The organism is Sabulicella rubraurantiaca (assembly GCF_017355885.1).
Classification (GTDB): domain Bacteria; phylum Pseudomonadota; class Alphaproteobacteria; order Acetobacterales; family Acetobacteraceae; genus Roseococcus; species Roseococcus rubraurantiacus.
This window is the reverse complement of record NZ_JAFEUU010000002.1, coordinates 165,544-274,852: the sequence shown is the minus strand read 5'-3', so window position 1 is coordinate 274,852 and position 109,309 is coordinate 165,544. Positions and strand designations below refer to the sequence as shown.

The following is a 109,309-nucleotide window of genomic DNA, read 5'->3' as shown; positions in this document are numbered from 1 at the left end:
CTCCAAGGGGCAGCGCGTATGGCGCGGCATGCTGCTGGTGCCCTGGGTGATCCCGCCCGCGCTCTCCACCCTCGGCTGGTGGTGGATGTTCGAGCCGTCCTACAGCAGCATCAACTGGCTGCTTGCCATCTTCTCCGTGCCGCCCGTGCCCTGGCTCGGCGAGATGTGGTGGGCGCGCATCTCCGTCATCATCGTGAACGTCTGGTACGGCGCGCCCTTCTTCATGATCATGTATCTCGCGGCGCTGAAATCGGTGCCGGACCAGCTTTACGAGGCGGCGGATATCGACGGCGCGACGGGCTGGCAGCGCCTGCGGTATGTCACCCTGCCGATGATGCGGAACATCATCTCCATCACGGTGCTGTTCTCGCTCATCGTTACCTTCGCCAACTATGACATCGTCCGTGTGCTGACCAATGGCGGGCCGCGCGACCTGACGCACGTCTTCGCCTCCTACGCATTTCAGGTCGGTGTCCTGTCCGGCAACATTCCGCGCGGCGCCGCCGTATCGCTGTTCATGTTCCCGCTGCTGGCCGTCATCGCCTTCTTCGTGCTGCGCGGCATCAACGAGCGCACCAAGGAGATCGGCGCATGAGCGCGACCGCTGCCCCCCGCGCCGGGCATGGGCTGTTCCACAAGGCGGGCTCGCTGCGGGCCGAGCGGCGCTGGGCGCTGTGGAGCGCCTATGTGTCGCTCGTCATCGCGGCCATCGTCATGCTGGCCCCGCCCTTCTACATGCTGATCACCGCGCTGAAGACCAGCGCGGAGATCGCCGACCTGAACGGCAATCCCTGGATCGTCCGCGACCCGACGCTGGAGAACTTCGCCGCCATCCTGGGCAATGAGATGTTCCGGGGCTTCTTCTGGAACAGCATCCTGGTGACGCTGCTCGTGGTCGTCGTGACCATGCTTATCTCCATCCCCGCCGCCTTCGCCCTGTCCCGCATGCGCTTCTGGGGTTCGCAATGGCTCGCGACAGGGGTGTTCCTCACCTACCTCGTGCCGGACACGCTGCTCTTCATTCCGCTCTACCAGATCGTCGGCGGGCTGGGGCTGCTGAACTCCATCTGGGGGCTGGTGCTGGTCTATCCGACGCTCACCGTGCCCTTCTGCACCTGGATCATGATTGGCTACTTCGCCTCCATCCCGAAGGAGCTGGACGAGGCGGCGCTGATCGACGGCGCGGGCTGGCTGCAGATGCTATGGCGCATCTTCATCCCGGTGGCGCTGCCCGGCATCATCGCCGCGACGATCTTCGCCTTCACCGTCTCCTGGGCGGCCTTCGTCTATCCCACCGCCTTCATCACGCGGCCGGACGAGATGCCGCTGACCATCGGCGTGGTGTCGCAGCTGATCCGCGGCGATACCTTCGCCTGGGGGCAGCTCATGGCCGGGGCGCTGCTCGCGGCGCTGCCGCCTGTCGTCGTCTACGCCTTCCTCATGGACTACTACGTCGCGGGCCTGACGGCCGGCGCAACGAAGGGCTGAGAACATATGGCGCAAGTCACCCTCCGCCGGCTCGTCAAGGAATATGAGGGCGGCGTCCAGGCCGTGAAGGGCATCGACCTGGAGATCGCGGACCATGAGTTCGTGGTGCTGGTCGGCCCCTCGGGCTGCGGCAAATCCACCACGCTACGGATGATCGCGGGGCTGGAGGACATCACGGGCGGCGAGATCAGCATCGGCGGCACGGTGGTGAACGACATCCCGCCGCGCGACCGCGACATCGCCATGGTGTTCCAGAACTACGCGCTCTATCCGCACATGACCGTGTTCGACAACATGGCCTTCGGCCTCACCCTGCGGAAGTTCCGCAAGGACGAGATCCAGCGCCGGGTGATGGAGGCGGCGCGCATCCTGGACATCACGCAGCTCCTCGACCGCAAGCCCAAGGCGCTGTCGGGCGGGCAGCGGCAGCGCGTCGCCATGGGCCGCGCCATCGTGCGCGACCCCAAGGTCTTCCTGTTCGACGAGCCGCTCTCCAACCTCGATGCCAAGCTGCGCGTGCAGATGCGCACCGAGATCAAGAAGGTGCACCAGACCGTCCGCACCACCACCGTCTACGTCACCCACGATCAGGTGGAGGCGATGACCCTGGCCGACCGCGTGGTGGTGATGAATGGCGGCATCATCGAGCAGGTGGGCCCGCCGCAGGAACTCTATCACCGCCCGGCCACGCGGTTCGTCGCCGGTTTCATCGGCAGCCCTGCGATGAACTTCATCCCGGCACGGATCGAGCCCGCGAGTGGCGCGCTGAACCTCCGCCTGCCCGGCGACATCCTCCTCCCCATCCCGGCTGAGCGCTCGGACCGCTACCGCGCCCAAGGGGGCAGGGAGGTGCTGTTCGGCATCCGGCCCGAGCACCTGACCGAGACCCGGCAGGGCCGGGCCACCTATGCGGATCTTGAGGTGGTGCCGGAGGTGATCGAGCCGATGGGCATGGAGACGCTGGTGCATTTCCACATGGATGGCACGCGCGACCTTTGCGCCCGCCTGGACCCCACAATCCCCGCCGCGCCGGGGCAGCCTTTGCGCCTGACCGCCGATCTGGCCAACATGCACCTGCTGGACCCGCAATCCGGAAGGGTTTTGTAGCGCAACCCGGACCCTGCCTCCGGCGTTGCGCACCGGGGGCGGCGCCTAGCCGCGCCTCGCGTACCCACGCCCGGGCGGAAGGGAGAGAAGATGCAGCGACGCGCATGGGTGCTGGGCCTTTCGGCCCTGGCTTGCCCCCGCATCCTGCGTGCGGAGGAGGTGCGACGCCTCGCCGTGCAATTCGTCCATACCGGCCAGTGGTTCCGCGGCCCCTTCAAGTCCGGCGATGAATTCGACCCCGCGGCCGTGGCCGCCTTCTCCACCGTCATGGCCGATCACCGGACCGGCCAGTCCCGCTCCTTCGACCCCGCGCTGCTCGACCTGCTCTGGCGCCTGACGACGACGGTGCGGGTGGCGGAGGTGTCCTGCCTTTCCGGCTATCGCACCCCGGCCACTAATGCGCTGGTCGGCGGCGCGCCGGACAGCCAGCATCTCTCCGCCCGCGCCCTCGATCTGTGGCTGCCCGGCCGCAAGCTGGGCGAGGCAATGGACCGCGCCGTGGCGATGAAAGCAGGCGGCGTCGGGCTCTACCCCACCTGGCTGCACCTCGACACGGGCGAGGTGCGGCTCTGGGACCGGCGCCACGGCGGAACCGGCGCGAAGGGCGAGCGGGAAGTCGAGGCCTCGCCTTGGTCGCTGTCGCGCGTCGCGGTGCGGATGACGCCGCGCTCCTTCTTCACCAGCGAATTGGCCCGCTCGGGCGAGAGGCTGGATCGGCCCGGCCAGGGGCCGATACGCGACATCCCGGCGTTGCGCGGCTCCGGCCAGATCATGCTGCCCGCACCCCGGCCCCGTCGTCGCTGAAGGCCAGTTGAGGGGCGTGCCGCCCCAACGGAAGAATCTCCCGTCACCTGTTTCGGCCCAGAGGAGGTCCCCATGGCCCGAGCGGCGCCCAGGCCCGTCCGGCTCGACCTCGCCCTGCAAGGCGGAGGCGCGCATGGCGCCTTCACCTGGGGCGTGCTGGATCGCCTGCTGGATGAGCGGATCGAGGTCAGCGGCATCAGCGGTGCCAGCGCGGGGGCCATGAACGCGGTGGTGCTGGCCGATGGCTGGCTGAGCGGCGGCGCGGCGGGTGCCCGCTCCGCGCTGTGGCGCTTCTGGAAGCGGATCAGCCGCGCCGCGCGCCGCCACTCTCCCTTCCGCACCCCCTTCGCGGCGGTGTTCCCGCCCGGCCTCGTCTGGACCGGGGAGGCGGCGATGCGGCTCTTTGTGGCGCCCTGGGCGGCGGCGCTCCAGACGATGGCGGGCAATCCCTCGCCCTACCAGTTCAACCCGCTGAACCTGAATCCGCTCCTCGACATCCTGCGCGACTCCGTGGACTTCGCGCGGCTGCGTGCCGCCGAGTCACCGCGCCTGCTCATCGCCGCGACCGACCTTCGCTCCGGCGAGATGCGGCTCTTCCGCAATGCGGAGCTCACGGCGGAGGCGGTGATGGCCTCGGCCTGCCTGCCTAATTTGTTCCAGGCGGTGGAGATCGAGGGCAACGCCTACTGGGATGGCGGCTACCTGGCCAACCCACCGCTCTTCCCTCTCCTGCACGAGGCGGGGGCGGACGACTTGCTGCTGGTGCAGCTCAACCCACCCCGGCGGGAGGCGGTGCCGCGCGACACGGATGCCATCATGGCCCGGCTGAACGAGGTCACCTTCAATGCCGGGCTGGTGCGGGACATGCGCGGCCTCGCCCTGCTGCGCGAGGCGCTGGTGGCGGAGGGCGAGGACCACGAATTCCGCAACCCCTTCTTCGCCCGGGTGAAGCGGCTGCGCCTGCACCGCATTGCGGCATCGGAGGATGACATCCGCCTGCGCCCCGGCAGCAAGCTGGACCCGGAATGGGGCGCGCTGATCCGGCTGCACGGTCTGGGTTCCCGCGCCGCGGAGACGTGGCTGGAGGGGCTTGGCGCCTCGCTCGGGCGCCAATCCACGCTGGGACGCGAGGCGGGCTGAGCCGGGCGACGCTCGTCGGCGGCCCGCTCCCGACGGTCAGCGCGACGGCGGCAGGGCGCGGAGATAGGCGATCAGGTCGCGCATCTCCCCCTCCGGAATCCGCGCGTAATTGGCGAAGGCCATGGGGGGTGCGAGACGCCGCCCGTCGCGGGACACGCCTTCCCGGATGGCGCGCGCGATCTCCGCGTCGCTCCAGTCGTGGAGGCGGGCCGGGGTGATGTCGGGCGGCGCGACCGGGCCGAGCGGCCCGGCGATCGGCGGCCCGCCCTGACCCGCACGCGACAGGTCGCGCTGCCCGTTCGCGCCCATCGGGCTGTGGCAATCCATGCAATGCCCCACTGGCCCGGCGAGGTAGGCGCCGCGCTCCTCCGCCGTGGCGAGACGCGGCGTGACGGATTCCACGGGCGGTCCATAGGCGGGTGGCAGCGGCATGGAGAAGGAGGAAGCGGCGACCGGATTGCGCACCGCCGGCACGGTGCGGAGGTAGGCGACGATGGCGCGCATCTCCGCGTCGCCGAGGTCGCGGTAGAACTGGAAGGGCATGGGTGGGCCGAGCAGCCGCCCGTCGGGCCGCCGCCCCTCGCGGATCGCGACGATGATCTGCTCGTCGGTCCAGGTGCCGAGCCCCGTCTCGCGGTCGGGGGTGATGTTGCTGGTGACGGCGCGGAACAGCCCCGGCTCCTCGATCACCAGCCCGCCGGCCAGCCCCATCCCCGGCAGGTCGCCCTGCGGGCCCTTGGGAGTGTGGCAATTGCCGCAGGCGGCGATGCCGTTCACCAGCGCCTCGCCCCGGCGCACCAGCTCCGGGTCGGGCTGGGCCAGGGCCGGCGAGGCCAGAAAAAGGGCAAGCAGGATGAAGGCGCGCATCGCGTCAGGTCCCCCGTCATTCCGGCAGTCGGATGCTGCGCGGCGTGTCCGCGCCGCGTCAAGCATCCCGCCCGGGTCTGGACGGCGCGAGGCCTGGGGGGCAGTTTCGCGGCAGCCAAAAGGGGAAACTCCACGCCGTGTCGCCCACCACCCACATTCCGGTCGCCCAGCTCGAATCCTTCGTCACGCGCATCTTCGAGGCGGCGGGCTGCGCCCCGGCCGAGGCGGCGCGCATCAGCAACCACCTGGTCGGCGCCAACCTCGCCGGGCATGACAGCCACGGGGTGGACCGGGTGCCGCGCTACATCGAATGGCTGCGCGCCGGCTACGTCATCGCCGGGCAGCAGGCCGAGGTGGTGACGGATGGTGGCGGCTTCCTGGTGGTGGACGGCAAGTTCGGCTTTGGCCAGGTGGTGACGGAGCAGGCCACGCGCCTCGCCATCGCCCGCGCCAAGGAGCACGGCGCCTGCATCATGGCGCTGCGCAATTCCGGCCATCTCGGCCGCCTCGGCGACTATTCGGAGATGGCAGCCGCGGAGGGGCTGATCTCCATCCACTTCGTCAACGTCGCCGGCTCCGTCCTCGTCGCGCCCTTCGGGGGCGTGGAGCGGCGCTTCTCCACCGCGCCCTTCTCCGTCGGCATCCCGCTGCCCGAGGGGCCGGTGATCCTCGACTTCGCCACCTCGCTGGTGGCCGAGGGCAAGGTGCTGGTGGCGAGCAATGGCGGCAAGAAGCTGCCGGCCAACGCGCTGGTGACGGCGGATGGCCAGATGTCCTCCGACCCGCGCACCCTCTACGGCGATTACGCGCCGGTCGGGCCGCGCACGCCGGGCGGCGGCACCGGCGCCATCCGCGCCTTCGGCGACCACAAGGGCTCCGGCCTTGCCTTCATGTGCGAGATGCTGGCGGGCTGCCTGACCGGCAACGGCACCTCCGGCCCGGTGAAGGAGCGGGGGCGGATCAGCAACGGGCTGCTCTCCATCCATCTCTCGGCGAAGCATTTCGGCACCGAGGCCTCGTTCCAGCAGGCCGCGCGCGACTATGTCGAGTGGGTGAAGTCCTGCCGCCCGATCAATCCCGACGAGCCGGTGCTGGTGCCCGGCGAGGTGGAGAACACCCGCCGCGCCGCACGCCATGTGTCCGGCGTGCCGCTGACGCCCGAGACGTGGAAGAGCATCTGCGACACCGCCGCTAGCCTCGGCGTGCCCGCCCCGTGACGATGGAGGAGCGTGCCGCGGCGCGGGGGCGCCTGCTTTCCGCCGCGTCGCGCCGCATCCCGCGCGCCAGCGCGGCGAGCCAGGCCCGTGCCCTTGGCCTGTGGCGCGGCAACGAGGTGCTGTTCCGCAACGAGGCGCAGTTCCAGCTCGTGCTCGACCTCGGCGTGTTCAGCCCGGTGGGGGATCATACCTCCGCCCTGGAGCGCGAGGCGAAGCTGCCGCATGAGGACGCGGCGGAGGCGGAGGTGCTGGCGGCGCTGCAGGAGGCGCGCTTCACCCTATTCCGCGTCGAGGGCCGCCATCCGGAGGGTGGCGTCGCGGCGACGGACATGCTGACCGGCACGTCGCTGCGCGTCGAGGACACGGCGCTGGCGAAGGAGATGTGCTTCGGCGTCGGCTTCGCCGGGCGGCTGATGGCGACCGGCGGCGCGCACATGACCTGCGGCGCTTTGGCCCCGATCTCCGACGAGGTGGTGGAAGCCCTGCTGGGCAAACCCACGCGCATCCTGCCGCCCCCCACGGAGGCGCTGCCGCAGCTCTCGCCCGTCGCGGAGGAGGATGCCGCGGCGCTGCGCGCGATGGCGGCCCAGCCGGGCTTCGCCGTGCGCGTCTGGCGCGCGGTGCTGGACCACAATCTGCTCGGCCCCCGGCCGGACTGATCGCCCTTTCCGGGTTGCGCGGGGCGGCGAAGGCCGCTTTGCTCCGTGCAACACGAAGAACCAAGGGAGATTTCCTAGATGCGGTCCTGGCTCCTCGCCGGCCTCTCGATCCTGCTCGCGCCCGTTCTGGCCGTGGCGCAATCCTTTCCCGAGCGGCCCATCACCCTCGTCACCGGCTTTGCCCCTGGTGGGTCCACCGATATCGCCTCGCGCCTGATCTCTGAGCGCTTCGCGGCCAATCTGGGCAACAATGCGCGCATGGTGGTAGAGAACCGGCCCGGCGCCTCCGGCACGGTCGCGGCGGACTGGCTGCGGCGGCAGGCGCCGGATGGCCACACCATCATGCTGATCGAGGTGTCGAGCCACGCCATCGCACCCGCCGCGCTGCAGGGCGGCACGCCCTTCGACCCGGTCGCCGACTTCACCCAGATCGGGATGGTCGGCACGGCGCCGCTGATCCTCGTCACCAACCCGAACTTCCCGGGCCGCTCGCCGAACGAGGTGATCCAGCGCCTTCGCTCCTCCCGCCCGGATGAGCTCAGCTACGCCACCTCCGGCGTCGGCTCGATCCCGCATCTCGCGGTGGAGATGCTGGCCGCCACGCTGGGGGCGCGCTTCACCCATATCCCCTACCGCTCGGGTGGGCTGATGCTGACGGCCATCCACCAGGGCGAGGGGCAGTTCGGCGTCGCCGTGCTCGCCTCCGCGGCCGGGCAGGTGCGGAGTGGGCTGGTGCATGGCCTGGCCGTGACGAGCCGCGAGCGCTTCCCCTCCTTCCCTGAGATCCCGACCCTGGCCGAGTCCGCGCTGCCGGGCTTCGAGATGACGACCTGGAACATGATCATCGCCCCGCCGCGCCTGCCGCCGGCCGTGCTGGCGCAGCTCAACCGCGCCCTGGTGACGACGGTGGGCGAGGCGCCGGTGGTGGAGCGGCTGCTCACGGCTGGCGTCACCGCCTGGACCGGCCCCAACACCCCCGAGGTGGCGCGCGACTTCCTGCAATCCGAGGTCCGCAAGTACCAGGAGGTGGTGCAGCGCACCGGCGTCCGGCTGGAGCGTTGATGCCCCAGGCATTCCGCGCTTGACTGTCGGCGACCAGAGGAACGCCGAATGATGGACGGAATGCCGCAGGTGAAGCCCGCACGCCCGGTGGCGCGCGGGCGCTTGTTCTTCGCGAATCCGGGGCCGACCAATATCCCCGATTCCGTGCTGCTCGCCACCGCGCGGGCCAGCGTGGACTTCAACGACCCTGCCTTCCTGGCCGTCTATGACGCCTGCGTGGAGGGGCTGAAGAAGGTGCTGAAGACGAAGCAGCACCTGTTCATGTATACCGCCTCCGGCCACGGCGCCTGGGAGGCGTCGCTGGTCAACACACTCTCGCCCGGCGACCACGTGCTGATTCCCGAGACGGGGCATTTCTCGGACTCCTGGGCGAAGATGGCGAAGGCGCTCGGCCTGCGTGTGACGTTGCTGGAGGCCGACTGGCGCCGCGGCATCGAGATGGCGAAGATCCGTGAGGCGCTCGCCGCCGACACGTCGCACGACATCAAGGCGGTATGCTGCGTCCACAACGAGACGGCGGCCGGCACGCGCCTGCCGATCGAGCAGGTGCGCGCCATCCTGAACGAGGTGAAGCACCCGGCGCTGCTGATGGCGGACACCATCTCCTCGCTCGGCTGTTTCGACTTCCGCATGGATGAGTGGGGCGTGGATGTCTGCGTCGGCGGCTCGCAGAAGGGGCTGATGCTGCCCACCGGCTTCTCCTTCACCGGCGCCTCGGAGAAGGCGATGGCGGCGCATCGCGCCTCCAGGCATCCAAAGCATTACTTCGACTGGACCGAGATGCTGGCGCGCCGGCAGAAGAGCTTCGTCGGCACTGTCCCAGTCACGCTGTTCTACGGCTTGCAGGAAGCGCTGCGGCTGATGCTGGACGAGGAGGGGCTGGAGAACGTCTTCGCCCGCCATGCCCGGCTGGCGAAGGCGGTGCGCGCCTGCGTGAACCACTGGTCGGGCAATAACGGCCCGCAGCTTTTCTGCCAGAACCCGGAACGCGTGTCGGACAGCGTCACCGCCGTGCTGATGCCGCAGGGCTTTGACGCCGAGGCGGTGCGCAAGATCGCGCTGGAGCGGTTCAACGTTTCCACCGGCGGCGGCCTCAACAAGCTGTCGGGCAAGGTGTTCCGCATCGGCCACCTGGGCGACCTGAACGAGCCGATGATCCTGGGCACGCTCGGTGCGGTGGAGATGGCGCTGGGCCTCGCGGGGGTGCCGCATGCCAAGGGCGGCGTGCAAGCCGCGATGGATGCTTTGGCATCTTCCTGAAGTCGCGGGCGTTCCTTTCAGACAGAAAAAAGGAACGCCCATGGCCCTGCTCGCCGCCCGCATCCACCCAGCCCTTCCCATGCTTGGCGGCGAGGCGCGCATGCTCGGCCACGTGAGCCGGCAGGAAAGGCGGCACATGAAGCTGACGCGGGATTCCGCCGGGCGCCATCACCTTTGGCCGCTTTCGGCGGCGGCGACGATGGACGGGACGCGGCCCACCCTGCTGATGCCGCCCGCCGAGGCCCCCCTGCTGGAAGCCTGAGCGCCGCATCCGCGTTTCCCCTCAGGGTCCCGCAGGAGGAGACGAAGGATGATTCACGGCATCACCGAGCACATGGAGATCCTGGGCAGCGATGGCGGGCTGGTCGGCCGCGTGGACAAGGTCGAGGGCGACCGCATCAAGCTAACCAAGGACAGCGACCCGCATCACGCCGGGCATCACCACACCCTGCCGCTTTCCGCCGTGCAGTCCACCGAGGGCGGCAAGATCACGCTGCAGATGAGCGCCAGCGAGGCGCGGTCCAAGCTGCAGAAACAGATGGGCTGAGGCGCCTCAGCGCCTCTCCATCACCAGGCCTCGGACCCGCCCGCTATTCACCGTGAGGCGGGTCCCCCCGGCATCGGGGATGAGGTCGGCCCAGGCATCGAACAGGACCGAAGGCATGTGCAGGCGCAGGAAGCCCGGCGCCAGCGCCTCCAGCCGCCAACGCGCGCCGCTGCGCAACGGGCCGCTGACCTCGACGGCCTCGCCCTCGATGCGCCATTCCGCGCCTAGCTCGGCGGAGGACCAGCTGCCGTCCAGCGCGGGCAGGGGGCCACCCGGTGCGCGCTCGAAGCGCACCACCGTGCCCGCATCCAGCTCCACCTCCAGCGCCTCGCCGTGCCGGGGCAGGATGCTGAAGGGAAAGGCGCCGCGCCGCGCCACCCAGCGCCCGCCCTCACCGGGCAGCAGGGCGAAGGGCACGCCATGCATGCGCGCCGTCCCGTCCTCGGCGATGTCCAGGGACAAGCCGGTATCCATGCTGATCCAGCGCCCGGCCAGCCCGTCGCGGGACGGTATCTCCGGCGCGGGGGCGAGCGCGCCATCGCCCTCCAGCGCCGCCTCCATCACCTCGAAGGCCATGCGCCCCGGATCCAGCGCGGCGGAATTCGCCAGCACGATCACGGTCAGCGCGCGGGAGGGCAGGCGCAGCAGCGCGGATTTGTACCCGGGCCACAGCCCGCCATGCCCGACCAGGGCCAGGCCGCGCCAAGCCTCGTTCTCCAGCCCCAGCGCGTAGCGGTTGCTGGCGCCGCCGGTGAAGGGCGCCATGGCGGAGAGCGCTGCTTCCATTCCCTCGCCCAGCGCCGCGCGCGCGAGGCCGCGCGACCACAGCGCCAGATCCTCCACGGTGGAGGCGAGGCCGCCCTCGCCGCCCAGCGGCAGCCCGTGCGGAGCACGCCGTCCATCGGCGAGGTAGCCGGTCGCCAGACCCGGCACGGGCACCAGCAGGTCCGGCGTATGCGCCGTGCGCGTCATGCCGAGCGGCGCGAAGATGCGCTTGCGCAGGAACTCGGCCAGTGCCTCGCCCGAGACGCGCTCCACCACCTGCCCCAGCCAGCGGAAACCGGTGTTGCTGTAGAGGAAGCGTGAGCCGGGGGCGAAGTTCAGCCCAGTGGCGCGGGCGATGGCGGCATCCAGCTCCGCCTCGCTCACCGACAGGGACAGGTCGGCCCCGCCGAGGCGCAGCAGGTCGAACATGTCCCGCACGCCCGAGGCGTTGCGCGCCAGCAGGTCCAGGCGGATGCTCCGCAGCGATTCGGGGAGGTGCGGCAGGTATTTCCCCACCGGGTCCGCCAGGGAAAGCCGCCCCTCGCGCTCCAGCAGCAGCAGCGCGGCGCAGGTGACGTGCTTGGACACGGAGGCGATACGGAAGGCGGTGTCCGGCCCGATCGGAATGTCGTGCTCGACGGAGGCGAGGCCGCCCGAGCGGCGCAGCAGCAGCGCGCCGCCCCGCGCTACCCCCACCGCCGCGCCGGGCTTGCCCGCCAGCGGGGCCAGCATCAGCCCGACGCGCCGTTCGAGGCGCAGGAGATCCAGATCACGCATGGCGGCGAGACTACACGGGACAGGCTGGGAAGGAAGCTGAGGGGATGCGCGTGACGATCCTGGGTGCGGGCGGGCATGGGCGCGCGGTGTGCGAGGCGGCGCGCGACGCGGGCTTCGAAGTCCGCGGCTTCCTGGATGCCCGCGCGCCCCTGCCCAACATGCTCGGCCTGCCTGTGCTGGGCGGCGAGGCGGCACATGATGGCGGCGCGCTGCTGCTCGCGCTGGGCGACAACGCCACCCGCCTCGCCGCTGCGGCGAGGCTCGACGCGGCGCTGCCGGTGCTGCTGCATCCTTCCGCCATTCGCGCCCGCAGCGCTGTGCTGGAGGAGGGCGCTGTGATCATGCCGCGCGCCGTGCTGGGCGCCTGCGCGCGGGTCGGACGCCTCGTCCTGGTGAATACCGGCGCCATCGTCGAGCACGACTCGGTGCTGGATGAGGGCGCGCATCTCGCGCCCGGTTCCATCATCTGCGGCGGCGCGCACATCGGCGCCCGTGCGCTGGTGGGCGCAGGGGCCGTGGTGGCGCCTGGCGTTGTCGTGGGCGAGGGGGCGGTGATCGCGGCGGGCGCCGCCGTTGCCACCGACGTGCCGCCTGGCGCGCGCGTCGGCGGGGTGCCGGCACGCCCCCTCTAGGCGCGCGCGAAGGCGTCCAGCAGCGCGTCGCGGAAAGACTTGGGCCGAAGCGCGTCGTCGAAGGGCAGGCCGCGCGTTGTCGCGCCATCCGCGCGCGCCACGGCGGGCGTCGAAACCAGCCAGGATTCGCGGTCCGCGAGGCCCCAGGTCAGAACCGTCCTGACCCCGCCCGCGAGCGCCGCGCCCACGAAGCGCCTGACATACTCCGCCACCGCTTGGTCGCGCGCCTCCACACTCGGCGCCAGCACGTCCGGCTCGCGAATGTCCAGCTCCGTCACCAGTACGGCGAGGCCCATGCTTCGCATTTCCTGGCAGAAGGCAATGAAGGGCTCGGGCCGGAAGGGTTCGCGCATCTGCAGATGGGCCTGGATGCCGATGGCATCGAGCGGCGTGCCGCGGTCCAGCAGGGCGCGCACCTGGCGCAGCAGCCGTGCGCGCTTCTCCGCCGCCCAGGGTGTATCGGCCTCGACGCCATAATCGTTGAGCGTCAGGCGCAGCGTGCGGTCCATCTGCCGCGCCGTGCGCAGGGCGATTTCCACATAGCCGGGCCCCAGGGCGCGCAGCCAGGGCGTGTCGCGCAGATCGCCGGGTGAGGGACTGGGATTGTCGCTGCCGGGCGGGTTGGCGATGATCTCGTTCACCACGTCCCAGTCGCGCATCGCCGGGGCGGTGGTGCCCAGCACCACGCGGAAATGCTCCTCCAGCACGCGGCGGGCGCGGGCCGGGCCTTCCGCCAAAGCGGCTTCCAGCCAGGGCGGATTGGCCTCGTGCCAGACCAGGCAATGGCCGCGCAGGCGCTGGGCGGACGGATGTGCCTGCTGGAGGATGGCGCGCAGCGGCGCGAATTCGAACCGTCCCTCCTCGGGCTGGAGCGGACCCCACTTCGCCTCCCAGGCCGGGACCCAAAGCTCCGCCTCACGCTGGGCGAGGGTGCGCAGACCGGCATCACCAACCAGAACCTGGCTCTGCACCGCCGTGCCGAAGACGAGGCCGCGCGCCCGCGCTGCCTCGCGCAGGGTGGGCCGTCCCTGCGCCATGGCGCAGGGCGCCGCGCCGGCGAGGAGGCCAAGCCCCAGCGCCGCGCGGCGTCCCGTCACGCTCAGGCGACTCCGTTGCGGAGGCGCCCGATTCCCTCGACCTCGATCTCCACCACGTCGCCCGCCTTCAGCACCTGCGGCGGCTGCATGGCGTAGCCGACGCCCTCCGGTGTGCCGGTCATCACCAGATCCCCGGGCAGCAGCGTGAAGCCCAGTGACAGGTGGTGGATGATCTGCCCGATGTCGAAGATCATCTTGCTGGTGCGGCTCGACTGCCGCTGCTCGCCATTCACGGTGAGGCGGATGGCGAGATCGGAGGCGTCCAGTTCATCGGCCGGGATGATCCACGGCCCCATCGGGCAGGAGCGGTCGAGCGACTTGCCCTTGAACCACTGACCATAGCGGCGCTGGAGGTCGCGGCCGGTCACGTCATTGGCCAGCGTCCAGCCGAAGACATGGGACAGCGCGTCGCCCGGCTGGATGTCTCGCCCGGGGCGGCCAATCACAAGGGTGAGTTCCGCCTCGTAATCCAGCCACTTGGTCACGCCGGCCGCGCCGTGATCGGGAATCATCTCCTCCGGGCCGATCACGCATTCGGGGGCCTTGGTGAAGAATTGCGGATATTTCGGCAGCTCGCTGTTCTGGATGCCGCGCGTGCGGTCGCCTTCCGCCACGTGATCCATGTAGTTGCGGCCGACGCAGAACACGTTGCGGCGTGGCCGGGGCAGAGGGGCGAGCAGCTTCACCTCGGAGAGCTTGCGGCGCGCCCCGGCGGCGGGGTTCTTCAGCGCCGCGCGAATCGCCGAGAGCGCCCCCGCGCCGCCTTCCACCACCGACTGCATGTCTTCGTAGGGCAGGCCGGCGGCCGCGAGGTCGAGCACCTCTTCCTCGCCCAGCAGGGCGCCGGCGCGCGCGACGCCCCCGGCTTCAAAGGACACAAGGCGGGTGGGCATGGACGATCTCCAGGATGTTCGTTGCGTGCCGAGAGGGAAGGGCGGGACGCCGGGCTTGGCAAGCCTCCGGCCGCGATTTCGCAGCGGGTAGCCAGAGCCCGCGCCGCGTCGCATCCTTTCCTCGCAACGAAACCGGGGAGGGGACGAGGAATGCCGACCAAGGAGATGCGGATTCTGGCTGACGGGCTACGATTCCCCGAAGGCCCGGTCGCGATGCCCGATGGCAGCATCGCCCTGGTGGAGGTAGGCGGCGGCCGCGTCACCCGCGTGGCGCCGAACGGCACGAAATCCACCATCGCGGAGGTCGTGGGCGCGCCGAACGGCCTCGCCCTCGGACCCGACAACACCCTCATCCTTTGCAACAATGGCGGCTTCTCCTGGCATGAGGAGCCGGGCTTCCTGCGCCCGACCGGCCAGTCCGCCGATTATTCGGGGGGACGGATCGAGGTCATCGACATTGCATCGGGGAGCGTCCGCACCCTCTATGACCGCTGCGGCGATCACAGGCTGAAGGGACCGAACGACCTCCAGCTCGACGGCAAGGGCGGGTTCTGGTTCAGCGACCTCGGCAAGGTGCGTGCACGCGACCGCGACCATGGCGCAGTCTACTGGGGGGCGCTGGATGGCAGCGCCATCGTGGAGGCGGCGCATCCGGTGCCGGGTGGCGCCAATGGCATCGGCATCAGCCCGGATGGCGAGACGCTCTATGTCGCGGAGACGGAGACGGGGCGCCTCTGGGGCTTCGACATCCTCGGCCCGGGCAAGCTGCGCAAGTCGCCCTGGCCCAGCCCGCATGGCGGGCATCTCCTGTGCCAGTTCCCTGGCTTCCGGCGTCTCGACAGCCTCGCCGTCACGGCAGAGGGCAACATCGTGGTGGCGACGCTGGTGAGCGGCGAGATCACGACCGTCTCCCCGACCGGCGAGATCCTGGACGTGGTGCCGATGCCCGAGCCGATGCCGACCAATATCTGCTTCGGCGGACCGGATCTCCGCACCGCCTACATTACCCTCAGCACCACGGGCCGCCTCGCCGCCATGCCGTGGCGCGAGGCGGGACTGCGCCTGCCCTTCTGCTGAGCAGGCGCTAGGCCGCCAGGGCCTCCTGCTGCTCCACCGCGATGGCCGGGGCCGGGCGTGGCGAGGCGGGCAGGCCCAGGGCGGGCGCCTCCCGCAACTCAAGCTGCCAAGCGCGGCGCAGCGTCGCGGCGCGGCGCAACAGCGGCGAGGGATGCGCCTCCTCCTGCGTCCGGAAGGCGGCACCGGGAAAAGGGCGCGCGACGAAACGCGCAAGGGCGGGCGCCGTCAGCAAGGGCAGCGACACGGGCAGCAGCCAGGGCAGGGCGGCCGGCGCAACGAGGGAGGGCAGCAGCAGCGCCGCGCCGGTCGCCATGTGCGGTGCATGCTCCCGCAGCGCCTGGCGCCAGGAAGGCATGGCCGCCTCGCGTCCCTGCGCCGCCCAGCCGGAATCCCGACCCGACAGGATGTCCAGGATCTGCCGCGTCTGCGTCACCATACCGAGCGGAGCGAGCAGCGTGGTCAGCCCGAATTCGCGCAGCGCGTTGGCCGGCTCGCGCAGCCCCTGCAGCTTGGGCAGCAGCAGCAGCGCCATGGTCAGCGCCAGCAGCCCCGGCCCGGCCTGGGCTAGGCCGAACGCCGCCTGCAGCGCCGCCGTCCCGAGCAGGAGGAGCCAGAGCGGCGAGGCGGCATAGGCCAGGATGCCGTCCAGCAGGTGCAGCCGCGACAGCGGGTGCAGCCCGGCGGCGCCGAGCAGCGCGGCGTGCTGCAGATTGCCCTGGCACCAGCGCCGGTCGCGCAGCACCGCCGCGCCCAGCGTCGGCGGGCCGGATTCGTGCGAGCCGCTGGGCTCGGACCAGAGATGGACGCCCCAACCGGCCCGGCGCAGCAGCGCGGCCTCCACGAAGTCGTGGCTCATGATCTCGCCGCCGAAGGGCTTGCGGCCGGGGAGGTTGGGCAGGCCCGCGGCTTCGGCGAAGGCGCGGGTGCGGATGATCGCGTTGTGGCCCCAGTAATTGCCCGCCTCGCCATGCCAGGCGGCGAGGCCGCGCGCGATGCCCGGCCCGTGCATCCGCGCCGCCCATTGCTGCATGCGGGCAAAGAGCGTGGTGCCGCCCACCAGCGTCGGCAGGGTCTGGATCAGACCGGCACGCGCATCAGCCTCCATCGCGGCGGCCAGGCGGTGCAGCGTCGCCGCCGCCATGACGCTGTCCGCATCCAGGATCACGAAATGCTCATAGGCGCCACCATGGCGCCGCACCCAGTCGGCGATGTTGCCGGCCTTGCGCCCGGCATTGGCCGGGCGGCGGCGATAGAACACGCCTCCGGCATGGAGCAGGGAGAGACGTCGCGCCGCCTCCGCTTCGCGTGCCTGCCGCGCCGGGTCGGTGCTGTCGCTGAGCAGGAAGATGTCGAAATGCGCCGCGATGCCGCGCGCCAGCAGCGCCTCGCGCATTGCATCCGCCGTGCCGAAGACGCGCGCCGTTTCCTCGTTGTGCATGGGAAACAGCAGCGCGGTGCGGCTGCGCAGCGGGCCGGCATGCAGCGGCGGAGCGGGACGGTGCAGCATGCCCGCCACGAAGGAGCAGGCCGAGAGCGCCAGCCGCGCGAAGAGAACGAGGAAGATGGGCAGGGCAAGGAAATCGGGCCCCTGCCAGCCATCGCTGCCCAGCGCTGCCGCCATCTCCCATCCTGCGAAGCCGGTCAGACCCGTCGTGCCGCCCACCACCCCGGCGCGCCGCGCGACGAGGCCGGGCGCGGCGGGATGCGCCCGCAGACGCCCCCGGTCGAAGCGCTGCTCGGGCATCGCCAGCTTCGCCTCCGGTGGGGTCGCGCCACGCCGGGTCATCATGTTCATGCGGGGTCTCCCCACCATGTCTCGGACAAGGCGCGCCCGTCGCGCGCCAGGAAGGCCCGTGCCGCGCCATGCGGGCGCAGGGCCAGCGACGCCTCACCAGGCGCCGCTTTGAAGTGGATGATCTCCGCCGATTGGGTCACCGGTATGGCGTCATTGAGGCGAGCGCCGATGAAGCGCAGCCGCACCGTGCCGTCGTCGCGCGACGCCTCAGCGATGCGTGCCAGGCCGGGGCGCGGCGGCGCGTCGTCGGCCCAATGGAGGCGCCAGGCGGTGCGGAAGGCCTCGCCCGGGCCGGGTGGGTTGGTTGGCTGCCAGGCCAGCGCGACGTTGTCGTGATACTCGTCGCGCGCCGGCATCTCGAACAGGCGCAACGTGCCTTCGCCCCAATCGCCGATCGGCTCGGCCCAGAGCGAAGGGCGATGGCCGTAGCGCGCCTCGGCATCCCCGAACGCCGCCGCACCGCGACGCCGCTGCAACAGGCCAAAGCCGCGTGGCGAGGCGAGCGGGATGTCGGTCACCAGCGGCGCCGCCGGGTTGCGCAGGGGCCGCAGGACTCGCTCGCCCGCTGCCGTCTCGAACAGCAGGGAGTCGCTGTCATGCACGGCGGGACGCGGATCGCCGGGCCATGCGCCGCTGAACCAGAACATGGAGGAGAAGGCTGCGAGGCCCAGCCCGTCCATCTGCCGGCGCGGGAACAGGGTGGCGTGAAGCTCCGTTACCGTGGGCGAGCCAGGGCGAACCAGGATGCGGAAGGCACCGGCGAGACTCGGCCCGTCCAGCAGCGCCTCCACCTGCGCCTCCTCCGCGCCACCGCCGATGCGGAAGGCGCGGAAGAGCGGGAACTCCTCCGCGTCGGTGGCCAGTCCGACGGAGACGGCGCGGGCGGAGATGCCATAGGCGTGGCCCCGCCCCAGGGCGCGGAAATAGGAGGCGCCCAGGAAGGACACCACCTCATCCCAACGTCCGGGCGCGTTAAGTTCGGAGAGCAGACGGAAGCCGGCGTAGCCGATCTCCGGAAGCCCGGGCGGCGCGTCCTGCCACGCGGCGGGATCGTAAGGCCATGGCCGCGCCACGCCGCCTTGCTTCAGCGCGATCTCGATGCGCTTGGGGAACAGATAGCCGCGATGGAAGGGCATGGCGCGGAAGGCGCCCAGTTGCGGAGCCGGGCTGAGGAAGATCAGCCGGCGATACCCATCATAGTCTAGGCGGCGCAGCGCTTCGGGCAGTTCGGAGTCGGGCGGGACAAAGGGGCGGTCCGCCAGAATCCGAGCCTGCGACGCGAAATCCGATTCGGGCATCGCCCCGCGCGCGCCCAGGGGAAGACCCGCCCCCGCCCAGGCCGCGAGGGTCAGTTCCCTGCGCCGCAACACCACTGCCTCCGTGTCCCGATGTAGGAGCCAACACGCGGAGACATGGCACGGTTTCCCCTGAAGCGGCATGGTCCCACTGCCGCAGCGAAGGGAAGCTTATGGGAGGATAGAGGGGCGCGGGTGCGCCCCCTTGCTCAGGCCTCGCCGACGCAGTCCAGCATTGCGGCGTCCAGCGCCTCGGCCGGCGCCTTGCCGCCCCAGAGCACGAACTGGAAGGCGGGGAAGAAGCGCTCGCACTCGGTCAGGGCGATATCCACCATGTCCTCCAGCGATTCGGCCGAGGCGCCGGACGCGCCGCGCAGGAGCACGGAGTGGCGGAAGACCGGCGTGCCTTCCTCGCTCTCCAGGCCGAAATGGCCGATCCACAGCTTCTCGTTGGCGCGGGCAAGCAGTTCGAAGAGCGGGGCGCGGCGCGCCTCCGGCACCTTCGCCTCGAAGGCGCAGGAAAAGTGCATGGCGCTGATCTCGGGCGCCCAGGAGAAGAACAGCGTGTAGTTGCACCACTGGCCGGGAGCCTCGGCCGCCATCTCGCCATCCGAGCGGCGCTCGAAGGTCCAGTCATTGGCGATGACGATCTGCTCCAGCACGTCGAGCGGGTTGGAGAGGTGTTCGGTGGATTCCACGAGCAGTCCGGACATGCGCGGCACTCCCCTCATGACGCCCCCCGGCCCAGCCCGGCAAGGCGGGCGCGAACGGCTGTTCTTTCTTCCAAACGACGCCCAACCCACAAGGTTTGGGAGAACACAGCGCGATTCACCACCACGGATAGGGTAGGGCCAGCTGATTCCGCGCCGCAAGATGAGATCGTGACGGAAGCGCCCCAAAGCGGCAGGGTGTGGCCATGCCGCCGCTGCTTTCCACCGCCCTGTTGCTCCTCGGTTCCAACGTCCTGATGACGGTCGCCTGGTATTGGCACCTCCGGAAACCTTGGCCGCTCGTCGCCGCCATCCTGATCTCCTGGGGAATCGCCTTCTTCGAATACTGCCTCGCCGTGCCGGCCAACCGGATCGGCTATGCGGGCGGGGTGACGGGACAACAGCTCAAGGTGATGCAGGAGGTGATCACCCTCGCCGTCTTCGCCGCCTTCTCCGTCGTGATGCTGGGCGAGCCGCTGCGCTGGACCTATTTCGCCGCCATGGTCTGCTTGGTCGCGGCGGTGGGGTTCATCTTCCTGCCCGTGGACTGATCTTTCTTGCCCATGAGGGTGCGGAGGGGAGAGAATCGGCGCCCAGGGAGCACGCCCATGACGCGCAACGCCATCCTCGCCCTGGCCGTCTGGCCGGGACTCGCCTTCGCCCAGCCCGCCCTGTCGCCGCCGCAGGGCGCACCGCCGGCGCCGTCGCGCTACGCCTGCCCTGGGCAGGTGGAGTGCTACGTGCGCTGCATGACACCAACCCTCGGTGACTACGAGGTCGGGCTCGTCTCCACTGCCGAGTTCCTGTCGCCCGGCCCCGGCGGCACCCCTGCCGGACTGCGCGTCACCGCGCGCGGCGGGGCGGTGTTCCACCTGCTCGGCGAGGGGCTGCAATGCCGCTTCTTCAACCTCGCCCCCCAGCCGGGGTGACGGAACCGCCCAGCAGCGCCAGGGTGCGCGAGTCGGGCTTGCCCTCGAAGAACCGCGCCAGCGCCTCCTCGAACAGGGACGGGCCGGGATGCACCCGCGCGAAGAGCGTCATGCAGGAGCGGAACTTCATGTCATCGGGCGAACCGAACAGCGCGTGCGCGGAAGCGGCCGGCGCTGCCAGGGCGAGCGCCGTGCAATCCAGCAGCCGCGGCCCCAGCTGGGGATGCGCGAGATAGGCCTGCGCCTCGTCCATCGAGGCGATGCCATAGCGATGCGCCATCTCGCTCTGCCCAAGCCCGCGAAGCTGCGGGAATACGAACCACATCCAGTGGGAGCGCTTGGCGCCCGTCCGCAATTCCGCCCGCGCCCGGTCCAGCACCCCCTCCTGTGCCGCAACGAAGCGCGCGAGGTCGAAGGGGTCACTCATGGCCGGACCCGGATGCGGAAGCGCGACCGGGGCAGGGCGGGCATCCGGCCGGGCGGGAGGGAAAGATCCTGGGGCGGTACGTCCCACCGGATGTCGCGCGCCATCAGCCGGGCGATGACCTTCATCTGCTCCACCGTCACCCATTCGCCCGGGCAGCGATGCGTCATGGCATGCTCTCCGCCGCCATGCGGGACGAAGCCCGGCTGCGTCTTCCAATCCGCGCCGCGCCAGCGTTCCGGGCGGAATTTGTCGGGCTCCTCCCACGCCGCTGGGTCGCGCCCCGTGCCGAACAGGTCGAGCAGCACCCAGTCGCCCTCGCGGAAATCATGGCCGCGCCAGCGGAAGGGCTGGCGCACGATGCCGCCCATGAAGGGGATGAAGGGGTAGAGGCGTCGCACCTCCTGCACGAAGGGGTCTACCCATTCCTCGTCCGCCAGGCGCTCGCGCCATTCTGGGTTCTCGTGCAGCGCCAGGGCGATGAACATGGCCCAGCGCGCATTGGCGACGGTGGCGCGCAGGATGTTGATCAGCTCCACCCCGGCGGTGACGACATCCAGGAGCCGCCCGTCCCGGTCGCGATGCGCGGCGATCGAGGCGGCGGCGCTGCCCGGGGCCAGGCCGACCCGGCCGTCGCGGATGCCCTGGATCACGCCGCGCGCCCAGCGCTCGGTGCGGCGGCGCTGCCAATGGCCCCGCCAGTTGCGCGGCCCGACCGAACCGGTGCCCTCCACCATGTCGCGGAACTCGCCCGCCCGCTGGCGCACCTCCTCGGGCGGCAGGGCGAGCCCGGCCCATTCGGTGATGGCGGCGGTCAGCGGCTCATGCGCCGCGTCGAAGAGCGAGACCTCGGCCTCCCGTGCCCATCGGGCGGCGGCGCGGCGCCAATGATGCTCGGTCAGGCCGGGGAGGCGGCCCAGCGCCTCGGGCGCCAGGATGGAAAGCAGCAGCGCCTTGCGGTGGCGATGATCCTCGCCATCCAGGGCCATGACGCTGCCGAAATCCTGGATCAGCGAGAAGGTAGTGGCGGGCAGGGCGCCCTGCCGCGTGAAGCGCCTGGGGGTGTAGAATTGAGCCGCCGCCTCCGCCCCTGTCATGCAGGTGACCTCCCGCCCCATCACGCGCGCCACGAAGATGTCGGAGCCGAAGCGGCGGCTTCGCGAGGGGATGAAGTCATAGCCTTCGCGCAGGACGGCGATGCCACTTTCGGGAGAGGGGTCGCGGGGAATCACCCACCGCCAACGCCCCAGGCGCGGGCACGTTCACCCTCCCATGCCCCCTGTCTTCCTGAATGCGATCGGCACGGCCACGCCCCCGCATGACGTGCACGAGCGCTTCCTGGCGCATGCCCCGACACTCCTGCGGACGGAGCGCGACCGCCAGCTTTTCGTCCGCATGGCGGAACGCTCCGGCATCGCGCATCGCTGGTCCTTCCTGCGCGGCGAACTGTCCGACCGGTTCTACATCCCCGGCCGCTTCCCGACGACCGCCGAGCGCATGGCGCGCTATCGCCAGGACGCGCTGCCCCTCGCGGAGGCGGCGCTGGAATCGCTGGGGGAACGGCTGGGGCGCGACTGGCGGGTGGGGGTGACGCATCTCCTCCTCGTCTCTTGCACGGGGTTCGAGGCGCCGGGGCTGGACCAGCGCCTGATCGCGCATTGCGGGCTGGACCCTTCGGTGGAACGAAGCGTCATCGGCTTCATGGGCTGCAACGCCGCCTTCCACGCGCTGAAGCTGGCGCGCCACATTGTCCGCTCGGAACCGGCCTCGCGGGTGCTGGTGCTGAACCTGGAACTCTGCACGCTGCACTTCCAGGAAACCGACAGTCTCGCCCAGGCCCTGTGCTTCATGCTGTTCAGCGATGGCTGCGCAGCCAGCCTCGTCAGCGCCGAGCCGAGGGGGGTGGAGCTGGAGCGCTTCAGCCAGGTGACGCTTCCGGATTCCATGGACCTCATCACCTGGCATATCGGCGACGATGGCTTCGACATGGGGCTGTCCGGGCAGGTCCCCGCCACCATCCTGTCGCACCTGCCGGAGCACCTCGCCGCGCTGCTGGGCCAGGCCAGGCAGGAGGAATTCCCGCTCTGGGCGGTGCATCCGGGCGGGCGCTCCATCCTGGACGCGGTGCAGCTCTCGCTGGGGCTGCGCGACGCCGCCCTCGCCGCCTCGCGCGAGGTGCTGCACGATTTCGGCAACATGTCCTCGGCGACGGTGATGTTCGTGCTCGCCCGCATGATGGAGGAGGCGGGGCAGGGGCGGCGCGGCATCGGCCTCGGTTTCGGGCCGGGCGTGGGGGTGGAAAGCCTCCTGTTCCGCGAGGCAGCGTGAGCGGGCGTTCCCACGAAGCCGAACTGATGGACGGGGAATTCCTGTCCTACGCGGAATTTCGCGACTGCCTGCGCCAGCTTGACGCGATCAACGGCCTTTCACTCGGCCACCGCCCGACATTGCGCTGGCTGGCACGGCTGGTGGGCGAAAGGCGCAGCATCTCCGTGCTCGACCTCGGCTCCGGCGGTGGCGACATGCTGCGCCGCATCGCCCGATGGGCGGCGTCGCGCGGCGTCGAGGCGCATCTGATCGGGCTCGACCTCAATCCCATGGCGGCACGCGCCGCCGCCGAGGCCACGCCGCCCGGCATGCCCATCCAGTGGGTGACGGCGGATGCCCTGTCCTGGACACCGCCCGACCGGCCCGACGCGGTCATCAGCGCCCTCTTCGCCCATCACCTCGAGAACGAGGCCATCATCGCCCTGCTGCAGCGGATGCAGGGCATGGCGCGGCTCGGCTGGTTCGTGAATGACCTCCATCGTCACTGGCTGCCGGAGCATTTCCTGCGCCTCGCTTTTCGCTGGCCCGGGGTGAACCGGCTGGTGCGGCATGACGGCCCCATCTCGGTCCGCCGCGCCCTGACGCGGGCGGAATGGCAGGCGCTGCTGGACCGCGCCGGGGTGAGGGCCGAGATCACCTGGCATTTCCCCTTCCGCTGGGGCGTCGGGACACATGCGGCCTGAGGTGCTGGTGGTGGGTGGCGGCCCTGCAGGTGCCGCAGCCGCCCTCGCCCTGGCGCGGCTGGGCCGCCGCGTTTCGGTGCTGGAGCGCGAAACGGCGCCGCGCCACGCCGTCTGCGGCGAATTCCTCTCCGCCGAGGCCGCCGAGGCGCTCACCCGCCTCGGCCTCCCGCCCGCGGCGCTGGGCGGCGCGCCGGTGGAGCGGGTGCGTCTGGCCGCTGGGCGTTGGGACGCTGCGGGCACGCTGCCCTTCCGCGCCTTCGGCCTGTCGCGCCGCCGCATGGACGCGGCATTGCTGGACGCCGCTTCGGTGGCCGGCGCCACCGTGCGGCGTGGCGTCCGCGTGCGGGGCCTGTCCCCCGCAGGCGAGGCGCGGCTGGAAGGCGGCGAGATCCTCGCGGCGGAGCGCACCCTGCTCGCCACCGGCAAGCACGGGCTGCGCGGCTGGAAGCGCCAGAAAGGGCGGCCCATGCTGGGCGGCAAGCTGCATTTCGCGCTGCGCCGCGATCAGGCGCGGGCGCTGGACGGCCATGTGGAGCTTCACCTTCTCCCGGACGGCTATGCCGGGCTGCAACTGGTGGAAAACGGCACGGCCAATCTGTGCTGGCTGAGGGAAGGCGGCGATCTGGCAGTGCCTGCCCCGCCGGGCTCCCTGCTCGCCTCCCGGCTGGAAGGGGCGGTGCCGCTCTGGCCGAAGCCGCTGGCCGTGGCGCGCGTCCCCTACGGGCACCTGCACGCGCCTGCACCCGGCGAGGTGGTGTTCCGCCTGGGCGACCAGGCCGCCGTCACTCCCTCCTTCACCGGGGATGGCATGGCGATCGCGCTACATTCCGGACTGCTCGCCGCCTCCATGCTGGGCGGGGGGGCGCCTGCGTTCCATGCAGCGCTGCGCCGCGACGTGGGCGGGCAGATGCGCCGCGCGCGCCTTCTGCTGGCCGGGATGGGGCTGCCGGCCGTGGCGCTGGCGCGGTTCCTGCCCGGTCTGCTGGGGCTGGGGGCGCGCCTGACCCGGCTGCCGCAAGGCTGCGGGAGAGTTTTCAATCCCCTCGGCTTGGGGTAGGGGTCACGCATGCGGCCCTTGCCGCCTTCCCGCGCAACTGGACGGCATGAACCCCACCCGCATCGCACCTTCCCTGTTGGCCGCCGACTTCACCCGACTGGGTGAGGAAGTGCGCGCGGTGGAGCGGGCGGGCGCGGACTGGCTGCACCTTGACATCATGGACGGGCACTTCGTCCCCAACATCTCCTACGGTCCGGGGCTGGTGAAGGCGCTGCGCCCGGCGGCGGCGATGCCCTTCGACGTGCACCTGATGATCGCCCCGGCCGATCCCTTCCTTGCCGCTTTCGCCGAGGCAGGCGCGCAGTGGATCTCCCTCCATCCGGAGGCGGGGCCGCACCTGCATCGCTCCCTGCAAACCATCCGCGCCCTGGGCTGCCGCCCCGGCGTGGTGCTGAACCCGGCGACGCCGGTGGAAAGCGTGGCCCATGTGCTCGACCTCACGGACCTCATCCTGGTGATGACGGTCAATCCCGGCTTCGGCGGGCAGTCCTTCCTCCGCGCCCAGCTCGGCAAGATCGCCACGCTGCGGCGGATGATCGCCGAGTCAGGGCGCGACATCGCCCTGCAGGTGGATGGCGGCGTGACGCGCGAGACGGCGCCGCTGTGCCGGGAGGCCGGGGCCGACGTGCTGGTGGCCGGCACCGCCGTCTTCGGCGCCCCCGACTACGCCGAGGCCATAGCCGCCCTCAGGGAGAGCGCCTGAGCATGAGCGACATGTTCCGCAACGCCCGCCGTGTCCTGTCGCGGCTGAAGCCTGTGCGCGTGCCGGACAACCCGGCCCGCGCCTTCCGCGACCTTTGGCCCGGCGACGCGCAGCGCGGCGCGCGTATCCTGCGCGGCGAGCTGGAGGTGGCAGGCACGGCGCGCCCCCTGGGCGGCTGGGACGCCTCGCGCGGTCCGGTGCGCTGGCGCGCCGCGCTGCATGGCTACACCTGGCTGCGCGACCTGCGGATGCTGGGCACCGATGCCGCACGCGTCGCCGCGCGCGACCTGGCCGAGGACTGGCTGGCCCGCGGCGCGCGCGAGGCGCTGGCCGAGGCGCCGGAAGTGGCCGGGGCGCGCGTCTGCGCTTGGCTCGGCCACTGGGACTTCTTCGCCGAGACGGCGGAGGATGGGTTCCGCCGCGCGCTGATGCAGCGCCTTGCCCTGGATGGCCGCAACCTTGCCGCCGCCCTGCCGGAGGAAGCCGCGCATCGCGGCGCGCTGCTGGCGTTGAAGGGCGTGGTCGCTGCCTCCATCGCACTGGAGGAGGAAGGCTGGCTCCTCCGCGCCCTGCGCTTCCTGCCTGGCGAGTTGGAGCGGCAATTCCATCCCGATGGCGGCCATGTGGAGCGTTCGCCCGCCGTGCAGTTCCTGGCGCTGCAGGACCTGATCGAGATCCGCAACATGCTGACCGGGTGCAGCATCGCCGTTCCGCCGCAGCTGACGGCGGCGCTGGAGCGCGCGGGCCAGGCGCTGCGCCTGTTCCGCCACGGCGACGGCACGCTGGCCCTGTTCAACGCGACGCGGGAGGAGCCGCCAGCCACGGTGGACGTGGTGCTGGCCCAGGGCCAAGCGCGCGGCCGCGCCCCCATGCTGCTCGAGGAGACGGGGTTCCACCGTCTGGCCTCGGGCCGGACGCTGGTGATCGCCGATTGCGGCGGGCCGCCGCCGCCCCGCCCGGCCGACCCGGCGACCGGCCTGCCGCGCGGCGCCGACCGCCTTGCCCATGCGGGCACGCTGTCCTTCGAGATGTCGGTCGGTCGTGACAAGCTGATCGTGAATTGCGGCGCCGTGCCGGCCGGGGACCCCGCCTGGCGCGACGCGATGCGCTCCACCGCCGCCCATTCCACCCTGACCCTTGCCGACACCAATAGCGCCGAACTGCGCGAGGAAGGGCTGAACCGCCGCCCCGAGCGCGTGGAGATCGAGCGCCAGGAGGCGAGCGGCGCGCAATGGCTGGAGGCGAGCCATGACGGCTATCGCCGCACCCATGGCGTGGTGCATCGCCGCCGCCTCTACCTGAGCGAGAGCGGCGACGATCTGCGCGGCGAGGACATGCTGGAACCCTTCCCCGGCGCCGGCGTCGCCTCCGTGGTGCGGTTCCACCTGCACCCGTCGGTGACCGCCACCTTGCAGGAGGAAGAAGGCGGCGTGCTGATGCGCCTGCCCGGCGGCCAGGGTTGGCGCCTGCGCGCCCGCGGCGCCCGCGTGGCGCTCGAGGACAGCGTCTCCATGTCCAGCGCTGAGATGCGCCGCGCCCAGCAGGTCGTGCTGACCGCCGAGAGCGAGAGCGAGTCCATCCAGTGGGCGACCACGCGGGTCCCCGCGCACCCCGCGTGATCGCCCTTTTCGCGCCCTCAGGCGCCGGGCGTGGCCTCCGGCCGCTTAGCTTGCGCGCCTCAGAGGGGGAGCGCGCGCGGAGAGGTTTCGAACCGCGCGCCGGCCGCCTTGCGGCCGGATTCTATCGGGACGGTTCCCTTTCCTGTTTGGGTGATTCCGGCTGCGCGCGATGAAAGTGGCGCAGGTTACGAACGTGGATTTCTCCCTGCGGCATTTCCTTTTGCCGCTGATGCGCGGCGCCCGCGCGCGCGGGCATGAGGTGGTGGGGATCTGCGCCGAAGGCCCGTTGCTGGACGGGCCACGTGCGGAAGGCTTCCGCATCCTCACCCCGTCGCTTGCCCGCTCGCTCGACCCGCGTGCGCAACTCCGTGCCCTCCGGGAACTGCGCGAGCTGATGGCGGCAGAGCGCTTCGACCTCGTCCATGCGCACATGCCCATCTCGGGCCTGCTGGCGCGTGTCGCGGCACGGTCGCTCGGCGTGAAGCGCATCGCCTATACGAGCCACGGCTTCCTGTTCAACCAGCCCGGCCCGATCTGGCGGCGCGGCCTGTCGCTCGGGATGGAATGGCTGGGCGGCCGCCTCACCGACACATTCCTGACGGTGAGCGAGGAGGAGGCGCGGGATGCCAGCCGCCTGTTCATCCACCGGGGCGCCACCGCAACGGGCAATGGCCGCGACCCCGCCCTATTCCATCCCGACGCCACGACACGTGCGGCGCTGCGGGCGGAGATGGGGGTAGAGGAGGGCGATTGCGTCGTCCTCGCCGTGTCGCGCCTCGTCCGGCACAAGGGCTGGCCCGAATTGCTGGAAGCGGCGGCGGCGGTGCCCCGTCTGCATCTCTGGGCGATCGGCGAACGTCTCGCCTCTGACCACGGCGAGGACATGGCGCCGCATTTCGCGCGGGCGGAAGCGGCAATGGGCACACGGCTGCGTCGCCTCGGCTATCGCCACGACGTGGCGCGCTTCCTCCAGGCGGCCGATGCGTTCTGCCTGCCCTCGCATTTCGAGGGGCTGCCGATGAGCGTGATCGAGGCGATGCTCTCCGGCCTGCCGGTGGTTTCCACCGACATCAAGGGCTGCCGCGAATTGGTGCGCGACGGGGAAACCGGTCTGCTGGTCCCGTCCCGCGACACCGTCCGGCTGGAAGCCGCCCTCGCGCGTCTCGCCGCCGACGCGACGGAGCGCCGCGCGATGGGCGAGGCGGGCCGCCAGCGCGCCCTCGACCGCTTCACCGAGGCGCGGGTGGTGGAACGCACGCTCGACCTGCTGGGCCTCTGATCTGAAGCATTTTCAAGCCGAGCGGGATCGCTCGACGACTCGGAAAATGCGTTCAAACGACAGGATAGACCCCTTTCGTCGCATCCGAATGCGGCAAAGCGGGTCTAGAGCTGATCCGCAAAGCTCCAGGACAGCATCTCGCGCACGCGCTGGCCGAAGGGCCGCGCGCGCCATTCTGCCAGCGTCACCGCGCGCGCACCCGCGATGCGGCCTCCCAGCAGGCGTTCCAGCGCCCCGCCGAATTCGGGGCCGAACAGGATGGCGTCCACCTCGTCATTCCAGGCGGCGCTGCGCCGGTCGAGGTTGGAAGAGCCAACGGCGGACCATTCCCCATCCACTACCGCCAGCTTGGCGTGCATCACCCGGTCATGCACCTCGAAGATCCGTGCCCCCGCTTCCAGCAGATCGCCATAGAGCGAGCGCTGGATGTGCAGCGGCATGGCGTGGTCGGAGGCGCCGGGCAGCAGCAGGCTCACCGCCACCCCGCGCCGCGCCGCGCGCAGGATCTCCGTCATCTCGCGGGGGGCGGGGACGAAATAGCCGGTGCAGATGATGGCGCTGCGGCGCGCCGCCTCCAGCGCCGCCAGCCGGGCGACATGGAAGAGCGGCCGCCCCTGGACGGGCGAGGAGCCGAGCACGCGCATGGCGGTCGGTCCCGGGCGGCGCGGTGCGGGAAACCAGTCGCGGGGCGCCAGCGCTCCGCCGCCCTGGCTCTCCCAGGTGTCGAGGAACAGGCGCTGGAAGGCCAGCACCGCTGGCCCTTCGATGCGCAGCCCGACATCGTCCCAACACGCCTCCTCCGGGTCCACCTCCGGATCCACGGCGCCGGGGCCGCAGCGATTGGCATAGACCCCATGGAGGTTGGCGCCGCCGGTGAGCGCCACGCGCCCATCCACCACCAGGATCTTGCGGTGGGTGCGGTGGTTGGGCCGCCAAGCGCGGCGCACCTCCAGCGGATTGGCCGGGTTGAAGGAAAGCAGCCGCGCCCCCGCCTCGCGCAGCGCGTCGAACTCGGCCCGGCTGGTGCGGGAGGAGCCCAGGCTGTCGTAGATCACGTTCACCGCCACGCCCTCGCGCAACTTCCGGCGCAGCAGGTCGAACAGCAATTCGCCGCTGCCGGGCCGCCGGACGTCCTCGACGATGAAGAACTCGAGATGGACGTGGTCGCGCGCCGCCTCGATCATACGGAACACCTCGATCAGCACGCGCGGCCCGCCGGCCAGCAGCCCCACCGCATTGCCCTGGAGGAGAGGCGCATCCGCCATGGCCTCGCGGAACAAGGGGGCGTCCGCGATGCCCCGGTCTGGCAGATCGGGGAAGGAGGCGCATCCACCCAGGCCGAGCAGCAGGGCCATTGCCTCCCGCCGCCCCGGTGTGTCGCCTTGCACCATCGCCGCCATCCTCCTGCCGAAAGGAGCAAGCCACAGGGGCAGGGAAGGGTTGCATCGCATGGGAAGGCTGCGCCCCTGGAGGTTTCCGGCCCGGCCCTTTCGCTCTAGACCGCGCGAAACCGCCACCGGAACCCCCGCCATGACCGACCGCATCCCCGTCCGCCGCGCGCTGCTTTCCGTGTCCGACAAGACCGGCATCGTGGAGTTCGCCCGCTTCCTGGCGGGGCAGGGGGCGGAGATCCTGTCCACCGGCGGCACGGCGGCGGCGATCCGCGCGGCAGGCATCCCGGTGAAGGATGTGAGCGAGCACACCGGCTTCCCCGAGATCCTGGAAGGCCGGGTGAAGACGCTGGTGCCGCAGGTGCATGGCGGCATCCTGGGCCGGCGCGACGCCGCCGATCATCTGGCGCAGATGGAGGAGCACAACATCGCGCCGATCGACCTCGTGGCGGTGAACCTCTACCCCTTCGAGGCGACGGTGGCGAAGGGCGCGCCCTTCGAGGATTGCATCGAGAACATCGACATTGGTGGCCCGGCGATGATCCGCTCGGCGGCCAAGAACCACGCGCATGTGGTGGTGGTGACGGAAGCCGCGCAGCTGGACGAGGTGCGGGCGGAGCTGGAGGTGGGCGGGACGAGCGCTGCCCTGCGCCGCCGCCTCGCCGCCGCCGCCTATGCGCGCACCGCCGCCTATGACTCCGCGATCAGCCAGTGGTTCAGCGGACAGCTGGAGGAGGAGTTCCCGCAGCGTCTCGCCTTCGCGGGCTTGCTGCGCCAGACGCTGCGCTACGGCGAGAACCCGCACCAGCGCGCCGCCTTCTACCTCGACGGATCGAACCGTCCCGGCATCGCCACGGCGCGGCAGGTGCAGGGCAAGGAACTCTCCTTCAACAATTTGAACGACACGGATGCCGCCTTCGAGTGCGTGGCCGAGTTCGAGCGCCCGGCCGTGGTGATCGTGAAGCACGCCAATCCCTGCGGCGTGGCTGAGGGCGCGACGCTGTCCGAAGCTTGGGACGCGGCGCTGCGCTGCGATCCGGTAAGCGCCTTCGGCGGCATCATCGCCGTGAATCGCCGCCTGGATGCCGAGGCGGCGGAAAAGATGGCGAGCCTGTTCACCGAGGTCGTCATCGCCCCCGAGGCGGATGACGCCGCCATCGCCGCCTTTGCGCGCAAGAAGAACCTCCGCCTGCTGCTGACCGGCGGTATGCCCGACCCGGCCGCGCCCGGCACGGTGTTCCGCTCCGTCTCCGGCGGCTTCCTGGCGCAGTCGCGCGATGCGGGCCGCGTGGCGCGCGAGGCGCTGAAGGTGGTGACGAAGCGCGCGCCCACGGAGGGAGAAATGCAGGACCTGCTCTTCGCCTTCCGCGTCTGCAAGCACGTGAAGAGCAACGCCATCATCTACGTCAAGGATGGCACGACGGTGGGCATCGGGGCGGGGCAGATGAGCCGCGTGGATTCCTCGCGCATCGCGGCCTGGAAGTCGGGGGAGGCGGCGAAGGCCGCCGGTCTCGACACGCCGCTCGCCCAGGGCAGCGTCGTCGCCTCCGACGCCTTCTTCCCCTTCGCCGACGGGTTGCAGGCCGCTGCGGCGGCCGGCGCGACCGCGGTGATCCAGCCCGGCGGTTCCATGCGCGACAATGAAGTTATCGCAGCAGCCGACGAGGCGGGGCTGGCCATGGTCTTCACCGGGATGCGCCACTTCCGCCACTGAGCCCGGCTTGCGACACTCCCCGCGATTCGGGGGGTGCGCGCATGTCGGTGGAAGCCTTGCTGCTGGTCGGGGTCCTGGCCGTCCAAGCCCTGTTCCTCGCCATCCTCCTGTTCCGGCGCACCCCGCCGGACCCGGCGTTGGCCACCTGCCAGGCGACGGTGGAGCGCCAGGGCGAGCGGCTGGGCGAGTTGGCGGCGGATCTGCGCGGCATGCCGGAACGGGTGCATGCGCTGATCGGTCCCGCGATCAGCGGCTTCGCCGTCGAGCAGACGAAGGCCCTCGCCGCGCTGCAGCAGGGGCTGGGCGACCGACTGGCCGAGGATGCGCGTGCCGGCCGCGCCGAGCAGGGCGCCAAGCTGGAAGAACTCCGCGCCGCCCATGAGCGCATGCAGCAGGCCCTGGCGCAGGGCGCGCTGGACCAAGCGGCCGCGCTGGCGCGCATGGAGGCGGCGCTGCTGGAGCGCCTCGCCACCGATGCGAAGACCGGCCGCGCCGAGCAGGCCGAGCGGCTGGAGAAGCTGCGCGAGGCGACGGATGGGCTCACCGGCAAGGTGACCGCCTCCCTGGCGCAGCAGGAGAAGGCGGTGCTAGAGCGCCTCGCCGCCGAGGCCAATGCCTCGCGCGACCTGCTCGACCGCAAGCTGAAGGAGATGGCGGAGACGAGCGAGAAGCGCCTCGGCGAGATCCAGCGCAGCGTGAACGAGCAGCTGGCCGGCGCGGTCGAGAAGCAGATGAACGAGAGCTTCCAGCGCGTGCTCGACCAGTTCGCCGCCATCCAGCAGATGATGGGCAACGTCCAGTCCGTCGCTTCGCAGGTGGGCGACCTGAAGCGGCTCTTCGGCAACATCAAGACGCGCGGCGGCTGGGGCGAGGCGCAGCTGAAGCAGATGCTCGACGACTTCCTACCTCCCGGCGCCTACGAGACCAACGTGACGCTGCGCGAGGACAGCCTGGATGTAGTGGAGTTCTGCATCCGCATGCCGGGCGGCGAGGAGCGCGCCCTCCTGCCGCTCGACGCCAAGTTCCCCTGCGAGGATTACGAGCGGCTGATCCTGGCGCACGAGGCGGGCGACACGGCGGAGGAGGCGCGCTGCCGCAAGGCGCTCGAGGTTCGCGTGCGCGGCGAGGCGGCGAAGATCGCCAGCAAGTATATCTGCCCGCCGCGCTCCACCGACTACGCGCTGATGTTCGTTCCCACCGAGGGGCTCTATGCCGAGATTGCGCGCATGCCTGGGCTGATCGAGGACCTCGCGCGCAATTCCCGCATCTATGTCGCCGGGCCCTTCATGCTTCCGGTGATGCTGAAGAACATCCAGCTGGGCTACGTGCAGCTCGCGCTGTCGAAGAATGCGGAAGGCGTGCAGAAGCTGCTTTCCGCCACCAAGGGCGAGATGGCAAAGATGGACGGCGTGCTGGAGAAGCTGGCGAAGCAGGTCGGCACGGTGGATCGCACCATCGGTGCCGCACGCACCCGCACCCGCGCCATCACCCGCAAGCTGCGCGAGGTGGACCTGCTGCCGGGTGAAGAGGGCACCGAACTTCTCCAGCTCGACGCCATGGTCGAGGAAGAAGAGGAGGCGTGAGCCTCCTCCAGCTTCAGTCCGCGCTCGGGCTGGTCGCCTTCTGCCTGCTGTCCTGGGCCTGCGGTGGGTTTCGGCGGCCGGTCGCGCCGCGCCTTGTCCTGGCCGGGCTGGGGGCAACGCTGGGCCTCGCCGCGCTGATGCTGCATGTGCCGCCGCTGCGTGCCGCGCTGGGCTGGCTGGGCGATGTGGTCGAGGCGCTGGCCCGAGCGACGCGGGCCGGGACCTCGCTGGTCTTCGGCTTCCTGGGCGGTGGGCCGCTGCCCTACGCGGAAACGCTGCCCGGCGGCTCCTTCATCCTCTTCTTCCAGGCGCTGCCGCTGGTGCTGCTGGTCGGCGCGCTCTCGGCCGTGCTGTATCACTGGCGCATCCTGCCCTTCATCGTCGGGCTGATGTCGCGGGCGCTGCGGCGCCTTTTCGGCCTGGGCGGCGCGGCGGGGTTCAGCACCGCGGCCAATGTCTTCGTCGGCATGGTGGAGGCGCCGCTGCTCATCAAGCCGTGGCTGGCGCGGCTGAGCCGGTCGGAGATGCTGCTGGTCATGGTCGCGGGGCTGGCGACGATCTCAGGCAACATGCTGGTGGTCTATGCGGCGATGATCGCGCCCGTGGTGCCTGGGGCGGCAGGGCAGCTGCTTACGGCTTCCGTCATCTCCGCCCCTGCCTCGGTCCTCGTCGCGCTGCTGCTGCGCCCCGGCGAGGCGGCGACGGAGGGCGGCGCGGCGCCCCGGCTCTATGACGGCACGCTGGATGCGCTGGTGCGCGGCACCACGGATGGGCTGCAGCTCCTGCTCGGCATCATGGCGCTGCTCATTGCCTTCGTGGCGCTGGTGGCGCTGCTGAACGAGGCGCTGGCGCCGCTGCTCGGCGTCACGCTGGAAAGCATCGCCGGCGCGCTGTTCCGGCCGGTGGCATGGCTGATGGGCGTGCCCTGGACGGAGGCGACGGAGGTCGGGCGGCTGCTCGGCATCAAGCTCGTGGTGAACGAGTTCGTGTCCTATCTGGAACTGGCGCGCACGGGCGATGCTCTGAGCGAGAGGTCGCGGCTGATCCTCGCCTATGCGCTGTGCGGCTTCACCAATTTCGGCTCGCTCGGCATCATGCTGGGCGGGCTGACGGCGATGTGCCCGGAGCGGCGGTCGGAGATCGCCGCGCTCGGCCCGCTCGCCCTGCTGGGCGGGACCATCGCCTGCGCCATCTCGGGCGCGGCGGTGGGGCTGCTGACGCCGCCTTGAGAGGGCGCTAGCCTTCCCTCATGCCGCACCTGATCCATCGTCGCCTCGACGCCGCTCCGCCCCTCGCCGTGAAGGGGGAGGGGATCTGGCTCACCGCTGCAGACGGACATCGGGTGATGGATGGCTCGGGCGGGGCCGCCGTCGCCTGCCTGGGGCACGCGCACCCCAAGGTGCTGGCGGCAATGCGGGCGCAGATGGACGCGCTCTGCTACGCCCATACCAGCCTCTTCTCCTGCGAGAGCGCCGAGCGCCTTGCCGATACGCTGGTGGGCCACGCGCCGGGCGGGCTGACCCATGCCTATTTTGTCTCCTCCGGCTCGGAGGGGATGGAGGCGGCGCTGAAGATGGCGCGGCAGTATTTCGTGGAAGCCGGTCAGCCCCAGCGCACGCGCTTCATCGCGCGGCGGCAGAGCTACCATGGCAACACGCTCGGCGCGCTCGCGGCGGGCGGCAACATGATGCGCCGCGCCATCTACGAGCCGGTGCTGTCCCACGCCTTCTCCCATGTCTCGCCCTGCTACGCCTATCGCGGCCGCGCGGATGGAGAGAGCGACGAGGATTACGTCGAACGCCTGGCGGCCGAGCTGGAAGCGGAGTTCCAGCGCCTGGGCCCCGACAACGTCGCCGCCTTCTGCGCCGAGACGGTGGTGGGCGCGACGTTGGGATGCGCGACGGCGCTGCCCGGCTATTTCCGCCGCGTCCGCGAAATCTGCGACCGCCACGGCGCGCTGCTGATCCTGGACGAGGTGATGAGCGGCATGGGCCGCTGCGGCACCACCCATGCCTGGGAGGCGGAAGGAATCGCCCCGGACATCCAGGTGGTCGCCAAGGGGTTGGGCGGCGGCTACCAGCCCATCGGCGGCATCCTCGTCTCCGGACGCATCATCGCGGCGCTGCGCGACGGCTCGGGCGGGTTCATGCACGGCCACACCTACCAGGCGCATCCCATGGCCTGCGCGGCGGCGCTGGCCGTGCAGCAGGTGATCGCGGAGGAAGACCTGCTGGAGAACGTCCGCACCCGCGGCGCGGAGCTGGAAGCGGCGCTGACCGAGCGCCTGGGCAACCACGCCCATGTCGGCGAGATCCGCGGGCGCGGGTTGTTCTGGGCGGTGGAACTGGTGCAGGACCGCGCCACCAAGGCGGTGTTCGACCCGGCGCTGAAGCTGCATGCGCGGGTGGGGCAGGAAGCCTATGCGCGCGGCCTCGCCTGCTATCCCATGGGCGGGACCATCGATGGCCGCCAGGGCGACCACGTGGTGCTCGCACCCCCCTACAACGTAACCCGCGAGGAAATCGCCGCCATCGTGGACCACTTCGGCGCGGCGGTGGAGGCTTCTATTCCCTGACCCGGCGCAGGAAGCCCGGGTCCAGCTGCGACGCGGAAGTGATGCCCAGCAGCGCCATGTTGCGGTGGATCTCCTCCTTCAGCAGGGCGATGGCGCGGGCTACCCCAGCCTCGCCGCCCAAGGCTGCCGCGAACAGGAAAGGGCGGCCAACGAAGACGAAGCGCGCCCCCAGCGCCAGCGCCTTCAGCACATCGGTCCCGCGCCGCACCCCGCCATCCAGCAGCAACGGGAAGCCCGGCGCCGCCGCCACGGCTTCCGGCAGCACGCGCAGCGGGGCGACCGCTCCGTCCAGCTGTCGCCCGCCATGGTTGGACAGGATGACCGCATCCGCGCCGGCCTCGCGGGCGCGCACCACATCCTCCGCCGCCAGCAGCCCCTTGATGACGAGGGGACCCTTCCACAGCCGCCGGATCAGCGCGACATGGCTCCAGTCCAGCCGGTCGCGGCTGCCCACTTGCCGCACCAGGTCGCGCGACAGGATGGGCGGGCCGCGATGCGCGTCCATGTTCTCGAAATGCGGCATGCCGTGGCGCAGCAAGGTGCGGGCGAAGGTGCCCAGCAGCCAGCGCGGATGCGTCGCCCCCTCCCAGACCAGCCGCACGCTGGGCTTGATCGGGATGGAAAAGCCGTTGCGCAGGTTGTTCTCGCGGTTGGCCGGCACCGGCACGTCGGCGGTCAGGACGAAGGTGCCATAGCCGGCGCGGGCGACGCGCTCCACCAGCGCCTCGATGCGCTTCTCCTCGCCGGGCAGGTAAGCCTGGTACCAGTCGCTGCCCGCCGCGCGGATCTCCTCCAGCGGGATCAGGGAGGAGGCGCTGGTGACCATGGGGATGCCGGCGGCGGCGGCGGCGCGGGCGAGGACGATGTCGCTGCGATAGGCGCAGACCGCGCCCGCCCCCATCGGTGCGATGCCGAAGGGCGCGGCGTGGGTGGCGCCCAGCAGCGTCGTCTCCTGCGTTCGCGCGGAGGTGTCGAGGAGAGCACGCGGCACGAAGCCCCATTCGCCGAAGGCGGCGCGATTGTCGCGCAGGGACTGGTCGGTTTCGGCCGCGCCGGCGACGAAGCCGTGAAGCATGCGCGGCAGGTGGCGGTGCCCCGCCGCCTCGAAATCGGACAGGGCGAGGAAGCGTTCGGCGCGGTGCATGAAGGTGTCTCGCAACCGGGCAGGCCTGGCGTCAACATGGCCGCGTCGCGGTTTCACGGATGTGAAGCGCCGAGCGCCGAAACCTTGTCGCGCATCAGCCGAAGGATCCCGCGCGCCTGGCGCCGCATCCGCCCCAACGGCCCGCTGACGCCGATGGCCAGCGGCCGATGCCCCGCCGCGACGGGCAGGGCCATGGCGAGCATCATCGTGTCGGGCACCACCGCCGCCTCGCTGCGCGCGAAGGCCTGGGTGCGGATCTCCTCCATCTCGGCCAGGAAGGGACGGACCGGCACCGGCTTCTCCGCGCCGCGGGCGGCGTTCACCGCGCGTAGCACGGCGGCGACTTCAGTATCCTTCTGCAAGGCCAGCAGCACCTTGCCGGCGGCGGGCAGGTGGATCGGGCGGCGGGAGCCGGGGCGGATGAAGAAGCGCACCGGCCGGATGGATTGCAGGATGCGGATATAATCCACGTGCAGCCCGTGCTGCATGGCCAGGACGATCGTCTCGCCCGTCTCGGCCTGGAGTTCGTCCATCAGGCGCGGGATGCCGCCTTCTTCCGCGAAGAAGCGCTCGAAGATCCAGGTGCCGAGCACGGCGAAGCGGATGGTGGGGGTGTATTCCCGCGTGCGCACGTCATGGTCGAGATAGCCGAGGGAGCGCAGCGACTTCAGCAGAACCGAGGTGGAGGAAAGCGGGAAGCCCAGCGCCCCCGCCACCTCCGACACGGTGGCGGGGGCGTGGCGGTGGGCGAAGAACTCGAAGATCTCGAGCACGCGCCCGGCAGATTTCACGACGGCATCCATGCTTCACGGATGTGGAATCAAATCACAGCAATGAAAACCCTGTTGCGCGGCGGTATGCCCGGCGGCGATACCCTGGGAGGAACGAACCGAGGAAACCGACCATGCAGATCACCCCGAACCCGGGCGGCGTGGGCGCGCGCGTCACCGGCATCAACCTCGCCGCCCCTCTGTCCGAGGGCGATTTCCGCGCCCTGCTGCGGTCGCTGGCGCATCACGGCGTTCTCTGTTTCCCGGACCAGTCGCTGGAAGCGCCCGAGCTGTCGCGCTTTGGCGCCCGCTTCGGTGAGTTGGAGGTGAACGTCGCCAACCTGTTCCACGCCCCCGACCACCCGGAGGTCATGATCCTCTCCAACATGAAGGAGGGTGGGAAGCCGGTCGGGCTCAACGATGCTGGCCAGGGCTGGCACACGGATATGAGCTACTCCAAGGAGATCGCGCTGGCGAACGTGCTGCACGCCAAGAAGGTGCCGGTGCGCGACGGGCGGCCCCTGGGCGACACGCAGTTCCGCGACATGCACGCCGCCTACGAGGACCTGCCGGCCGAGGTGAAGCAGCGCCTGGAAGGCAAGGTCGCCATCCACGACTTCAACAAGTTCTGGGAGATGATGCGCGCCCGCCCCGGCTCCACCCGCGCGCCGCTGACGCCGGAGCAGCGCGCGAAGAAGCCGCCCGTGCCGCAGCCCATCTTCCGCGTGCACCCGGTGACGGGGCGCCGCGTCCTCTACTGCAACCCCGGCTACGCCATGCACATCGAGGGTATGGACAGGGCCGAGAGCGACGCGATGCTGGAGTTCCTGTTCCGGCACCAGGACCAGGACAAGTACCTCTACTCGCACAGCTGGACGCCCGGTGACGTGCTGATGTGGGACAATATCAGCACTACCCACAATGCCGTGGCGGATTACGGACCGGAGGAGCACCGCTTCATCCTGCGCGTGCAGGTGATGGCGACGCTGGACTACGCGGCGTTGGCAGCCTGATGCGGCTGCTGAGCTTCGAGGCGGAGGCCGGGCCGCGCGTGGGCGCGGCCCTTGGCGATTCGGTGGTGGACCTCGCCGCCGCGCTGGCGGCGCTGGGCGGCGATGCCGCAATCATCCCCGGCGACATGACCGCCTTCCTCGCGCATGGCGAGGCGGCGATGGTCGCGGCCGCACGCGCCCTCGCCTTTGCCGCGCGGCCGGAGAACGCGGCGCTGCGCCGCCCGTTGGGCGAGGCGAGGCTGCTGGCCCCGGTGCCGCGCCCGGGCAAGATCCTCGGCGTCGGGCGCAATTACGGCGCGCATGCGAAGGAGGTGGGCGGGCCGGTGCAGGAGATCCCGCGCATCTTCACCAAGCCCGCGACTGCCGTCGCGCCGCCGGGCGCGCTGGTCCGTATTCCCGCCGCCGTGCGTAAGCCGGACTGGGAAGCCGAGATCGGCGTGGTCATCGGCCGCACCGCGCGCGAGGTGCGCGAGGCCGATGCGCTGCGCCACGTCGCCGGCTACACGCTGCTGGACGATGTCTCGGCGCGTGAATTCCAGTTCGACGTGCAGCCGCCGCAGACCTCCTTCGCCAAGGGCATGGATGGATTTTGTCCGATGGGCCCCTGTATCGTGACGCCGGACGAGGCGGGCGAGCCCTGGAACCTCCAGATCCGCTGCTGGCTGAATGGCGAGCTGGTGCAGGAGGGGAACACGCACGACCTCATCTTCCCCGTCACCACGCTGATCGCGCATTTGTCCCGCTACATGACGCTGGAGCCGGGCGACGTGATCGCCACCGGAGCCCCCGCCGGCTCCGGCGCCTTCCGCGATCCGCCGCGTTGGCTCAAATCCGGTGACCGGCTGCGGATCGAGTGCCCGCGCATCGGCGTGCTCGAGCACGGCATCGCCTGATGCTGTCCGGCTTCGCGTCGCTGCCGGCAGTGGGCCAGGGCAGGCTGCTGCGTGCCACGCTCACGCCACGCCCGGACGGCCGGTATTCGCGCTCCACCGATCCGTTCGAGATCGGGCGGCCCAATACGCAACAAGAACCCAGGGAAACGTCATGATGCTCCACCGCCGCGGCCTCGCCGCGCTCCTTGCCGCCGTCGCGCCGCTTCCGGCTTTCGCGCAAGGTGCCGCCTGGCCGACGCGACCGGTCCGCATCGTGGTGGGATTCGCTGCCGGCGGGCCGACCGACGTGATCGCGCGCGTCCTGGCGCAGGATCTCACGAACTCCCTTGGCCAACCCGTCGTGGTGGAGAACCGCACCGGCGCCAACGCGCTGGTCGCGACGGAGGGCGTGGCGCGCGAGGCGCCGGATGGCCACACCCTCCTGATGAGCACGCTGTCGCACAGCGTGAACGCCATCCTGCTGCCCAATGCGCGCTACCGTCCCCTGCAGGATTTTGCGCCCGTCTCACTGGTGGCGCGTCTGCCGCTGGTCGCGGTCACCGGCGCCTCGACGCCGTTCCGCTCCCTGCAGGACGTGGTGGAGGCGGCGCGCGCCCGGCCGGGCGAGATCTCCTACGGCTCGGCCGGGAATGGCGGCTCGGCGCATCTCGCCGCCGCGTTGCTGGCGACGCTGTCCGAGACGCGCATGACGCATGTGCCGTTCCGCGGCAATGCGCCCGCGCTGCAGGAGGTGATGGCAGGCCGCGTCTCCTTCATGTTCTACCCGATGATCGGCATCTCCGACATGATCGGGCGCGGGCAGTTGCGAGCCCTGGCTGTCTCGACCACCGAGCCGCACCCCGATTATCCCGGCGTGCCCACCACGGCGCAGGCAGGCTTCCCGGGCTTCGAGGAATACACGCAGGGCCTCGGCATCCTGGCCCCGGCGCGCACGCCGGCGCCTGTGGTGGAGACGCTGAACCGCGCCATCCGCGCCAGCCTGGAGAAGCCCGAGACGGCGCAGCGCCTCGCAGGCCTGGGGGCCATCGTCGCTCCCTCAACGCCAGAGGAGTTCGCGACCTTCCTGGAAGGCGACCTCGATCGCTGGCGCCGGGTCATCGAGGCGGCACGCATCACCAGCGAGTGACGCGTCGCAGCTTCAGCGCGACGTGCTCAGCTCGGCCGAGCGCAGCGGGGCCTCGGCGGCTTCGGGTCGGGGAGAAAGGTAGACTTTCTCCCGGTCGAAACCGACATAGTAGCGCCCGCCCTCATCGGTGCAGGGGAAGCTGAGGTTGCAAGTGGCCGCGCTGCCCGGTGCGGCGCGCGGCACCTCCACTGGCGCTCTCGTCAATGCGACCTGGATCACCGCCGCGGGAGCTGGGCGCGGCGTCGCTTGACGCGGCGCGGCCTCATGCTGAGGCGCCGAGCGCTGGGCGGCGCGTTGTGGGGCAGGGCGCTGGGCCGCGCGCGGCATGGCTCGGGGCGCTGCGCGGGAAGCGATTGGGCGCACTTCAGGCGCCCGCCGCGCCGTCGTGTTTTTCGCAGCCGTGCTTCTCGTGGCAGGGGCCGCACGCGGTCGCGCGGGAGTGGCGACGTTGGTCGAGGGCGTGCGTGCCGTCGTGCCGCGCACCTCGCGGCTGGGCGCACGTGCAGCACTGGCGTCGGGCACCAACTCCGGTCCCATGGCCAGGACCAACCCAGCCAGCAACATCCATGGGCGCATCGCGTCCTCCTTGCCATCTGTCCCCAAAGAGGACTTGACAGGGAAGAAAACAGGCTTGCAGCCGTGCAGGTTTCCTCGCAGCCGTTCACCCGATCTGTGCGTTGAAGGGGGCAAGACCAAGAAGCGAAAGGATTTCCCCCTGTGTTCTGGCTGATTCTCGTTGCCCTTTCCCCCGTGGGCACGGGCAGTGCCGTCCCCCCGCTGGCGGTGCTGGAACGCCCGATGGACCTCGCTTCCTGCGAGGCCCAGGCGGCCACTCTCAACGAAGCAACGCGCGACCCTGTGCGGGACGGCGTGTCCCTGGCTCTGTGTCTGAGTGACGCGCAGTTAGGCCGCAATCCGCCCGAACGCCCGGTGCGCTGGGCTTCGCGCTAGCCGGAATCAGCCGCGACGGAGGTTCCATAGGAACGGGTTCGGCCCCTGTAACACGCCGGAGAGATCGGCGCGGAAGGCGGTGCGGAGGCGGAAGAGGCCGGTCGGCGCGATCGGCACGCTCTCCCAGGCCAGTTCCTGCAAGCGGCGCATCGCCACCTTCTGAGCGCCGGCATCGGCGGCGGAAAGCCAGGCCGCGACCTGCTCCTCTACCGCCGCGTCCTCCGGCCAGCCGGGCCAAGCCTGGGCGCCGTTCATGCGGATGACGAAGGACACGGCCGGGTTGGCGATCGTCGCTGCCGGGGCGTTGGTGTTGTGCAGGTGCCAGCCCCCTTGCGAAGGCGGGTTGCGGTTCGCGCGCCGCGCCAGGATGGACGCCCAGTCGCTTTCCACTGGCTGCATATTCAGACCCAGCGCGCGCATCACCTCCACCGTCACGCGGCCCTGCTGCGTCACCGCCGGGAAATCGGTCGGATTGATATGCACGATGGGTTCGCCGTTGTAGCCGGCCTCGCGCAGCGCGGCGCGGGCGCGGTCCATCGCCTGCGGGCCGCGCGGCGCGGGCGGGAATTCCAACGCGCCAGGCAAGCCGCAGGGGAACAGCGAATGACATTCCTGCCAGTCCCCCGGCAGCGCCACGGCCTGCATGAAATCCGGCTGCACCAGCACGTCGCGGATCGCGCGGCGCACGCGCACGTCGCTGAAGGGCGGGTGCAGGTGGTTGAAGCGCAGGAAGCCCAGGAAGCCGTTCGGGTCGTAGATCTGGGTGCGAATGTTGCGGTCACGCTGGAGCAGCGGCACGAGGTCGGGCAGCGGGTATTCCACCCAATCCACCTCGCCGGTGCGCAGCGCCGCCGCCGCCGTGCCGCCATCGGGCAGCCATACGAATTCCAGCCGGTCGAAATGCACGCGCTTGCCGCCCGTCGCTGCCTCGGCCGGTTCGTCGCGCGGTACATAGGCCTCGTTGCGGAGATAGACGGAGCGCGAGCCCTGCAGATACTCGCCCGGCTGGAAGCGCCAGGGGCCGGAGCCAATCATCGCATCAGGTCCCAGCGCCCGGTCGGCCGGCGTCGCGGCGAAGCGCTCGGGCATCATGAAGCAGGGGCTGCTGCCCGGCTTGGCCAGCGCGTCGAGCAGGGCAGGGAAGGGGCGATGGAGGCGGAAGCGGATCACCCGGTCCTCCGGCGCGTCCAGTTCCGCCACGGCGCGCATCAGGGCGAGGCCGAAATTGTCCCGCGCCGCCCAGCGCCGGATGGAGGCGACGCAGTCCTGCCCGCGCACTGGCTCGCCATCATGGAAGCGCAGCCCGTCGCGCAAGGCGATGCGCCATTCCAGCCCGTCCGCCGAGGCCTCGTGCCCCGAAGCCATCTGCGGGCGCGGGCGCATGGCGCGGTCGGCGCCGTAGAGCGTGTCCCACACGCAGTAGCCATGGGTGGTGATGATGGTGGAGGGGTTGAAGACCGGATCCAGCACCGCCAGCGCCGCCTGCGGCATGAAGCGCAGCGTCCGCGCCCGAGCGTTCTGCGCCGCGACGGGTGAGGCGAGGGCAGCGGCCCCGGCGGCCAGGATGGCGCGGCGTTGGATCATCGGGTCGCTTTCCTCCTCGCGATGCCGGAGAGGAAGGGGCACGCGATCGCGCCCGACACCCTTCCCTCCGCCGGTGCGAACCGGATCAGGTTCCGGGGTCGCGGGGCTGTCCCCGGCCTCTCAGCGCCGCGAACCGGGCGCACCCCCATGTGTCGCTTCGGGAAATGGCGCATTGGCGGGCGGGGCGCAAGCGCAGCCCCGTGGATTCCAGGGCCGGGAGGGGTCTAGGCTTTCCCATGCGCCCGCATCAGGGCGCGAGGAGGAGAACGCGATGCACATGACCCGCCGCGAGGCCTTCGGCCTCGCCGCCGCGCTCGGCACGCTGGCCGCCGCGCCCGCCGCCCGCGCCGCCGCGCCGATGCTCGGCACCCAGGCGCCGGCCTGGTACCGCTTCAAGATCGGCGATTTCGAGGCGACCGTGGTAAGCGACGGCGCCCTGCCGCTTGGCCGTCCCGCCGACGGCTTCCCCAGCGCCCCAGCGGAGGAGATGCAGACCCTCCTGCGCGAAAGCTTTCTGCCCGCTGACGGGGTGGTGCTGGAGCAGAACGCGCTGGTGGTGAATACCGGACGCCACCTCGTGCTGATCGACACCGGCATGGGCGACAGCATGGGCGAGGCGAGCCGCATGTTCGGCCCCACCACCGGCAAGCTGCGCGAAAATTTGCGCGCCGCCGGATTCCAGCCCGAGCAGTTCGACATGATCCTGCTCACCCACGCCCATTGCGACCATGCCTGGGGGCTGGTGGACGCGAACGGGCAGCGCGTCTTCCCCAACGCCCAGGTGGCGCTGGCGGAAGCCGACCTGCGCTACTGGACCGACGACAACAACAAGCGCGGCCCCGCCTTCATGGTGCCCTTCATCGACGGCGCGAAGAAGAACCTGGAGGCGTATCGCGACCGGCTGGTGATGATCCGCGACGGGCAGGAAGTGGTGCCGGGCATCACCGCCATCGCCACGCCAGGACACACGGTGGGGCATCACTGCTACGCCGTTTCCTCGGGCAACATGACGGTGGTGAACACGGGCGACCTCGCCCACCACCAGGTCATTATGCTGCGGCGCCCCTCCTGGGAATTCGCCTATGACACCGACCCGGCGCAGTCGGCGCGCACCCGAACCCGGATGCTCGACCGCCTGGCGGCGGACCGGCATCACGTCCTGTCCTATCACTTCTCCTGGCCGGGGCTGGGCCATGTCGCGCGGGCGGGTGAAGGCTATGCCTGGATGCCGGCGGGGATAAACCTCAGCGGCGTGGGCTGACCTTTCCCCCTTGCCACGGGGGCGCGATGCGGGTGCCATAGCGGAAATCCGAACCGAGGAAACCGCCATGCACCGCCGCGCCCTGCTCGCCTCCGCCCTCGTTGCGCCGCTCGCCGCCCCGGCCTTCGCGCAGGGGAGCCCGCTGCGCCTCGTGGTCCCCTTCGCGCCGGGCGGCACCAGCGACATCCTCGCCCGCATCCTGGCGCCGGAGATGTCGCGGATCCTCGGGCAGAACGTGGTGGTGGAGAATCGCTCCGGCGCCAACGGCAATCTGGGCGCCGAACTCGTGTCGCGCGCCGCGCCGGATGGCAGTGCGCTGCTGATCACCGATGCGGGCGCGCTCGCCACCGCCCCCGCGCTGTTCCCGCGCCTGTCCTTTGACGTGCTGCGCGACCTCGCGCCCGTGAACCTCCTGATCTACGCGCCCTACATCCTCGCCGTGCATCCCTCGGTCCAGGCGCGCAACGCGCAGGAGCTGGCGGAGCTGGCGAAGCGCGCGCCGAACACGCTGAACGTCGCCAATTCCGGCGTCGGCGCTGCCAACCACCTGACCGCCGTGCTGCTGGCGCAGCATTGGGGCGCGAACCTGACGCAGGTGCCCTATCGCGGCGGCGCGGCGGCGCTGACCGCCGTGGCGGCGGGCGAGGCGCAGATCATCATCAACGGCGCCACCGCCACCGCGCCCTTCACCCGCGACGGGCGGCTGCGCGCCATCGCCGTCTCCGGTCCGAAGCGGCTGGAAGGGCTCGACGTGCCGACCTTCGCGGAGCTCGGCTGGCCGGCGACGGAAAGCGGCACCTGGCAGGGCGTCTTCGCCCCCGGGCCGACGCCCGCGCCGGTGATCGCGCGGTTGGACGGGGCGCTGCGCCAGATTCTCGCCCAGCCGGAAATCGCCCGCCGCATGGCCGACCTTGGCGCCGATGTGCGCGCCATGGGGCCCGAGCCCTTCAAGGCGTGGCTGGCGAACGAGGCGGAAAGCTGGGGCCGCGTGGTGCGCGCCAACAACATTCGCCCGGAATGACCGAAACGCCGGAAGGGCTGCTGGCGCGGCTGGAGGCGGCGGGGATCGAGGCGCGCACCGTGCGCCACCCGGCCGTCTTCACCGTGGCGGAGTCGCGCGGGCTGCGCGGCGAGTTGCCGGGGCTGCACAGCAAGAACCTCTTCCTGCGGCGCAAGGAGGGCGGTTTCGCCCTCGCCGTGCTGGAGGAAGGGCGGCAGCTCAGCGTGAACGAGCTGGCGCGCCGCGCCGGATGGGGCCGCGTCTCCATGGGCAGCGCGGAGGAGCTGCGCGCGACGCTGGGGGTGGAGCCGGGCAGCGTCACGCCGTTCGGGTTGGTGAACGCCGCGCCGGGCACGATCCGCGTCGCGCTGGACGCGGCGCTGGCGAAAGCCTCCGCGCTGGCCTGGTTCCACCCGCTCGTGAACACCGCCTCCACCGGCCTTGCCCCCGAGGCGCTGCTGCGATTCCTGCGGGGGCTGGGGCACGAGGTGGCGGTGCTGGATCTCGGAGCCTGACCCGCCGAGGCAGCGGACCAGGCTGCCGCGCTCAATCCAGCGTGATGCCCGCGCTGCGGATCACCTCGCCCAGTTCGCGCACCTCGCGCTCCGCCAGCGCATCCAGCTCGGCGAGGGTCATGGCGCGGGTGGCGGCGCCGCCCGCCTCGGCGCGGGCGCGGATCGTCGGGTCGTCGGCCAGGCGCCGCAGCTCGGCATTCAGCCGCTGCCGCGCGGCTTCCGGAATGCCGGTGGGGGCGAAGAAGGCGAACCACGCATCCAGCGCGAATCCGGGCAGCCCCGCCTCCGCCGTGGTGGGCACGTCAGGCAGACCGGCCGCCCGTGCGGAGCCGGCGATGGCCAGCGCCTTCACCCGCCCCGCCTGCGCCAGCGCGATGGCGCTGGAAGGCGTGGTGATGAACAGCTCGATCCGTCCACCCGCCACGTCCTGCAGCGCGGGCGCCGCGCCGCGATAGGGAACATGCGTCACCTCGACGCCGGTGGCGCGGCCGAACAGCACCCCTGCGATGTGCTGGATGGAGCCGGTGCCAGAGGAGGCGTAGTTGATCCCGCCCGGACGTTCCTTCGCCCATGTGATGAATTCGCGCAGCGTGTTCGACGGCACTTGCGGGCTGACGAAGATGCCGTGCGGCGCCATGGTCGCCATTCCGACCGGCTTCAGGTCGCGCAACGGATCCCATTGCAGGTTGCTCATCATCGCCGGGTTGCCGGCGTGATAGCCGTTGTATTGCAGCAGCAGCGTGTGCCCGTCGGCGGGGGCGCGAACCGTCGCCAGGATGCCGATATTGCCGTTGGCGCCGCCGCGATTCTCGACCACCACCGGCACGCCGAGCGCCTGGGACAGCCCCTCCACGTAGAGGCGCGCGGCGAAATCCGTGCCGCCGCCCGGCGGGTTGGGCACGATCACCGTGATGGGGCCGCGTGGCTGCCAGGCAGGCTGCGCCGAAGCGGCGAAAGGCAGGGCGAGGGCGGATGCGACAAGGGCGCGGCGCTTCATGGCAGGAACTCCTCCAGGGCTTGCAGCACCTCTCCGGGTGCCTCCTCGGCCAGATAATGCCCGCTCTTCACCGCATGGCCAGCCACTTCCGCCGATGAATAGGCGCGCCACACCGCGAGCGGCTCGTACCACTGGCCGATCTTGCCCTTCGCGCCCCACAGTGCCAGCAGCGGGCAAGTGACCTTCACGCCCTGTGCGCGGCTTTCGCGGTCATGCTCCAGGTCGATGGTGGCGGCAGCGCGGTAATCCTCGCAGATTGCTTCCACCGTTCCGGGCTGGCGCAGCGCGGCGAGGTAGTCGGCGCGCGCCTCGGGGTGGAAGAACCCGTCATCTTTGGGCTCGCGTGAGGTGTGGATGCGGAACCACAGCTCCACATCCTGCTTGATCAGCATCTCCGGCCCCGGATGCGGCTGCGCCAGCCAGAACCAGTGATAGTAGCCAAGGCCGAAGGCCATGTCGGCATTCTCGAAGTGATGCAGCGTCGGCACGATGTCCATCACGCAGAGCCGCTCCACCACCTCCGCGTGATCCAGCGCCAGGCGATGCGCGAGGCGCGCGCCGCGGTCGTGGCTGACGACAGAGAAGCGCTCGTGGCCGAGCTCGCGCATCAGGCCCAGCACGTCCTTCGCCATCTCGCGCTTCGCATAGGCGGCGTGACCGGGAAGCGGCGGCAGCTTGGCGGAGAAGCCATAGCCGCGAATGTCGGGGCAGATGACGGTGAAGCGCTGCGCCAGCGCGGGCGCGACCTTGTGCCACATGGCGTGGGTCTGCGGGTTGCCGTGCAGCAGCAACAAGGGCGGGCCGGAGCCGCCACGCCGGAAGCGCACGCGCATCCCCGCCACGTCACGCTCTTCCAGCGTGAAACCCTCGAAGAACATGCGCCTCTCTCCCGCCCCGTTTCCGGGCGGGAAGGGTAGGTCAGCGTGCGACGGGCCGGAAGCCGTAGCGCCCCGCCTCGGCGTCGAAGGCGATGTCGTGGCCGAGGAGGAAGCGCCGCCCGGTATTCACGAAGGGCACGCCGTCATGCACCACCAGCACGGACTCCGGTCCGGGCGGCGAGGGTGTCTCGCCGGACACCGCCACCCACTCCGCCCCGCCCGGCAGGCCGACCGTGACGCGCGTACCGGCAGGCGCCGGGCCGCGCGGCAGCGTCACCCCATCAGGCGGGGAGACGAAGGCCTCGCCGATGCCGGTGTCCACCAGCACACCGCCTTGCCCCACCGTGCCATTCACGCCGATCGGTGCGGGCACAGCGTTCCAGTCCGGCCGCCCGGGCAGGGAGGAGGCGGGGCGCGGCGTCAGGGGCACGAAGCGGAATCCCTCCGCCTCGCCGAAGCCGGGATGCACGCCGTGACGCGTGATGATCCAGCCGCGGCGCCCATGCCCACCGCGCGTGAGATTCAGCAGCGGGTTGTAGTCGGGCGTTGCGTCGGCGGCCGGGCCGTGGCCGGGCGCGAAGCCAACGCCCATCATGGCGACGTGGCGCGCCTCCGCCTGCGGGGTGCAGCGTCGCGCGCCGGGCAGGCATTCGATGCGCCGCACCTGCAGCACCGGCACACGCGCCCGCGCCGCCTCGCGCCCGCCGGGGGCATGCAGCGCGACATCGGCGAGGAACCATTCTCCCACCTCCACGACGCCGGAGGAGGAATAGGCCCGCCGCCCAGGCCCGAGGGACCGCGCGCCCGGCTCCGGCCGGAAATGGTCCGCCGAGGCGACGACGCCGACAGAGCCGGTGTCCATGGTGAAGGGGATGACGGCGCCCGGCGCCTGGCTGCCGGGAAAGGACACCCCAAGCTGGGGCGAGCGCGACAGGTCGCGATTTTCCGCCACGTTCCAGAAGGGAATGAAGCCTTCCCTGTCGCGATGGGAGGCACAGGCGGAAAGCGCCAGCAGGGCGAGGGCGAGAAGCGGCCGATTCGTCATGGCGCCATATTGCGGCGCAGCCGCGCGATGAAGAATCCGTCCATTCCCTGATCCGGTCTTGTCCGCAGCCAGCCTTCCGGCGCCTCGGGCGTCGGGTCCAGCGCGAAGCCACCAGGCAGGGCCCGCAGATGCGCCTCGCCTTCCTCGGCCTGGAGGGAGCAGGTGGAGAAGACCAGCCGCCCGCCCGGCTTCACGAGGCGCGCGGCCAAGTCCAGCAAGGTCTTCTGCTGCGCCGCCAAGGTCGGCACGTCCTTGGGGCGCTTGAGGTGCGGCACGTCCGGGTGGCGGCGGATCGTTCCGGTGGCGGTGCAGGGCGCGTCCAGCAGCACGGCGTCGAACTGGCGCCCCGGCCTCCACTGCGCCGCGTCGGCCTGGACGAGCTCGGCGGGAAGGCGCAGCCGCTCCATGTTCTCGCGCAGGCGAAGCAGGCGCTTCGCGTCGCGCTCCACCGCCACCACCTCCGCCCCCGCGGCGGCAAGCTGCGCGGTCTTGCCGCCCGGCGCGGCGCAAAGGTCGGCGACGCGCTCGCCGGGGCGGGCCTCGAGCAGCCGGGCGGGCAGCGCGGCCGCCGCGTCCTGCGCCCAGAATTCGCCCTCGGTGAAGCCGGGCAGTTCCGTGATGCGCGTCCCGGCCGGGAAGCGCAGCGTCCCGCCCGGCAGGGCCTCGCCGCCCGGCGGCGGGGCAGCGCCCGGCTTGAGGGAAAGGTCAAGCGGCGCTTCCTCGCGATGCGCGCGGGCGATGGCGCGCACCGCGGGCCCGTGCGCCGCGTGCCAGGAGGCCCAGAGCCAGGAGGGCGTGTCCAGCCGCTCCGCATCGAGCCCCTCCAGTACCGCCGGCCCGGCTTCCGCCACCCGGCGCAGCACGGCGTTCACCACACCGGTCAGCGGCTTCGGCACGACCGAAACGGCGGCGGAGACGGCGGCATGAGCCGGGGTGCCAAGCAGCAGGAGCTCCGCCGCGCCGATCCGCAGGGCGCGCAGGGCCGGGGCAGGGGGCTGGCGGCGCAGCCAAGGCTCCAGCGCCGCGTCCAGACTGCCCAGGCGGCGCAGTACCATGGCGGCGATGCGGTGCCCGGCCGCCTTGTCGCGCGCCTCCATCGCCGGAACGGTGTCCAGCGCCTCCTCCAGCGACCTTCCGCGCTCCAGCACGGCTTCGAGGAGGTGGGAGGCGGCGAGGCGGGCTTGGTTCGCTGGCATGGAGGCCGGTTTATGGCCCCGGGGGGCCACGCGTGCTAGACGCGCGCCCCGATGACCTCCTCCACGGCTTCCGACGCATTCGCGGCCGCCGCCCAGCGCCGCCCGCGCCTGATGCTCGTCCTCCTGTGCCTGGCGCTGTTCCTGCCCGGCTTCTTTTCCTTGCCCTCCGGCGACCGCGACGAAAGCCGCTTCGCCCAGGCGACGCGGCAGATGCTGGACAGCGGCGACCCGGTGCGGCTGCGCGTCGGCGAGGAGGAGCGCAACAAGAAGCCGGTCGGCATCCATTGGGCGCAGGCCGCGACGGTGCATCTGGTCGAGGCCACCGGGCTGGGGTCGCGGCGCGACATCTGGGCCTACCGCATTCCCTCGCTGCTCGGCGCCATCCTGGCCGTGCTGTTCACCTTCACCCTGGGGCGAAGGCTGGTCGGGCCGCGCCCGGCCCTGCTCGCCGCCACCATGCTCGCCGGGACCATGGTGCTGATGGTCGAGGCGCATATCGCCAAGACCGATGCCGCGCTGCTGGCTGCCGTCACCGCGGCTATGGGGCTGATGGGGGCGGCCTACCTTCAGCCCGCGGGGTTTTCCGCGCGGCAGGCGGCGCTTTTCTGGATCGCGCTCGGCATCGGCGTGCTGCTCAAGGGGCCGATCGCGCCCATGGTGGCGCTGCTGGCCGGAATCACCCTCGCCGTCGTGGACCGTGGAAGCGTACCCTGGCTGCGGGCGCTGCGCCCACTCTGGGGCGTGCCGCTGATGCTGCTCCTCGTGCTGCCCTGGATGGCCGCCATCGGCATCGCAACCGAAGGCCGTTTCTTCGCCGAGGCCGTCGGAGACGACATGCTCGGCAAGGTGGGTTCGGGCGACGAGAAGCATTGGGGCCCGCCTGGCTTCTACCTGCTGACCTTCCCCATCGCCGCCTTTCCCGCGGGCATCCTGGCGCTGCTGGCCGCGCGCGGCGTCTGGGCCGAGCGCGCCCTGCCACGCACGCGCTTCCTCCTCGCCTGGATCGTGCCGAGCTGGCTGGTCTTCGAGGCGGTGGCGACCAAGCTGCCGCACTACACCCTACCCACCTACCCCGCCGTGATGCTGCTGGCCGCCGCCTGGGCCATGGACCCGCTGCGCCTCGCCCCGCCGCGCTGGCTGGCACTTCTGGCGCGGGTGCTGGTGGCCGGCATTGCGCTCGGGCTTTCGGTCGTGGCGCTGCTGGTTCCCTGGCTCGCCACCGCGCATGAGCCGGTGGGCGCCTTCCTGTCCGTGCCCTTCGCCATCCTGCTGGTCGTGCTGACCTGGCGCGCCATGGCGGCGTCGCGCTGGGCGCGGGCGGCGGTGCTTGGCGTGCTTGCCGCCATTCCGCTCTATGCCAGCGTGATGGAGTTCACCCTGCCTCGCGTGGAGCCGATCTGGATCGCGCCGCGCCTCCAGGCCGCGCTGGAGCGCGTCGCGCCGGGCCTGCCGGCATCGCGCTTCGGCATCACCTCCCATGCCGAGCCCTCGACCCTGTTCCGCATCGGCGCCGAGACGCGCTTCCTCCGCCGCGGCGAGGATGCGGCCCGCTTCCTGGCCGAGGCGCCGGGCCGCGCCGTCGCCGTGGGCAACCGGGCGCTGGACGATTTCCGGCGCGAATCTGCCGCTCTCGGCATCGCCCCGCGTGAGCGCGAGGCGGTGCACGGCTTCAACTACACGCGCGGCCGCGCCCTGACCCTCCACCTGTTCACCCTGGATTGACCGCCTCGCATGATGGACCTCGTCACCTCCTGGGTGGCCGCTGCCGGCTACCTTGGCGTCTTCGCCCTGATGTTCCTGGAGAATCTGTTCCCGCCGATCCCGAGCGAGGTGATCATGCCGCTCGCCGGCTTCGCGGCGGCGCGCGGGGAGATGTCGCTCCTCGGCGCGATCCTGGCCGGCATCCTCGGCACCATCGTCGGCAATGCCGCGTGGTTCGAGGTCGCGCGCGCCTTCGGCTCCGCCCGCACCCGTGCCCTGGTGGCGCGCTTCGGCGGCTGGATCGGCGTGCGCGAGCGCGACATCGAGGAGGGCGAGGTGGCGCTGCGGCGCTGGGGGCCACTGGCTGTGTTCCTGGGGCGCATGATGCCCGGTATCCGGACGTTGATCTCCGTCCCTGCCGGCCTGATCGAGATGCCGCGCTACAAGTTCTATGGCCTTACCACGCTAGGGACGACGATCTGGGTCGGCGGCCTCGCCGTGCTCGGCTACGTGCTGGAGGAGCGCTACACGGCGATCGAGGGCTATATCGACCCGCTGTCCAAGCCGCTCCTCGGTCTCGCGGCGCTGGTACTGGTCTGGTGGGTGTGGCGCGCCTGGCGCCGCAAGGACTAGCCGGCGAACCAGCCCGCCAGCGCCGCCACCGCCGCGACGAGGAGGCCCAGCGCGCCCAGCGCCAGGATGAAGCGCTGAAAAGGCGAAAGGCGTCGCATCCGGATCTCCTCGGGGCATGATGCCTCAACGCCGGAGTAGCGCGGATTCACCGATCCGTCGTCATTGTGTCATGGACGCGACCTGCCCGGCGGGTTAACCCCCTGACATGGCCGCATCCGAACCAGCGTCCCTGCCATCCACCGCCCCGCCGGAGGCGCGACGGTTGCGGCGCGACCGGCCGCTGCGCTTCCGCCCGCGCCTGCCGGGCCGCGCCTGGGCCGACGTGCTGGGGCATGACAGGCCGGAAGGCGGGCGGATCCGGGCGGTGCGCCGCATCCTGTCCGTGCTGCTCTTCACCGTCCTGTTCGGGTTTCCGGTGCAGATGGTGTTGATCCGCCTTCCCGGGAACGCGAAGCACCGTTTCAGCCGCTTTTACCACCGCACGCTATGCCGCCTGATCGGGTTGCGGCTGCGCATCATCGGCCAGTCCTCGCCGGAACGGCCGACGCTGCACGTATCCAACCACTCCTCCTGGCTGGACATCGTGGTGCTGGGGGCGGTGCTGGATGCGCGCTTCGTCAGCAAGGCGGACGTGGCGGGCTGGCCGCTGATCGGCACCGTGGCGCGGTTGGGCAATACGGTCTTCGTTTCCCGCACCCGCAACCGCACCGGCGCCGAGGCGCAGGAGATGCGCGCGAAGCTGGAAAGCGGCGAAAGCCTGATCCTGTTCCCCGAAGGCACCACCAGCGACGGGGCGCGGGTGCTGCCCTTCCGCTCCTCCTTTTTCGCCATCGCCCCTGCGGCTCGGGCGGTGCAGCCCGTCACCGTGGTCTATGACCGGCTGGGAGGCCTGCCGGTCGGCCGCAAGGACCGCGCCGTCTTCGCCTGGTATGGCGACATGGAAACGGGCTCCCATGCCTGGCGCCTCCTGCGCCGCACCGGAACGCGGGCGACGGTCGTGCTGCATCCCGGCTTCGTTCCGGATGTGGCGTCCGACCGCAAGGACCTTGCCATCCGGGTCGGGCGCACCGTGACGGAGGCCGCGGCGGCGCTGCGGCAGAACCGCCTGGTGGACATCGAAGCCGCTTGACCGGCGCGGAAGGGTTTTGTCAGCCTCCCTTTCGATGAGCCGGACAGCCCTTCGCATCCCCGGCCGGGACCGCGCTTCTTGACCGTGCGGCCCCCGCCCCGCATGTCCCCGCCCTGGATTCCCGGGGACTTTCCCTTATGAGCAACAAGAAGCGCCTCTTCATCCGAAGCTGGGGCTGCCAGATGAACGTGTACGACAGCGGCCGCATGGCGGATCTACTGGCGCCCCTCGGCTATGCCCCGGCCGAGGCGCCGGACGGCGCGGACATGGTCATCCTCAACACCTGCCACATTCGCGAGAAGGCGACGGAAAAGCTCTTCTCCGAGCTGGGCCGGCTGCGGAAGTTGAAGGAGGAGAAGCCGGGAATGATGCTGGCCGTGGCCGGCTGCGTCGCCCAGGCGGAAGGGGCGGAGATCACTGCCCGCGCACCCTTCGTCGACATCGTGATGGGGCCGCAGAGCTACCACAAGCTGCCGGAGATGGTGGCGCGCATCTCCCGTTCCGGCGGGGTGGCGATCGAGACCGAGTTCCCGGTGGAAGAGAAGTTCGATCACCTGCCGGCGGAAGCCGCGCCGCAGGGCGTGACGGGCTTCCTCACCATCCAGGAAGGCTGCGACAAGTTCTGCTCCTTCTGCGTCGTGCCCTATACGCGCGGCGCCGAGTATTCGCGCCCCGCCGCCGCCATCCTCGCCGAGGCACGGCGCATGGCGGAGCAGGGCACGCGCGAGATCACGCTGCTCGGCCAGAACGTGAATGCCTGGCACGGCGATGGGGCCGAGGGGCTGGCGGGGCTGCTGCGCCTCCTGGCCGACATCCCGGGCGTCGAGCGGCTGCGCTACACCACCTCCCACCCGCGCGACATGGACGAGGCGCTGATCGCTGCGCATCGCGACATCCCGCAGGTGATGCCGTTCCTGCATCTGCCGGTGCAGTCCGGCTCGGACCGCGTGCTCCAGGCGATGAATCGCGGCCACACGGCGGAGGATTATCTGCGCCTCGTGGACCGGCTGCGCGCGGCGCGGCCCGACCTGGCGCTCTCCACCGACATCATCGCCGGCCATCCCGGCGAGCGGGAGGAGGACCACCAGGCCACGCTGCGGCTGATCGAACACGTCGGCTTCGCCCAGGCCTTCTCCTTCAAGTATTCGCCGCGCCCCGGCACGCCGGCGGCGGCGGCGGCCGTGGCGCATGTCGACGAGGCCACGAAGGACCGCCGCCTCGCCGAGGTTCAGGAATTGCTGCGCGCGCAGCAGGCACACTTCAATGCGGGCAAGGCCGGCACCATATGCGACGTGCTGGTCACAGGACCCGGCCGTCATGCCGGGCAGATCGCCGGCCGCACCCCTTGGCTGCAACCCGTCCATGCCTTCGGCTCTTCCACTCTCGTGGGCCGGATCATTCCCGTCCGCATCGTGGCGGGCCACCCAAACTCGCTTTCGGGCGAGATCGTCGAGCAGGAGAAAGACGCCGCTTGAGCAACGCCCTCGCCCTCCGCCCCCGTCAGGCGGGTCCGTCCTCCGAGACGCGCAGCGTCACGCTGCAATTCGAGGACAACGCCCTCCTGCCCCTGCTCCATGGCGAGCATGATCGGCATCTGGCGCGGATCGAGGGGCGATTGGGAGTGAAAGTGGCAAGCCGCGGCAATCGCCTGACCATCAGCGGCCCGCCCGCGCAGACCCTGATGGCCGAGCAGGTGCTGCGCGGCTTGTGGCGCGGGCTGGAGCGCGGCGTGTCGATCGGCGTGAGCGAAGTGGAGGGTGCGATCCGTATGGCGGAAGGCGAGGCGGAGCAGGATCCCCGCCTGCCGTTGCAGGATATCCCGCAGATTCGGACCCGTCGCGGCGCCATCGCGCCCCGCACCCCGGCGCAATCCGCCTACATGGAGGCGCTGGCCCGGCACGAGATGGTGTTCGGTCTCGGCCCTGCCGGCACGGGCAAGACCTACCTCGCCGTCGCGCAGGGCGTGGCGCTGCTGCAATCCGGCCGGGTGGACCGCATCGTCCTGTCCCGTCCCGCCGTGGAGGCCGGCGAACGCCTGGGCTTCCTGCCCGGCGACATGAAGGAGAAGGTGGATCCCTATCTCCGCCCGCTCTACGACGCGCTGCACGACATGCTGCCGGCCGAGCAGGTGGCGCGCCGCCTCGCCGCCGGGGAGATCGAGATCGCGCCGCTGGCCTTCATGCGCGGCCGCACCCTGTCCCATTGCTTCGCCATCCTGGACGAGGCGCAGAACACCACCCCGGCCCAGATGAAGATGTTCCTGACCCGCATGGGCGAGGGGACGCGCATGGCGGTCACGGGCGATCCTTCCCAGGTGGACTTGCCCCCGGGGCAGAAATCGGGCTTGGTCGAGGCGATGAACGTGCTGGACGGCGTGCCCGGGATCGGCTTCATCCGTTTCGACGAGCGCGACGTCGTGCGTCACCCGCTGGTGGGACGCATCGTTGCGGCATATGGCGCGATGGAGGCCCGGACAACTCGCGATGGACTGCGGAAGTAGAACGCCCGGGGACGGTTTCGCCGGTCCCGGGCTCGACATCACCGTCAATGCTCCCGGCTGGCGCGCCGCCCTGCCCCGGGTGGAGAGCCTCGCTCGCCGCGCGGTCACCGTTGCCCTGGCCGACCAGGGCGAGGCCGGGCATGTCTCCCTCCTCCTCACCGACGATGCCGAGATCCGGCGCCTCAATGGCGGGTTCCGCGGCAAGGAGAAGGCGACCAACGTCCTGTCCTTTCCCGCCCCCTATGGCGCGCTGACCCTGGGCGACCTCGCCGTCTCGCTCGGCACGGTGCGGCGGGAGGCGCTGCGCGAGGGGCGGAGCCTGCCCGCGCATTTCACCCATCTCGTGGTGCACGGCACGCTGCATTTGCTCGGCCATGATCACATCGCCCCCGGCGAGGCGGCGCGGATGGAGCGGGCGGAAGCGCGCATCCTCCGCCGCCTCGGCTTCCCCAATCCCTGGCGGGTGGCTGCATAATGCCGAGCGATTCCCCACCCCTCCTGCTGGGCCGCCTCCGCTCCCTCTTCGCGCGGCGCGAGGCCAATCTGCGCGAGAGCGTCGAGGCGCTGCTGACCGAGCAGGGCGCCCCCAGCCCCGAGCAGGAAGGTGAGCAGGCCGAGGCGCTGAACCCGCATGAGCGCGCCCTGCTGCGCAACGTGCTCAAGCTGCGTGGCGCGACCGCCTATGACGTGATGCTGCCGCGTGCCGACATCATCGCGCTGCAGGTGGACATGGATTTCGAGCACGTGCTCGACTTCGTGCAGCGCGAGGGCCACAGCCGCTACCCGGTCTATGGCCGCGAACTCGACGACATCCAGGGCATGGTCCACATCAAGGACGTGATCGCTCGGCTTGGCCGCTCGGAAGGCTTCTCGCTGCGCTCCATCCTCCGCAAGCCGCTGCTGGTGGTCCCCTCCGTCCCGGTGCTGGACCTCCTGCTACGGATGCGGATGGAGCGCGTCCACCTCGCCCTCGTGGTGGACGAGTATGGCGGCATCGACGGCATCGTCACCATCGAGGATCTGGTCGAGACCATCGTCGGCGACATCTCCGACGAGCATGACGAGCTGGCCGCGCCGCAGATCATCGAACGCGCGGAAGGCGTGCTCGAACTCGACGCCCGCACTCCGGTGGAGGATTTTGAGACGCGCCTCGGCCCAGTGCTGACGGAGGAAGAGCGCGCCTCGGACATCGACACGGTCGGCGGGCTGGTCTTCACCCTCGCGGGGCGCGTCCCGGCGAAGGGAGAGATCGTCTCCCACCCGTCCTCGGGGCTCGAATTCCGCGTGCTGGACGCCGATGCGCGGCGCATCCGGCGGCTGCGCGTCCGCAAGGCTCCGGTGAAGGCCGCGGCCGAGTAAGGAATGCCCCGCTAGCGGCACCCCCCACCTTCTGCGTTAGGGTGGGACATGCGCCTGTTCCGCATCTCGCTTGGCCTGCCCTTCCTGCCCACGCTGGCGCGGGGCGTGATGCAGCGCCTGGGCGGGGAGTCGGATTCGCTGCCGCGTGCCCTGATCCTCCTGCCGACGCAGCGCTCCGCCCGTGCGGCGCATCGCGCCTTCCTCGACGCCTCGGAGAAGGAAGCGCTGCTGCTGCCGCAGCTTCGCGCCCTGGCCGGGCTGTCGGTGGAGGATGCGGACGAGTTGCAGCTTCCCGCCCTGCTGGAATTGCCGCCGGCGGTGGAGGCGCTGCGTCGCCAGGCGGTGCTGGCGCGCTTCGTGGCGCGCTGGCCGCGCCATGCCGGCGGACCGCCCACCGCCCGCCACGCCTGGGAACTTGCCGGCGAACTCGCGCGCCTCCTCGATGAGATCGCGCTGGAGGAGGCGGAGCCGATTCCCGACGACCCGGCCCGGCTGACCGATGCCTGGCTCGCGCGGCTGGAGGATCTGGCGCCGGAGAAGTTGGCGACGCATTGGCAGATCACCACCACCTTCCTGCGCGGCGTGGTGCGCGAATGGCAGGACTGGCTGGACGGGGAAGGTCTGCTCGACATCGGCGTGCGCCGCGTCCTGGCGCTGAAGGCGCAGCGCACCGCCTGGGAAGAGAACCCGCCCGAGACACCGGTGATCGCTGCCGGGATCGGGCTGGGCGGCACCGTTCCCGCTGCCGCCGATCTGCTCCGCACCGTCGCCACGCGCCTCCCGCGCGGCTTCGTGGTCCTGGCTGGCGAGGATCCCGCCACCGCCCGCGTGCCGGATGAGCACTTGCTGGACAGCTGCACGCACCCCTTCGCCGGACAGCGCCGCATGCTGCGCCGCATGGGCGCAACGATGGCAGATGCGCAGGACTGGACCGCGGATCAGGCACCGCGCGCTGATCGCCCGGCGCTGCTCGGCTCCGCGCTGCTGCCTGCCGAGGGCCTGCGTGCCTGGATGGACCGCCGCCCGCGCCGCTGGAGCGAGGCCATGGCGGGGATGAATCAGATCGAGGCGCCGGACGCACAGGCGGAAGCCGCCGCCATCGCCCTGACTTTGCGCGGCGCGCTGGAGCGGCCGGGCGCCCGCGCCGCGTTGGTGACGCCGGATCGCGACCTCGCCTGCCGCGTCGCCTCCGAATTGCCGCGCCATGGCATCCTGGCGGAGGACAGCGCCGGGCAGCGCCTCTCCGCCACGCCCAACGGCAATTTCCTTCGCCTCGTCGCGCATCTCGCCGCCGGGGAATGCGGGCCCGTCTCGCTGCTCTCGGTGATGAAGCATCCGCTCGCCGCCTGCGGCTGGGAGCGGCCAGACTGGATCGCGGCGGTGCGGCGGCTGGAGGTGGCGGTGCTGCGCGGCCCCTCGCCGGGGCCGGGCTTCCGCGGGCTGCGCGCTGGCATCGCTGCTGCCTTCGCGGGTGAGGGCACCGATGCCGACCGGATGGCCCTGCTGGAACGCCTCGTGGCGTCGTTGCAGGAGGCGCTCGGCCCCTTCCACTCCCTGCCGCGCACCGCGCCGCTGCGCCCCGCCCTGGACCTGTTCGACGAGCATCTGGCGGCGGCGGAGCGCCTCGCCGACACGCCGTCGCGCCCCGGCGGCCTGCGCCTCTATGCCCATGCGGAGGGCGAGGCGTTGGCTCGCCATCTCGCCTTGCTACGCCCCGCCATGGCGGAGATGCCGCCCGTGCAGCCCGCCGAGTGGCCCGCCCTGTTCGAGGCGGCGCTCTCTCTCGGCACCACCGCCTGTCCCCGCGTGTCCCGGGGCCGCAAGGAGCAGGCGCATCCGCACGTGGAGATCCTGGGGCTGCTGGAGGCGCGGCTCCTCGACTTCGACTGCGTGGTGCTGGGCGCGCTGGACGAGACGGTGTGGCCGCTCGCCGCAGATCCTGGCCCCTGGATGTCGCGCCCGATGCGGCGCGATTTCGGCCTGCCGCCGCCCGAGCTGCGCATCGGCCGCGTCGCGGCGGATTTCCTGTCCGTCGCCTGCTCCGGGCGCGAGGTGACCCTGTCCCGCGCCGCGCGGCGCAGCGGGTCCCCCACCGTGCCGGCGCGCTGGCTGACGCGGCTTTCCACCTTCCTGCGCGGCCAGCGCGCTGGCCTCGGCGTGCCGCTTTCCGCCGCCCCCGCCTGGGCCGAGGCTCTGGACCGGCCGGCCGAGCCGCCGCGCCCCTGCACCCGCCCCGCTATCGCGCCCCCCGCCGAGGCGCGTCCCAGCCGGGTCACCGTCAGCGACATCCGCACCCTGCTGGCCGACCCCTACGCCTTCTATGCCCAGCGCATCCTCGGCCTGCGCCCGCTGGCGCCGCTGGAGCAGGAGCCGGGCTCGGCCGATTACGGCACGCTGGTCCATGCCGCGATCCATCGCTTCTTGGACGCGCTGCCCCCCGCTTGGCCGGGCGAGCCAGCGGCCCGGCGCCTGTGGGATCAGGCGCAGGACGAGGCGATCGAGCGCGCCCATCTGCGCCCCGCGGTGGAGGCGCTGTGGCGCCCGCGCCTGGAGCGGATCGGCGGCTTCATTCGCGGGCTGGAGGCATCGCTGCGCCCCGGACTCGCCGAGGCGCATGCGGAGGCGGAGGCGCGGCTCACCCTGCGCCGCCCGGCTGGCGCCGTGGCGTTGGAGGCGCGGGCCGACCGGCTGGATGTGCTGAAGGATGGCGCCATTCGAATCGTGGATTTCAAGACCGGACAACCCCCTTCGCAGAAGGCGGTGCGTGAGGGCTCAGAGCCGCAGCTTCCCCTGGAGGGGCTGCTGGCCGAGGCCGGGGCCTTCGAGGGCATCCGACCCGGCCCGGTGCGCGAACTGGAATACTGGCAGCTTTCCGGCGCGCTGGAGCCGGGCAAGGTGCGCCCCCTGGGCACGGAGCTGGAACCCTTGCTGGAGGAGGCGCGGCGTTCGCTGGAAGGGCTAGCAGACCGCTTCCTACTGGGCAGCGCCCCCTTCCTGTCGCGCCCCCATCCGGCGCGCGCCGCCAAGGGCGATTACGCCCACCTCGCCCGCATCGCGGAATGGTCCTCCGGGGTGGCAGGGTAGGGCGCGAGCCCTCCAACAAATGGCTTTGTCGTTGACATCCGGTTAAGCACCCCCAGCATAGGGTTGGAACTGCAACGATTCCGCCCTGGGAGGGACATGCTCGACCGGCATGAGCAACTGACCCGTGCGCCGATGCTGCCACGGATCCACGGCGCTGCCGTCTCACCGGACGCTTCCGAATGAGCGCGCATGACGATCCCGCCCGCGACCGGGCACTGGGTTGCTTCCTTGGCCTCGCGGTCGGCGATGCCCTCGGCACCACGGTCGAGTTCCGCGCGCGGGGCACCTTCGCGCCCGTGGCGGAGATGACGGGCGGCGGACCCTTCCGCCTCAGTCCCGGCCAGTGGACCGACGACACCAGCATGGCGATCTGCCTCGCCGAGAGCCTGCTCGCCCATCCTCATCTGGAGGAGCGCGACCTGATTGAGCGCTTCTGCCGCTGGTGGCGCGAGGGCGAGAACAGCGCCACCGGCACCTGCTTCGACATCGGCAATGCCACCCGCGCCGCACTGGCGCGGTTCGAGCGCGACGGCAATCCCTTTGCCGGCGATCCCTCGCCGGATGCGGCAGGCAATGGCTCCATCATGCGCCTCGCCCCCGTGGCGCTGCGCTTCTGGCGCGACCCGATGCGGGCGGAGCAGGTAGCGGAACGTCAGTCGCGCGTCACCCACGCCACCCCCGTCACCCTCGCGGCCTGCACCCTGCTTTGCGAGCTACTCTGCGACCTCATCGCCGGGCGGGCGGATGCGCTGGCGCCCCGCAACCGCAAGGGCCTGCCGCCGCGCATCCGCGCCATCGCCGCGGGCAAGTGGCGCGGGCAGCCGGAACGGTCCATCTCCTCCTCCGGCTACGTGGTGCACACGCTGGAGGCGGCACTGTGGTCGCTCGACGGCGCCGCGGATTTCGAGGAGGCGGTGCTGCGCGCCGTGAATCTGGGCGATGACGCGGACACGGTGGGCGCCGTCACCGGGCAGCTGGCCGGCGCGCTGTGGGGGCTATCCGGCATCCCGCGCCGCTGGGTGGACCAGTTGCATGATGCGCCCCGGCTGCTCGCGCTGGCCAGGGCGCTGTACGACGCGAGTCTCGAGGGAGGTTGAGCGGGGCTCAGCCCGCCATCTTCCCGCGTTCGGAGCAGGCCCAGCCATGGGCATGGACCAGCCCCTCGTCATGTTCCGGCTGGGCAGTGGGGTTGGCACTCATCGCGGTCGCGATCTGCGCACGCGACGCGCCGGGCATGGCGGCTCCGCGCGCCCAGCTATGCGGATGCACCAGCCCGTCATCATGATCTTCGTGGTTCATGGTCGTGTTCTCCGGCTGTGGTGACGGGGCCGGCCTGCCCGGCCCCGCTGGGTCGGGTCAGGCGTTGTGGAACTGCGCCTTCTCCGTGGAATCCTTCATGGCGGTGGTGGAGGACTGACCGCCCGCGGCCGCATTGGCGACGGCGTCGAAATACCCCACCCCGACCTCACGCTGGTGGCGCACGGCGGTGAAGCCGTTGCCTTCGGCGGCGAACTCGGCCTGCTGCAACTCGCTATAGGCGCCCATGCCGCGCTCCGCGTACCCGCGGGCGAGGTTGAACATGGACAGGTTCAGCGAGTGGAACCCGGCCAGCGTGACGAACTGGAACTTGTAGCCCATGGCGCCCAGCTCGCGCTGGAACTTCGTCGCGGCCTCGACGCCCATCTTCCTTTGCCAGTTGAAGGAGGGCGAGCAGTTATAGGCCAGCATCTTGCCCGGGAATTCGCGCTGGATCGCCTCGGCGAAGTCGCGCGCATCCTGCAGGTCGGGGTCTGACGTCTCCCACCAGAGCAGGTCGGCATAGGGTGCGTAGGCGAGGCTGCGCGCGATGGCGTAGCGCTTGCCCATGCCCTTGCTGATCCGGAAGAAGCCCTCGGGCGTGCGCTCGCCGGACAGGAAGGGGCGGTCGCGCTCATCCACGTCGCTGGTGAGGAGCTGCGCCGATTCCGCATCGGTGCGGCACAGCAGCACGGTGGAGGTGCCCTCCACATCGGCGGCGAGGCGCGCGGCGTTCAGCGTGCGAATGTGCTGGGAAATCGGCACCAGCACCTTGCCGCCCAAGTGGCCGCATTTCTTCTCCGAGGCCAGCTGGTCCTCGTAATGCACGCCGGCCGCGCCGGCCTCGATCATCGCGCGCATCAGCTCATAGGCGTTCAGCGCGCCGCCGAACCCGGCCTCGGCATCGGCGACGATGGGTGCCATGTAGTGGGTGCGGTCGTCGCCCGAACCGTCATGCCGCTCCAGCGTCGCGATCTGGTCGGCGCGGCGCAGCGCGTTGTTGATGCGGCGGATCACGGTGGGGACCGAATCCACCGGATAGAGCGACTGGTCGGGATACATGGTGGCCGCGCTGTTGGCGTCGGCCGCCACCTGCCAGCCCGACAGGTAGATGGCCTTCAGCCCGGCCTTCACCTGCTGAAGCGCCTGCATTCCGGTCAGCGCGCCCAGCGTGTGCACGAAATCCTCGGTCTTCAGCAGGTGCCACAGGCGGCGCGCCCCGTTCTCCGCCAGCGTGTGCTGCACGCGGAAGGAGCCGGAGAGTCGCGCCACGTCGGCCGGGGTGTAGTCGCGCCGGATGCCATCGAAGCGCGAGGGGTCGAAGCCCGGACCGGCGGGCGGGGTGCCGTGGCCACCATCAGGGGCGTGGTGGGGCTTGGGTGCGTGGCGCATGTCCGTCTCCTTGCGTGCCGGTCGGTCCGGTGAGTGAAGAATTGACATTGCAACGCGAAAAAGCCCGGATCATTCTCGATGCAGCGGCGCAAGACTGTGAATGACTTGACGGCGCGACACGAAAATTCGTGAAGCCTGTAAATGGGAGCTGCCATGGCGAAGCCCCTGATCGGCCGCACCATCCGCCGTCTGCGCGGCGAGCGTGGGCTGACGCAGCAGGCCCTGGCCGTGCGGCTCGGCATCTCCGCCTCCTACCTGAACCTCATCGAGCACGATCAGCGCGCCGTCACCGCATCCGTGCTCTTCAAGCTGACCGAGGCGCTGGGCGTGGACCTCGCCGCCCTGTCGGGCCAAGCGGAGCGGCAGATCGAGGCTGGGCTGCGCGAGGTGCTGTCCGACCCGCTCCTGGGCATCGAGGCGCTGCCGGAGGAGGAGATCCGCGCCATGGCCGCCGCCGCGCCCAATGCCGCTCGCGGGGTGCTGGCGCTCTACCGCGCCTGGCGCGTGGCGCGCGAGGATGCGAGCGGCATCGCCCTTCCTTCCGGCCGCCGCCTCCTGCTGCCGACGGAGGAGGCGCGCGACTTCTTCGGCGAGCGCGGCAACCACTTCCCCGCACTCGAGGAAGCCGCCGAGGCGATGGGGCACGAGATGGGCGCCGCCCCGGCCGAGATGAACCACGCCATCGCCGAGCGCCTGCGCCGCACCCATGGCGTGCGTGTCGAGGTGGCATTCATGCCCGAGGCGGATCGCCGCTTCGATCCCGCGACGCGGCGCCTGACGCTGAGCGAATCCCTGCCGCGCGAGGGGCGCGGCTTCCGCCTCGCCTTTCAGCTGATGCTGATGGAGGCGCGTGAGGCGGTGGAGGCCGCGATGGCGGGCGCCGAGCCCAGCACGGCGGAGGCGGCGTCGCTGATTCGCATCGGCCTGCTGAACTACGCCGCCGCCGCGCTGCTCATGCCCTATGCGCCCTTCCTGCAATCCGCGCGCACCCTGCGCCATGACGTGGATGCGCTTGCCGCGCGCTTCGGCGTGTCCTTCGAGCAGGCGGCGCACCGCATGGCGACGCTGCAGCGGGAGGGGGCACGCGGCGTGCCCTTCTTCTTCCTGCGCCTCGACCCCGCAGGCAACGTGACCAAGCGCTTCTCCGCCGCCGGCTTTCCCTTCGCGCGCTTTGGCGGCAACTGCCCGAAATGGGTGGTGCACCATGCCTTCGCCTCGCCGGGGCAGGTGCGTGTGCAGGTGGCGGAGCTGGAGGATGGCGCGGCCTTCCTGTGCTTCGCCCGCGCCATGCACGGCGTCGCGCCGCGCTGGGGCGAGCCGGCGCCGATGCAGGTGGTCGCCATGGGCTGCGACCTGGGGCGCGCGGCGGAGGTGGCCTATGGCGACGGGCTGGACCTCACGGCCGCGAAGGTGGGAATCGGTCTGTCCTGCCGCCTCTGCGAGCGGCCGGATTGCCGCTCCCGCGCCTTTCCACCGCTGGAGCACCGTCTGCGTCTGGACGCCAACGAGGACAGCGCGGCACCCTGGCGCTTCGAGAAGCGGGAAACGCGATGATCACCCTTTACGGCCGCGCCAACAGCATCAACGTCATCAAGGCACTCTGGACCTTTGACGAGCTGGACATCCCCTATGAGCGCGTGGATGCCGGCATGGCCTTCGGGGTGGTGGACACGCCCGAATACCGCGCCCTGAACCCGAATGGCCGCATCCCCTCGCTGCGCCATGGCAAGGTCGAGCTCTGGGAGAGCAACACGATCTGCCGCTACCTCTGCCTGCTGGCAGGGGGCGATGCGCGCGGCCTCTATCCGGCCGAGCCGGGACGGCGCGCGAGCGTGGATCGCTGGCTCGACTGGCAGCTTTCCACCCTCTCCCCCGCCGAGCGCAACCTGTTCTGGGGCATGGTGCGCACGCCGGAGGAGAAGCGCGACATGGCGCAGATCCGCAAGGCGGTGGAGGACAGCGCGGTGTGCTGGGCGATCCTGGACAAGCGCCTCGCCACGGGGCGGCGCTTCATCGAGGGCGACCACTTCACCCTCGCCGACCTCGTGTTGGGCAGCTTCGCGCGGCGCTGGTTCGGCGAGGAGGTGCGGGTGCCGGACATGCCGCGCTTCCCCGCGCTGGAGGATTGGTATGCCCGGCTGGGCGAAAGGCCGGGCTTCCAGCGCTGGGTCGCGCCGCGTCTGCACTGATTTCGAGGCACGAAGATCATGCCTTCGTGCCTCCTGAGCCCTTCGGGCTGTAGCTCCGGCGCCGATGCGCCGGAGGCGAGTGGTCAGGCCGGCGGGTCGATGCGGCTGATCTTGGTGCCGTTGATCGCCAGCGCCGCCATCAGCCCCTGCTGGTTGAAGGTGATGGCATAGACCGGCTCGCGCAGCGTGGTGGCGGTGACGTTGGCCTGCACGCCGCGATCCAGCACCACGACGGAGGGGCCGGTGCCGATCTCCCACCCATCCGCGGCCATCAGCGCCTGCAGCGCCTCGTTCGTCATGAAGAACATGGCGAGGCCCGCGGATTGCGCCCCCGCCAGCAGGCCAAAGGAGGCGCCGGCGATGTTGTAGTAGCCCTGGGTGCGGCCGTTCTGGATCGCCGCGCCTTCGCCATACTGGCCGCCGACGATGAAGCCGCCCTGGATGATGCGCGGGAAAACCAGCACCGCCCGCGCCTGGCGGAACAGCGGCGCCGCGTTCTCCATGCTGCGCAGGCGTTGCAGCGCTGCCTGCACCTCGGCATCGATTTGTGCGCGTGTGGAACCCTGGGCCTGGGCGGGGTGGGCGAGGGCCGCGCCGGCCAGCGCGGCGGCAGGAAACAGCGCCGCGAGGCGGCGTCGGGTGAAGCAAGCCATGGCAATGCCTCCACAAGATCCGAATGCCCTGGCAACGCCATCCCATGCCGGGAGGTTGACCGGCTGCCGGAGCGTTCCGCCTGCGTCGCTCAGGTGGAGGCGGTTACGTCCCGGCGCGGGTGGGACAGGCGGAACAGGCGCGCGCCTTCTGGGGTCGGGAGCGAGGCGATGTCCCGGTCCGTCACCCGCAGCGCCAGCACCGTCCCGGCGGTGGGCGCGCCGAAATGCCACATCCCCGCGTTGAGCAGGGGCTGCAGCGCGCCTTCCGTCATGAACAGCACGGCTAGCGCTGCGCTGTCCTCCTCACCCAGGACGGCGAAGGGCGGCGCGGAGAGGCCGAAGCGGCCGAGAGGGCCGTCCGGTCCGATGCAGGTGCCCTCCGCGTGCTGGCCGGCGATGGTGAAGCCGCTCCTTGTGATGCGCGGGAAGAGCAGGGCCGCGTGGGCCTCCCGGGTTAGCCCGGCGGCCGGTCCTTCGCGCAGGCGGTCGAGCAGCGCCAGGGCGCCGTCATCCGCCGCCGCGGCGCGAGGCGCGATGGGGGCGAGACAAAGACCGGAAAGCAGCGCAGGAAGGGCGCGGCGCGATAGGGGTGACATGGCGGTCCCGGGTGTTTCCGGGCGAAACGCCGCGCGCCTACTGTGGGTTGCGGTTCAGGGGAGGGTTATGGTGACGGGCGGGGGGGCGCAGGGCGCGCCCCCTTGCCCCCCGCCTCGACGTGAAAGGCTGACAAAGTCAGCCTTTCACATCCATCGCCTGACGCAGTCCATCGGAGACGAGGTTGAAGCAGATGGAGGTGACGAAGATGCAGGCGCCGGGCAGCACCGCCACCCAGGGCTGCACGTAGATGGCGGTGCGCAGCGTGTTCAGCATCAGGCCCCATTCCGGCTCCGGCGGGCGCGTGCCCAGGCCGAGGAAGGACAGGCCGGAGGCGAGGATCATGCACACGCTGATCAGGCTGGTGGCATAGACGAAGATCGGCCCCAGCACGTTGCCCAGCACGTGCACGCGCACGATGGTGAAGCCCGAGGCGCCCGAGGCGCGCGCCGCTTCCACGAAGTCCAGGTTGCGCACGCCCGTCGTCACGCTCTCCGCCACGCGGATGATCTGCGGCACGAAGACCAGCGTCAGCGCCAGGATGGCATTGACGATGCCCGCCCCCAGCGCACCGGAGATGGCGACGGCCAGCAGGACGGAGGGGAAGGCGTAGAACACGTCGGTGACGCGCATGATCAGCATGTTCACGCGCCCGCCCGCGAAGCCCGCCAGCACGCCCAGGGTCGTGCCGATCAGGAAGGCGAGGAACACCGGAACGATGCCCATGAACCAGGAAAGCCGCCCGCCGTAGATGAGGCGGGTAAGCATGTCGCGCCCGAGCTCGTCGGTGCCGAGGAGGTGGTTATCGGTGCCGATGGGGCGCAGCCGGCGGATCATGCTGCCCTGGTAGGGGTCGTGCGGCGCGACGAAGGGCGCGAAGACGATCACCAGCAGCATGATCAGCAGGATGGACGCGCAGACGATGGTCACCGGGTCGCGGCGCAGCCGCTTCCAGACCCCGGCCCAGTAGCCCTCGGAGCGGAGCGCGGCTTCCTTCGCCTGGACGGCAAGCTCGGCGGCGGCGGCGGTCGTGGTGCTCATGCGCGCTTGATCCTGGGGTCGAGGGCGGTCTGGACGAGGTCCACGCAAAGGTTCAGCGCCACGAAGAACATGGCCAGCACCAGGATCGTGCCCTGGAGCACCGGCAGGTCGCGCTGGAAAATGGCGCTGTTGAGCAGGAGCCCGGTCCCGGGCCAGGAGAACACCGTCTCCACCAGGATGGAACCGCCCATCAGGTAGCCAAGCTGGAGGCCCATGACCGCGAGGGCGTTCGGCGCGGCATTCTTCACGACGTGGAGGAAGATCGCCATGCGCGTCAGCCCCTTGCCGCGCAGGGCGGTGACGAATTCCTGGTTCATGATCTCCGCCACGATGCCGCGCACCGTGCGGGTCACGATGCCCATGGGGATGACGGAGAGCGTCACGGCGGGCAGGACGAGGTGTTGCAGGTGCTCCCAGTCCCACGCCCAGTCGGAGGATCCGCCTGGCCCGGCGCCCATGGCGGGCAGCATGTTGAGCTGGACGGAGAAGATCACCACCAGCACCATGCCCAGCCAGTAATGCGGCACGGAGACGCCAGCCACCGCCGTCGTCACCGCCACGCGGTCGAGGACCGAGCCGCGGAAAGTACCGGCCAGCCCGCCGAGCACGCAGCCCAGCACAAAGCCGATCAGTGACGCGGCGACGGCCAGGGTCAGCGTGTTGCCGATGGCGGAGGACAGATCGTCCCAGACTGGCCGCCCGGTGGCGAGCGACCGGCCGAGATCGCCCTGCACCACCTTCATCAGCCACAGCCCGAACTGCACCGGCAGAGGCTTGTCGAGCCCGTAGTCGCGCCGCACCTGCTCCAGCAATTCCTGCGAGGCGTCGGGCGGCACGATGGCGTTGATCGGGTCGCCGGGGGCGATCTGCACCAGCATGAAGCACACGAACCCCACCGCCAGGGCGATGGGGACCGCGTAGATCGTCCGCTTCACGAGATAAAGGAACATCAGCCGGTCATCCCGCCTTGATACTCGGCCCGCCGGTGGAAGGTCGGCGCGCCTTGGAAACTGGCCCCCTACGAGGCCCTCCCTCGGCTTGGCCGAGGGAGGATGCGGAACCGTTCAGGAGATGGCGCCCGAACGGGGCCCCCACGAAACTGCGAAGCGGTTTCGCGGGGATCACTGAATATACGGCAGCCGCAGATCCACGAACCAGCTTCGCGGCTGGACGTGGCCGCGCACGCGCGGGCTCATGGCGCGGGGTCCCACGTCATGCGCGATCCAGATGAACAGCGCTTCCTCCACCCCGGCGGCGTGCAGCCGCGCCAGGGCGGCGTCGCGCTCGGCCGGCTCGAAGGCGTTGCGCGCCTCGGCAACCAGACGGTCGAAGCGAGGGTCGTTGAACATGCCCCAATTGTTGGAGGTCGGCGCCGCCATCTTGCTGTCCCAGAACCGCACCATGGCGAAGAACGGGTCCATGGAGGCGAAGGAGACGTTGATGGCATGCGCGCCGCGCGCCGAGGGATGGCCGCACCCGTTGCGCCAGTTGGTGAAGAGCGCGTTCCACTCGATCACGTCGAACTCGACGTTCACGCCGACCTGCCGGAGATCCTGCTGAAGGAACTCGTTCATCGGCAAGGGCTGCATCTGGCCGGAGCCGGAGGCGCTGATTTGCACGCGCAGCGTCAGCGGCCGCTGCGGAGTGTAGCCGGCCTCGGCCAGCAGGCGCCGCGCCTCGGCCTTGTCGGTGCGGATGTTGAAGGAGGGGTTGCCCCACCACGGGTGGCCCGGCGGCACCGTGCCGACGGCAGGCTGCATCATGCCGTTGAGGAGCTGCCGCAGCCCGTCGCGGTCGATGGCGAGGTTGATGGCGCGCCGCACCCGCACGTCACGCAGCGGCGAAGTTTCGAGGAAGCAGGGCTGCCAGGGCCAGACATGCGGCTGCGGGTTCGTCGCGATCTGCATGTTGCGCGAACGAAGCTGCTGCACCGCGTCGGGCGCTGGGGCCTCGATCCAGTCCACCTGGTTGGAGAGCAGCGCGGCGGTGCGCGCATTGGCCTCGGGGATGGGCAGCAGCACGATGCGCTCAGCGCGCGCCTTCTCGCCCCAGTAATTGTCGTTGCGCGTCATCTCCGCACGCTCGCGCGGGACGAAGCGCGTGAGGCGGAAGGGGCCGGTGCCGGAGGGATTCGCGGCGAAGGCGTTCCAGGTCGCCTCGGCATTCGGATGCTGCCCGCGCAGCCGCTCCCAATGCGCTGGGCTGGCCATGAACAGGTTGGTCAGGTTGATCGGCAGCAGGGAGTCCGGCTCGCTGGTGAAGAGCGCCACCGTCATGTCGTCGATCTTCTCGGCGCGGCGCAGCGTCGGCATGCGGCTGGCCGTCACGCCCACCTGACGCGGGTCGAAATGCGGCGCCTCGCGGTCCAGCACCTTGCGGACGTTCCACACCACGGCATCCGCGTTGAAGTCGCTGCCGTCGTGGAACTTCACGCCCGGCCGCAGGCGGAACACCCAGCGCGTGCGGTCATTCGGGTCCACCGCCCATTCCGTCGCCAGCCCGGCGATGAGGGTGGAGGCACGGTCGGCGCTCGACAGATCCCAGGCGGTCAGCCCGTCATAGAGGGGGATGCCGGTGAAGCGGTTGCCCTCGAAACCCTGGTCGGGCTGGCCATGGGTCAGCGGGATGTCTGCCGCCGTCATGCCGATGCGGATGGTGCCTTGGGCGGCCGCCGGCTGCGCGGCAAGCAGTGCCGCCGGCAGCAAGGCCGCGAGGAGCGCGTGGCGCAGGCGCATTTGTTGTCTCCCTGATGACGGCGCCGATTGGAAATGGGACGGCGGGGCGGCGCAAGCATTTCCGCCCCGCCCCTTTGCCGTCCCGGGCCTTGCCTTTGCCCAAGGAGACGGCATCACTGCCCGCCGATGAAGCTTCTCCTCCTCAACGGCAACACCGACCCCGCCATCACCGAGCGCCTGGCCGAAGCGGCCCGCGCCCTGTGCCCGCATGAGGTGGTGCCGGCGACGGCACGCTTCGGGGCGCGCTACATCGCCACCCGCGCCGCCGCCGCGATCGCCGCCCATGCGGTGCTGGACGCGCTGGCGGAACGCGTGGCGCGCGACAATCCGGAAGGCTTCGACGCGGCGATCATCGCCTGCTTCGGCGATCCGGGGCTGGAAGCGGCACGCGAGGCGCTGCCCATCCCGGTGCTGGGGCTGGCGGATGCGTCCATTATCGCCGCGCTGCGCCATGCCCCGACCGTCTCGCTGCTGACGGGCGGAGAGGCCTGGGTGCCGATGCTGCGGGAATTCGCCCTCCTGCGCGGCCACGGGCCAGACCGGGTACGCGTCGCCGCCGTGCCCCCCACCGGCGACATGATCGCCCGCGAGCCGGAACGCGCCCTCGCCCTGCTGGCCGAGGTGGCAAGGGAAGAGGTGGCGGCGGGGGCGGGCTGCGTAGTGCTGGGAGGCGCCGGGCTGGTCGGGCTGGCGCCGCGCCTGCGGCCCCTCCTTCCGGTGCCGGTGCTGGATTGCCTGGAGGAAACGCTGGCGCAGCTGCCCGACGCCCAGCGCGGCACGGCGCCGATGCAGCCGGCGCCGAGCGTCGGTCTCTCCGCCCCGCTCAGTCGGATCCTGGCGGGATGACGTTGGTGCGGAGGCCGCGCACCAGGATGTCGCGCATCGTCTCCGCCGCCTTCAGACGGATGTCGCCCCAGGCCTCGGGGCTGTGGAAGGCGATGTGCGGCAGGATCATCAGCCGACCCCGCAGCCATTCCTCCTGGGCGCGATAGGCTTGGAGCAGGGCGGGCTCTGGCACGGGCGGCTCCACCGGCAGCACGTCCAGCCCAGCCCCGGCAATGCGGCCGGAACGCAGCCCGGCCTCCAGCGCGTCGAGGTCGAGAATGGGGCCGCGCGCCGTGTTCACCACCACCGCGTCCTCCGGCAGCGCCGCGAGTGCCGCAGCGCCAACGAGGCCGCGCGTGTCGCGCGTCAGCGGGCAATGGATGGAGAGCACGTCGGATTCGCGCATCAGTGCCTCCAGGCTCTCCATCCGCGTGATGCCCAGGGCGCGGTCGGCGCCGTTGGGCAGATACGGGTCGAAGAAGGAGACGCGGAAGCCCAGCGCCTTGGCCCGCAGCGCCGCCGCCGTGCCGATCCGCCCCAGGCCCAGCACGCCGAAGCCCTGGCCGCGGAAACGCCGCACGATGGGCGAGCGGATGACGCCCCAGGGGCAGGGCGGATCGGCGCGCATCGCGTCGTGATAGAGCGGCAGGCCGCGCCGCAGCGCGACGGTCATGGCGATGGCGGTGTCCGCCACCTCCTCGGTCCCGTAGTCGGGGATGTTGCAGACGGTGATGCCGCGCCGCGCGCATTCGGCGCGGTCCACCCGGTCATAGCCGACGCCCATGCGCAGCACGACGCGCAGCTTGGGGAAGCGGTCCAGCGCCTCCTTCGGCACGGCCATGCGCAGCGTCATCAGCGCATCCGCCTGGTCGCAGAGCTCCTGCGGCAGTTCCAGCAGCGACTTCTTCGCGTTGCCCTGGAGGATGCGGATCGTGTCGCCGAGGATGCGCTGCTCCAGCGCGGTATCGGGATACAGGGATTCGGGTTCGAGGAGGGTGAGCAAGGACGTTCCTTATCGTTGGTCGCGGAAGCTGAAGGCCATGGCGAGGCTGACGACCGTCGTCGCCATGATGATGAAGGCGGGCATCATCTCATCACCACTCCGCGCGATCAGGAAGGCCGCGACCAGCGGCGCGCATCCGCCCAGCGCCCCCAGCGCCAGGTTCTGCCCCAGCGCCATGGTCGTGCAGCGCAGATCCGCCGGCGCCGCTCGCATCAGCGCCACCGGCAGCGGCGCGAGGTAGAGCCCCACCAGCACGACGAAGCCCAGCTGGCCGAACTGGATCATCAGCGGCTCGGGGTGGTGCATCAGGGTGAAGAGCGGCCAGGTGGCGAGGAGCGCGACCACCAGCACGGCGCGCATCACCATGAACTGGCCGAAGCGATCCGCGAGCCATCCGCCCAGGACCACCATGGGCAGCATCAGCGCCATGGAGAGGGTGTTGATCTCCAGCGCCGTGGCGGGCGGGATGCCATCCACCACCTGCAGCCAGGACACGAGGTAGACGAAGACCAGGTAGAAGGCGACGCCGGCAAAGGCAGCCAGCCCGGTCATGCGCGCCACGAGCCAGCCCTGGGTGCGCAGCACGGCGCGCAGCGGCGCGGCGTGGCTCTCGCGCGAAGGGGCTTCCACCATGTGGCGGCGGAGCAGGAACCCCGCCAGCGCGACCAGGGCACCGAACAGGAAGGGGATGCGCCAGCCCCAATCGGCCAGCGCCTCGGGCGCCATGGCGGCATTCAGCAGGGCCCCGGTGCCCGAACCCAGCAGCAGGCCGCCCCCGGCGCCGGCCGCGACGGCGGAGATGGTGACGCCCTGGCGGCCGGGCGCCGCGTGTTCCGCCACGAAGACCATGGAGGCGGTGAACTCCCCGCCCACGGAGAGGCCCTGCATCATCCGCAGCAGCACCAGCAGCGTGGGGGCGAGGATGCCCAGCGTCTCGTAGCTGGGCAGCAGGCCGATCAGGACGGTGGGGACGGCCATGGTCACGATGGAGATGTTGAGCGCGGCGCGCCGTCCATGCCGGTCGCCAATGGCGCCGATCAGCGCCCCGCCCAGGGGGCGCATCAGGAAGCCGATGGCAAAGACGCCGAATGTGGCAAGGATCTGTGCGGTGGGGCTTTGCGCGGGAAAGAAATGGCGGCCCAGCACGGCGGCGAAGTAGCCGAATACGGCGAAATCGTACCATTCGAGCACATTGCCGACGACGCCCGCCGCGATGATGCGGCTGCGCGGATGGGAACCCGTCATTCTCAACCCCTGGTTGCGTTTTCTGCGCGATATCGGCTTCGCGCAGGCCGCAACAGAGGAGGTTTACGGAGCCTGGGGCGCTTCGCTCACATCGTCGCGCCCAGCACCCAGGGGGCGAACTCCGCATCCCCGAAGCCCAGCGCCTCGCTCTTGGTTCTCTCGCCAGAAGCCACGCGCAGCATGTGCTGGAAGATGCGCTCGCCGCATTCCTCCACCGTCTCGGTGCCGTCCAGCACCGTGCCGCAATTGATGTCCATGTCCTCCTCCATCTGGGCGAACATGGCCGAGTTGGTCGCGAGCTTCAGCGATGGCGCCGGCTTCATGCCGAAGACGCTGCCGCGCCCGGTGGTGAAGCACATCAGGTTGGCGCCGCCCGCCACCTGGCCCGTGGCGCCGACCGGGTCGTAGCCGGGCGTGTCCATGAAGACGAAGCCCTTGGCCGTCACCGGCTCGGCATAGCGCACGACGTCCACGAGGTTGGTGGTGCCCGCCTTCGCCATGGCGCCCAGCGACTTCTCCAGGATGGTGGTCAGCCCGCCCGCCTTGTTGCCCGGCGAGGGGTTGGCGTTCATCTCCGCCCCCTCGCGCGCGGTGTAGTCCTCCCACCACTTCATGATGTCCACCAGCCTCTCGCCCACCTCGCGGCTCACCGCGCGGCGGGTCAGCAGGTGCTCGGCGCCGTAGGTCTCGGGGGATTCGCTGAGGATGACGGTGCCGCCATTCCGCACCACGAGGTCGGAGGCGAAGCCCAGTGCCACATTGGCCGAGATGCCGCTGTAGCCGTCGCTGCCGCCGCATTGCAGCGCCACGCAAAGCTCGCTCGTCGGCACTGCCTCGCGACGCGCCGCGTCGGCCTCGGCCAGCACCCCCTTCACGAACTCGATGCCGGCTTCCACCGTCTTCCGCGTGCCGCCGCTCTCCTGGATGTTGAGCGTGCGCAGCCGTCCGGCGAGGCGTTGCTCCTCCAGCAGCCCGCCCAGCTGGTTCACCTCGCAGCCCAGCCCGATCGCGATGACGTGGGAGAAGTTCGGATGCCGCGCGAAGCCCGCGAGGGTGCGGCGCAGGACGCGCAGCGGCTCGCCCTCCGTCATGCCGCAGCCGCTCTTGTGAGTCAGTGCCACCACCTCGTCCACGTGGGCGAAGCCGGCCAGGGGGTCGGGCCGGTCGCCGAACGGGTCGCGCGCGAAATGCCGCGCGATGAGGTCGGCCACATGCGCCGAGCAATTGACCGAGGTGATGATGCCGATGCTGTTGCGCGTTGCCACGCGCCCATCAGCGCGGCGATAGCCCAGGAAATGCGCCGGGACCTCGGCAGGGGCGGTGGGGCGGGCATCCACGCCGAAGGCGTAGTCGCGGCTGAAATCGCCCATGGCGCAGTTCTGCGTGTGCACCCATTCGCCGGGCGCGATGGATTCCGTGGCGAAGCCGATGATCTGGCCGTAGCGGCGGATCGCCTCGCCCGGCGCATGGCCGCGCGTGGCGACCTTGTGCCCGGCGGGGATGCGGGCGCGGGCGGTGACGTTGGGCGCGACCGGCGTGCCGGGCGGCAGGACGCGGCGGGCAATGACCACCCCGTCCTCCGGATGCAGGCGGATGACGGGCGGCGCCTCGGCGATCGCGTCCACTGGGTATTCCTCCCTGGCTCGCGCGCAGATTGCGACGGGCGGGCCCAGGGCGGAAGGGGGATCAGCGCCCGCGGATCAGCACGTAATTCACCGTCAGCTCGATCGTCACGGTGGGATCGGAATTGGCGGGGAAGGCGGGCAGGCGCGCGCCGTTGAAGGGGCGCGAGGTGGCGCTGTTCAGCGAGGGCGAGGTGGAGGGCATCGTCATCCGCACCCCGCGCACTGTCCCATCGGGGCTGGCGGTGATGGTGACGCGTACCGCCCCGTCCTCGCCGCGCTGCGCCGCGTCGATCGGATAGTGGATGTTCTCCTCCAGCCAGCGGCGGAAGGCGGCGCGCCAATCGGCGCCGACCTGCGCGCCGATGACTCGCGCCATCGGGTCGGTGGTGGGGCGGCCTTCGGTGAAGCGCGGGTCCAGCGAGGTGTCGAGGCCGCGGCCGCGCGGGCGCCCGGCCGGCGGCGCGGATCGCCCACCCAGCTGGAACCCCTCGGGCACGGTGATGCCGGGCAAAGGCGGGCGCGGTGCAGGGCGAGGCTGCGCCTGCTGGCGCGGCGGGGGCGGGGCCTGGGCGGGCGGCAGCGGTAGGTCGAACCGATCGGGCAGTTGCAGCGCCGTGGGGGGCACGAACTCCACGGCGGGCGGGGGCTGCGCCAGCACGGGGGGCGGTGGCTCCGGCCGGGGCGGCAGGGCGAGGCGCGGCGGCTGCGGGGCCGGCAGGGCGTCGAGCAAGGGCGGTGGCGGAGGGGGCGCGGCGACCGGCGGGACCGGCGCGATCCGATCCGGCGGCTGCGGCGGGGGCGGGGCGGTGGGCGGGCGCGGCACTGGGGCCTCGGCTAGGGCCGGGGGAGGCGCGGGCGCCGGCACCGGCAGAGGGACTTCGGCGATGGGCGATTCGACTGGCGCGGGCACAGGCGGCGGGGCCGGGACCGCCGGGGGCGGCGGCACGGAATCCGGCATGGGCGGCGCTACCGGCAAAGGCGGGGCCTCCAGCCCCTCCGCCGGTTCCTCCTCCGAGCGCTCCGGCTGGCCGCCCTCGAACACCATGTCGAAGGAGGGCGGCGGCAGGGTCGGGTCGCTCATCGGCCGCGGGTCGGCCCAGAGCAGCAGCGCCGCCACTAGCCCGGCATGGATCAGCAGCGAAGCGAAGACCGAGGCGCCGAAGGGCCAAGCGCCCGCCGGGCGCGAGGCGCGCCAGCGGCCGGAGGCATCGGCGGCGAAGGGCGTGGGCGCCAGGGGCTCGCGCCGCATCGACCCGCGCCGGAGCCGGGCGAGGAAGGGCGAAACCTCGTTCACGCGCGCGTCCGGGCCATCGCCCCCGCTTATCGCAGAATGACGCGGCGCGGAAACCTCGCGCGGTATCGCAAGTCGCCCATATGGCGAAGCATGAAGATGCTCCGCCGCTCGCTTCCCCTGCTCCTCGCCCCCGCCCTGGCCCGCGCGCAGGATGCCACGACGGTGCGGACCGGGCGCGGCGCGGTGCGGGTGACGGAGTGGGCCGCGGGGCTGTCGCACCCCTGGGGCGCGGCGCTGCTGCCCGATGGCGGGCTGCTGGTGACGGAGCGTCCAGGCCGCCTGCGCTACCTTTCCCCGGATGGGCGTGTCTCGGCGCCGTTGCAGGGTGTGCCGCCCGTCGTGGCGGAAGGGCAGGGCGGGCTGCTCGACGTGGCCGTGCCGCCGGATTTCGCCCGTACGCGGGAGGTGTTCCTGACCGCCGCCACGCTGGTGGAGGGCGGGGCGCTGACCCGGCTCTGGCGCGCCCGGCTGGGGCAGGCCGGGCTGGAGGCGCTGACGCCGGTGCTGGATGCCGCCCCGGCCCAGGCGAGCGGGCGGTTGCACTACGGCAGCCGCGTCCTTGTCTCGCCCGACAACGCGCACATCTTCATGACCACGGGCGACCGCAACCAGGATCGCGAGCGGGCGCAGCGCCTGGGCGACCTGGCGGGCAAGGTGATCCGCCTGACGCGGGACGGGCGCATTCCGGCGGACAACCCCTTCGCCGGACGCCAGGACGCGCGCGGCGAGGTCTGGACCTATGGCCACCGCAATCCGCAAGGCCTCGCCTTCAACCCCGCCACCGGCTCCCTGATCCTGGCGGAGTTCGGTCCGCGCGGCGGCGATGAGCTGAACCTGATCCAGCCCGGGCGGAACTATGGCTGGCCCCTCGCCACCACGGGCCGGGAATATTGGGGCGGGCAGATCGCGGGCGGGCGCAGCACCGGGCGCGGCTTCACCGACCCGCTCCGGCACTGGACGCCCTCCGTCTCCCCCTCCGGCATCGCCTTCGGGCCGAGGGACGGGTTCTGGCGCGGCGACCTGTTCATGGCCTGCCTGAATCCTTCCGGCCTCCTGCGCCTGCCCATGCAGGGCGACGCGCCAGGCGAGGAGGAGCGGTTGCTGTGGAACCAGGTGCGGATGCGACAGGTGGTCTTCGCGGCCGATGGCGCGCTGCTGATCCTGACCGACGAGAGCCGGGGCCGCATCCTGCGCGTCGCGCCGGCCTGACTGCTACACCACCGCCTCGCGGATCATCTGCGGCACCGGTACGGTCGCCTTGAAGCTCTCCCGCTCCTCCAGCCGGTCGCTCAGTGCGGAGAGCTTCGGGTGGCGCTTCCGCCAGCCGAGTTCCGCGAAGCGCACGTCGAGGTAGCGCAGCGCCGCGCCCACCGCGATGTCGGCGAGGCCGAAGCGCTCGCCGACCAGGAAGCCCGAGCCCGCGCGTGCCTCAAGCGCCGCGAGCCCGCCCTCCACCTTGCGGCGCTGCCGTGCGATCCAGGGCCCGCTTGGCGCCTCGCGCTGCCGCTCGAAGAAAAGCAGCACGGTGGCGTCGCAGATCCCGTCGGCAATCACCTCGCATTGCCGCGCCTCCAGCACCGCCTCCACGCCGTCGGGCAGCAGGCGCGGCTCGGGGTGCTTCGCTTCCAGCCATTCCAGGATGAAGCGGCTCTCGTAGATGCCGGTGCCGTCGGGAAGCACCAGCACGGGCAGCTTCTCCAGCGGGTTGTAGCGAGGCGTGGCGGTGCTGCCTTCCCAGGGGACCTCGGTGCGCAGCTCGAAGGGGATGCCCTTCTCGATCAGCGCGATCCGCGCCCTGCGGGCATAGGGCGAGGGCGTCGCGCTGATCAGGGCGTACATAGGGCTCACAGGTAGGCGTTCGCCGCCCGCACCACATCCCCCCAAGCCACGCGCTCCCGCCGCTGCAACTCGCCCAGCGCTTCGGGGCTGGAGGGTTCGGGCACCGCGCCCTGCTGGCGCAGCACCTCGACGAAGGCAGGCTGGCGCATCGCCGCGTGCACCGCCTCGTTCAGCTGTGTGATCACCGGGGCCGGGGTGCGGGCGGGGGCGTAGATCGCCTTCCAAAGCCCCGCATCCAGCGGCCCGCCCAGTTCGAGGATGGTGGGCGCCTCCGGATAGAGCGCGACACGCTGCTTCGCCGCCACGGCCAGGACGCGCAGCTTGCCATCGCGCGCCGCGCCCTCCGCCGCGCCGGCAGGGATGAACATGCAGTCCACCTGCCCGGCCATCACGGCCTGCAGCGCCGGCGCCGCGCCAGTGTAGGGAACGTGCAGCATCTCGACGCCCTGCTGCCGGTTCACGCGCTCCATGGCGAGGTGTGGCGTGGAGGCGACGCCCCAGGAGGCGTAGGTGACCTCCTCCCGCTTCACCTTCGCCGCCGCCATCAGCCCGGCGAAGTCCTGGATGGTGGGGCGGGAGGGGCCGGAGACCAGGGCGAAGGGCGCGTTCGTGACGAAGGAGATGGGTGCGAAGTCGCGGTCCGGGTCATAGGATAGGGCGCGCATCGCGGTGGGCAGGATGGCCTGGGTGTCCACGATGCCCATCCAGAGCGTGTGCCCGTCCGGCGTGGCGCGGGCCGCGACCTGCCCGCCCACGGCACCGCCCGCGCCCGGCCGGTTCTCGACCACCACCGCTTGGCCGAGCAGCGGCGTCAGCACGGGCGCCATGGCGCGCGCCACCACGTCGTTCAGCCCGCCGGGCGGATAGCCGGAGATGATGCGAATCGGCCGGTCGGGAAAGGCGGCGAAGGCGGGAAGGGCGAGCAGGCTGCCGGCGGTGCCGAGCAAGCCACGGCGGGTTAGGTGCGTCATGGCGGATCCTTCGATCGGACCGGCGCTTTCCTCGGCGGCAAGCTTGTTGCAGTGCGGCATGGCCGTCAACGCCGATGAGGAACTCCTTGCCTCCGGACTTGTCGCTGCGCCACGCTCGTTCCGCTAGCGTCCAAGGAATCAAGGAAACAATGGAACGTCGTCACCTGCTCGCCGGCTCGGCGGCTGCAGCCGCTCTTGCCGCGCCCAATCTTGCCTCCGCCCAGCCGCGCATCCGCTGGCGCATGCCGGGCTCCTTTCCCAAGTCCCTCGATACGCTCTACGGCACACAGGAACGCATCTGCCGCCGCGTCAGCGAGATGACGGACGGCGCCTTCCAGATCCTGCCCTTCGGCCCCGGCGAGGTGATGCCGGCCTTGGCGGTGATGGACGGCGTGGGCGCGGGCACGGTGGAGTGCGGCTACACCTCCGCCTACTACTACCTCGGCAAGGATCCGGCGCTGTCCATCGCCACCTGCCTGCCCTTCGGCATGTCCTCGCGCCAGCTCTGGTCCTGGCTGCAGGAAGGCGGCGGCAGGGCGCTGCTGGCCGAGGTCTATCGGGACCAGGGCGTCATGGCGATCCCGGCGGGCAACACCGGCGCGCAGATGGGCGGGTGGTTCCGGCGCGAGATCAATACGGTGGGGGACCTGAACGGGCTGAAGTTCCGTATCGCCGGCCATGGCGGCGCGGTGCTGCAGAAGCTGGGCGTGGTGGCGCAGCAGATCCCCGGCCCCGACCTCTACCCGGCGCTGGAGCGCGGCGTGATCGACGGCCTCGAATGGGTCGGCCCCTATGACGACGAGAAGCTCGGTTTCCAGCGCGTCGCGCGCTTCTACTACGCGCCCGGCTGGTGGGAGTATTCGCCCTCCATCGACCTGATGATCCATCCCGCCGCGTACGAGGCCCTGCCGAACCACTACAAGGCAATCCTGGAAGCCGCCTGCACCGAGGCGTGGCACTGGATGATGGCGCGGTACGACCACCTGAACCCGCAGGCGCTGCGTCGCCTCGTGGCACAGGGCGCGCAGCTTCGCGTCTTCTCGCGCGACATCCTTTCCGCCTGCTACCGCGCGGCGCAGGATCTGTATGCCGAGATCGGCAGCGGCAATGCCCGCTTCCGTCGCATCCACGCCGAGTGGGACAAGTATCGCATCGAGGAGGTGCAGTGGTTCCGCCTCGCGGAGGACACGCAGGCGAACTTCCTCGGCCTCATGGCGCAGCAGCAGCAGCGCTGACGGGCGGGGGCGGGGTCAGAAGGCGGCGCGGACCTCGCCCTCCACCACCTCCACATCGACGGGCTCCAGCACGTCGCCCATGCAGGGGCCGGAGATGCATTCGCCATCCTCCACCCGGAACCGCGCGCCATGGGCGGAGCAGACGATCATCTCGCCCTTGCGGTCCAGGAAGCGGTCGGGCACGGGGTCGAGCGGCACCCCGACATGCGGGCAGGAATTCACGTAGGCGAAGACCTGCTCTCCCCGCCGCACCACGAACATCCCGATGTAGGAGCCCGGCGGGCCGGAGAAGCCCTTGGCGCCGCCATCCGGGATCTCCTCAAGCCGGCAGAGCATACGCATCGTGGCGCTCACGCCGCCGCTTCCGCCGGGACCAGCCCTCCCAACTCGCAGATCACCTGCCAATGCGCCGGGTCCAACGCCATGCAGGACAGGCGGGACTGGCGCACCAGCGGGATGCCCTCCAGCCGCTTCTCGGCCCGGATCGCGGCCAGGGTGACGGGGCGAGGAAGGGGGCAGACGGTGCGCACGTCCACGCAGACCCAGTTGCCCTTGCTGGCGGTGGGGTCGGGATAGGCGGTGCGGACCACCTCGACGATGCCCACCACCTGCTTGCCGATGTTGGAGTGGTAGAAGAAGGCGCGGTCGCCCAGTTCCATGCTGCGCAGCACGGCGGCAGCCTGCGCGTTGCGAACCCCCGTCCAGGGCTCCACGCCGCGTGCCACCTGCTCCTCCCACGAGAAGGCGTCCGGCTCGGATTTCAACAGGAAGAACCGCATCCCCCACCCTTGCATTGATTCGCCGCAAATCGACGCCCGTGCGCCCGGCATGGCGCCCCGGCCGTTGCGCGGGCGGTCCCGCGCTTCATTTCAGGCAGGCTAGCGCCTATTCTCAGGCTTGTGGACACCTCGACCCGCACCCTGGCGGCCGCGCCCCCGGCGCCGGGCCGCCTGCACCGCTTCGCCAATCCGGGCCGCTTCCTGCGGCTGACGGATTCCTGGCTGCTGCCGCTTTCCGTCGCGGCGGCCCTGATGCTCGGCGGCGCTGCGGCCTGGGCGCTCTTTCTTGCGCCGCCCGACTGGCAGCAGGGCGAGACGGTGCGGATCATGTTCGTCCACGTGCCAATGGCCTGGCTGGCCATGGGCGGCTATCTCGGCCTTGCCATATTGTCGGTCATGTCGCTGATCTGGCGCCACCCGCTCGCCGACCTCGCGGCGCGGGAATTGTCGCCGGTGGGCGCGGCGGTGACGGCGTTGTGCCTCGCCACCGGCTCGCTCTGGGGCAAGCCTATGTGGGGGACGTGGTGGGTCTGGGATGCCCGCCTCACCTCCGTCCTCGTGCTGTTCTTTCTCTGGCTCGGCCATGCCGCGCTGGTGCGCGCCTTCGACGACGTGGAGCGGGGCGCGCGCATGGGCGCGATCCTGGCGCTGGTCGGCGTGGTGAACCTGCCCATCGTGAAGTTCTCCGTGGATTGGTGGAACACGCTGCACCAGCCAGCCAGCGTCACCCGTGTCGCGGCGCCTAGCATGCACGTGGACATCCTCTACCCGCTCTTGGCCTGCACGATCGGCTTCGGCCTGGCCTTCGCCGCCGTGGTGCTGGCCGGCACCCGCGCCGCCGTGATGGAGCGCCGGGTGCGCGCCCTGCAGATGGCCGCCGCCCGCCGCATGGAGGCGGCCACGCCATGACGCAGCACTGGTGGCACGTCGCCCTGTCCTGGGGGCTCTCGCTCGGAACGTTCCTGCTTCTTGCCTTGCTCGCCGCCGCGCGCCATCGCGCCGCGAAGCGCCAACTTTCCCGATTGGAGCCGCGCCGATGACGCGCAAGCGCCGCCGCCTCTACGTTCTCCTGCTCTGCGGCATCGGCATCGGCTCGGCCACCGCGCTGACGCTGACCGCCTTCCAGGACAACCTCGTCTTCTTCCGCTCCCCCTCCGACATCGCGGCGGAGCGCCCGCCGGAAGGCCGCGCCTTCCGCCTGGGCGGGCTGGTCGAGTCCGGCAGCGTGGAGCGCCATGGCGCCTATGACGGCCGCCCCGCCATCCGCTTCCGCGTGACGGACGGGCAGCACACGGTGCCCGTGGTCTTCACCGGCGTCCTTCCCGACCTGTTCCGCGAGGGGCAGGGCGTCGTCACCCAGGGCGTCCTCGGCACGGACGGAGTGTTCCGCGCCCGAGAGGTGCTCGCCCGCCATGATGAAACCTACATGCCGCCCGAAGTGGCGGACGCGCTGAAGCGCGCCGGACACTGGAACCCCGCGGAGGGCGCGCCGCCCCCGGCCGCGGAGTGGAACACGGCCCGTCCGCGCTCATGATCCCCGAACTCGGGCATTTCGCCCTGATCCTGGCACTGATGGTCGCCCTGTCGCAGTCCATCCTGCCGCTCTGGGGCGCGCAGACGCGCGACGCGCGGTTGATGGAATCCGGCCCGCCCTTGGCCCTGGCGCAGATGGTCGCGGTCGCGGCGGGATTCGCCAGCCTGCTCTGGGCCTTCGCCACCAACGACACCACCGTGTCCAACGTGGTGGCTAACAGCCACTCCGCAAAGCCGATGATCTTCAAGCTCTCCGGCGCCTGGGGGAACCATGAGGGCTCCATGGTGCTCTGGGTGCTGGTGCTGGCGCTGTGCTCCGCCGCCGTGGCGGCCTTCGGCCGGGACCTGCCCTCGGCGCTGCGGGCGCGGGTGCTGTCGGTGCTGGGGATGATCTCGGTCGGGTTCCTCTCGTTCATCCTCGCTACCTCCAACCCCTTCGACCGGGTCTGGCCACCGCCGCTGGACGGGCAGGGGCTGAACCCGCTGCTGCAGGATATCGGCTTGGCCATGCATCCGCCGCTGCTCTACCTCGGCTATGTCGGCTACGCCGTGACCTTCGCCTTTGCCGTGGCGGCGCTGATCGAGGGGCGGGTGGACGCCGCCTGGGGCCGCTGGGTGCGGCCCTGGAGCCTCGCGGCCTGGAGCTTCCTCACCCTCGGCATCGGCCTCGGCTCCTGGTGGGCCTATTACGAGCTGGGCTGGGGTGGCTACTGGTTCTGGGACCCGGTGGAGAATGCCTCGCTGCTGCCCTGGCTGGCCGGGGCGGCGCTGCTGCATTCGGCCATCGTGGTGGAGAAGCGCGAGGCGCTGAAGATCTGGACCGTGCTGCTGGCGCTGCTGGCCTTCGCCCTGTCGCTGCTCGGCACCTTCCTCGTGCGCTCGGGCGTCCTGAACTCGGTGCACGCCTTCGCTTCCGACCCTGCGCGCGGCGTGTTCATCCTCGTCCTGCTGGGGATCTACATCGCGGGCGCCTTCGCCCTCTTCGCCTTCCGCGCGCCTGCCATGGCGCCGCAAGGCGTCTTCGCGCCGGTCTCGCGCGAGGGCGGGATCGTGCTGAACAACCTGCTGCTCTGCTCAATCTGTGCGGTGGTGCTGGTGGGCACGCTGTATCCGCTCTTTCTCGACCTGCTGGCGGGGCGGATGATTTCGGTCGGGCCGCCCTTCTTCAACCTCGCCACCCTGCCGCTCGCCCTGCCGCTGGTCATGGCCATGGCGGCGGGGCCGCTGTTGGCCTGGAAGCGCGCGGCGCTCTGGCCCGTGCTGCAGCGCCTGTGGTGGGCGGCTTCGCTCGCGCTGCTCGTCTTCCTGCTGGCGATGTTCCTGGGCGGCGCGCCGGTCATGCCCGCGCTGGGCTTTGCCATCGGGATGTGGCTGATCGCCGGGGCGGCGACCGACATCCTGGACCGTGCGGGGCTGGGCCGCACCGGCATCGGCAATGCACTGCGCCGGGCGCGGGGCCTGCCGCGCGCGGCCTGGGGCGCCGCCATCGCCCATGCCGGGGTTGGCGTCACTGTGCTGGGCATGGCCGGGATGGGCATGGCCACCGACAAGCTGGTCGCGCTCACCCCCGGTGCCTCCACCGAGTTCGCCGGGTATGAGTGGCGCCTCGATGGGGTGCGCGACTTCCAGGGGCCAAACTACACCGCGCGCCGCGCCACCATCACCGTGCTGCGCGACGGGCGTGTCGTGCAGGTGATGGAGCCCTCCAAGCGCTTTTTCCCCATCGGCCGCACCACCACCACCGAGACGGCGATCCGCACCAACGGGCTGCGCGACCTCTACGCCGTGCTGGGCGAGGAGCGGGACGGGCCGGATGGGCGGCGTGAGGCGGTGCTTCGCCTCCACAATAACCCGCTCGCCCCCTTGCTATGGATCGGCTCGCTGATCATGGCGCTGGGTGGCGGGCTGTCCCTCACCGACCGTCGTGTGCGGGTTGCCGCCCCCGCCCGGCGCGGCGCGGCGCAGGGGGCGCCAGCATGAGCACCATGTCCCCCTCGCGCCGCCGCGTCCTGCTCTATGCGCCGCTCGCCGTTGCCGGGGCGGCGGGGCTGGGCTTTTGGGCCATGCTGCGCGGCCTGCAGGACGGGTCCTTCAACCCGCGCGGCGTCCCCTCGGCGCTGATCGGTCGCGCGCCGCCCGATTTCGCCCTGCCGGAGGTCGAGGGGGCGAACCTACCCGCCTTCGCCGCCGGCGATCTGCGCGGGACGGGCCGGCCGGTGCTGGTGAATTTCTGGGCCTCCTGGTGCGTGCCCTGCATCATCGAGCACCCGCAGCTCATGGCGCTGCATCGCGAGGGCGTGCCGGTGCTGGGGGTGAACTACAAGGACCGCCCGGCCGACGCGCGCAGCTTCCTTCAGCGCCACGGCAATCCCTTCGCACGTCTGGGCGCCGACCAGCCGGGGCGCGTCGCCATCGAATGGGGCGTCTATGGCGTGCCGGAAAGCTACGTGATCGGCCGCGACGGGCTAGTGAAGTGGCGCTGGGCCGGCCCCATCACCGCCGAAATGATGCCGGAGCTGCGACGGCTCCTCGCATGACGCGTCTTCTCCTGCTTCTCGCGCTGCTGCTGGCAGCGCCCGCGCACGCCCAGATCGGCGACACCACCTACCGGCTTGAAGACCCGGCGCTGGAAGCCCGTGCCCGCGCCGTGGGGCGGGAGCTGCGCTGCCTCGTCTGCCAGAACCAGAGCATCGAGGACAGCGATGCCAGCTTGGCCCGCGACCTCCGCATCCTGGTGCGCGAGCAGATCGCCGCCGGGGCGTCGGATGAGGAGACGCTGCGCTTCGTCCACCAGCGCTACGGCGACTTCGTGCTGCTGCGCCCGCCCGTGGGAATCCACACCGTGCTGCTCTGGGCCACGCCGGTCCTGTTCCTGGGTGGCGGGCTGATCGCCATCGTGCTGACGCGTCGCCGCCGCGCCGCCACCGGCATCGGCGACACGGAACTCTCGGCGGAGGAAAAGGCGCGCCTCGCGCGGCTGGAAGGCCCCCCGCCCCCGTGACCTGGCTTACCCTTGCTCTCCTCGCCGCGCTGGCCCTGCTGCCGGTCCTGCTCGCCACGCTGCGCCCACCGCGTCCGCGCGGGCGGGCGGAGGCGGACCGTGCCCTCTACGCCGCGCAGATCGCCGAGCTGGACGCGCAGCGCGCCGAAGGGCGGCTGGACGAGGCCGCGCATCGCGCCGCGCTGGTCGAGGTGCAGCGGCGCCTGCTCAACGCCCCTGCGCCGGAGGAATCGCAGGCTGCCCTGCGACCCGCTCCCGCCCTGTTGCTCGCCCTCATCCTGATCCCCGCCGCTGCCGTGGGCACCTATCTGTGGCGCGGCACGCCGGGCATGCCGTCCGCCACCCTCGCGCAGCGCAGCGAGGCGGTGAGCCGCGACGACGCGCTGATCGCCACGCTGCGCGAGCGGCTGGCGCGCGCCGACATCAACTCGGAGATGGGGCGCCAGGGCTGGATCCTGTTGGGCAATGCCGAGCGCAACCGTGGCCGCCTGGCCGAGGCCGCCGAGGCCTGGACCCGCGCCCTCTCCGCCCGCTTCGATCCCGGCCTGGCCGGTGACCTCGCCGAGGTCGAGATCGAACGTGGCGCGCTGGAGGAGGCGCGGCGCTGGCTGGGCGAGGCGCTGGCCGCCCAGCCCGCCGACCCGCGTCTGCGCTTCCTGTCGGGCATGGTGGAAGCCCGCGCCGGACGGCCGGAGAATGCCCGCGCGACGTGGCGCGCCCTCCTGAACGATGCCCCCGCCGACGCGCCCTGGCGCGAACTCGTGGAAGCACGGCTGCGCGCCCTGCCTTGACGCACCCCCTCTCCGCCGGGCATCGCCCGGGGGAACGAGGAGGAATGACATGCCCCAGCCCGCCCATCCCGCCGCCGTGAACGGCCTCACCCTCGCCCAGGCGGAAATCATCGCCGACGCCGCGCTGCGCAAGGGCCGCGAACTCGGCCTCCTGCCGCTCTGCGTCGTGGTGCTGGACGCGGGCGGGCACCTGAAATCCGCGAAGCGCGAGGACGGCGCCTCCCTGCTGCGGCCCGAGATCGCGACGGGCAAGGCCTTCGGTGCCCTGTCCATGGGCTTCGGTACGCGCGAACTGGCGCGCCGTGCCCAGTCCATGCCGGGCTTCACCAATGCGCTCTCCGACCTGACGGGTGGCAAGGCCGTCCCGGCCCAGGGCGGCGTCCTGGTGCGGGACCGCAACAACGTCCTGCTCGGCGCCGTCGGCATCTCGGGCGACGTGTCCGCGAAGGACGAGGAATGCTGCATCGCCGGCATCGAGGCGGCGGGGCTGATGGCGGATACCGGCGACCCCGCGTGACAGTGGAGTAACCTCGGACGCGACCTTTCCCAGCCTACCGCGTTTCCCGAAAGGTGAAGCCTGCAAGCAGGAAAGAAGGGAGGGGCCTTGCCTTGCGTGTCTGGTTGCGTCTCGCCCTTCTTTCACTGCTGCTTCCCTGGGCTGGTTCCGCCCAGGACGCGCCGCCGGGGCCGGATCCCGAGACGCGCCCCTACACCGTGACCGTGGAGCCGACGGGAAATGGCGCGCTCGACGCCGCCATCGCCGCCGCCTCCCGCCTCGTCGCCCTGCAGGAACGCGCGCCGACCGACGTGCCGGGCCTCCTGGCCCGTGCGCGCGGCGATGCGGAGCGCGTGCGTGCCGCCCTGGACAGCGAGGGCTTCTTCGCCGGCACCTTCCGCATCCAGGTGGCCGGGCAGGACCCCACCGCCGTGGAGTTCCGCCCGCCCGCCGGTGGCGGGCCCATCCCGGTCACGATCCGCGCCACGCCCGGCCCACGTTACTCCATCCCCCCCCCCCCCCCCCCCCCCCGGGCGGCGGTGGCGGGCGCCGCGCGCGCGGCCGCCCCACTCCAGGATCTGGTGGGCGAGCCAGCGCGCGGCGCCAATGTGGTGGAGGCGCAATCCGCCCTGGTGGAGCGCCTGCTGGCCGCCGGCCACCCCTTCGCGAAGGTGGAGGAGCGCGACGTGGTGGTGAACCACGACCGCCAATCCATGGAGATCGCCTTCACCCTCGCCCCCGGCCCCTTCGCTCGCTTCGCCAATTCGGACGTGTCGGGGACGCAGCGGGTGAATGAGCGCTTCCTGCGTCGCTACACCGATCGCCGCCTCGCGAATTATCCCTTCGACCCGGCGCGGGTCGGCCGCGCCCGCGCCGACCTCACCGCGCTGGGCGTCTTCGATTCCGTGCGAGTGGAGACCGGCGATGCGCTGGCGCCGGATGGGCGACTGCCCGTCTCGGTCACGGTGTCGGAGCGGGCACGCCGCGCCATCGGCCTCAACGCCGCCTATGAGACGCGCTTCGGCATCGAACTGGGGGCCTTCTTCGAGCACCGCAACCTGTTCGGCAATGCGGAGCGGTTGCGGCTGGAAGGCGCGGCGACGCGGCTCGGCGCCTCCGATGCCTCGCGCACCGGTGGGAGGCTGGGCTTTACCTTCCGTGACCCCTTCCTGTTCAACACCGACTACGCGCTGGTCGCCTCGCTCTTCCTGCTGCGCGAGCGGCTGGAATCCTACGACCGCGACGCGCTGGTCGGCTCCTTCCTCGCGGAGCGGCGCATCAGCGACCGGCTGACGATCAACACCGGCCCGGTTTTCGAGATCGGCCAGAGCGGCCCGTCACGCGGGACGCTGACGCCGAATCAGGTAGTGGGCTGGCAGGTGGGCGCGCGCTGGGACGGCACGGACAGCCTGCTGGACCCGCGCCGCGGTATCCGCGCGGAGGCGACGGTGATCCCCTCCTATTCGGTGCGCGACGCCAACCCCTATGTGCGGCTGCGCGCCACCGCCTCCACCTATTTCGACATAGATGGGCAGGGGCGCTCCATCCTCGCGCTGCGCGGGTCTTACGGGCAACTGCTCGGCACCGATGCGCTGGGCGTGCCCATCTCCCAGCGCTTCTTCGCCGGCGGCGGCGGCTCCGTGCGCGGCTACGACTACCAGAGCATCAGCCCGCGCATCCCGGGCACGCGGCAGCGCATCGGCGGAACCTCGCTCATCGAGGCCTCGGTGGAATGGCGCCAGCGCTTCGGCACCAACTGGGGCGGCGTGATTTTCGTGGATGGCGGGCGCGTGGGCGGCGGCTCGGGCGCCGACGCGGCCTGGCGCCTCGGGACCGGCGTGGGCGTGCGCTACTATACGGCCCTCGGCCCCATCCGCGCCGATGTCGCCATTCCACTGGTCAAGCAGGAAGGATCGCAGGGCTACGGGCTCTATATCGGCATCGGGCACGCCTTCTGATGCGTCCGCGCCTCGTCCTTCTCCTCGCCTTGCCCATGATCCTGCTGCTGGCGGCCTGGGCGCCGTTGCGCACCGGCCTGCCGACCTGGCTCGCCGGGCTGGCCCTGCCAGGGCTGACCATCGAGGGGTTGAGCCCCGGCATCCGGCACATCTCCGCCGACCGCATCACTTATGCCGACTCGCAGGGCGTGTGGCTGGTGGTGGAGCGTCCGGAGCTGCACCTGTCCGGCCGGGCCCTGTTCCGCGGTCGCGTCACTGCCACCCGCCTCACCGCGGCCGAGATCCGCGTCGAGCGCTGGCCGGTGAGCGGGCCGGACACGCAACAAACCCCGTCCTCCGGCGGCTTCGCCCTGCCGCAGCTTCCCGTGGCGGTCGAGATCCAGGAGATCGCCTTGCCGCGCATTGTCCTGCCCGAGGCTTCGCTGGCACTGACCGGCCGCGCCAAGCTGGACGATGCCGGACTGGATGCGGCGATCCAGGCCCACGAGTTGGAAGGCGAGGCGCGGGCCAATGTCGAGGCGCGCTTCGACGGCACCCAGCTCGTCGCGCGCATCGAGGCGGATGACCCGCAGGGCCGCCTGGCCGGGGCGCCGGTTTCCGCCCGGCTTACTCTGGACGGGCCGGTAGAGGGCGCCGCCTTCACGCTGGAGGCGCGCTACGACGCCACCTCCGCCTCGCTCACCGGCACGGTGCGGCGGGAAGCGGCGGCGACGGAGCTGGAGGCGACCGGGCCGGTAGAGGGCGCCGCCTTCCTGCCGGAGAATTTGCGGCCCCTGGTGGCCGGGTCGCGCATCGCCGTGCGGCTGCGCCATGAGGATGCAGGCACGCTGACGCTCTTCCCCTCCACCGTGGAGGCCGCCTTCGGCACCGTGCGGGTCGAGGGGCGCGCCCTGCCGGAACTCGACCTTGCCGTATCGCTGGCCCTGGCGGGGTCGGACCGCTTCGCCGGCCTCGTGCCGCAAGGGATCGCCTTCACCGCCCTGGCCGCCGATGCGCGCGTCTCCGGCCCGACCTCCCGCCCGCTGGTGGAAGGGACGGCCGTGCCGCAGGGGCTCGCGACCGGGGTGGAGGCGGCGGACACGCTGCTCGGCCCCACGCCGCGCCTGGCCTTCCGCGTCACCCCCGACCTCGCCGGGACGCGGCTGGAGGTGGCGGGCGCCGCCCTGACCGCGCTGGTCGAAGGCGACCTTGGCGAGACGCTGGATGCGCGCGGTGAGGCCCGCGTTTCCGCCATCCCCGGCGGGGTGGAAGGGGAGGCGCTGTTGCGCTTCACCGCGCGCGGCCCGCGCACCGATCCGGCGGTGAGCCTGAACCTGGAGGCGCCACGCCTCGCCGTCACCGGAGTCACGGCGCGGGACCTCGCCATCTCCGCCGAGATCGCCAACGCGCTCTCTGCCCCCACCGGCACGGTGCGGGGCGGTGGGGTGGTGCTGGACCTGCCCCTGCGCCTCGACATCGCCGCGCGGCCGGAGAACGGCGCGGTGCGGCTGGAGCGCGGGCGGGTGGAGTTCGGCCCTGCCGTGCTGGAAGCCTCCGGTCTGCTGGACCCCGCGGCGCCACGCGGCGTGGGGAATGCGCGGCTCACCGTCGCGGATCTCCGGCCCTTTTCCGCGCTGGCGGGGCAACAGCTGGGCGGGCGCGTCAATGCCTCCGCCGAAGGGGATAGCGCCGGGACGTGGCGCCTCGTGCTGGAAGCGCCGACCCTCTCCCTGGCCGGGCAGAGCGGCAATGCGCGCCTCGCCCTGGATGGCCGCGCCGACCGGGCCGAGGTGAGCTTCGAGGCGCGCGGCCCCGCCGCCCGCATCACCCTGGCCGGCACCACCCGCCTCGCCCTGCCGCTGGAGGCGGAGGTGCGCCGCTTCACCCTGGCGGCGGTGGGGGAGAGCCTGAACCTCGTCTCGCCGCTACGGCTTCGCTACGACGGGCAGGATGCGGTGCTGGAGAACATCGCTCTTGCCACCGGCCAGGGCGGGCGGCTGACCGGCAACCTTGCCGTCCGCGGACCGGAGCAGAACCTGTCCGGTCAGCTGCGCTTCACCGGGCTGCCGCTTGGCCTCGCCCGCGCCGCTCTGCCGGACACGCCGCTGCGCGGCACGCTGGCCGGTGAGATGAGCGTCTCCGGCACCGTCGCCGTGCCGGCCGCCGAGCTGACGCTGCGCGGCACTGGGCTGGGGGTGAACACGCCGGAGCTGCGCTCCCTGCCGCCCGCCACGCTGACCGCCGATGCGCGGCTGCGCGGCACCGCCGTGGAGGGCCGCGCCACTCTTGCCGCCGGGACGGCCACTCGGCTGGAGGCGCGTTTCTCCCTGCCGGACCCACAGCGCATCAGCGCCACCGTGACCGGCGAGGCGGATGTGGGCGTTCTGACCCAGCCCTTCCTGGCGGGCGGGGCGGACCGGTTACGCGGGCGCGTCGCGCTGCGGGCGCAAGCGGAAGGGCCGCTCGCCTCGCCGAGCCTGTCGGGCGGGGTGGATTTCCTGGGCCTGTCCTACGCCAACCCGGATACCGGGATGCGGGTCACCGACTTGCGGGGTCGCGCCGTGTTCCAGGATGACCGGCTGGTGTTCCAGAACGTCGCGGGGCGCACGCCGGGGGGCGGCACCGTGTCGCTGGCCGGCAGCGTGGCGCCGCTGGAGCCGACGATTCCGGTGGATCTCCGCCTCACCGCGCGCGGCGCCGCCTTCGCCTCGCCCGATTACGGGCGGGTGAACTTCGACGCCGACCTGACCCTGACCGGCGCCGTGCGCGGGGGCGCCCAGCTGGGCGGGCGGCTCCTCATCACGGGCGGCGAGCTGCGCGTGCCCGACCGGCTGCCGCGTGCCGTCACCGTGCTGGTCCCCTTCCGCGAGACGGGACGCACGCCGCCGGGGCGCGTCGCGCAGCGCCCGCCGCCGGTGCGACGCACGGCCGCCCAGCAGCGGCCCGAGCCGGCCTTCAGCCTTGCGCTCAACGTCACCATCGAGGCGCCGGAGCGCCTCTTCCTGCGCGGGCGCGGGCTGGAGACGGAACTGGTCGGGCGGCTGCAGCTGCTCGGCACCCTGGCCAATCCCGAGATCCGGGGAGAGCTGCGCGGGCGGCGCGGCACCTTTGCCGTGGTGGGGCGCACCCTGACGGTGTCGCGCGCCATCCTGCGCTTCAACCAGGGCAGCATCCTGCCAACGCTGGACGTGCTGGCGACGGTGCGGACGGCGAACTACACAGTGGGCGTCGGCTTCACTGGCCCCGCAAACGAGCCGCAGGTGGTGCTGGAATCCCAGCCGCCCCTGCCGCAGGACGAGATCCTGGCGCGGCTGCTCTTCGACCGCGGCACCAACCGCCTTTCCCCCTTCGAGATCATCCGCATCAGCGAGGCGCTGGCCCAGATGACCGGCGTGGAATTGCCCGGCGGCGGCACGGAAGGAGCGCTGGCCGGCATCCGCCGCTTCCTCGGCCTCGATCAGCTGGGCGTGGGTGGACCGGGCGGCGGGGCGCAGGCCGGGCGCTACCTGCTGCCTGGCGTGTATCTCGGGCTGCGCCAAGGCACGGATGGCCAGACCGGCGTGGGCATCGAGGCGGAGGTGACGGACCGATTGAAGATCGAGGGCAGCACCGGCACGGCCGGCGAAAGGCTGGGCGCGACCTATCAGTTCGAGTGGTAGGGCAGGGGGCGGAGTTTCCCGCCCCCGCCTGCCTCCCTAGAAGGGGGCGCATGGGCGGGGCTCCGTCCCTGGAGAGCCCCGCCGCATGTTCCGCAGCCTGCCACCCGCGCCCGCCTGGTCCTCGGCGCTGATCGCCGCCCTGGTGGGATTCGGCGGGACCGTCGTGCTGGTGGTGCAGGCCGTCCGGGCCCTGGGCGCTTCCGTCGAGCAGACCGGGTCGGCGATCACGGCGCTGTGCCTCGCCATCGGAATCGCCGGGGTGGCGCTCTCACTCCGGTGGCGGATTCCGGTCGTGCTGGCGTGGTCCACGCCGGGGGCGGCGCTGCTGGCCGCTTCGACGCAGGGCGTGGCCTGGCCCGTCGCGATCGGCGTGTTCCTCGCGGCAGCGCTGATGATGATCGTGCTTGGCATCGTGCCGGCCTTGGGGCGATGGGCGGAGCGCATCCCGTCCTCCATTGCCGCGGCGATGCTGGCCGGCGTGCTGCTGCCCTTCTGCCTGAACCTGTTCCGTCTGGGCGCGACGGAGCCGCTGCTGGTGGCGGCGCTGGTGGCCGTGTTCATTGCCGCGCGGCGCCGCGTTCCGCTCCATGCGCTCCTGCTCGTGCTGGCGGCGGGCGTGATGCTGGCGCTGCTGCGCGGCGACGTGGGGCCACTTCCGCCCGGCACCACGCTGGGCACGCTTTTGCCCATCGCGCCCGTCTTCGAGGTCAGGACCATCATCAGCCTGGGGCTGCCGCTCTTCCTGGTGACGCTGGTCTCGCAGAACCTGCCCGGGCTGGTGGTGCTGCGGGCCGCCGGCTACGCGCCGAACCCGGGGCCGCTGCTGCGCGGCACCGGGATCGCGTCGCTGCTGGCCGCGCCCTTCGGGGCGCATGCCGTCAACCTCGCCGCCATCACCGCCGCGATCTGCACCAATCGGGATGCGCATCCCGACGCCGCGAAGCGCTGGACGGTGGGGGTGATCTACGGGGGCCTCTACCTCCTGCTCGCGCTCTTCTCACCGCTTCTGGTGCGCTTCTTCCTGGCGCTGCCGCCCGCGGTGATCGCGGTGCTCACCGGCCTCGCGCTGGTCCCGGCGCTGACCGGAGCCATGGAGGCCATGCTGGCGGCGAAGGAGGATCGCGACCCGGCGATCCTCACCTTCCTTGCGACCGGCTCCGGGCTTTCGCTCTTCGGGCTGGGTTCCGCCTTCTGGGGCTTGGTGGCCGGCTTCGCCGCGCTGGGCGCCGGCACCCTGCTGCGGCGGAAATAGGGTTCACCTGTCGGGCTAAAGCCCGTTAACGCCTGAGCCAATCAAGTGCGGCGGCACGGTAGGGGACACTGCGGAAGGAGCGGGCGGTCTTCTCGTAGAAAGTGGCGACGCTTCAGCTTCGACAGATTTCAGGCCCTACCAGCCGGCCATAACTCAGATCTTTACTGCCCTGGCCCTCCGTCTTGACCCACAATTTCGCCGCGCCCGGCGCTGGACGCTCTGCTGGGCTGGGCGGAGGGGGTGCCGGCCGAACTCCGCACCCGGCTCGTCCAGGAAGCGCCCCAGGACTGAGGCGACGCCTCAGTCCTCCGTGCGGCGCGCCAGCACCTCGCGCTTGCCGACATGGTTGGCGGGCGAGACGACACCCTCCTTCTCCATCTGCTCGATCAGCTTGGCGGCGCGGTTGTAGCCGATGTTGAGGTGGCGCTGGATGAAGCTGGTGCTCGCTTTGCCCTCGCGCGTCACCACGGCCACGGCCTGGTCGAAGAGCGACTTCTCGGAATCCGAGGCGCCGGCGATGCCGGACATGGCGAGCGCGGCTTCCTCCTCCTCGGCGGCTTCCGTCACTTCCTCGATGTAGTCGGGCTCCGCCTGCTCGCGCAGCCAGTCGGTGATCTTCTCCACCTCGCCATCGGCGACGAAGGGGCCGTGGACGCGCGTCACGCGGCCGCCGCCGGCCATGAACAGCATGTCGCCCTGGCCCAGCAGCTGCTCCGCGCCCTGCTCGCCCAGGATGGTGCGGCTGTCGATCTTGCTGGTCACCTGGAAGGAGATGCGGGTCGGGAAATTCGCCTTGATCGTGCCGGTGATCACGTCCACCGAGGGGCGCTGCGTCGCCATGATGACGTGGATGCCCGCGGCGCGCGCCATCTGCGCGAGGCGCTGCACCGCCGCCTCGATCTCCTTGCCCGCGACGATCATCAGATCCGCCATCTCGTCGATGACGACGACGATCATCGGCAGCTTCTCCAGCGCCAACGGCTGGTCTTCGAAGACGGGCTTGCTCGTCTCCGGGTCGAAGCCGACCTGGACGCGGCGCGTCAGCACCTCGCCGCGCGCCTGGGCGGCGGCGACCTTCTCGTTGTAGCCGCCGATGTTGCGCACGCCGATCTGGCTCATCGCGCGGTAGCGGCGCTCCATCTCGCGCACCGTCCACTTCAGCGCGCCGATCGCCTTGGGCGGCTCCGTCACCACGGGCGCCAGGAGGTGCGGGATGCGGTCATAGACCGACAATTCCAGCATCTTCGGGTCGATCATGATGAAGCGGCACTCGGCCGGGCTGAAGCGGTAGAGCAGGGACAGGATCATGGTGTTGATCCCGACCGACTTGCCCGAGCCGGTGGTGCCCGCGATCAGCAGATGCGGCATGCGCGCGAGGTCGGCGATGATCGGCGCGCCACCGATATCCTTGCCGAGGATCAGCGGCAGCTTGCCCGAGTGGCGCTGGTAGTCGTCGCTCGCCAGCATCTCGCGCAGGAAGACCGTCTCACGCTTGATGTTCGGCAGCTCGATGCCGATGACGTTGCGTCCCGGCACGGTGGCGATGCGCACCGCGACCACGGACATGGAGCGCGCGATGTCGTCGGCGAGGCCGATGACGCGCGAGGACTTGGTGCCCGGCGCCGGCTCCAGCTCATACAGGGTGACGACGGGGCCGGGGCGGATCTCGCTGATCTGGCCGTTGACGCCGTAGTCGCTCAGCACCTGCTCCAGCATCCGGGCATTGGCCTGAAGCGAGTCGGCCGAAGGACCGGAGGCGGCGCGGGCAGGCGGCGGGGCCAGCACGTCCAAAGGCGGGTTGCGCCAGCCACTCGCCGCGAGGTCGAGCGCGGGCTGGGCCGGGGCGGGCTTGGGCTTGGCGCCGGCGGCGACGCGGGGCGTGGAGCGCGGGGCCGGGCGCGCCTCGGGCGCGGGGATGGCTGGGCGCAGCCGCGGCGCCTCGGGCACGGGGGCGGCGGCGGCCTCGTCGGCGGCGCGCAGGACGGAGGACAGGTCGGCCGCCGGCTCGGCGCGGAAGCGCGGCTTGGGCATGGCGCGCCACAGGGTGCGCCCCATCCAGCCCAGCGGACGCGTCACCCAGTGGCGCCGCTGCGCGCCCACGCGCGCCGCGCCCATGCTGGCATGGGCGGTGACGCGGGCAGCCTTGCCCCATTCGCCGAGCGACAGGCCGAAGGCGACATAGAGAGTGAGGAAGGCCAGCCCACCCAACGCAAGCTGCGCCCCCAGCCGGCCGATCGGCCCCAGCAGATGCTCCAGGTTGAACAGCAGCGCGGCGGAGACCAGCGGGCCGGCAGCGCCGGATTCCGTCCCCGGCAGCACGGCCAGCGCGGCGGCGAGCAGCGGCATCGCTCCGGCCAGGGCCGCGAGGCGCAGCGGCATCAGCGTCACGCCGCGTTGAAAGAACATCCGCAGCGCCCAGGCCAGCAGGACTAGCGCCGGCAGCCAGGCCGCCCAGCCGAAGCCCTGGACCAGCACGTCGGAAGCCTGCGCGCCCAGATGCCCCGCGAGGTTGGAGGGCGTACGGTCCGTGGCTGTGGAGAGGGATGGGTCGGCCGGGTTGTGCGACCCCACGGCGAGGGTCAGCACCAGCCCGCCCAGCCCCAGCACCACGCCGCCCAGCTCGTTCAGCCGGCGGCGAATGGCGGCCCGGACGGCGGGCGAGGCAAGGCGTCCAGCCGCTTGAGGGACGGCGTCCGCTGTGGTGTGCGACATGCGGGCCATGGCCTTCAGGGGGGAAGGTGGAAACGGCCGGGGGGACCCGCTTCATAGCAGAGCATGGGCCCTGCTCCTAGCGCCTGATCCGCGGAGGTGGAATTGCCGTATTGGCGAATCAGGCGCGCAAACAGGGGGCTGGAGCGCGCCTCAGAGCCCCTCGAAGAGCTCCGTCGAAAGGTAGCGCTCGGCGTAGCTGGCGGCGATGCCGACGATCAGCTTGCCTTCCATCCCCTTCTCGCGCGCCAGTTCCATGACGGCGTGCAGCACGGCGCCGGAGGAGATGCCGATGGCCAGCCCCTCCACCCGCGCTGCCAGCCGTGCGGCGGCGAAGGACTCACGCTCGGCGACGCGGCGCACCTCGTCCAGCTTCTCCAGCTCCAGCACCGCCGGGCGGAACCCGGCACCGATGCCCTGGATGCGGTGCGGCCCTGGGTCGTCGCCGTTCAGCACCGCCGATTCCGCCGGCTCCACCCCGATCACGCGCATCCCGGGGCGGCGCGGCTTCAGGGCGCGGGCGATGCCGGTCAGCGTGCCGCCCGTGCCGATGCCGCCCACCACCGCATCCACGCGCCCTTCCGTGTCGGCCCAGATCTCCTCGGCCGTGGTCTGCTCGTGGATCGTGGGATTCGCGCCATTGTCGAACTGGCGCGGCATCCAGGCATTCTCCGTGCGCGCCACGATCTCCTCGGCGCGGGCGATGGCGCCGCCCATGCCCTTGCGCGCCGGGGTCAGCTCCAGCTCCGCCCCCAGGAGGCGCAGCATCTTGCGCCGCTCGATGCTCGCCCCATCCGGCATGACCACGATGAGGCGATAGCCGCGCGCCGCCGCCACTACGGCGAGGGCGATGCCGGTGTTGCCCGAGGTCGGCTCCACCAGCACCGAGCGGCCGGGCGTGATCTCGCCCGCGGCCTCGGCGGCGCGGATCATCGCCAGCCCGATACGGTCCTTCACCGAGCCGCCGGGATTCATGAATTCCAGCTTCAGCGCGACGCGCGCCCGCAGCCCCTCGTGCTCCATGAGGCGGGGCAGCAGCACCAGCGGCGTCCGGCCGATCGTGTCCAGCACGCTGCTGCGCAGCCCGGCTGGAATGTCAGTTGCCATATCACGAATCATGGGCGTATTTCTGGCCCCAGAGGCTGGAGAATGTCCAGCCGGAACCGCATATCCACGCCACGGAATCAGGGGATTCGCCATGCTGCTGCGCCAGGACCGGGCGCTTCTCGCCCTCGACATCGTGCTGGACATCGCCTTCCACGCCGGGCGCGGTGGTGAGGTGACTGGCGCAGCGGAGGTGGCCGATCGTCTGGGCGCGGCCCGGCGCGGCATCGAGCCGCTGCTCCAGGCCCTGGTGCGCGCCGGCATCCTTGACAGCCTGCGCGGGCCGCGCGGCGGCTACCGCATGGCCCGCGCCCCGCGCGAGGTGCGCCTGGCCGAGGTGCTGGAAGCGGTGGTGGACCAGGAGCCGCCGCCCCCGCCGGCTGGGCGCCTTGCCGCCGCCGTCACAGCGCCGCTCTGGGCCGAGCTGGATTCCGTGCTGGCCGAGCGCCTCGCTGCCCTGTCGGTGGAGGACCTGCTGAAGCGGGCCGCCGCCGCCGGGTTGCGCCGTCCGGTGACGGAGCCGCTGCACTTCGTGATCTGAGGCCGGGGCCATGCCCCGTATTGACGACGCCGCGCTGCACGAGGCCGCGCTGGCCCATCTTGCGCGCTTCTCGGCGACGGAGGCGGGGCTGCGCCGCGTCCTAGTCAACCGCATCCGCCGGTGGGCGCGCGAGGCGGGGCAGGCCGGGCGCGATGCGGAGGAAATCGCGGCCGAGGCAGCCCGCGCCACCGAAGCCGCTTCCCGCATCGCGCGAAGGCTGGTGGAGGCAGGGGCGGTGGATGACGCGGCCTTCGCCGCCTCCCGCGCGCGCAGGCTGCGTGGCTCCGGCCGCTCGGGCCGCGCCACGCTGGCGCATCTGCTGCAGAAGGGGATCGCCCCGCCGTTGGCCGCCGCCGCGCTGGAGGGGGAGGAGGTGCCGGACGAGATGCATGCCTGCCTCGTCGCCTGCCGCCGCCGCCGCATCGGCCCCTTTGCCGCCACATCCCCCGATCCGGATACGCGGCGTAAGTGGCTTGCGACCCTGGCGCGGGCCGGGTTCGGCGGCGAGGTGGCGCGGCGCGCCCTCGCCATGAGTCGCGACGAGGCGGTGGAGCGCCTCGAGTGAAGCCAGGTCCGGTCGTCTTCACGCGGGTGGGCGCGCTGCGCGGGGCGCGCCTCGCGGTGGGGCTGCTGCCCGCCATGGTTCCTTTCGCCCTGGTGGTCGGCGTGGTGGCGGACAGCAAGGGCCTGTCCTTCCTGGAGACGGTGCTGATGAGCGCACTGGTCTTCGCCGGCACCTCGCAGATCGTGGCGCTGGAGCTGTGGCGGGAGCCGGCGCCGGTGCTGGGCGCGACCCTCGCGGCGCTGGTGATCAACCTTCGCCTCGCCCCAATGGGAGCGGCGCTCTCGCCTTGGCTGGACAGGCTGCGCGGCATCCGCCTCTGGGGCACGCTGGCGACGCTGGTGGACAACACCTTCGCCGTCTGCATCGCCGATCAGCGCCAGGGCGGGCGGGACGCGGCGCTGCTGCTCGGCATGGGGGTGACCATGTGGGCGGGCTGGACCCTCATGACGGGCGTGGGGCATGCCGCCGCCGGGCTGATCCGGCTGCCGCCCGGCCATCCGGTATTCTTCGCCGGCATCGCCACGATCCTGGCGCTGATGGTGCCGATCTGGCGCGGGCGCGGCGACGCCATGCCCTGGGTTGTCGCCGGCATCGCTGCGGCGGCGGCGCATTTCGCGGGGCTGGGGCCGCCCTGGCCGGTCCTGGCCGGGGCGCTGTGCGGGGCGGCTGCGGGCGCATGGCGGGACGGGCGCCGATGAGCCTGCGTCCCGATGTGCTGCTCGCCATCCTCGGCATGGCGATCGCCACCTACGCGCTGCGCGCCGGGGGCTATGCCCTGCTGCGCGCCTTCCGCCCCGGACCCTTCGTGCAGGCCATGCTGCACCACATGCCGGGCTGCATCTTCGTCGCCTTCGTTGCGCCGCCGCTGCTGCAGGGCGGGGTGCCGCACCTCATCGCCGCGGCGGTCACGGTCGGGGCCATGCTCGCACTCCGCTCCTACCTCCTGGCGATTGCGGCTGGGGTGGGGGCTTTGTGGGCTCTGGCGCTGGCGGCTTGAACCCCTCGCGGCCCGCGCCGGCAGCCCAGAGCCGGATGTCGGCCGCGTCGAAGGCCTGCTTGATCCGGCGGTTCAGCTCCCGCGCCACCGCCAGGCGGCGCGCCGGCGGGGTCATGATGCGGGCGCGCAGCACCACGCCATCGCCCATGCGGTCCACCCCCATCACCTCCAGCGGCGCCAGCAATTGCGGCGACCAGGCCTCGTCCTCGCGCAGCGATTCACCGACCGAGCGCATGATGCGGATCGCCTGATCCGTGCTGGCCCCGTAATCCACGGCGAGGTCCACCACGGCGTAGCCGAAGTCGCGCGTCTGGTTGGTGACGGTGGTGACGGCGGAGAAGGGGATGATGTGGATCGCCCCGTCCAGCGCGCGCAGCTTGATGGAGCGGATGGAGAGCTGCTCGACCGTGCCAGTGAGGGTGCCCACCGTCACCGTGTCGCCCACGGCCACCGCATCCTCGAACAGCAGGAAGATGCCGGTGATGACGTCGCGCACCAGCGTCTGCGAGCCGAAGCCGACCGCGAGGCCGACCACGCCCGCACCGGCCAGCAGCGGTGCCACGTTCACCCCCACCTCGCTGAGCGTCGTCAGCCCGACCACGACCGTCAGCACCACGCCCAGCGCGGTGCGGAGCATGGGAAGCAGCGTCCGCACCCGCGCCGATTGCGCCGCCTGGCCCGAGGCCGGAAGGCTGGCGAGGTGACGCTGGATGGCGGCATTCGCCGCCTCCCAGATCGCCAGGGCCAAGCCGGCGGTCAGGGTGATGGTGAGGACGGCGGAGACGGCGCGCCCGCCGACCCGCCCGGGGCGGAACCAGGACAGCGCGCCCAGACCCCAGGCCTCCAGCAGGAGGATCAGGGTGATGAGCAGGATCAGGAAGGACAGGATGCCGCGCAGCGCCGGCAGGTAACGGTTCGTCCGCGCTTCCAGCCCCGGATAGGTGCGCGCCAGCTCGGGCGAGATCCGCATCAGCCGCGCGAGGCCGCGCCGCATCAACTCGTCCACCACCTTGCCCAGGGCGATGATTACCACGGTCATCACCGAGGCGGTGATCAGACGCTCGAAGCCGCGGTCGATCTGCAGCGCCCAGACCGTCCAGGCCGCCAGCAGCCACAGCACGGCGAGGACGTGCCACGCCTCCGCCAGCCGGTCGCGCGCACCGCGCAGGAAGCGCCGCGCGCTGTCCGGCTCATCGCCCTCCTTCAGGGGCGGGGCGGCCAGGACGCTCGCGACGGCGGTGCGGTTCTGCATCACCACCACAGCCAGCAGCACGGAGAGGCCGAGCAAGCCCAGGCGCCAGATCGCCGCCTGCGCCGCCGGGGGCAGGCCGAAGAACAGCGCCAACTCCGAAAGGGCATGGAAGGTGACGGCGGTGAGCGCCAGGCGCCGGATCCACAGCGTCGCGTAATGCGCCGTCTCGTCGTCGCAGCGCACGAGGCGCAGCTTGGTGGAGGAGGGGGCGAAGACCATGCGCCCCACGGCCATCACTGCCCGCGCCGCCATGTAGGAGGTGGCAATGGTCTCCATGATGACGCGGTTGGATGGCCAGGTCGTGAGGAAGCCTACCGTGCCGATCGCCACCACGCCGAAGGCGAGGATCGGCAGGAGGTCCAGGGCAAGGTTGCCCAGGATCCAGGGCAGGCGCCGCAACACTGGCAACGGCCCCTGGATGGCGGCGGCGCGCCGCTCCAGCCGGGCGCGCAGCCGCCTCAGCGCCCGGTTCACCACCCACTCGGCAACGAGGCCACCGCCGAGCACGAGCAGGAGCTTCCATAACAGGGAGCCGACCTGTTGCCGCAGCCGCTCATCCTGGGCCAACTCACTGATCCAGTGTCCCACGCCGCGCAGGTCGGTGGCGGCGGAGAGCGCGTCCACCGCATCACCCAGCAGGGCGCCGAGGCGACCGGCGATCCCTGCGGCGATCTCGGCCGGGGCAGGAAGGGCAGGGGTTTCGGCGTCCGACGGGGCGGCGGTGGCCTCACCCGGTGCGGCTGCCGGCGCACCGGTCTGGGCCGTCTCCAGGGCGCGGATCAACTCGGCGCGGCGAGATTCATCGCGCAGGACCTCCAGCAGCGCCGCGACCTCGGGCGAGGTGGCGGGCGGGGCCGGAGTCGCCTGCGCCGGGGCGGCAGGCGCGGCCGGCGCAGGCATGGGCACGACCGGAACCTGGGCCTGGGCCGGAGCGGCGAGAAGCAGCAGGACGAAAAGTAGCCGGATCATGCGGGAGGGTTTCGCGGCGCCGATGGCCGGGGTCAACCCGGTGGACGAGCGCGCTGCCGCATCGCAGCATGGGAACCTATGCCGCGCGATCCCTCTGTCTGGACTGTCATGCTCGCCCTCATGGGCACGCATCTAGCGGGGATGGGGGCCTTCCTGGCGGTGCCGGTCCTGGCACCCGCCATTGCGGCGGAGACCGGGCTGCCGGCCGGGCTGGCCGGGTTCCACACCTCGCTGGTCTATGCCGGGGCGCTGGTCTCGGGGCCGCTGACGGCGGGGCTCCTGCGCCGCCATGGCGGGGTTCGGGTATGTCAGGGCGCGCTGGTCACCGTGGGGCTGGGTATCGCCCTGGCGGCCATCGGGCATCCCATCGCGCTCGTTCTTTCGGCGCTGCTCTCCGGGCTGGGCCATGGGCCGGTGACCCCGGCCGGCTCGCACCTTCTGGCGCCTCGCACCCCGCCGGCACGGCGCTCGCTGATCTTCGGGCTGAAGCAATGCGGCGTTCCCATGGGCGCCATGATGGTGGCGGCGTTGGCGCCGCTGCTGGCGCTGATCTTCGGCTGGCGCGGCGGCGTCCTGGGAGTGGCGCTCTTCTCCGTCCTGCTCGCCCTGGCCCTGCAGCCGCTGCGCGCCGTGCTCGATGCCGACCGGCAGCCAGACGCACCACCGCTGCGCCCCTTCGCTGAGGCCCGCGCCTCCCTCTCCATCCTGCGCGACGAACCGCGGATCCGGGCGCTCACCATCGCCTCCGCTTCTTTCGGCATCGGGCAGTTCAGCTTCTCCTCCTTTTTCGTGGTCTGGCAGGTGGAGGTGCTGGGGCGCGGACTCGAGGCGGCGGGGCTCGCCCTGGCGCTGGCGCAATGTGCAGGGGTGGTGGGCCGCGTTCTTTGGGCGGTCGTGGCGGACCGGGTGGGGGCGCCACCCGTGCTCGTCACGCTGGGCGTGATCATCGCCCTCGCCTCGCTGGGCTTCGCCCTGGCCGGTCCCTCCTGGCCGGAGGCGACGGTCCTGATGCTCGGCGCGGCCATGGGCGCCAGCGCCGTGGCCTGGAACGGTGTCCTGCTCGGCGAGGTGGCGCGCCTCGCGCCTGAAGGGCGGGTGGGGGCGGCGACGGCGGCGCTGGGCTTCGTCTTCGCCGCGACCATGGTGGTGGCGCCTTCGGGCTTCTCCCTGCTGGTCTTGGGCACTGGCGGCTACGGGCCGGGCTTCTTCCTCTGCGCTGTGGCGGCCCTGACCGGCGTGATTGCCCTGCGCGGGCTGCGAGCCATGCGCGGCTGAGCCATACCGCTTCGTCCGGAACGATCTTATGTGCGGGACATGACAACCTTCCTCACCTTCCTGGTCGGGGCCGCGATGCTGGCGGTGCTCGGCGTCCTGTTCGCCGGGCTGATCGGCATGGCGCGCGGCAACTCCGCCCAGACCTCGCAGAAGCTCATGCGATATCGCGTGCTGCTGCAGGGCCTCGCCCTCCTCCTCTTCGCGGTGCTGATGCTCCTGCTGCGTTAGGGTTTTTCCCTCTTCCACAAGCCCCTTGCGCCGGACTGTCCGGATCTTCACCTTGTTTTCATGGATGCTGCCCGCTTCACCCGGCGCGTGCCGGAGGGCGAGGATCGCGAGCGCCTGGTTTGCGGCGAATGCGGATTCATCGCCTACGAGAACCCGAAGGTGGTGGTGGGCAGCGTCGTGTCGGAAGGGGGCCGCATCCTGCTGTGCCGTCGCGCCATCGAGCCGCGCAAGGGGTTCTGGACCTTGCCCGCGGGCTACCTCGAATTGGGCGAGACGGTAGAGGAGGGGGCCCGGCGCGAGGCGTGGGAAGAGGCGTGCGCACGTCTGTCCCTGGAAAGCGTTCTCGCCGTGTATTCGATCGCCCGCATCGGCCAGGTGCAGGTGATCTTCCGTGCCTCCCTGGCCGAGCCAGGCTTCGCCGCCGGGCCGGAGAGCCAGGAAGTGGCGCTTTTCGCGTGGGAGGAGATCCCGTGGGACAGCATCGCCTTTCCCTCTGTCCGCTGGGCGCTGAATGCCTGGCGGCGGAACCTGCCGGGGGTGGAGACGAACCCTCCGGAAGATTCACGCGGCATGGCTGGCCTGTGATCCTGCTCTTGCCGCTCCTTGCTCTGCTGATGCTGCTGGGCGCGGCCCCGGTCCGCGCACAGAATTTCGAGGTTCCGGCCATCGCGCCGCCCGCGCCCGAGGCGGCCCAGCCCGCCGCGCCCCAGGCGGCGCAGCCGGCCCAACGCCGCCGCAGCCCGCCGCGGCGCTCCCGTCCGCGTGACCCGCGCGACCGCGCCTATATGGATGGCGGCATGCCCGGCACCGGCGGTGTTCCCCCCGCGGGCGGCTTTGCTGGCTCCGCAGCCGCGCCGCCACCCGTGGCCGCGCGGCCCGAACTGGCGCCGCGCCCAAACCTCGACCTGGAAGGGCCCACCGGCCGCCGGTCCGCCCTGGCGGAATCGGGCCTGGAGCCGACCCTGATCAATCCGCGCCTTCCCGGGCGAGGCGTGGCGCAGGATGGCGCCTACGCGACGCGGGAAAACCGCCTGTTCCAGAACCCCGCGCCTGGGCTGCGCCTCACCACGCCGATGGCGTGGTAGGAGGGGTTAGGAAGGCAGGAGCAGGGTGAAGCGGCTACCCTCGCCGGGCGCGCTTTCCACCCGCACCTCGCCACCCGACTGGGCGAGGAACCCATGCACCTGGGCGAGGCCGAGTCCAGTGCCCTTGCCCGCCGGCTTGGTGGTGAAGAAGGGCTCGAAGAGCCGTTCCAGGACCTCGGGCGGCATGCCCTCGCCGGTGTCGGCGACGGTCAGCGCCACGCGGCCATCCTCCATCGCGGTCGAAAGGGTGAGCGTCCCGCCACTTGGCATGGCGTCGCGCGCATTCATCACGAGGTTCAGCAGCGCCGTCTCCAGCTGCGCCGGGTCCAGCGTGACCGGGGGCAGCCCTTCGGCGAACTCCGTCTTCAGCTCGATGCGCTGGCCCAGGGAATGGCGCAGCAACTCCCGCATCGCCCGCAGCCGGGCGTTGAGGTCCAGCGTCGCGGGCTCCAGCGGCTGCTGCCGCGCGAAGGCGAGGAGCTGACGGGTCATCCGCCGCGCATTCTCCAGCGAGGCGCTGACCCCGTCCGAAACCTGAAGCCGCTCCTCACCGGACAGATCCTCGCTGGCGAGGAGGTGAAGGCCGGAATCCACCACCTGCAGCACGTTGGAGAAATCATGCGCGATGGAGCCGGTGAGCTGCCCCATGGCCTGCAGCCGCTCGCTGTGGCGCAGCGCCGCCTCGGCGCGCATCAGTTCCGCCGTGCGCGCGGCGACCAGCCGCTCCAGCTCGTCATGCGAGCGGGTGAGGATCTCGCGCGCCTCGCGCTGGTCGTGGATGTCGGTGGCGGTGCCATACCAGGCTGTGATACGGCCCTGCGCGTCGCGCGCCGGTAGGGCGCGGCCCAGGTGCCAGCGCCACTGTCCCGTCGCCGCCTCGAGGAAGCGGTACTCCACCTCGTAGGGCTCGCCGGTCCGGAGCGACCGCCGCCAGCGCTCCTGCGCGATGGGGAGGTCCTCAGGATGATACACCTGCATGCGCTCGGCGGGGGGCGGCGCGACGTCGGTGCGGGGGATGCCAGTGAACTCGTGCCAGCGCCGGTTGTACCAGAGGGTTTCCCCGCTCGGCGCCGCCCACCACACGATCTGCGGCATGGCATCCGCCATGATCCGCAGACGCTCCTCGCGTTCGGCCAGCGCCGTCTCGGCCTCCTTCTGGGCGGTGATGTCGGTGTGGGCGCCCACTAGGCGGATGGCGCAGCCCTCCACGTCGCGCAGCGCCCGGGCGCGCGACAGGATCCACAGCCAGCGCCCGTCGCGGTGCCGCACCCGGTAAGAGGCGGAGTAGTCCTCCGTCTCGCCCTCCAGGTGCTCGTGCAGGCGTGCCTCGACCGATGGCCGGTCCTCGGGGTGGATGTTGCGGAGCCAGTTCTCGTGGCTGCTGTCCCACTCCTCCGGTGCGTGGCCGAGCATCGCGGGGATGCGGGGCGAGTGGAAGCATTCGCCGGAAACGAGGTTCCAATCCCACAGCCCGTCGCTCGTCCCCTCCATCGCCAGGGCGAGGCGCCGCTCGGTCAGGCGTTGCTCCGTGACGTCGGCGCCGCTGCCCACCCATTCCACGACCACGTCCTCGGCGTCGCGGACCGGCACGCCGCGCGCACGCAGGGTGCGCCAGACGCCATCATGGCGGCGCAGCACGAATTCCGCCTCATAGGGCTGGCCTTCCTCCACCGCCCCACTCGCCAGGACGAGCAGGCGGCCCTGGTGGTCCGGGTGGACGGCCTCCAGCCATCCCAGCCCGTCGCGCGCCGCTGCGCCCTGGCCGGTGAAGGCCTCCCAGCCGGGCTGGTCGCCGCCCATGCGCTGCGCCTCGTCCAGCGTCCAGACCAGCTGCGATGATGCCTCGGACAGGGAGCGGTAGCGGGTTTCCGAGCGGCGCAGCGCCTCGTCCTTGCGCACCTCCTCCGACACGTCGCGAAGGAAGACGGAGATCCCTCCCGGCTCTGCAGGAAAGGCACGCACCTCATACCAGCGCCCGTGATCCGGGTAGAAGGCCCGCTCGGTCCCCATCACCCGCGTTTCGGCGACGCGGCGATACATCGCCTCAAAGCGGGAGTTGGCGAGGCCCGGGAAGGCGTCCCAGATGACCGCCCCCAGCATCTCCGACACCTCGCGACCGAGCATGCGCGCGCCCTGCGGGTTGACGTAGGAGAAGCGCCAATGGCGGTCGAGCATGAAGAACCCGTCGCCGATGCTTTCCAGCAAGGCACGGTGGCGCGCCTCGCTGTGCCGCAGCGAGGCTTCCAGACGCTGCCGCCCCGTGGTCTCGACCACGGTGTTCAGCATCCCGCACACCGCGCCCAGACCGTCGCGGAGCGGCGAGAAGGAGAAGGTGAACCAGGCCGCCTCCGGGTGGCCATAACGCTCCAGCGTGAGGAGCATGTCCTCGCGCCAAACCGCCTCGCCCGCGAAGGTCCGCGCGACCAGGGGGCTGATCTCCGGCCAAACCTCCGGCCAGACCGCCTGCATGGGCCGGCCCAGCGCCCCCGGGTGCCGCTCGCCCAGGATCTCGGCATAGGCGTCGTTGTAGAGGAGGGTGCGCTCCTCCCCCCACGCTACGCTCATGGGAAAACGCGAGGCCAGGATGAGGTCCACCGCAAGGCGCAGGGCCAACGGCCAGCGGGCCCGAGGGCCCAGCGCAGTGGCAGACCAATCCGTTTCGTCGAATATTTGTCCCATCCCGATGGGCGCCAGGAGGGTGTCAGGCGACCCGTACACCATGCGACCGAACATAACGGCCCCGGATGGGCATGGCCAGCAAGTTCCTGTTACGGTTAATCACGGTGGCGAAGCTGCCCAAAAGACCGGAGGAAACCATGCCGCGCACCACTCGCCGGGCCACGTTGGCCCTGGCGCCGCTCGCCCTTGCGACGCCCGCCCTGGCCCAGTCCCGCACCGTGACGATCATCGTTCCCTTCGCGCCGGGCGGCTCGACGGACACCGTGTCGCGCCTGATGGCGGAGCGCATGTCGGCCGTGCTCGGCCAGAACGTGGTGGTGGAGAACCGGCCCGGCGGCAACACCATCGTCGGCGCCGAGGCGGTGGCCCGCGCGGCGCCCGATGGCAGCACGACCCTCATGGCGGCGGGCACCACCCTCACCATCAACCCGGCGATCCACCGCAACCTTTCCTACAAGGTGGAGGATTTCGCGCCGGTGATGCTCGTTTCCACCTTTCCCTTCGCGGTGATCGCGCGCCACAACGGGCCGGCCGACATCGCCGCCCTGGCCGCCGCCGCGCGGGAACGGCCGGGCCGCATCACCTACGGCACCAACGGCCCTACCACCCTGACCAATGTCGCCATGCTCATGGTGCTCGAGCGCATGGGCGTCACGATGCAGGACGTCACCTATCGCGGCGACGCCCAGTCGCAGACCGCCTTCATGGCCGGTGACATCGACCTGCTGGTGGTCGCGGGCTCGACTGCCCTGCCGGTGTTCCGCAACAACCAGGGCCGCATCCTGGGCTGGACCAGCGCGGAGCGCGTGCCCTCCACCCCCGACGTGCCCACCTTCGCCGAGAGCTACCCTGGCCTCGTCGCCGAATCCTGGTTCGGGCTGCTGGCCCCCGCCCGCACGCCGCCCGCCACGGTGGAGCGGCTGAATGTCGCCGCCAACGAGGCGCTGCGCGAGCCCCGCGTCCGCGAGCGCCTGACCAACGAGGCGCAGTTCCTCAAGGGCGGCACCCCGGCCGAGTTCGGCGCGTTCCTCGCCAGCGAGGCACAGCGCTGGCGCCCGGTCCTGTCACGGCTGGAAGTCCCGCAGAATTAACCTTGCGTTGGCACCGGTGCGAGGCGACATAACCGCCGCCTGTCGCCTCACACGGAGTGAATGATATGTCCCGCCTCTCCCGGCGCGCCCTTCCCGCTGTTGCGCTTTCCGGTCTTGCCCTCCCGGCCCTCGGCCAGTCCCGCTACCCCGACCGCACCATCACGGTGATAGTTCCCTTCGCGGCGGGCGGGCCGACCGACACCGTGGCGCGGCTGGTGGCCGAAGCCATGGGCCGCGACCTGGGCGGCACGGTGGTGGTGGAGAATGTGGGCGGGGCCGGCGGCACGCTGGGCGCGCAGCGCACGGCTCAGGCCCGCCCGGATGGCTACACCATCCTCGTGCACCATATCGGCATGGCGACCATCCCGACCCTGTATCGCCGCCTCGCCTATGACCCGGTGAACGGCTTCGAGGCGGTCGGCCTCATCACCGAGGTGCCGATGACCCTCGTCGCCAAGCGCGGTATCGAGGCGAACAACCTCCAGGAACTGATCGCCCTGGTGCGCCGCCAGCGCGACCGCATCAACCTGGCCAATGCCGGCGTCGGCGCCGCTTCCCACCTCTGCGGCCTGCTGTTCCAGTCGGCGCTGCAGGTGCCGATGACAACGGTTCCTTATCGCGGCACCGCCCCGGCGATGAACGACCTCGTGGGCGGCACGGTGGACCTGATGTGCGACCAGACCACCAACACGACGGAGCAAATCCGCGCCGGGACGATCCGCGCTTTCGCCACGACCACGGAGAACCGCGTCGGCGCCTTGCCAGACGTTCCCACGGCGCGCGAGGCCGGGCTGCCGAATTTCGAGGTCAGCGTGTGGCACGGGCTCTACGCGCCGCGGAACACCCCGCGCGAGATCGTGAACCGCCTGTCCGCTTCCCTGCAGACGGCGCTGCGCGATCCCAACCTGGTCCGCCGCTTCAACGACCTGGGCACGGAGCCCGTCTCCCAGGACAAGGCGACGCCGGAGGCGCACCGCGCCTTCTGGCAGGCGGATATCGCCCGCTGGCGGCCGATCATCCAGGCTGCCGGCCAGTACGCGGACTGATCCGCGCCATAGGGAGGGGGCTTCGCGCCCCCTCCGCCTCAGCCCTTCAGCCGCCGCCCGACCGCCCGCAGCGGCGAGGTGAGGCGCCAGCTGGTCGAGGCGGTCATCTCCGCCAGCTGTTTCTGTG

The 109,309-nt window shown here is 71.4% G+C and carries 105 protein-coding genes (2 of these 105 running past the window's edge); 67 read left to right on the top strand and 38 right to left on the bottom strand.

All coding sequences use genetic code 11. The features are described 5' to 3' along the window. From JTJ31_RS05280 to JTJ31_RS05260, 5 genes are all read left to right on the top strand, one after another. On the top strand, positions 1-595 hold the 3' portion of the coding sequence (locus JTJ31_RS05280) for a carbohydrate ABC transporter permease (protein ID WP_207537568.1). The gene continues 353 nt to the left of window position 1, outside the view; the window shows 595 of its 948 coding nt (coding positions 354-948); its start codon lies beyond the left edge, outside the window; it ends in the stop codon at positions 593-595. Next, positions 592-1,488, top strand: coding sequence for a carbohydrate ABC transporter permease (locus JTJ31_RS05275; RefSeq protein WP_207537567.1), 897 nt, complete (start codon positions 592-594; stop codon positions 1,486-1,488). Before JTJ31_RS05280 ends, JTJ31_RS05275 begins: the two co-directional genes overlap by 4 nt. A gap of 6 nt (positions 1,489-1,494) precedes the next feature. Further along, positions 1,495-2,595 (top strand): ABC transporter ATP-binding protein, encoded by a 1,101-nt coding sequence (locus JTJ31_RS05270; RefSeq protein ID WP_207537566.1) that lies wholly within the window; start codon positions 1,495-1,497, stop codon positions 2,593-2,595. A 90-nt stretch (positions 2,596-2,685) separates the two neighbouring features. Continuing rightward, complete coding sequence (locus tag JTJ31_RS05265) at positions 2,686-3,399, top strand: DUF882 domain-containing protein (RefSeq protein ID WP_207537565.1); 714 nt, start codon at positions 2,686-2,688, stop codon at positions 3,397-3,399. Positions 3,400-3,471: 72 nt separating this feature from the next. Next, the gene (locus tag JTJ31_RS05260; protein WP_207537564.1) at positions 3,472-4,539 is read left to right on the top strand and encodes a patatin-like phospholipase family protein; all 1,068 of its coding nucleotides are present in this window, start codon (positions 3,472-3,474) and stop codon (positions 4,537-4,539) included. 36 nt (positions 4,540-4,575) lie between these two features. On the opposite strand, the gene JTJ31_RS05255 is transcribed toward JTJ31_RS05260, so the two are convergent. After that, positions 4,576-5,406: a cytochrome c gene (locus JTJ31_RS05255; protein WP_207537563.1), complete on the bottom strand. Its 831-nt coding sequence runs from the start codon at positions 5,404-5,406 to the stop codon at positions 4,576-4,578. 137 nt (positions 5,407-5,543) lie between these two features. Here JTJ31_RS05255 and JTJ31_RS05250 point away from each other — a divergent pair, with 137 nt between their 5' ends. The 6 genes from JTJ31_RS05250 (at position 5,544) to JTJ31_RS05225 (ending at position 10,151) form a co-directional block, all read left to right on the top strand. Then, positions 5,544-6,623, top strand: a complete 1,080-nt coding sequence (locus JTJ31_RS05250; RefSeq protein WP_328805674.1) for a malate/lactate/ureidoglycolate dehydrogenase — start codon at positions 5,544-5,546, stop codon at positions 6,621-6,623. Beyond that, a complete protein-coding gene (locus JTJ31_RS05245; protein ID WP_207537561.1) occupies positions 6,620-7,282 on the top strand; it encodes a hypothetical protein in 663 nt (220 codons plus the stop codon). Before JTJ31_RS05250 ends, JTJ31_RS05245 begins: the two co-directional genes overlap by 4 nt. A 78-nt stretch (positions 7,283-7,360) precedes the next feature. Continuing rightward, the gene (locus JTJ31_RS05240; protein WP_207537560.1) at positions 7,361-8,344 is read left to right on the top strand and encodes a Bug family tripartite tricarboxylate transporter substrate binding protein; all 984 of its coding nucleotides are present in this window, start codon (positions 7,361-7,363) and stop codon (positions 8,342-8,344) included. A 48-nt stretch (positions 8,345-8,392) separates the two neighbouring features. Further along, positions 8,393-9,604 carry a pyridoxal-phosphate-dependent aminotransferase family protein gene (locus JTJ31_RS05235; protein WP_236019896.1) on the top strand — a complete coding sequence of 404 codons (1,212 nt, stop codon included), beginning with the start codon at positions 8,393-8,395 and terminating at the stop codon, positions 9,602-9,604. 40 nt (positions 9,605-9,644) lie between these two features. Continuing rightward, on the top strand, positions 9,645-9,866 hold the full coding sequence (locus JTJ31_RS05230) for a hypothetical protein (protein ID WP_207537559.1): 222 nt from the start codon (positions 9,645-9,647) through the stop codon (positions 9,864-9,866). A gap of 48 nt (positions 9,867-9,914) precedes the next feature. Next, the gene (locus JTJ31_RS05225) at positions 9,915-10,151 is read left to right on the top strand and encodes a DUF2171 domain-containing protein (protein ID WP_207537558.1); all 237 of its coding nucleotides are present in this window, start codon (positions 9,915-9,917) and stop codon (positions 10,149-10,151) included. A 6-nt stretch (positions 10,152-10,157) separates the two neighbouring features. Here JTJ31_RS05225 and JTJ31_RS05220 read toward each other — a convergent pair whose 3' ends face one another. Continuing rightward, complete coding sequence (locus tag JTJ31_RS05220) at positions 10,158-11,693, bottom strand: serine hydrolase domain-containing protein (RefSeq protein ID WP_207537557.1); 1,536 nt, start codon at positions 11,691-11,693, stop codon at positions 10,158-10,160. 44 nt (positions 11,694-11,737) lie between these two features. Between JTJ31_RS05220 and JTJ31_RS05215 the strand changes: the two genes are divergently transcribed. Then, positions 11,738-12,325: a NeuD/PglB/VioB family sugar acetyltransferase gene (locus tag JTJ31_RS05215; protein ID WP_207537556.1), complete on the top strand. Its 588-nt coding sequence runs from the start codon at positions 11,738-11,740 to the stop codon at positions 12,323-12,325. Here the strand turns inward: JTJ31_RS05215 and JTJ31_RS05210 are convergent. Beyond that, positions 12,322-13,422 carry an endo-1,4-beta-xylanase gene (locus JTJ31_RS05210; RefSeq protein WP_328805673.1) on the bottom strand — a complete coding sequence of 367 codons (1,101 nt, stop codon included), beginning with the start codon at positions 13,420-13,422 and terminating at the stop codon, positions 12,322-12,324. The genes JTJ31_RS05215 and JTJ31_RS05210 overlap by 4 nt on opposite strands. Before the next feature lie 2 nt (positions 13,423-13,424). After that, positions 13,425-14,315 carry a fumarylacetoacetate hydrolase family protein gene (locus JTJ31_RS05205; protein WP_207537555.1) on the bottom strand — a complete coding sequence of 297 codons (891 nt, stop codon included), beginning with the start codon at positions 14,313-14,315 and terminating at the stop codon, positions 13,425-13,427. A gap of 150 nt (positions 14,316-14,465) precedes the next feature. Here JTJ31_RS05205 and JTJ31_RS05200 point away from each other — a divergent pair, with 150 nt between their 5' ends. Further along, the gene (locus JTJ31_RS05200; protein WP_207537554.1) at positions 14,466-15,392 is read left to right on the top strand and encodes an SMP-30/gluconolactonase/LRE family protein; all 927 of its coding nucleotides are present in this window, start codon (positions 14,466-14,468) and stop codon (positions 15,390-15,392) included. Between the two features lie 7 nt (positions 15,393-15,399). Here JTJ31_RS05200 and mdoH read toward each other — a convergent pair whose 3' ends face one another. From mdoH to JTJ31_RS05185, 3 genes are all read right to left on the bottom strand, one after another. Beyond that, positions 15,400-17,187 (bottom strand): glucans biosynthesis glucosyltransferase MdoH, encoded by a 1,788-nt coding sequence (mdoH, locus tag JTJ31_RS05195; RefSeq protein WP_207537553.1) that lies wholly within the window; start codon positions 17,185-17,187, stop codon positions 15,400-15,402. Continuing rightward, positions 17,184-18,557, bottom strand: coding sequence for a glucan biosynthesis protein (locus tag JTJ31_RS05190; RefSeq protein ID WP_207537552.1), 1,374 nt, complete (start codon positions 18,555-18,557; stop codon positions 17,184-17,186). Before JTJ31_RS05190 ends, mdoH begins: the two co-directional genes overlap by 4 nt. A gap of 134 nt (positions 18,558-18,691) precedes the next feature. Further along, complete coding sequence (locus JTJ31_RS05185) at positions 18,692-19,195, bottom strand: type III secretion system chaperone family protein (RefSeq protein WP_207537551.1); 504 nt, start codon at positions 19,193-19,195, stop codon at positions 18,692-18,694. A 203-nt stretch (positions 19,196-19,398) separates the two neighbouring features. On the opposite strand from JTJ31_RS05185, the gene JTJ31_RS05180 reads away from it, so the two are divergent. Both JTJ31_RS05180 and JTJ31_RS05175 read left to right on the top strand, forming a co-directional pair. Next, complete coding sequence (locus JTJ31_RS05180) at positions 19,399-19,743, top strand: DMT family protein (RefSeq protein WP_207537550.1); 345 nt, start codon at positions 19,399-19,401, stop codon at positions 19,741-19,743. A 57-nt stretch (positions 19,744-19,800) separates the two neighbouring features. Further along, positions 19,801-20,121: a hypothetical protein gene (locus JTJ31_RS05175; protein WP_207537549.1), complete on the top strand. Its 321-nt coding sequence runs from the start codon at positions 19,801-19,803 to the stop codon at positions 20,119-20,121. Here the strand turns inward: JTJ31_RS05175 and JTJ31_RS05170 are convergent. Then, complete coding sequence (locus JTJ31_RS05170) at positions 20,096-20,548, bottom strand: DUF1810 domain-containing protein (protein WP_207537548.1); 453 nt, start codon at positions 20,546-20,548, stop codon at positions 20,096-20,098. The two genes, JTJ31_RS05175 and JTJ31_RS05170, sit on opposite strands and share 26 nt — an antisense overlap. Next, entirely contained in the window at positions 20,545-21,777 is a 1,233-nt protein-coding gene (locus JTJ31_RS25175; RefSeq protein WP_207537547.1) for a cytochrome P450, read from the bottom strand. The genes JTJ31_RS05170 and JTJ31_RS25175 overlap by 4 nt, the downstream gene beginning before the upstream one ends. Before the next feature lie 40 nt (positions 21,778-21,817). Between JTJ31_RS25175 and JTJ31_RS05160 the strand changes: the two genes are divergently transcribed. The 6 genes from JTJ31_RS05160 to JTJ31_RS05135 all read left to right on the top strand — a co-directional run bounded on the left by JTJ31_RS05160 (position 21,818) and on the right by JTJ31_RS05135 (position 28,214). Beyond that, complete coding sequence (locus JTJ31_RS05160) at positions 21,818-22,873, top strand: type III polyketide synthase (RefSeq protein ID WP_207537546.1); 1,056 nt, start codon at positions 21,818-21,820, stop codon at positions 22,871-22,873. Then, entirely contained in the window at positions 22,870-23,556 is a 687-nt protein-coding gene (locus tag JTJ31_RS05155; protein WP_207537545.1) for a methyltransferase domain-containing protein, read from the top strand. Before JTJ31_RS05160 ends, JTJ31_RS05155 begins: the two co-directional genes overlap by 4 nt. Then, positions 23,546-24,613 (top strand): NAD(P)/FAD-dependent oxidoreductase, encoded by a 1,068-nt coding sequence (locus tag JTJ31_RS05150; protein WP_207537544.1) that lies wholly within the window; start codon positions 23,546-23,548, stop codon positions 24,611-24,613. The genes JTJ31_RS05155 and JTJ31_RS05150 overlap by 11 nt, the downstream gene beginning before the upstream one ends. A gap of 46 nt (positions 24,614-24,659) precedes the next feature. Further along, positions 24,660-25,316 (top strand): ribulose-phosphate 3-epimerase, encoded by a 657-nt coding sequence (gene rpe, locus JTJ31_RS05145; RefSeq protein WP_207537543.1) that lies wholly within the window; start codon positions 24,660-24,662, stop codon positions 25,314-25,316. Between the two features lie 2 nt (positions 25,317-25,318). Then, complete coding sequence (locus JTJ31_RS05140; protein ID WP_207537542.1) at positions 25,319-26,935, top strand: heparinase II/III family protein; 1,617 nt, start codon at positions 25,319-25,321, stop codon at positions 26,933-26,935. 169 nt (positions 26,936-27,104) lie between these two features. Next, a complete protein-coding gene (locus JTJ31_RS05135) occupies positions 27,105-28,214 on the top strand; it encodes a glycosyltransferase family 4 protein (protein WP_207537541.1) in 1,110 nt (369 codons plus the stop codon). A gap of 104 nt (positions 28,215-28,318) precedes the next feature. On the opposite strand, the gene JTJ31_RS05130 is transcribed toward JTJ31_RS05135, so the two are convergent. Continuing rightward, positions 28,319-29,605, bottom strand: coding sequence for a phospholipase D-like domain-containing protein (locus JTJ31_RS05130; protein ID WP_207537540.1), 1,287 nt, complete (start codon positions 29,603-29,605; stop codon positions 28,319-28,321). 139 nt (positions 29,606-29,744) lie between these two features. Here JTJ31_RS05130 and purH point away from each other — a divergent pair, with 139 nt between their 5' ends. From purH to JTJ31_RS05110, 4 genes are read left to right on the top strand one after another with little or no spacing between them, the layout of a single operon-like run. Continuing rightward, positions 29,745-31,319 (top strand): bifunctional phosphoribosylaminoimidazolecarboxamide formyltransferase/IMP cyclohydrolase, encoded by a 1,575-nt coding sequence (purH, locus tag JTJ31_RS05125; RefSeq protein ID WP_207537539.1) that lies wholly within the window; start codon positions 29,745-29,747, stop codon positions 31,317-31,319. Positions 31,320-31,360: 41 nt separating this feature from the next. After that, entirely contained in the window at positions 31,361-32,902 is a 1,542-nt protein-coding gene (gene rmuC, locus JTJ31_RS05120) for a DNA recombination protein RmuC (protein WP_207537538.1), read from the top strand. Further along, a complete protein-coding gene (locus JTJ31_RS05115) occupies positions 32,899-34,131 on the top strand; it encodes a NupC/NupG family nucleoside CNT transporter (protein ID WP_207537537.1) in 1,233 nt (410 codons plus the stop codon). Before rmuC ends, JTJ31_RS05115 begins: the two co-directional genes overlap by 4 nt. 20 nt (positions 34,132-34,151) lie before the next feature. Beyond that, positions 34,152-35,477, top strand: a complete 1,326-nt coding sequence (locus tag JTJ31_RS05110) for an aspartate aminotransferase family protein (protein WP_207537536.1) — start codon at positions 34,152-34,154, stop codon at positions 35,475-35,477. On the opposite strand, the gene JTJ31_RS05105 is transcribed toward JTJ31_RS05110, so the two are convergent. Together JTJ31_RS05105 and JTJ31_RS05100 are read right to left on the bottom strand one after the other, a co-directional pair. Continuing rightward, a complete protein-coding gene (locus tag JTJ31_RS05105) occupies positions 35,467-36,621 on the bottom strand; it encodes an alpha-hydroxy acid oxidase (RefSeq protein WP_207537535.1) in 1,155 nt (384 codons plus the stop codon). The genes JTJ31_RS05110 and JTJ31_RS05105 overlap by 11 nt on opposite strands. 53 nt (positions 36,622-36,674) lie before the next feature. Beyond that, complete coding sequence (locus JTJ31_RS05100; protein WP_207537534.1) at positions 36,675-37,412, bottom strand: IclR family transcriptional regulator; 738 nt, start codon at positions 37,410-37,412, stop codon at positions 36,675-36,677. Between the two features lie 113 nt (positions 37,413-37,525). Here JTJ31_RS05100 and JTJ31_RS05095 point away from each other — a divergent pair, with 113 nt between their 5' ends. Genes JTJ31_RS05095 through JTJ31_RS05080 form a run of 4 tightly spaced genes read left to right on the top strand, consistent with a single transcriptional unit; the run spans position 37,526 to position 40,423 of the window. Next, the gene (locus JTJ31_RS05095; protein WP_207537533.1) at positions 37,526-38,404 is read left to right on the top strand and encodes a TauD/TfdA dioxygenase family protein; all 879 of its coding nucleotides are present in this window, start codon (positions 37,526-37,528) and stop codon (positions 38,402-38,404) included. Next, positions 38,404-39,297: a fumarylacetoacetate hydrolase family protein gene (locus JTJ31_RS05090; RefSeq protein ID WP_207537532.1), complete on the top strand. Its 894-nt coding sequence runs from the start codon at positions 38,404-38,406 to the stop codon at positions 39,295-39,297. The genes JTJ31_RS05095 and JTJ31_RS05090 overlap by 1 nt, the downstream gene beginning before the upstream one ends. Continuing rightward, positions 39,297-39,452, top strand: a complete 156-nt coding sequence (locus JTJ31_RS05085) for a hypothetical protein (RefSeq protein WP_207537531.1) — start codon at positions 39,297-39,299, stop codon at positions 39,450-39,452. The genes JTJ31_RS05090 and JTJ31_RS05085 overlap by 1 nt, the downstream gene beginning before the upstream one ends. Beyond that, positions 39,449-40,423 (top strand): tripartite tricarboxylate transporter substrate binding protein, encoded by a 975-nt coding sequence (locus JTJ31_RS05080; RefSeq protein ID WP_207537530.1) that lies wholly within the window; start codon positions 39,449-39,451, stop codon positions 40,421-40,423. The genes JTJ31_RS05085 and JTJ31_RS05080 overlap by 4 nt, the downstream gene beginning before the upstream one ends. Positions 40,424-40,435: 12 nt before the next feature. On the opposite strand, the gene JTJ31_RS05075 is transcribed toward JTJ31_RS05080, so the two are convergent. Then, on the bottom strand, positions 40,436-40,999 hold the full coding sequence (locus tag JTJ31_RS05075) for a hypothetical protein (RefSeq protein WP_207537529.1): 564 nt from the start codon (positions 40,997-40,999) through the stop codon (positions 40,436-40,438). Between the two features lie 141 nt (positions 41,000-41,140). On the opposite strand from JTJ31_RS05075, the gene JTJ31_RS05070 reads away from it, so the two are divergent. Then, entirely contained in the window at positions 41,141-41,374 is a 234-nt protein-coding gene (locus tag JTJ31_RS05070; protein ID WP_207537528.1) for a hypothetical protein, read from the top strand. Between the two features lie 6 nt (positions 41,375-41,380). Here the strand turns inward: JTJ31_RS05070 and JTJ31_RS05065 are convergent, their stop codons facing one another. Then, positions 41,381-42,958 carry an ABC transporter substrate-binding protein gene (locus JTJ31_RS05065; RefSeq protein ID WP_207537527.1) on the bottom strand — a complete coding sequence of 526 codons (1,578 nt, stop codon included), beginning with the start codon at positions 42,956-42,958 and terminating at the stop codon, positions 41,381-41,383. A 271-nt stretch (positions 42,959-43,229) separates the two neighbouring features. Between JTJ31_RS05065 and JTJ31_RS05060 the strand changes: the two genes are divergently transcribed. From JTJ31_RS05060 to JTJ31_RS05050, 3 genes are all read left to right on the top strand, one after another. Then, positions 43,230-44,219, top strand: coding sequence for an MBL fold metallo-hydrolase (locus JTJ31_RS05060; RefSeq protein ID WP_207537526.1), 990 nt, complete (start codon positions 43,230-43,232; stop codon positions 44,217-44,219). 67 nt (positions 44,220-44,286) lie between these two features. Further along, entirely contained in the window at positions 44,287-45,240 is a 954-nt protein-coding gene (locus tag JTJ31_RS05055) for a Bug family tripartite tricarboxylate transporter substrate binding protein (protein ID WP_207537525.1), read from the top strand. Continuing rightward, positions 45,237-45,734 (top strand): prolyl-tRNA synthetase associated domain-containing protein, encoded by a 498-nt coding sequence (locus tag JTJ31_RS05050; protein WP_207537524.1) that lies wholly within the window; start codon positions 45,237-45,239, stop codon positions 45,732-45,734. Before JTJ31_RS05055 ends, JTJ31_RS05050 begins: the two co-directional genes overlap by 4 nt. Before the next feature lie 31 nt (positions 45,735-45,765). Here JTJ31_RS05050 and JTJ31_RS05045 read toward each other — a convergent pair whose 3' ends face one another. From JTJ31_RS05045 to JTJ31_RS05030, 4 genes are read right to left on the bottom strand one after another with little or no spacing between them, the layout of a single operon-like run. After that, entirely contained in the window at positions 45,766-46,731 is a 966-nt protein-coding gene (locus JTJ31_RS05045) for a Bug family tripartite tricarboxylate transporter substrate binding protein (protein WP_207537523.1), read from the bottom strand. After that, a complete protein-coding gene (locus JTJ31_RS05040; protein WP_207537522.1) occupies positions 46,728-47,609 on the bottom strand; it encodes an alpha/beta fold hydrolase in 882 nt (293 codons plus the stop codon). The genes JTJ31_RS05045 and JTJ31_RS05040 overlap by 4 nt, the downstream gene beginning before the upstream one ends. A 40-nt stretch (positions 47,610-47,649) precedes the next feature. Next, the gene (locus JTJ31_RS05035) at positions 47,650-48,654 is read right to left on the bottom strand and encodes a hypothetical protein (RefSeq protein ID WP_207537521.1); all 1,005 of its coding nucleotides are present in this window, start codon (positions 48,652-48,654) and stop codon (positions 47,650-47,652) included. Then, a complete protein-coding gene (locus tag JTJ31_RS05030) occupies positions 48,651-49,850 on the bottom strand; it encodes an RsmB/NOP family class I SAM-dependent RNA methyltransferase (RefSeq protein ID WP_207537520.1) in 1,200 nt (399 codons plus the stop codon). Before JTJ31_RS05030 ends, JTJ31_RS05035 begins: the two co-directional genes overlap by 4 nt. Before the next feature lie 51 nt (positions 49,851-49,901). Here JTJ31_RS05030 and JTJ31_RS05025 point away from each other — a divergent pair, with 51 nt between their 5' ends. The 9 genes from JTJ31_RS05025 to JTJ31_RS04985 all read left to right on the top strand — a co-directional run bounded on the left by JTJ31_RS05025 (position 49,902) and on the right by JTJ31_RS04985 (position 61,353). After that, a complete protein-coding gene (locus JTJ31_RS05025) occupies positions 49,902-51,572 on the top strand; it encodes an ArnT family glycosyltransferase (protein WP_207537519.1) in 1,671 nt (556 codons plus the stop codon). 9 nt (positions 51,573-51,581) lie between these two features. Then, on the top strand, positions 51,582-52,184 hold the full coding sequence (locus JTJ31_RS05020) for a DedA family protein (protein ID WP_207537518.1): 603 nt from the start codon (positions 51,582-51,584) through the stop codon (positions 52,182-52,184). 205 nt (positions 52,185-52,389) lie between these two features. Continuing rightward, positions 52,390-53,313: a lysophospholipid acyltransferase family protein gene (locus JTJ31_RS05015; protein WP_207537517.1), complete on the top strand. Its 924-nt coding sequence runs from the start codon at positions 52,390-52,392 to the stop codon at positions 53,311-53,313. Between the two features lie 137 nt (positions 53,314-53,450). Beyond that, the gene (gene miaB, locus JTJ31_RS05010; protein WP_207537516.1) at positions 53,451-54,788 is read left to right on the top strand and encodes a tRNA (N6-isopentenyl adenosine(37)-C2)-methylthiotransferase MiaB; all 1,338 of its coding nucleotides are present in this window, start codon (positions 53,451-53,453) and stop codon (positions 54,786-54,788) included. Next, a complete protein-coding gene (locus tag JTJ31_RS05005; RefSeq protein WP_207537515.1) occupies positions 54,785-55,813 on the top strand; it encodes a PhoH family protein in 1,029 nt (342 codons plus the stop codon). The genes miaB and JTJ31_RS05005 overlap by 4 nt, the downstream gene beginning before the upstream one ends. Continuing rightward, positions 55,797-56,288 carry an rRNA maturation RNase YbeY gene (ybeY, locus tag JTJ31_RS05000; RefSeq protein ID WP_207537514.1) on the top strand — a complete coding sequence of 164 codons (492 nt, stop codon included), beginning with the start codon at positions 55,797-55,799 and terminating at the stop codon, positions 56,286-56,288. Before JTJ31_RS05005 ends, ybeY begins: the two co-directional genes overlap by 17 nt. Next, on the top strand, positions 56,288-57,172 hold the full coding sequence (locus tag JTJ31_RS04995; protein ID WP_207537513.1) for a hemolysin family protein: 885 nt from the start codon (positions 56,288-56,290) through the stop codon (positions 57,170-57,172). Before ybeY ends, JTJ31_RS04995 begins: the two co-directional genes overlap by 1 nt. Positions 57,173-57,220: 48 nt before the next feature. Next, complete coding sequence (addB, locus tag JTJ31_RS04990; protein ID WP_207537512.1) at positions 57,221-60,256, top strand: double-strand break repair protein AddB; 3,036 nt, start codon at positions 57,221-57,223, stop codon at positions 60,254-60,256. 179 nt (positions 60,257-60,435) lie between these two features. Beyond that, entirely contained in the window at positions 60,436-61,353 is a 918-nt protein-coding gene (locus JTJ31_RS04985; protein WP_207537511.1) for an ADP-ribosylglycohydrolase family protein, read from the top strand. Between the two features lie 7 nt (positions 61,354-61,360). On the opposite strand, the gene JTJ31_RS04980 is transcribed toward JTJ31_RS04985, so the two are convergent. Both JTJ31_RS04980 and aceA read right to left on the bottom strand, forming a co-directional pair. Beyond that, a complete protein-coding gene (locus tag JTJ31_RS04980) occupies positions 61,361-61,555 on the bottom strand; it encodes a hypothetical protein (RefSeq protein ID WP_207537510.1) in 195 nt (64 codons plus the stop codon). Positions 61,556-61,612: 57 nt separating this feature from the next. Then, positions 61,613-62,944 (bottom strand): isocitrate lyase, encoded by a 1,332-nt coding sequence (aceA, locus tag JTJ31_RS04975; protein ID WP_207537509.1) that lies wholly within the window; start codon positions 62,942-62,944, stop codon positions 61,613-61,615. A 153-nt stretch (positions 62,945-63,097) separates the two neighbouring features. On the opposite strand from aceA, the gene JTJ31_RS04970 reads away from it, so the two are divergent. Together JTJ31_RS04970 and JTJ31_RS04965 are read left to right on the top strand one after the other, a co-directional pair. Further along, a complete protein-coding gene (locus JTJ31_RS04970) occupies positions 63,098-64,498 on the top strand; it encodes a helix-turn-helix domain-containing protein (protein WP_207537508.1) in 1,401 nt (466 codons plus the stop codon). Next, positions 64,495-65,133 (top strand): glutathione S-transferase family protein, encoded by a 639-nt coding sequence (locus JTJ31_RS04965; RefSeq protein WP_207537507.1) that lies wholly within the window; start codon positions 64,495-64,497, stop codon positions 65,131-65,133. Before JTJ31_RS04970 ends, JTJ31_RS04965 begins: the two co-directional genes overlap by 4 nt. 83 nt (positions 65,134-65,216) lie before the next feature. On the opposite strand, the gene JTJ31_RS04960 is transcribed toward JTJ31_RS04965, so the two are convergent. The 5 genes from JTJ31_RS04960 to JTJ31_RS04940 all read right to left on the bottom strand — a co-directional run bounded on the left by JTJ31_RS04960 (position 65,217) and on the right by JTJ31_RS04940 (position 70,156). Beyond that, the gene (locus JTJ31_RS04960; RefSeq protein ID WP_207537506.1) at positions 65,217-65,786 is read right to left on the bottom strand and encodes a lipid-binding SYLF domain-containing protein; all 570 of its coding nucleotides are present in this window, start codon (positions 65,784-65,786) and stop codon (positions 65,217-65,219) included. An 89-nt stretch (positions 65,787-65,875) separates the two neighbouring features. Further along, positions 65,876-66,382, bottom strand: coding sequence for a lipid-binding SYLF domain-containing protein (locus JTJ31_RS04955; protein WP_207537505.1), 507 nt, complete (start codon positions 66,380-66,382; stop codon positions 65,876-65,878). A gap of 136 nt (positions 66,383-66,518) precedes the next feature. After that, positions 66,519-67,421: an ABC transporter permease gene (locus JTJ31_RS04950; protein ID WP_207537504.1), complete on the bottom strand. Its 903-nt coding sequence runs from the start codon at positions 67,419-67,421 to the stop codon at positions 66,519-66,521. After that, positions 67,418-68,371, bottom strand: coding sequence for an ABC transporter permease (locus tag JTJ31_RS04945; protein WP_207537503.1), 954 nt, complete (start codon positions 68,369-68,371; stop codon positions 67,418-67,420). The genes JTJ31_RS04950 and JTJ31_RS04945 overlap by 4 nt, the downstream gene beginning before the upstream one ends. Positions 68,372-68,542: 171 nt before the next feature. Next, the gene (locus JTJ31_RS04940; RefSeq protein WP_207537502.1) at positions 68,543-70,156 is read right to left on the bottom strand and encodes an ABC transporter substrate-binding protein; all 1,614 of its coding nucleotides are present in this window, start codon (positions 70,154-70,156) and stop codon (positions 68,543-68,545) included. Between the two features lie 126 nt (positions 70,157-70,282). Between JTJ31_RS04940 and JTJ31_RS04935 the strand changes: the two genes are divergently transcribed. Beyond that, complete coding sequence (locus tag JTJ31_RS04935) at positions 70,283-71,002, top strand: aspartate/glutamate racemase family protein (protein ID WP_207537501.1); 720 nt, start codon at positions 70,283-70,285, stop codon at positions 71,000-71,002. Here the strand turns inward: JTJ31_RS04935 and JTJ31_RS04930 are convergent. The 4 genes from JTJ31_RS04930 to JTJ31_RS25170 form a co-directional block, all read right to left on the bottom strand. Further along, positions 70,980-71,984, bottom strand: a complete 1,005-nt coding sequence (locus JTJ31_RS04930; RefSeq protein ID WP_207537500.1) for a C-terminal binding protein — start codon at positions 71,982-71,984, stop codon at positions 70,980-70,982. The two genes, JTJ31_RS04935 and JTJ31_RS04930, sit on opposite strands and share 23 nt — an antisense overlap. Before the next feature lie 9 nt (positions 71,985-71,993). Further along, complete coding sequence (locus JTJ31_RS04925) at positions 71,994-73,229, bottom strand: MFS transporter (RefSeq protein WP_207537499.1); 1,236 nt, start codon at positions 73,227-73,229, stop codon at positions 71,994-71,996. Positions 73,230-73,315: 86 nt separating this feature from the next. Next, positions 73,316-74,854 carry a UxaA family hydrolase gene (locus JTJ31_RS04920; protein ID WP_207537498.1) on the bottom strand — a complete coding sequence of 513 codons (1,539 nt, stop codon included), beginning with the start codon at positions 74,852-74,854 and terminating at the stop codon, positions 73,316-73,318. A 61-nt stretch (positions 74,855-74,915) separates the two neighbouring features. Further along, on the bottom strand, positions 74,916-76,148 hold the full coding sequence (locus JTJ31_RS25170) for a TonB family protein (RefSeq protein ID WP_207537497.1): 1,233 nt from the start codon (positions 76,146-76,148) through the stop codon (positions 74,916-74,918). 90 nt (positions 76,149-76,238) lie between these two features. Between JTJ31_RS25170 and JTJ31_RS04910 the strand changes: the two genes are divergently transcribed. After that, positions 76,239-77,357, top strand: a complete 1,119-nt coding sequence (locus JTJ31_RS04910; protein ID WP_207537496.1) for a PQQ-dependent sugar dehydrogenase — start codon at positions 76,239-76,241, stop codon at positions 77,355-77,357. 3 nt (positions 77,358-77,360) lie between these two features. Here JTJ31_RS04910 and JTJ31_RS04905 read toward each other — a convergent pair whose 3' ends face one another. Continuing rightward, entirely contained in the window at positions 77,361-77,987 is a 627-nt protein-coding gene (locus JTJ31_RS04905; protein WP_207537495.1) for a glutathione S-transferase N-terminal domain-containing protein, read from the bottom strand. 5 nt (positions 77,988-77,992) lie between these two features. After that, positions 77,993-78,958 (bottom strand): Bug family tripartite tricarboxylate transporter substrate binding protein, encoded by a 966-nt coding sequence (locus JTJ31_RS04900; protein ID WP_207537494.1) that lies wholly within the window; start codon positions 78,956-78,958, stop codon positions 77,993-77,995. Between the two features lie 149 nt (positions 78,959-79,107). Between JTJ31_RS04900 and JTJ31_RS04895 the strand changes: the two genes are divergently transcribed. Then, positions 79,108-80,193 (top strand): TRAP transporter substrate-binding protein, encoded by a 1,086-nt coding sequence (locus JTJ31_RS04895; protein WP_207537493.1) that lies wholly within the window; start codon positions 79,108-79,110, stop codon positions 80,191-80,193. A 15-nt stretch (positions 80,194-80,208) separates the two neighbouring features. Here JTJ31_RS04895 and JTJ31_RS04890 read toward each other — a convergent pair whose 3' ends face one another. Both JTJ31_RS04890 and JTJ31_RS04885 read right to left on the bottom strand, forming a co-directional pair. After that, positions 80,209-80,547: a Rieske (2Fe-2S) protein gene (locus JTJ31_RS04890; RefSeq protein WP_328805672.1), complete on the bottom strand. Its 339-nt coding sequence runs from the start codon at positions 80,545-80,547 to the stop codon at positions 80,209-80,211. After that, on the bottom strand, positions 80,544-80,972 hold the full coding sequence (locus JTJ31_RS04885; RefSeq protein ID WP_207537492.1) for an EVE domain-containing protein: 429 nt from the start codon (positions 80,970-80,972) through the stop codon (positions 80,544-80,546). Before JTJ31_RS04885 ends, JTJ31_RS04890 begins: the two co-directional genes overlap by 4 nt. 120 nt (positions 80,973-81,092) lie before the next feature. Here JTJ31_RS04885 and JTJ31_RS04880 point away from each other — a divergent pair, with 120 nt between their 5' ends. The 10 genes from JTJ31_RS04880 (at position 81,093) to JTJ31_RS04835 (ending at position 93,641) form a co-directional block, all read left to right on the top strand. Beyond that, positions 81,093-81,881 carry a heme ABC transporter permease gene (locus JTJ31_RS04880; protein WP_207537491.1) on the top strand — a complete coding sequence of 263 codons (789 nt, stop codon included), beginning with the start codon at positions 81,093-81,095 and terminating at the stop codon, positions 81,879-81,881. A 127-nt stretch (positions 81,882-82,008) separates the two neighbouring features. After that, positions 82,009-82,506 (top strand): cytochrome c maturation protein CcmE, encoded by a 498-nt coding sequence (ccmE, locus tag JTJ31_RS04875; protein ID WP_207537490.1) that lies wholly within the window; start codon positions 82,009-82,011, stop codon positions 82,504-82,506. After that, entirely contained in the window at positions 82,503-84,485 is a 1,983-nt protein-coding gene (locus JTJ31_RS04870; RefSeq protein ID WP_207537489.1) for a heme lyase CcmF/NrfE family subunit, read from the top strand. The genes ccmE and JTJ31_RS04870 overlap by 4 nt, the downstream gene beginning before the upstream one ends. Next, complete coding sequence (locus JTJ31_RS04865) at positions 84,482-85,042, top strand: DsbE family thiol:disulfide interchange protein (protein ID WP_328805671.1); 561 nt, start codon at positions 84,482-84,484, stop codon at positions 85,040-85,042. Before JTJ31_RS04870 ends, JTJ31_RS04865 begins: the two co-directional genes overlap by 4 nt. Then, a complete protein-coding gene (locus JTJ31_RS04860; protein WP_207537488.1) occupies positions 85,039-85,506 on the top strand; it encodes a cytochrome c-type biogenesis protein in 468 nt (155 codons plus the stop codon). Before JTJ31_RS04865 ends, JTJ31_RS04860 begins: the two co-directional genes overlap by 4 nt. Next, the gene (gene ccmI / locus JTJ31_RS04855; RefSeq protein WP_207537487.1) at positions 85,503-86,297 is read left to right on the top strand and encodes a c-type cytochrome biogenesis protein CcmI; all 795 of its coding nucleotides are present in this window, start codon (positions 85,503-85,505) and stop codon (positions 86,295-86,297) included. Before JTJ31_RS04860 ends, ccmI begins: the two co-directional genes overlap by 4 nt. Before the next feature lie 49 nt (positions 86,298-86,346). Beyond that, positions 86,347-86,814, top strand: a complete 468-nt coding sequence (locus JTJ31_RS04850) for a GlcG/HbpS family heme-binding protein (protein ID WP_236019894.1) — start codon at positions 86,347-86,349, stop codon at positions 86,812-86,814. A 92-nt stretch (positions 86,815-86,906) separates the two neighbouring features. After that, a complete protein-coding gene (locus JTJ31_RS04845; RefSeq protein ID WP_207537486.1) occupies positions 86,907-88,751 on the top strand; it encodes an autotransporter assembly complex protein TamA in 1,845 nt (614 codons plus the stop codon). Further along, positions 88,751-92,389: a translocation/assembly module TamB domain-containing protein gene (locus JTJ31_RS04840; RefSeq protein WP_207537485.1), complete on the top strand. Its 3,639-nt coding sequence runs from the start codon at positions 88,751-88,753 to the stop codon at positions 92,387-92,389. Before JTJ31_RS04845 ends, JTJ31_RS04840 begins: the two co-directional genes overlap by 1 nt. An 85-nt stretch (positions 92,390-92,474) precedes the next feature. Continuing rightward, positions 92,475-93,641 (top strand): benzoate/H(+) symporter BenE family transporter, encoded by a 1,167-nt coding sequence (locus JTJ31_RS04835; RefSeq protein ID WP_207537484.1) that lies wholly within the window; start codon positions 92,475-92,477, stop codon positions 93,639-93,641. A gap of 300 nt (positions 93,642-93,941) precedes the next feature. Here JTJ31_RS04835 and JTJ31_RS04830 read toward each other — a convergent pair whose 3' ends face one another. Beyond that, positions 93,942-96,353, bottom strand: coding sequence for an FtsK/SpoIIIE family DNA translocase (locus JTJ31_RS04830; protein ID WP_408015385.1), 2,412 nt, complete (start codon positions 96,351-96,353; stop codon positions 93,942-93,944). Positions 96,354-96,503: 150 nt separating this feature from the next. Beyond that, entirely contained in the window at positions 96,504-97,457 is a 954-nt protein-coding gene (gene cysK / locus JTJ31_RS04825; protein ID WP_207537482.1) for a cysteine synthase A, read from the bottom strand. A 91-nt stretch (positions 97,458-97,548) separates the two neighbouring features. Here cysK and JTJ31_RS04820 point away from each other — a divergent pair, with 91 nt between their 5' ends. The 4 genes from JTJ31_RS04820 to JTJ31_RS04805 are packed head-to-tail and all read left to right on the top strand — an operon-like array spanning position 97,549 to position 99,557. Then, positions 97,549-97,995: an RrF2 family transcriptional regulator gene (locus JTJ31_RS04820; protein WP_207537481.1), complete on the top strand. Its 447-nt coding sequence runs from the start codon at positions 97,549-97,551 to the stop codon at positions 97,993-97,995. Between the two features lie 10 nt (positions 97,996-98,005). Further along, positions 98,006-98,560 (top strand): RecX family transcriptional regulator, encoded by a 555-nt coding sequence (locus tag JTJ31_RS04815; RefSeq protein WP_207537480.1) that lies wholly within the window; start codon positions 98,006-98,008, stop codon positions 98,558-98,560. Then, the gene (locus JTJ31_RS04810; protein ID WP_328805670.1) at positions 98,557-99,258 is read left to right on the top strand and encodes an AzlC family ABC transporter permease; all 702 of its coding nucleotides are present in this window, start codon (positions 98,557-98,559) and stop codon (positions 99,256-99,258) included. Before JTJ31_RS04815 ends, JTJ31_RS04810 begins: the two co-directional genes overlap by 4 nt. Beyond that, the gene (locus JTJ31_RS04805) at positions 99,255-99,557 is read left to right on the top strand and encodes an AzlD family protein (protein ID WP_236019893.1); all 303 of its coding nucleotides are present in this window, start codon (positions 99,255-99,257) and stop codon (positions 99,555-99,557) included. The genes JTJ31_RS04810 and JTJ31_RS04805 overlap by 4 nt, the downstream gene beginning before the upstream one ends. Here the strand turns inward: JTJ31_RS04805 and JTJ31_RS04800 are convergent. Then, positions 99,466-101,778 (bottom strand): mechanosensitive ion channel domain-containing protein, encoded by a 2,313-nt coding sequence (locus tag JTJ31_RS04800; protein WP_236019892.1) that lies wholly within the window; start codon positions 101,776-101,778, stop codon positions 99,466-99,468. The two genes, JTJ31_RS04805 and JTJ31_RS04800, sit on opposite strands and share 92 nt — an antisense overlap. Positions 101,779-101,856: 78 nt before the next feature. On the opposite strand from JTJ31_RS04800, the gene JTJ31_RS04795 reads away from it, so the two are divergent. Genes JTJ31_RS04795 through JTJ31_RS04780 form a run of 4 tightly spaced genes read left to right on the top strand, consistent with a single transcriptional unit; the run spans position 101,857 to position 104,366 of the window. Further along, positions 101,857-103,053, top strand: a complete 1,197-nt coding sequence (locus tag JTJ31_RS04795; protein WP_207537479.1) for an MFS transporter — start codon at positions 101,857-101,859, stop codon at positions 103,051-103,053. Between the two features lie 39 nt (positions 103,054-103,092). Further along, positions 103,093-103,281 carry a twin transmembrane helix small protein gene (locus JTJ31_RS04790; RefSeq protein WP_207537478.1) on the top strand — a complete coding sequence of 63 codons (189 nt, stop codon included), beginning with the start codon at positions 103,093-103,095 and terminating at the stop codon, positions 103,279-103,281. Between the two features lie 60 nt (positions 103,282-103,341). Continuing rightward, positions 103,342-103,866: an NUDIX hydrolase gene (locus JTJ31_RS04785; RefSeq protein ID WP_207537477.1), complete on the top strand. Its 525-nt coding sequence runs from the start codon at positions 103,342-103,344 to the stop codon at positions 103,864-103,866. Then, on the top strand, positions 103,863-104,366 hold the full coding sequence (locus JTJ31_RS04780; RefSeq protein ID WP_207537476.1) for a hypothetical protein: 504 nt from the start codon (positions 103,863-103,865) through the stop codon (positions 104,364-104,366). The genes JTJ31_RS04785 and JTJ31_RS04780 overlap by 4 nt, the downstream gene beginning before the upstream one ends. 6 nt (positions 104,367-104,372) lie before the next feature. Here the strand turns inward: JTJ31_RS04780 and JTJ31_RS04775 are convergent, their stop codons facing one another. After that, positions 104,373-106,979, bottom strand: coding sequence for a PAS domain-containing sensor histidine kinase (locus JTJ31_RS04775; protein ID WP_207537475.1), 2,607 nt, complete (start codon positions 106,977-106,979; stop codon positions 104,373-104,375). Positions 106,980-107,182: 203 nt separating this feature from the next. On the opposite strand from JTJ31_RS04775, the gene JTJ31_RS04770 reads away from it, so the two are divergent. Continuing rightward, positions 107,183-108,136, top strand: a complete 954-nt coding sequence (locus JTJ31_RS04770) for a Bug family tripartite tricarboxylate transporter substrate binding protein (RefSeq protein ID WP_207537474.1) — start codon at positions 107,183-107,185, stop codon at positions 108,134-108,136. 65 nt (positions 108,137-108,201) lie between these two features. Beyond that, the gene (locus JTJ31_RS04765) at positions 108,202-109,182 is read left to right on the top strand and encodes a tripartite tricarboxylate transporter substrate binding protein BugD (protein ID WP_207537473.1); all 981 of its coding nucleotides are present in this window, start codon (positions 108,202-108,204) and stop codon (positions 109,180-109,182) included. Positions 109,183-109,220: 38 nt separating this feature from the next. On the opposite strand, the gene JTJ31_RS04760 is transcribed toward JTJ31_RS04765, so the two are convergent. Continuing rightward, positions 109,221-109,309: the final stretch of a class I SAM-dependent methyltransferase gene (locus JTJ31_RS04760; RefSeq protein WP_207537472.1), read on the bottom strand. Its footprint extends 874 nt past the window's final position; only the last 89 of its 963 coding nucleotides appear in the window; the start codon falls outside the window, past its right edge; the stop codon is at positions 109,221-109,223.

Excerpts from the sequence above, each read along its gene's own strand:
- JTJ31_RS04870 (WP_207537489.1), top strand. The coding sequence starts at position 82,503 with ATGATCCCCGAACTCGGGCATTTCGCCCTGATCCTGGCACTGATGGTC.
- JTJ31_RS05270 (WP_207537566.1), top strand. The coding sequence starts at position 1,495 with ATGGCGCAAGTCACCCTCCGCCGGCTCGTCAAGGAATATGAGGGCGGC.
- JTJ31_RS05150 (WP_207537544.1), top strand. The coding sequence starts at position 23,546 with ATGCGGCCTGAGGTGCTGGTGGTGGGTGGCGGCCCTGCAGGTGCCGCA.
- JTJ31_RS05180 (WP_207537550.1), top strand. The coding sequence starts at position 19,399 with ATGCCGCCGCTGCTTTCCACCGCCCTGTTGCTCCTCGGTTCCAACGTC.
- JTJ31_RS04995 (WP_207537513.1), top strand. The coding sequence starts at position 56,288 with ATGCCGAGCGATTCCCCACCCCTCCTGCTGGGCCGCCTCCGCTCCCTC.
- mdoH (WP_207537553.1), bottom strand. The coding sequence starts at position 17,187 with ATGAACATGATGACCCGGCGTGGCGCGACCCCACCGGAGGCGAAGCTG.
- JTJ31_RS04800 (WP_236019892.1), bottom strand. The coding sequence starts at position 101,778 with ATGATCCGGCTACTTTTCGTCCTGCTGCTTCTCGCCGCTCCGGCCCAG.
- JTJ31_RS05050 (WP_207537524.1), top strand. The coding sequence starts at position 45,237 with ATGACCGAAACGCCGGAAGGGCTGCTGGCGCGGCTGGAGGCGGCGGGG.
- miaB (WP_207537516.1), top strand. The coding sequence starts at position 53,451 with ATGAGCAACAAGAAGCGCCTCTTCATCCGAAGCTGGGGCTGCCAGATG.
- aceA (WP_207537509.1), bottom strand. The coding sequence starts at position 62,944 with ATGCGCCACGCACCCAAGCCCCACCACGCCCCTGATGGTGGCCACGGC.
- JTJ31_RS05200 (WP_207537554.1), top strand. The coding sequence starts at position 14,466 with ATGCCGACCAAGGAGATGCGGATTCTGGCTGACGGGCTACGATTCCCC.
- JTJ31_RS04950 (WP_207537504.1), bottom strand. The coding sequence starts at position 67,421 with ATGAGCACCACGACCGCCGCCGCCGCCGAGCTTGCCGTCCAGGCGAAG.
- JTJ31_RS04795 (WP_207537479.1), top strand. The coding sequence starts at position 101,857 with ATGCCGCGCGATCCCTCTGTCTGGACTGTCATGCTCGCCCTCATGGGC.
- JTJ31_RS05025 (WP_207537519.1), top strand. The coding sequence starts at position 49,902 with ATGACCTCCTCCACGGCTTCCGACGCATTCGCGGCCGCCGCCCAGCGC.
- JTJ31_RS05020 (WP_207537518.1), top strand. The coding sequence starts at position 51,582 with ATGATGGACCTCGTCACCTCCTGGGTGGCCGCTGCCGGCTACCTTGGC.
- JTJ31_RS04885 (WP_207537492.1), bottom strand. The coding sequence starts at position 80,972 with ATGCGGTTCTTCCTGTTGAAATCCGAGCCGGACGCCTTCTCGTGGGAG.
- JTJ31_RS05090 (WP_207537532.1), top strand. The coding sequence starts at position 38,404 with ATGCGGCTGCTGAGCTTCGAGGCGGAGGCCGGGCCGCGCGTGGGCGCG.
- ccmE (WP_207537490.1), top strand. The coding sequence starts at position 82,009 with ATGACGCGCAAGCGCCGCCGCCTCTACGTTCTCCTGCTCTGCGGCATC.
- JTJ31_RS04785 (WP_207537477.1), top strand. The coding sequence starts at position 103,342 with ATGGATGCTGCCCGCTTCACCCGGCGCGTGCCGGAGGGCGAGGATCGC.
- JTJ31_RS04940 (WP_207537502.1), bottom strand. The coding sequence starts at position 70,156 with ATGCGCCTGCGCCACGCGCTCCTCGCGGCCTTGCTGCCGGCGGCACTG.
- JTJ31_RS04820 (WP_207537481.1), top strand. The coding sequence starts at position 97,549 with ATGCTGCTGCGCCAGGACCGGGCGCTTCTCGCCCTCGACATCGTGCTG.
- JTJ31_RS04865 (WP_328805671.1), top strand. The coding sequence starts at position 84,482 with ATGAGCACCATGTCCCCCTCGCGCCGCCGCGTCCTGCTCTATGCGCCG.
- JTJ31_RS05240 (WP_207537560.1), top strand. The coding sequence starts at position 7,361 with ATGCGGTCCTGGCTCCTCGCCGGCCTCTCGATCCTGCTCGCGCCCGTT.
- rpe (WP_207537543.1), top strand. The coding sequence starts at position 24,660 with ATGAACCCCACCCGCATCGCACCTTCCCTGTTGGCCGCCGACTTCACC.
- JTJ31_RS04765 (WP_207537473.1), top strand. The coding sequence starts at position 108,202 with ATGTCCCGCCTCTCCCGGCGCGCCCTTCCCGCTGTTGCGCTTTCCGGT.
- JTJ31_RS04910 (WP_207537496.1), top strand. The coding sequence starts at position 76,239 with ATGAAGATGCTCCGCCGCTCGCTTCCCCTGCTCCTCGCCCCCGCCCTG.
- JTJ31_RS05035 (WP_207537521.1), bottom strand. The coding sequence starts at position 48,654 with ATGACGAATCGGCCGCTTCTCGCCCTCGCCCTGCTGGCGCTTTCCGCC.
- JTJ31_RS04900 (WP_207537494.1), bottom strand. The coding sequence starts at position 78,958 with ATGACGCACCTAACCCGCCGTGGCTTGCTCGGCACCGCCGGCAGCCTG.
- JTJ31_RS04815 (WP_207537480.1), top strand. The coding sequence starts at position 98,006 with ATGCCCCGTATTGACGACGCCGCGCTGCACGAGGCCGCGCTGGCCCAT.
- JTJ31_RS05110 (WP_207537536.1), top strand. The coding sequence starts at position 34,152 with ATGCCGCACCTGATCCATCGTCGCCTCGACGCCGCTCCGCCCCTCGCC.
- JTJ31_RS04835 (WP_207537484.1), top strand. The coding sequence starts at position 92,475 with ATGTTCCGCAGCCTGCCACCCGCGCCCGCCTGGTCCTCGGCGCTGATC.
- JTJ31_RS05030 (WP_207537520.1), bottom strand. The coding sequence starts at position 49,850 with ATGCCAGCGAACCAAGCCCGCCTCGCCGCCTCCCACCTCCTCGAAGCC.
- addB (WP_207537512.1), top strand. The coding sequence starts at position 57,221 with ATGCGCCTGTTCCGCATCTCGCTTGGCCTGCCCTTCCTGCCCACGCTG.
- JTJ31_RS05140 (WP_207537542.1), top strand. The coding sequence starts at position 25,319 with ATGAGCGACATGTTCCGCAACGCCCGCCGTGTCCTGTCGCGGCTGAAG.
- JTJ31_RS05170 (WP_207537548.1), bottom strand. The coding sequence starts at position 20,548 with ATGAGTGACCCCTTCGACCTCGCGCGCTTCGTTGCGGCACAGGAGGGG.
- JTJ31_RS05185 (WP_207537551.1), bottom strand. The coding sequence starts at position 19,195 with ATGTCCGGACTGCTCGTGGAATCCACCGAACACCTCTCCAACCCGCTC.
- JTJ31_RS05205 (WP_207537555.1), bottom strand. The coding sequence starts at position 14,315 with ATGCCCACCCGCCTTGTGTCCTTTGAAGCCGGGGGCGTCGCGCGCGCC.
- JTJ31_RS05105 (WP_207537535.1), bottom strand. The coding sequence starts at position 36,621 with ATGCACCGCGCCGAACGCTTCCTCGCCCTGTCCGATTTCGAGGCGGCG.
- JTJ31_RS05160 (WP_207537546.1), top strand. The coding sequence starts at position 21,818 with ATGCCCCCTGTCTTCCTGAATGCGATCGGCACGGCCACGCCCCCGCAT.
- JTJ31_RS04840 (WP_207537485.1), top strand. The coding sequence starts at position 88,751 with ATGCGTCCGCGCCTCGTCCTTCTCCTCGCCTTGCCCATGATCCTGCTG.
- purH (WP_207537539.1), top strand. The coding sequence starts at position 29,745 with ATGACCGACCGCATCCCCGTCCGCCGCGCGCTGCTTTCCGTGTCCGAC.
- JTJ31_RS05060 (WP_207537526.1), top strand. The coding sequence starts at position 43,230 with ATGCACATGACCCGCCGCGAGGCCTTCGGCCTCGCCGCCGCGCTCGGC.
- JTJ31_RS05095 (WP_207537533.1), top strand. The coding sequence starts at position 37,526 with ATGCAGATCACCCCGAACCCGGGCGGCGTGGGCGCGCGCGTCACCGGC.
- JTJ31_RS05175 (WP_207537549.1), top strand. The coding sequence starts at position 19,801 with ATGACGCGCAACGCCATCCTCGCCCTGGCCGTCTGGCCGGGACTCGCC.
- JTJ31_RS04790 (WP_207537478.1), top strand. The coding sequence starts at position 103,093 with ATGACAACCTTCCTCACCTTCCTGGTCGGGGCCGCGATGCTGGCGGTG.
- JTJ31_RS05085 (WP_207537531.1), top strand. The coding sequence starts at position 39,297 with ATGCTGTCCGGCTTCGCGTCGCTGCCGGCAGTGGGCCAGGGCAGGCTG.
- JTJ31_RS05135 (WP_207537541.1), top strand. The coding sequence starts at position 27,105 with ATGAAAGTGGCGCAGGTTACGAACGTGGATTTCTCCCTGCGGCATTTC.
- JTJ31_RS05055 (WP_207537525.1), top strand. The coding sequence starts at position 44,287 with ATGCACCGCCGCGCCCTGCTCGCCTCCGCCCTCGTTGCGCCGCTCGCC.
- JTJ31_RS05065 (WP_207537527.1), bottom strand. The coding sequence starts at position 42,958 with ATGATCCAACGCCGCGCCATCCTGGCCGCCGGGGCCGCTGCCCTCGCC.
- JTJ31_RS05225 (WP_207537558.1), top strand. The coding sequence starts at position 9,915 with ATGATTCACGGCATCACCGAGCACATGGAGATCCTGGGCAGCGATGGC.
- JTJ31_RS05015 (WP_207537517.1), top strand. The coding sequence starts at position 52,390 with ATGGCCGCATCCGAACCAGCGTCCCTGCCATCCACCGCCCCGCCGGAG.
- JTJ31_RS04770 (WP_207537474.1), top strand. The coding sequence starts at position 107,183 with ATGCCGCGCACCACTCGCCGGGCCACGTTGGCCCTGGCGCCGCTCGCC.
- JTJ31_RS04965 (WP_207537507.1), top strand. The coding sequence starts at position 64,495 with ATGATCACCCTTTACGGCCGCGCCAACAGCATCAACGTCATCAAGGCA.
- JTJ31_RS04935 (WP_207537501.1), top strand. The coding sequence starts at position 70,283 with ATGAAGCTTCTCCTCCTCAACGGCAACACCGACCCCGCCATCACCGAG.
- JTJ31_RS05130 (WP_207537540.1), bottom strand. The coding sequence starts at position 29,605 with ATGGTGCAAGGCGACACACCGGGGCGGCGGGAGGCAATGGCCCTGCTG.
- rmuC (WP_207537538.1), top strand. The coding sequence starts at position 31,361 with ATGTCGGTGGAAGCCTTGCTGCTGGTCGGGGTCCTGGCCGTCCAAGCC.
- cysK (WP_207537482.1), bottom strand. The coding sequence starts at position 97,457 with ATGGCAACTGACATTCCAGCCGGGCTGCGCAGCAGCGTGCTGGACACG.
- JTJ31_RS05230 (WP_207537559.1), top strand. The coding sequence starts at position 9,645 with ATGGCCCTGCTCGCCGCCCGCATCCACCCAGCCCTTCCCATGCTTGGC.
- JTJ31_RS04945 (WP_207537503.1), bottom strand. The coding sequence starts at position 68,371 with ATGTTCCTTTATCTCGTGAAGCGGACGATCTACGCGGTCCCCATCGCC.
- JTJ31_RS04960 (WP_207537506.1), bottom strand. The coding sequence starts at position 65,786 with ATGGCTTGCTTCACCCGACGCCGCCTCGCGGCGCTGTTTCCTGCCGCC.
- JTJ31_RS05080 (WP_207537530.1), top strand. The coding sequence starts at position 39,449 with ATGATGCTCCACCGCCGCGGCCTCGCCGCGCTCCTTGCCGCCGTCGCG.
- JTJ31_RS04955 (WP_207537505.1), bottom strand. The coding sequence starts at position 66,382 with ATGTCACCCCTATCGCGCCGCGCCCTTCCTGCGCTGCTTTCCGGTCTT.
- JTJ31_RS05235 (WP_236019896.1), top strand. The coding sequence starts at position 8,393 with ATGATGGACGGAATGCCGCAGGTGAAGCCCGCACGCCCGGTGGCGCGC.
- JTJ31_RS04830 (WP_408015385.1), bottom strand. The coding sequence starts at position 96,353 with ATGTCGCACACCACAGCGGACGCCGTCCCTCAAGCGGCTGGACGCCTT.
- JTJ31_RS05075 (WP_207537529.1), bottom strand. The coding sequence starts at position 40,999 with ATGCGCCCATGGATGTTGCTGGCTGGGTTGGTCCTGGCCATGGGACCG.
- ybeY (WP_207537514.1), top strand. The coding sequence starts at position 55,797 with ATGGACTGCGGAAGTAGAACGCCCGGGGACGGTTTCGCCGGTCCCGGG.
- JTJ31_RS04970 (WP_207537508.1), top strand. The coding sequence starts at position 63,098 with ATGGCGAAGCCCCTGATCGGCCGCACCATCCGCCGTCTGCGCGGCGAG.
- JTJ31_RS04985 (WP_207537511.1), top strand. The coding sequence starts at position 60,436 with ATGAGCGCGCATGACGATCCCGCCCGCGACCGGGCACTGGGTTGCTTC.
- JTJ31_RS04860 (WP_207537488.1), top strand. The coding sequence starts at position 85,039 with ATGACGCGTCTTCTCCTGCTTCTCGCGCTGCTGCTGGCAGCGCCCGCG.
- JTJ31_RS05215 (WP_207537556.1), top strand. The coding sequence starts at position 11,738 with ATGCGCGTGACGATCCTGGGTGCGGGCGGGCATGGGCGCGCGGTGTGC.
- JTJ31_RS04925 (WP_207537499.1), bottom strand. The coding sequence starts at position 73,229 with ATGACGGGTTCCCATCCGCGCAGCCGCATCATCGCGGCGGGCGTCGTC.
- JTJ31_RS05045 (WP_207537523.1), bottom strand. The coding sequence starts at position 46,731 with ATGAAGCGCCGCGCCCTTGTCGCATCCGCCCTCGCCCTGCCTTTCGCC.
- JTJ31_RS05265 (WP_207537565.1), top strand. The coding sequence starts at position 2,686 with ATGCAGCGACGCGCATGGGTGCTGGGCCTTTCGGCCCTGGCTTGCCCC.
- JTJ31_RS05275 (WP_207537567.1), top strand. The coding sequence starts at position 592 with ATGAGCGCGACCGCTGCCCCCCGCGCCGGGCATGGGCTGTTCCACAAG.
- JTJ31_RS04980 (WP_207537510.1), bottom strand. The coding sequence starts at position 61,555 with ATGAACCACGAAGATCATGATGACGGGCTGGTGCATCCGCATAGCTGG.
- JTJ31_RS05220 (WP_207537557.1), bottom strand. The coding sequence starts at position 11,693 with ATGCGTGATCTGGATCTCCTGCGCCTCGAACGGCGCGTCGGGCTGATG.
- JTJ31_RS05260 (WP_207537564.1), top strand. The coding sequence starts at position 3,472 with ATGGCCCGAGCGGCGCCCAGGCCCGTCCGGCTCGACCTCGCCCTGCAA.
- JTJ31_RS04905 (WP_207537495.1), bottom strand. The coding sequence starts at position 77,987 with ATGTACGCCCTGATCAGCGCGACGCCCTCGCCCTATGCCCGCAGGGCG.
- JTJ31_RS05255 (WP_207537563.1), bottom strand. The coding sequence starts at position 5,406 with ATGCGCGCCTTCATCCTGCTTGCCCTTTTTCTGGCCTCGCCGGCCCTG.
- JTJ31_RS04895 (WP_207537493.1), top strand. The coding sequence starts at position 79,108 with ATGGAACGTCGTCACCTGCTCGCCGGCTCGGCGGCTGCAGCCGCTCTT.
- JTJ31_RS04805 (WP_236019893.1), top strand. The coding sequence starts at position 99,255 with ATGAGCCTGCGTCCCGATGTGCTGCTCGCCATCCTCGGCATGGCGATC.
- JTJ31_RS04850 (WP_236019894.1), top strand. The coding sequence starts at position 86,347 with ATGCCCCAGCCCGCCCATCCCGCCGCCGTGAACGGCCTCACCCTCGCC.
- JTJ31_RS05040 (WP_207537522.1), bottom strand. The coding sequence starts at position 47,609 with ATGTTCTTCGAGGGTTTCACGCTGGAAGAGCGTGACGTGGCGGGGATG.